Source organism: Ochrobactrum quorumnocens (assembly GCF_002278035.1).
Classification (GTDB): Bacteria; Pseudomonadota; Alphaproteobacteria; order Rhizobiales; family Rhizobiaceae; genus Brucella; species Brucella quorumnocens.
Genome location: NZ_CP022603.1, coordinates 746,470 through 861,812, shown reverse-complemented (window position 1 = coordinate 861,812; position 115,343 = coordinate 746,470). Strand labels below are relative to the sequence as shown.

Sequence of the window (115,343 nt, the reverse complement as noted above, 5' to 3'; positions counted from 1 at the left end):
CCTGTCATTGGCAGCGGGGTTTTGGTTTTCATGGCAAAGGCCTGAAGCGCGTCCAAATCTTTCAGCATATTGTCGATGCGGCCAGTGGGGCTGTAGTCGCGGGCCGCGAACTTTCCCATGAACTCCTGCATGATACGATTGTCGGCTCTGCCGCCTGCCAGTGCTTGTGGAATGATCGCCGGGTCAACGCCGCCTGCTTCCGCGAGTTTGACTGCTTCCGCCACGGCCTGAAACGCTACGGCACAGAAAAGCTGGTTGATGAGTTTGGTCGTCTGGCCAGCTCCACTGGGACCCATCAATGTGTAGTTGGCGCTAAGATGTTGCATCGCGGTATAAGCGTGATCGAAGTCTTCTTTTTCACCGCCCGCAACGATGGTCAACTCGCCAGTGAGAGCGCGGGGTGCCCCACCGGAAAGTGGACAGTCAACCCATTTCATTCCGGTTTCAGCGGCGAGTTGCTCGGCCATCTTCGCGGTTTCTGAAGGGTCGATGGACGACATGTCGATGAGGATTTTTCCCGCCGATGCTGCTTGTGCAACGCCACCCTCTCCAAACACAACGCTGCGCACGATATTGGCATGGTTGAGGCTCAGAATGACAAAGTTGCTCTGTGCGGTTGCTTCAGCCGGAGATGCTGCGGCTGTTGCACCTTTTTCGGCAAGCTTGGCTACCCTATCCGCATCAAGGTCAAAGACGCGCACCCGATTGCCTGTCTCCAGCAATCGGGTAGCGATCGCCGTGCCCATGATGCCGGCGCCAATGACTGCAATGTTTGAAGTCTTGCTCATCAATCTTCTCCCATGATTGACGTGATTCAGTAATCAAACGCTGGCGGTCATGCCGCCATCAACATGGAGCACCTGGCCATTGACGAAGGATGATGCATTGCCACTGAGATAGACCGCAGCCCCTACCAGTTCTTCGACATTGCCCCAACGGCCCGCCGGTGTGCGCTTTTCAAGCCAGCCGGTGAACTCGGGATTATCGACCAGTGCCTGATTGAGCGGTGTTTTGAAATAGCCCGGAGCGATAGCATTGATCTGGATTCCATACTTGGCCCAGTCCGTTGCCATGCCGCGTGTAAGGTTGCGCACTGCGCCCTTGGTTGCCGTATAAGGCGCGATAGATGGGCGCGCCAATTCACTTTGAACCGAGGCAATATTGATAATCTTGCCATGTTTACGGTCGATCATATGGCGCGCTACGGCCTGCCCGACATAGAAAACGCTGGAAACATTGGTTGCAAGCAACTGCTGCCATTTGTCGTCGGGGAAGTCTTCAAGTGGCGCACGAAACTGCATGCCAGCATTATTGATGAGAATCTCAATAGGTCCGATTTCGCGCTCAATCGCGGCTACGCCTGTCTTCACCGCTTCAATGTCAGTGACATCAAAATTGGAAGCATGTGCCTTATGGCCTGCAGCTCCCAGGTATTTAACCGCTGTGTCGACTTTGGTCTGATCACGGCCGTTGATGACAACCTCGGCACCATGCTCGGCAAGCCCTTGGGCGAGTGCCAGACCAATCCCCTGGCTGGAACCGGTTATCAGGGCCAGTTTGCCCGTCAGATCGAAGAGCGGAAATGTCATTGGTTCCTCCCGGATATTCAAATGCTTTAACAGCCATTGACAGTATTGTTCTTGCATAAATGTTATCGATAACATATGCAAGTTAGATCAGGGAGGACCGGATGAAAACTGTCGTCATTCACGCCGCTAAAGACCTCAGAATTGAGGAGCGCGAACCCGAAGCCGTAAGCGCAGGTCAGGTCGAAGTTGCCATTCAGGCAGGTGGGATTTGTGGTTCCGACCTTCATTATTATAATCACGGTGGTATCGGTGCCATTCGTCTGCGCGAGCCGATGATACTTGGTCATGAAGTGGCGGGAACCATCACGGCTGTGGGAACTGGCGTGAATGGACTGGCTCCTGGCGATCAGGTAGCCGTCTCGCCAAGCAGGCCTTGCGATGCCTGTCAATATTGCCTCAGGGGCATGCAAAATCACTGCCTCAATATGCGATTTTATGGCAGTGCGATGCCTATGCCGCACATTCAGGGTGCCTTCCGTCAAAGGCTGGTTGCACATAGCTGGCAATGCCACAAAGTCGCCGATGGCATCTCTGTTCATGAGGCGGCCTTCGCCGAACCTTTGGCTGTGACACTCCATGCTGTCGCGCGTGCTGGTTCCTTACTGAATAAGCGAGTGCTCGTAACCGGCTGCGGACCAATTGGGGCTTTGATTATCATTGCTGCACGTGCCCATGGTGCACGCGAGATCGTCGCGACCGACGTGATGGAGCCAGTGCTCAAAAAGGTTAGGGAAGTTGGCGCAGATCGGACCATTAATGTGGCCGAGAATCCCGAGCAGTTGGCGAGTTATGCGGCCAACAAAGGCTACTTCGACATCATGTTTGAAGCCTCTGGTAACGAGCGTGCGATGCGGGCGGGATTGGAAGTGCTGAAGCCGCTTGGCATTCTGGTGCAGGTCGGTCTCGGTGGCGATGTCTCCATCCCACAGAATATCGTGGTTTCGAAAGAGATCGATATGCGCGGTTCTTTCCGTTTTCACGAAGAGTTCGGCCTCGCGGTCGATATGATCAACCGCAAAGCCGTCGATGTGAAGCCACTTCTGAGTTCCGTCTATCCGCTTGAAGACGTTCTTTCAGCTTTTGAGATTGCTGGCGACCGCAACCAGTCTATGAAGGTTCAGCTGACATTCTAGAGTATGTCTCCCAAAAGCGTAAACCGGCTTTGGGATAAAGACATGCGTAAAATCAAACAGATAGAGCATTCATACCGTTTCATCTTAAACGGGAGATGCTCTGACCCATCACTGGGCGGGGCCTCTTACATAGCGGTTCATGCCAATGTCTTTTGACGTTGCGCGACGATGAATTTCGGCCATGGTCGAATGAAACGCTGCGTTGCGTTGCTCCAGTTTTGCGTGTTCGGCGAGGTGTGCCGGCACAAGTTCACGGATTTCAGCAAGGATAGCTGCTTCATCAATTGAGCGCATCCGACCCTGATGAACGACGATTTCACCGGCGACCATAACTGTCTCGATTGATGAACCATTCTCCGCATAGACCAGATGCCGCGCAACATCATTGAGCGGGGTAAAGCTGAGTGTGGTGAGATCGAGGATCAATAGGTCTGCGGCCTTGCCGACTTCTAGGGAGCCGGTGACGTTTTCAAGCATGGCAGTATGCGCGCCGCCGATCGTGGCCATTTTCAGGATATCGTCGGCAAAAATCCATTCCTTGTAATCAGGGCCGGATACACTGTGAATGAGCCCCGCCACACGCATGACGTCAAAGATACGCACGGTATCGTTTGAAGAAACACCGTCCGTTCCAAGCCCGACAGTTACGCCTGCATCCATCAGCTGGCGAATGGGCGCTATACCCGCACCGAGCTTTTGATTGGAAATCGCATTATGGGCGACGGAGCATCTGGCCGCTCCCATGAGTTCAATGTCCTGCTCGCTCACCCAGACAGAATGGGCAACAGTGGTGTTACGCGTAAGAACACCCAGATCGTGCATATAGGCGATCAGGCTTTTGCCATAGAGTTCGTGACCAGTGACGGCCTGGGTTTTTGTCTCCAGAATATGGGTATGCAAAGGAACACCCATTTTTACTGCAAGCTCGTGACATGCCTGAAGTAACTCCGCTGTACAGCGCTGCGGTGCCGATGGTGCCAGCATGAAATTGATACGGCCAGCCGTGCCATGCAGTGTCGAGAAAGCCGACCGGCAATAGTCCATATAGGCGTTGGCTGACATCGGCGGTCCGAAATCGAGCTGTTTCTGTAATGCAGGCGGCATGACTTCGCGGGCATAAGGCAGTGCATCCAGCGTATGGATATTCATCGCAGCACTTGACACATTGGCCCGGATGCCAGCGTCTTCATAGGCTTTGAAAACCACTGATAGCCGCTTGAGGTCATGAGCAGGTGGGTCGAAAAAATCGTCACAAATGGTTGTGACACCATTGCGCAATGACTCCATCGCAAGGAGGAGGCTGCGAAGATAGAGCAGCCTTTCATCGATCACCGGCCCCATCAGCAACGGGTAAGCATACAGCAACCATATTTCGAGTGGCATGCCTTCATAGCGCCCACGAAAGAAGGTCTCGCTGGAATGCGTGTGAGCGTTGATAAGGCCCGGCATGACGAGCCGGTTCCTGCCATCAATCACAGTTGCATCGGGAGAGGCTGCGAGATTTTGCCCGATAGCCGAAATCCGACCGTTCTCAATCAGGAGGTCGCCCTCAAACGGGCGACTTCCATGCTGTGCGCACATTGTCAGGACAGTCGCGTTTTTGATTATAGTTTGCTTCTGCTTCAAGGTCATCGATCCGTCCTGAAATGTTACATCGTACTGCTTTTACTGATCCCGCAATTCACTAAAACCGCTGGCAGCCTTTGTGCCTCCGCGTAACTGTGTGCTGACCCAGATGCCGACAACAGTGGCGATATAAGGAAGCGCAAGCAGGAGATCATGCGGAACACGATCGCCGAAAGCGAGCTGTGCCCTGATGCCGAGCGCGCCCACGACTGCGAAGAACGTGGCAGCCAGACTTGCGCCAATCGGATGGCCCGCGCCGAAGATTACGGCGGCAAAACCCATGAAGCCGCGACCGGCAGTCATGTTCTGTGTAAAAATCTGAAGGCTACCGGCTGCAAGCTCTGCGCCTGCGAGTGCGCATAATATGCCGCCAATCATCAGTGCGACGAGGCGCATCACAGCTGGATTGACACCTACGCTGCGTGCTGCAAAAGGATGCTCGCCAGCGGCTGCCAGACGCAGGCCGAAGCGCGTTCTCCGCAAGACGACCCACATGGCGAGGACGACAAATGGCATCATCAGGACGAGGATCGAAAGTGAGCCATATGCGCCAAAGGCCGGACCTAAGCGTGGCAGACCGAACGGGGCACTGACGGCTGCCTGTGTCCCGAAAATAGACTGGACAGCGAGAGCTGTTCCACCAAGCCCCAACCCTGTGAGCCCGAGACCCGCAATGATCTGGTTTGCCTTCAGTTTCTCGACGACAAACCAGAACAGGATCGATCCGATGACACAAACGACAATTGCAATCAAAAGCGCAAACCAGATCGATTGTGTGAGCACAATGCCGATGATTGTCGCGCAGGCACCGGCGATCATCAGGCCTTCAAGCCCCAGATGCCAGATGCCGGTTCGCTGAGCGATGACACCGGCAAGGGTGACATAAATCAGTGGTGTACCTGAACGCAGGATCGCGATTACGAAGTCTTCCATATCCGTCCTCCGAGTTTTGCTATCCTGTCGACGACACTGGATTTTGCGGTGATGAAAAGAGCAATGGCTGCATTGATGATGTCGATTGCCGAGGAAGGCAGGCCAGCCATGATCGGAAGGTAGAGAGCTGCTGAAGCGAGGCCACCGAAAAACAGGGCAACGAAAGCGGTTCCGACAACCGAAAAGTTGGCCACAAGTGCGATAAGGATCGCCGTAAACCCATGCCCCGGCAGGAAGCCGCCGGTCAGACGACCGTTGGGGCCCATGAATTCAATTGTACCTGCAAGACCTGCAAGGGCACCGCTCAAAAGGAAACTGGCAAGTCCGATACGCCATGTCCGCGCACCCTGCCATTGCACCATTGTCGGGTTGCGCCCCGCAAGTCCCGAAAGCACGCCGAAAGCCGTTCGATTGACTAAAAACCACATAGCCAGACCAACGATAACGGCGATGGCAATGATGGTGGGCGATAGTCCGAGAGAGTCGCTGATGCGGTAGACGCTCGCAAGTGGGCGGCTCGATGCCTGCTGTCCTGTCCCGGAGGGGTCTTTGAGAGGCCCCGCCGTGACATAAAGGAGAAACAGTCCCGCAATGAAATTTCCCATGAGGGTGGTGATGACTTCGTCAGCGCCGGATTTCAATCGCAGCAGTCCGGGCCAGAGTGCCCATAGCGCGCCACCAGTCATGCCAGCAAGGAAGCAACCGGTTATGAGGACTGGCGCAGGCGCACCATTCAGCCATTCGGCCATGAATGCGGCTGCAATGGCACCCATATAGAATTGCCCTTGCGCACCGATATTGAAGTAGCCAGCGCGAAAGGACACGGCGACACCAACCGCTGTGATGAACAGTGGCAGGCCCCATCGCAGAGCCTGTTGCAGCGCGCCGGGCCGCAGGAAGGCGCCTTCCGCAATAGACTGGAACATCAGCCCGGTTGAATAGCCCGCGGCCTGAAAGATGATGCCGCATAGTGCGAGGCCGATCAGGATGAAGATCAGCGCGCGAAAAACGGAAACGAGCCGGTCAATCATTGATGGACTCCTGTCATAGCGGCACCAACCGCTGCAAGGTCATAAGGTGGTCGGAATTCGGCGACGATGCGTCCTGAAAGCATGACGATCACGCGGTCAGAAATATCGAAGATTTCATCGAGATCAGATGAGATGAACATCAAACCGCAACCGCGCGCCCGTGCTTTGCGCATGGAATCCCAAACGAAGGAGGTCGCACCAATGTCCAGGCCACGCGTTGGCTGCGCTGCGAGAATGAGCCGCGCATCCTGATCCATTTCACGCGACAGGATAACCTTTTGGGCATTGCCGCCAGAGAGCGAACCTGCACGTTGGCCCACTTCAGAATAGCGCACATCCCATTCCTTGAGTGCTGCGTCGCATTGTTTACGGATGGCTGACGGGCTGATTGTTGACAGCAGCGACTTCTGAAGAAGGCTGCGAGCAGCCCAGTTTTCCCAAAGCGAGCTGGTCAGGCTCAGGCCTTCCACATTACGTTCGAAAGGAATGATGCGCAGGCCGACAGCCCTCCTGGTCGCAAGAGGTGCGCTGGTCAGATCTGTGTTGTCGATAGCAATGTTGCCGTCTGTCACAGCAGCCATCGCTGCAATTGCGCGGACAAGCGTTCGCTGTCCATTGCCTTCAACGCCAGCCACACCGATGATCTCACCGGGGTGAATGTTCAGGTTGATCTGATCAAGTGCCGGACCTTCCGGGTCGGGGCGCGTTGAAACTCTGGTCATACGCAGAATTGGGGTGAGCATTGCCGCGCTGCCCTGAGCGTCCATATCCTCATAAGGGTGCGTGACGATTGTTGTGCCGGTCAGTGCGGCTTTATCGTCTGCATTGAGGTTTTTTGCAGCAGCAGCTCCAATGATCAGCTCGGCCAATTTGTCTGCATTGATATCTTCACAGGGTAGCGGCCCGTCAACGAGTTTTCCACCACGCAGAACCGTAACGGTGTCGGCAATCGCCAGAACTTCTCTGATCTTGTGCAGTATAAGGATCACGGTCACGCCGCGTTCTTTAAGCCGACGCACACGCTCAAACAACTTGTCTGCCCCTTCAGGTGACAGAACAGCGGTTGGTTCATCAAGGATGAGGAGCTTAGCGTCCGAAACAAGGGCGCGGGCGATTTCAACGCCTTGCTGGGTTTCCACCGGCAGATCACGGATACGCTGTTTGGCTTTCACCTTCACATCAAGCGCGTCGAGATGCGGTTGCCAGCGCTTTTCCAGACCAGTTTTTGAAAAGAGACCTCCACCTTCCGCACCGAATTGCATCGCCTCTGCAACGGTGAAGGATGGTGGAAGCGCAAAACTCTGATGCACAAGCTCGACACCCGCACGGCGGGCGTCCTTCACATTGCCGCCCAAAAGTGGGCGGCCATCGATTTTCAGTTCGCCCGATGCTGGACGAACGAGGCCAGCCAGAACTCTGGCGAAGGTCGTTTTTCCGGCACCGTTCTGGCCAACGACGGCGTGGATCTTGCCACGTTCGAAGACGGCTCCGACATCGGAGAGCGCAACAACGGAACCATATCGTACGGTCACATCATGGCATTCAAATATGGGGGGGCTGGCCTTGTTCATAGCAGCATGATCCAGTCGGAAATCAGAGCGTTGTATTGAACGGAACTTTCAGTGATCCGTTTAGGATCGCTGTGCGCGCCGCTGCTATTTCCGGTTCAACTTCTTTTGCCTTGGCGACAAGATCTGCCGGTCCCTGTTCCGCGAAAAGCGGCGACGGGATGAAGTCGATCACACCCGTTCCAAGGCCGGTATGCTCATGTGTGCCGCCAGCAAAATCATTACCGACAGCCTTTGTGACTTCATTATAGAGCGAGTTGCCGAAATCGAGACCGACGATCGAAATCACGTTCTTCGGGCCTTGTGGGAACTGTGCAGGGTCGAGCACGCTGACGAGGCGTCCTTCGCCTTCTTTCGCTGCAGCAATAATGCCGAAATCGGTTGCCGCCGCGTCCGTCTGAATGAAGTCGATGCCGCTTGAATACATCTGCGTCGCAATTTCCTGACCCTTTGCCGGGTCTTGGAATGAGCCTGCAAAAGCAACCGCCACGGATGCATCCGGGCGCACAGACAAGGCACCAGCCTTGAATGCATTATAATCGGCATTGATTGGTGGAATGGATACGCCGCCGATGAAGCCAAGCTTGCCGGATTTGCTTAAGCGCGCTGCAAAAATTCCCGACAGATAGCAGCCGAGATAATAGTCATAGGAGACCGTTACAACATTCGGAATTGCGGGCTCAAAAGGATCGGCGAAGAGCTGGACCCATTTCGTATTTGGATAGGATGGGGCCAAAGCCTTGTAGGGTTCCGCAACTTCGTTGAACGTTGAAACGATCACGGACGCGCCTGCATCGCCCAGGGTGCGGAAGATAGTTTCGTAGGTTGCCGGGTCCTGCGCATAGACGGCGCGTGATTGAAAGCCATGTTCATCAGCAAGCTGCTTGAGCTTCGCGATCATGGAATCCACAGCACTCGCGTCACCTGCCGCCTGCGTATGCACAAGGGCGACGAGGCCACCCGCGGCATAAGATGCTGCTGTCAACAGGCCATTGGTCATGCTGAAAGCCGCGAGACCTGCCGTTGTTTTCAGAAAGCTTCTGCGGTCGATGGAATGGCGCAGCAGATTGATTTGATTTGAATCTTTGTTCGTCATGTTCCCATTTCCTTGCTCTGGAAGTTCGATACCCGAATTTTTATTGGGGCGGCTCATGCGCCGCCCTTGGTTTTACGGATGCACTGTTGCATCCGGCTGCTTTATGCGCCGGGCGAAAATGATGCCGGGTTCATAATCATCACGTCCTGCGTCTGGATTGCATCGAGTGCCCAGACGCCGGAGATAAAGGTCTGCCATTCCGGATCGGCATACATGGCAGTACGCCGTGCTTCACGATCTGCGAGACTGTCATAGCGCCACATCAGAACGGTCCGGTGCAGATGCCCGATTTCGCTGACATAGAGGCCGAGAAACGTGTTGAGGTGCCGCTTCTGGATCGGCAAGCCCTCGGTTTCATATTTTTTGAGCCAGCCGTCGACCGTGCCGGGCTTGAAAGTATAAGTGCGATGCTCGACGATCATTATGAGGCCTCCTTGAGAATGAATTCAGCAGCGCGCTCCCCGATCATGATCGCCGGAGCATTTGTGTTGCCACTGGAAATGATTGGCATGATTGAAGCGTCTGCAACGCGCAGGCCTTCAATGCCATGAACTTTAAGCTGCGCATCGACGACTGCCATCGGGTCGTTGCCCATCTTGCAGGTGCCAACCGGATGGAACGTTGTCATGGCATTGGCGCGCAGCCATTTGGTCAGTTCCGCATCGGTCTCGACCGCCGGGCCGGGAGCGAGCTCCTTGCCTCGATATTTGTCGAAAGCTTTCTGCTTGATGACATCCCGCGTCATACGGATTGCGTTGATCATCGTGCGAATGTCGAACTCAGTTTGCAGATAATTGGCATTGATGCGCGGGCGGTCCATCGGATCGGCTGAACGCAGACTGATCTGGCCACGACTTTCCGGATTGACCGGACCAACACGCAACGAGAAGCCATGATTGGCTTCTACGCGTTCTTTCTTGAACGGGTTCGGGAAATGCAGGTTTGCGGTCTTTTCAAGCGCAGGCATGAAATGCAGCTGGATATCGGGTGCTGCAAGATCAGCGCGTGACTTGACAAAAGCCCCTGCCTCATAAGGGAAGGTCGTGGTGATACCTTCCCCAAACAACATTCCCTGAATGACTGATAATGTCAGTTTGTCGGCGCGCAGATCGGAATAGAGAGTGACTGGCTCGCGGCATTCATAAGCCATGACACAATCGACATGGTCCTGAAGGTTCTTGCCAACTCCGGGCAGGTCCTGCACGACTTTGATGTTGTGTTCGGCCAGTTCGTTGGCTGCGCCAATGCCCGAAAGCATGAGGATTTGTGGAGAGTTGACCACGCCTGCTGACAGGATGACCTCACGATTTGCGTGGACTTTGGTGACATTGCCTTTTCGGCTGTACTCGACGCCGATGGCACGACCATTTTCGATCAGCACACGTCTTGTGTGGGCGCGGGTGATGATCGTCAGGTTAGGGCGTTTTTTTGCCGGGCGCAGGAACGCATAGGCTGCTGAACAGCGCTTGCCTTTAGTGATGGTAAAGTCGTACCGACCGAAGCCTTCCTGTTCTCCACCGTTGAAATCGTCGTTCAATGGATAACCGGCCTGTTCGCCTGCTTTGTTGAAAACGTCGAGCAAACCATTCCAGCCCCGGGCACGGCAGACAGTCAGCTCGCCTTCGGTGTTGTGGAAATCATCCTTGCGCTGCACATGGGTTTCAGAGCGCAAGAAGGCAGGAAGCACCTCATCATATGACCATCCGGTTGCACCCATTTGCGCCCAGCGATCATAGTCGTGACGGTTTCCGCGCACATAAATCATGCCGTTGATGGTGGAGGTGCCGCCAAGCACTTTTCCACGTGGCCAATAAAGTGAGCGATCATTGAGATGAGGTTCCGGCTCTGTGTGATAGTGCCAGTTGTAAATGCCCGAATGAAACAGCTTTCCCATCAGCATGGGGAGCCGGAATAACGGGTTGAGATCCTGTCCTCCGGCCTCCAGCAACAGCACTTTGTTGGCTGGATCGGCGGAAAGGCGGTTGGCGAGAACACAGCCAGCTGAACCTGCACCGATGATGATGTAATCGAATGTCTTCGTTGCGGCCATGTTACCAAGCGATGGGCTGAGCACCCATCTCCTCCAGAAAATCGTTACAAAGAATGAATGAATTGGGACGAGCGAGTACTTCGTCAGCGCGTGCAGGATGATCGCGCAGAACGCAGCGCAGATGTCCGCCAACGGCTTCGTCGATGCCTGCCAGTGCGAGTGTCTGTGCGGCCGCATCGCCAAATCCCAGAAACACCAGCGGCTTTCCGCGTGATGCAAGGGTTCGCAATGTTTCCACGATCAAAGGCCTCCAAAGAACGAGGTGGCCTTGCGATTGATGAGGGTCGATGTCGACTTTGAAGCGCGTGAGTGTGAGTGAAGCATTGAGGAGCAGGGCACCTTCGGACACCCAGCGATCGGCAATATCGGATGGATGTTCGAGCGCTACCGCACCATTTTCGATCGCAGCCAGTGTTTTGGGCCAGTCGCTGAAATCACGCGCATAAGACAGATCACCCGTGCGTGCGGCGACGATCTGCTGCGTGTAGGCGCGAATGCTTTTGGAAAACATCTTGTTGAGTTCGTTCCAACCCGCAAGGTTTCCTGCTTCAAAAGCGCGTCCGGTAGCAAAGCCCGGCTCAGGATAGGGGTCCTGACCAAGAACCACGCAAGTCACATCGTCCGGAGAAATCCCGTCGAAAGCGCGCAAGCAATGGGTTCCGACAGGCATGCCGGGGAAATGTTTTCCACGACGAACGGGAAAGATCGGTTCCCAGATTTCGAGTTCCAGTTCCGACGCGATTCCTTCGAAATCGAGCGCAACATGTCCGAGCAGATCGCGCCATGGCTCCTTCAGATCGGTTGACCAATCTGACAGAAACTCCTCCATTGCAGCCCGTAACAGCATAGTCATCGCACCCTCCCCAAGGTGGCGGTCATCAGGTGGTTTTCAGGAACCTGACCGTTTTGTCAGCTTTTTATGAAAAGAAGTTGACCATATTGTCAACTTCTTTTTTATTGGTGTTTCGATTCTCAAGGCCTCATACAGTTGTTTTGGCAGGCCTGTAGATGAATGCGCATTGATGTCCGGAACAAATGATCTGGGAAAAGATTTTTAAAAATAATGGGATAACCAATGGTAGAGCAAAGCAGATCGGTTGAAATGGAGCCTGCAAACCAGGCCGCCTCGGATGAGCCGATCAGAGCACGCAACATACTCAAGATCCTAACAGCTGCTGTTGAGATTTTTTCTCGCAAGGGTCTTGATGGAGCACGCATCGTTGAAATTGCGAAAGCTTCGGGTCTACCGAAAGGCAATGTCTATTATTATTTTTCGTCTAAGGAAGAGATTTACAACGCTGCAATCGACAGACTGATTCACAGTTGGGACGATGCGTTTCGGCATATCTCGGTTGATCGTGAGCCTGCTGATGCAATAGCGGCCTATGTTCGTGCAAAGCTTAGTCATGCATGGCAGAATGCGGCTGAGACGCGCCTCTTTGCCAACGAGATTTTACAGGGTGCCGAGCATCTCTCGGTTGAAGCCCGGGAACACATGCGACGAGTTACTTCCGAAAAGGCGGGCGTCATTGAAACATGGGCTGCTGCAGGCAAAATCGAGCCTGTGGATGCGCGCCATTTGTTCATTCTTCTTTGGTCTGCAACCCAGTTTTATGTCGAATTTGAGGCGCTGGCGTGTGACGCGCTGGATATCAGTCAGCTCAAAGAATCCGATTATGATATGGCTGCAAAGACGATTACTGATACGATCCTGCGTGGATTATTGGTGCGATGAAAGCACATGACACTGGCTTTGGCAGGATCAGGTGCTTTCATGCTGTTCAAGATTCAGTAGCTTTGTAGGCTGAGTGTATCGCGCAATTTCAGCATATCCGCGCAAACGTCCTCCAGATCAGCGATATCAAAGCCATTCGCATGGCGGAAGCCATGTCGTGCAAGGGCTGCTTTCAGAGCGCCGGTATATTCTGCACGACCACCCTTGATAATCAGCCCTTTTTCCTCTTCAAAAGACGAGTTCCAGTCAATTGCTTCCTGCTCACTGACACTTTCGGGCAGGTTGAGATGCAGTGCTCTGTTTTCCAGTTTAACAGGATATCCACCCGGTAAACCATTTGGCCCCGGGACATGGCCTGTCCATGATTTGTTGGCCGCATAAGCAGCAATCAGCGAGACGCCGCTTGCACCTGAAATTTCGATTGCCGGTTCGGTTGTCAGCTTCACATCTTCAAACTCCTTGAAGACCTCTGCGATTTCCTTGCCATCTATAAACACCCTGCAAGCGCGCATGCCGGCACGTTCTGACGCTGGTTTGCGCCACGCGGCCAGGTTTTGATAATGCGCAATGACCTGCACGCGTTTTTGATCTGTGATGCCTTTGGCGCCAGCAAATACATTGGAGAGAATGGCGACATTGCCGGTACCGCTCAGCACTTTATAGCCCATCGCCGTAATCATGCCGTTCACAACGTCTGGAAAGCCACAATTGATGAGCGCAGTTTCAGGCGCGAGCTTGCTGATCGATCGCGCCATACGGCTTGAAATGAGCGCTTGAAACACCGCCGTGGCTGAAAGGCCACCTTCGGCGACCAAGGCAGTCCATTGGTTGCCGGTATCCGAAATAACGCTGGAAGTTTGTATCGATGCGCCCTGCACAGCTATGGTTGGCTTTGTGTCTGCAATCAGCTGATCGGTTGCGCCTGCTTTCACCAGATCGATTTCATAGGTGTCAAAAGTGATTGGTTTGCTGAACATGGAAGCACGCGCATTACATGCAGTTTTTAGCCAGCTGAGACGATCGCGGTTGCGGCCAGCAATCACCACATGCAAAGCCTCATCAGAGGTGGCTGCAAGATCAAGCGCAATGCGACCGGAAAAGGCACCTGTACCGGAAATAAGAATGTCAGTCTTTGGGTTGTTTTCGACTGAAGTCATGGGCTTGTTCCTCCTTATTATTGATTAAGCCGGTCCCAGCAATCATCATGGGACTTGGGCAGCTTGTGCTTCATGATGCGCTGGCTTGGTGTGCGTTCAAACGTATCGACAAACGCGATGTAACGCGGCAGCTGATAGTGGGCGAGACGGCTTTTCAGCCAGTCGTTCAGGGCACCAGCTTTGGGTGCACTGCCGATTTTGGGTTGTACGAAAAGCTTGATGTCCTGCTCGCCAATCTCGGCTGCAACACCGATCATTGCGCAATCCTCCACATCGGGATGATCCGCAGCGACATGCTCAACTTCCCAGGCCGAAACATTTTCGCCCTTGCAGCGCACGCTGTCCGTCATGCGGCCATGGAAGAAGAGGTTCCCGTCTTCGCCCCATGACCCCAGATCGCCTGTGAAAAAGCCGTCTGCGCGTAAAGCTTTGGCAGTGGCTTCCGGATTGCGATAATAACCGGGAAAAATAGCGCCTTCGATTGAGGTGGTTACGACGATCTCACCTTTTCCCTCTGTAACGACAGCACCATGTTCATCGACGAGTTTGACGGTGAACCAAGGCACAGGGTGGCCCACAGAACCGACGATACCGCTATCATTGAAGGTGGTGAGGCTTGATGCCTCCGTCATGCCGTAACATTCGCGGATTTGAATGCCGAAACGTTCTTCAAAAGCCCGCCAGACTTCCGTCGCACAACCACCGCCCCATGCGATGCGCACGTTGTGATCATGATCTTTTTCCGACGGTGGTTGCTTTAGGAGAATCTGGATGATGCCGCCGAGATGGTGGATATGGGTTGAGCCTGCCTGTCGCAGTTCATCCCAGAACCGACTGGCGCTGAAACGATCAGAAATGGTGAGGGTGACGTTGCGTACAAGCGGCAGAAGCAACACCTGTGCGCCGCCAATATGGAAGAATGGCTCCCACATATAAAAGTCGTCATCGTCCTTGGCGTCGGAACAAACTGCAACGGCTTCTGCCGCGAGGCGCAACATCCGATGTGTTACCAGTACGCCTTTTGCCGGACCGGTTGTGCCGGATGTATACATGATTGCTGCAATATCGTCGGCAGTGGGGAGAACCGCTTCAAACTGCACGCTTGCTTCATATGCCGGCATTGCCGGGCTGTCGATTTCAATAATTGCGGGCAATTGTGCTGCGCCGCAATCGGTAATGACCGAGCAATATTCGCTGTCAGCAACAATCAGTGCCGGTTGGCTATGGCTTATTATATATTCAAGCCCCGCACCTTTGAGCGCAGTATTGACGGGTATCCATGTCGCGCCGCAACGCGTAACGGCGTAAATGACTGCCAGCGCTGCGGGGCTGTTGCGCATCATGACTGCAACGCGATCTTTTGGGCCGATTCCGTTTTTGCATAGCTTTTGCGCGAGTATCGCAGATGCGTTCTCCAATCTCGCAAAGCTGATGTCGCCTGTGGGGTGCCGGGCAAACAGCTTATCAGGTCTGTTTGCAGCCTTTTCCAGCAATAGATCGATGAAGGTGTGGGAGGTCGGCATGGTCTTTAAACCTGTAAATTTGGATGAGTCTGTCTCACATTGCTGGCCTGTCAGTCAGGCCAGCAATCGGGAGGAAATGGTGAGTGTCTGGTCAGAAGCTTGCCTGGATCAGCTCCGCTTGAACTTGTCTGCCAATAGCAGGACGACGGTCACGATGGTCAGCACCACAACGGAAACGGCTGCCAGTGTCGGGTTGAGTTGCAGGATCATATCGTCCCACATCTGTTTCGGCAGCGTTGATTTCAGCCCACCGCTCACGAAGATCGCAATGGTCAGTTCGTCAAATGATGTGACGAAGGCGAACAGAAATGCTGAGACGATGCCACCGCTGATCAGTGGGACGGTGATAAGCCGCAATGTCTGGAAGCGGCCAGCTCCCAGGGACAAGGCCGCCTGATCAAGCCGCCAATCATAGCTCTTCAATACGGCTGCAATCGCAACGAAAGTGAAGGGAATTGACAGAACCGTGTGACCAATCACCAGACCTGTGTTGGTTGCGACCAAACCAATCTGCGCGAAAAGATAGAACAGGCCCACGGCGATGACGATACGCGGAACGATCATCGGTGCCAGCATGAAAGCGAAGATCAGTCCACTCCAGCGCGAGCGGGAACGAGCAACTGCAAGCGCTGCAAATCCACCGATAAGCGTTGCGAGAATGGCTGTGACGAAGGCGACGCCGAAGGATCGCACAGTGGCTGACGTCCAGATTGGCGAGTTGAAATAGGTCTCAAACCAGCGAAGGCTGTAGCCCGGAGGTGGGAATTCAAGGAAGTTGGAGCTCGTGAATGCAATCGGGATCACAAGCAATGTCGGTGCAATCAGAAACACCACCACTGCCGTGACATAGGCCGGAAGTATACGCATGCGCGATGGCAGATGATCGCTGAAAATTGCCGTTACGCTTGCAAGCTTTTCGAGAAACACAAGACCCCAGCGGCGGAGAATGCTGTCTGACGAGGCGTCACGTGTGCCTGCACCCGACGAGAGCGAGGACAGGCCGAAGAGGTGATTATAAATCCAGCAGGCAAGCAGGGCTGTGACCAAAAGCATCGTAGCGAGAACGCCCGCAAAGGCCCAGTTCACCAGTTCCTGCACCTGAACGATGATCAGCTGAGCCAGCATTGTTTGCTGACGTCCGCCGAGAAATGCCGGTACGATAAAGAAGCCGAGCGAGGTGATGAAGGTGAGCAATCCACCAGCCGCCATGCCCGGAATTGACAGAGGGAAATAGACCATCCAGAATCGATGTGAGTTGCCGGCACCAAGAGTGCCTGCCGCCTGACCGAGCCTGCGGTCGATACCAGCCATCACTGGCATCATGGTGAGGACAGCCAGCGGCATCATGGCATGAACCATGCCGACGATCACGCCGAACTCGTTATACATCAATGGTAGTGGCGTATCGATGATGCCGGCACCGCTGAGGAGCCGATTCAGAATACCATCATTGCCCAGCAGCAGCATCCACGAGAATGTCTTGACGAGATAGCTTGTCCAGAAGGGAACGAGCACCAGCAGAAGCATCTGGTTGCGACGGCTTTCTTTCAGGCCCGACAGCCAATAAGCGAGCGGATATCCCAGTAATAGAGAAAACAGGGCCGTCAGCGCCGCAATACGAAATGTGATGCTCAGAATGCGCCAATACACTTCCGTGTCGATCAGACGCGCATAATGAGCCGTTGTCAGGGTTCCACTGGTGTCCTGAACACTCAGCGCCAGAAGCCGGAACACGGGCACGAGAAAGAAGATGCATAGAAAGGCGATAGCCGGAAGCGCCAGCCATAAAGGACCGAATTTGAATGGGCCTGATTTCATAAAGGCGGGCAGGCGGGACGGGTTTGTTGCTGTATTCATGCCACCAACACCGCTTGCTGATTGTGCCAGTGATAGGTGATCGCATCACCTGCAGAGGGCATGGTGCTTACGCCATCATGAAGGACGATTATTGTCTCGCCGTCCTTCAGCGTGACAAGAAGGCGCGTATCGGAACCGACATAGATGACTTCGGAAACAGTTCCGGTGATGGTGCTGACATTCACGCTTTCGTTGAGGCCCTGTTTCATCTGTTCAGGGCGCAGTACGATATGCGCATCGCTGCCTACCGGAAGCTTGTGCTTGTTGAGAACCGGAAATTGCCCTTGTTGAGTATCAACAAGGGCGTGATCGCCGGACAGTCCAGCAATTTTACCGCCAAGAATATTGGACATCCCGATAAACTTTGCCGCAAACACGGTTTCCGGCTCGCTGTAAATCTGTCTAGGTGTACCAAGCTGTTCGATCCTGGCATGGTTCATCAGGCAGATGCGATCAGACAGAACGAGCGCTTCTTCCTGGTCGTGGGTTACGTAGATGACAGTGGTGCCAAACTCGCGATGCAGACGCTTGATTTCAAACTGCATATGCTCGCGCAGGTTCTTGTCCAATGCACCAAGCGGTTCGTCCATCAAAATGATTTGCGGGCGATAAACAAAGCAACGGGCGAGAGCCACGCGCTGCTGTTGTCCACCTGAAAGCTCACGTGGAAAGCGTGACGCAAATTTTTCGAGTTGCACCTTGGCCAGTGTTTCCGAAACACGAGCGCTGACTTCCTTTGAGTTCGTACCGCGCATTTTCAGCGGAAAGGCAATGTTCTCACTGACCGTCATGTGCGGAAACAGCGCATAATGCTGAAACACCAAACCCATGTCGCGTTTGTTCACCGCCGTGTGGGTGTAGTTTTTCCCATCAACCCACAGCTGGCCGTGGGTAGGTTCCACCAGACCAGAGATCATCTGCAAAAGTGTCGTTTTCCCCGAACCGGAAGGCCCGAGAAGGGTGACGAACTCACCAGTGTGGACCGTCAGGTTGCTGGGTTCGAGAGCAGTGACACTGCCATACTCTTTGCCCAGTCCCTTAATCAGCATCTTCGGGTTTTCTTGTGGTGTTTCTGCATTCATGTGGGAACCCTGATACGCTGATAGCAGCGCAAATTAGTGTAATGGTCGTCGGGGAGGATGCAGACAAACATTTTGCGGGCTGCTTCCACGTTTGGCGTGAAAGCAGGGCAGTGTGTTTGTCCGGAAGCGTATGTAAGCCTGTCTTAAAACAGCAGCCAGCTATTGAACCGCTCGGTCATTTCGGCGCGGTTGGCGCTCCACCAGTCCTCATCCGCAAGGCGCATTTTGCTGATGTTCTGTGGTGCAGTTGGCAGAATTTTCGCGCGCTCAGCCGGGATGAAGTCATAAGCCTTCTTGTTGGTGGGGCCGTAAGCGAGCTCTTCGGTAAACAGAGCCTGCTGTTCTGCGCGGGAACAGAACCTGATGAACTCGCGGGCCTGATCCGCGCGCGGATTTCCTTTTGGAATGGCCCATCCTTCGATCGAGTAAAGCCCCTGATCCCAGTGAATTTCTGCTGGTACATTGCCGTCGATCGCCGATTGCAGACGAGCGTTCCAGCCGCTGATCATTGAAACTTCGCCACTCTGCAGCAGCTGTGTGGACTGTGCGCCGCCTGTCCACCAGACCGAGATGTGATCCTTGATCTTGTCAAGACTGGCAAAGGCGCGATCAACGTCCAGCGGATAAAGCTCTGCGAGCGGAACCCCATCGGCAAGCAATGCCTGCTCAAGTGTGTCGATTGGGTTTTTGCGCAAGGAACGGCGTCCGGGGAATTTTTCAACATTCCAGTAGTCGGTCCAGCTTTGCGGAATATTATCTTTCAACAGGTCCGTGCGGGTTGCAAAGATGTGGCAATAGATCGTGATGCCCAGAAAATCGTCGAAGACGGCTTCCGGCATGATGTCCGGCACCTGATCCTTGCTAATGCCAGTCGGTTCCAGCAGGCCGGATTCCGATAGGATTTTACGCGCTGAAAGCGTCAGTGTGCTCAAATCCCAGATGTAGCTCTGCGTTTCAACGATGGACTTGAACTGTGCCGTTGGCTCGGCTTCACGAGCAACATTGACGATCTTGATGCCAGTTTCTTTTTCAAACGGATCATAAAATGCTTTGCGGAAAGCGCTGTTAAACGGGCCGCCCGGATCAGCCAGCGTCAGCGTTGTCTGAGCGTAAGCAGGGCGGAGAATAGCGGGTGTTGCAAGTACTGCGGTGGCGCCTGCAAGCAAAGTGCGGCGGGTCAGCGTGAATGGTGATTTCGTAGTCATGATGCTCCCTTTATTATTCTTTCAAAACGTTCTGGTGTTCTGAAGGGGTTCCCCTGCCTAAGCAGTTTTAATTCTGATCGGTGTGCCGATCTTATAAGTGCGGGATATAGCCTTCGCCACATCCCGCAGCCTTTGATACAGTTAAAAATCAGGATGCCTTGCGGGCCTGACGGGCCGCAAAAAATGCTTCCATCATGCGGGCAGGTTCGCCTGTTGCGTAAGCTTCGCGCTGAATACGTACGCCTGCGGAAAGCGCATCCTGCAGGCTCGGTTCGGTCATTTCATAGAAACGCTGACGGTTAAGTCGCATTGCGACAGGTGGCTTGCCGGCTAGTTCTTCGCCCAGTGCCTGTGCAGCAGCATGAACCTGATCCTGTGGAACGATGGTGTTGATGAGGCCAATCTGATGCGCTTCGTTTGAATCGAGCAAACGACCCGTGAGAACCAGATCCACCGTACGAGCGAACCCGATCATTTCACGCATGATCCACGAACCAGTGGTTGTTGGAATACCGGAATTGATTTCCGGCTGGCCGATGCGAACATTCGCATGGGCAATACGGATATCGCAAAGAAGAGCGACCTGAAATGCAGAACCGGCGGCAACACCGTTGAGTGCTGCGATGATCGGCTTGGATAGAGTTCTGATCCGTGTGTAGAGCTTTTCCCACTCTCCGATCCACACTTCAGCGCGGTCGGCATCGAATGTCTTGGTTTCGTTCAGATCCTGGCCAGCACCGAAGGCGCGATCTCCAGCTCCGGTCAGAATTACAGCCTTCACAGCCGTATTTTCTTCTGCGGCCTGAAAGGCTTCGATCAGCTGATTGCGCATCGCAGCGTTCCACGCATTCATCACTTCTGGTCGGTTCAACGTAATCGTGAGTACCGAATTTTTAAGTGAGGTGAGGATGAACTCAGACATCTATGTGTTCCCATCGACTATTGTAATGCAATAATTGTTATTGTATTTTGAATTTTGTAATTGCAGTTTGTCAAGGCTGTTTTAGTAATTTATGGAAAAGGCATGACGAAGCGGGATCAATGCTCGACCGTTTCAAGGCCAGTTTGTTTGTGTATAAATAGGCGAAAAATCGCTCTCGGATCAGGGCGTGGCAATGAAAGAACCAGTGGATTTGACAAAAGAAAAGCAATCGAAATCGCCGGATGATTCAGCAGATGTGAGCGGCGAAAATTCTGGTCGTGGTGACGCGCTTATGGTGCGGTCTGTGGAAAAGGCTTTCCGCGTTCTGGGGGCTTTCAACTCGGATCAGTCGACGCTCAGCCTCTCCCAGATCGTTAGCCTGACCGACCTCGATATGAGTGCGGCGCAGCGCTTTACGCATACGCTGATGAAGCTCGGATTCCTCGCGAAAGACCCAGTTACGCGCCAGTTCGAGTTGACGGCAAAGACGCTGGATCTGGGCTTTCACTATGTTCGGGCGAACAAGTTGATTGATCGTGCGATGCCCTATTTGCAGCATCTGAGCAAAGAAACTGAAGAAACGATCAATCTTACAGTGCCGGACGGGACCGAGATTGTATTTGTGTCGCGGTTCCTGAGCCGTCATGTACTGAATACCGACGTTATCATCGGCACACGAATGCCTTGCTATTGCACAGCTCCAGGACTGGCGATTCTCTCGCGCTTACCCGAAGACGAAGCGCAGGCGATTCTCGATCAGACGCATTTCCGTAGCTTCAACGCCAATACGATAATCGATCCGAAAGTGATCATGGATGATATTCGTCGCTTTCGCGAAGACGGTTATGCCACGGCTTTCGAGCAGGTCTATCACGGCGACGGGTCGATTGCCTCCGCGATTACCGGACCAAACGGGCGGCCCATTGCTGCAATCAACATCGCAGCATCGCTGGCGCGGTATTCACGAGAGGACATTGTTTCGCGTTTCAGTCCTTACGTGATTGCGGCGTCACGAACCATTTCAAAGGCGTGAATCATCACCGCAGCTGCAGTCGTAACACCAGACGATAGCCCACTCTGTCGCAGTTTTTAAAAACACCGTTGACAGAATTGTTGTCATACGGAATGTTTGTATAAAAATAACAAATATTGCATTGCAATAATCAAGTGGGAAAATCTGATGAATGCCACGTCTGCAAAAGGGCAGCTCGTTGCCGCGGTCGCGCCGACGGGCAAACCCCTGACTTTTACTTTTGACGGCGTTGAATTTCAGGGATTTGAGGGGCAGTCGGTTCTTGCAGTTCTTCTGCACAGCGGCCATGTGTTGCGCTATTCCGAATTTGACGGAATGCCGCGTGCGGGATTTTGCCTTATGGCTGCCTGTCAGGATTGCTGGGTGTGGACCTCAGAGGGAAAACGTCTGCGTTCGTGCTCAACCGCCTTACATCAGGGCATGCACTTGCTGAGCCGTTTTGGAGCCTGGGGCCAGTCATGATCCATCCACTTATCATCGGATCAGGTCCTGCGGGCGTCAGCGCGGCCCAAACGATTGTCGATAATGCGAAGCTGATTGAACATCTGACAGGGCAGGTTGTGAAGCCTGTTATGCTCAGTGAGGCTGCGTTTCCTGGCGGGCAGGGCCTGCGTCGGCTCAACTCGCAGATGGGGTTTGAGCCTCGAAAATTATACAGGAATGAAGAGGCGAAGTATCGGAGTTTTCATTGGAATGCCGATGCGCTGATCGGCCAAATTGATTACCGCCCGCGGACAACCGTCTGGTCGCTTTATGAAGGTACGGCCTTCGTAGAAAGCGCTGGCGAAGTGGATGAGCTACCTTATTCGCACGTCATTATTGCGACTGGTGCAACTGACAAGATCATGCCGTTTAAGGGTTGGACCCTGCCGGGAGTTTATTCGCTCGGTGGGTCGCAGGTTGCCTTAAAAGATCAGGGCAGTTTCATTGGCCGAAAGGTGGTGTTTGCAGGCAGCTCGCCGCTGTTGCTGCTGGCCGCTTTACAGTATCATCGGCTGGGCGCAAAAAACATTGTGGTGCTGGATACGACACCGTTTCGCGCGAAACTCAGCGCCTTGCCCGGCCTGCGACACAGCTTCAGAACGGCGTGGCAAGGTGCGCGCTATATGGCCGAGTTGAAGAGTGCGGGAATTCCAATTCATAGTGGTGTGGTGCTCGAAGAGGTTCAAGGCGAAACTCACGTTGAAAGCCTTGTCTTCCGTGATCGGAAAGGTCGCATCCAGAAGCTCGATTGTGATGCAGTTGCTCTGGGATATGGGCTCCGTGCCGAAACCCAGCTTGCAGAACTCGCTGGTTGCCAATTTGAGTTTGATAGTGATTTCCGTCAGTGGTTGCCTGTGACTGATCGGGATGGTCGCGGCGCTGAAGGGGTTTACCTGGCGGGCGATGGCGCTTCAATCGGAGGGGTCGATTGTGCAATTCAAAGCGGAAAGCTGGCAGCGCTTGCGATGATTGAAGACATTGCTGTTGAGGCAAGCGTGATGATGCCACAAGTTGCGAGGGCTGAATTGCAACAAGCAAAACGCCGAACCAGTGATGTCGTGGGCCAGTATCGGGCTTTCCAGCGCAATCTTGCCAGGATATTCCGCTGGCCCGTCGATAATGTGTCTGCAATCAACGATGAGACCATCGTTTGCCGCTGCGAAGGCGTTTCAGCTGGCGAAATCAGGCAGAGCATAGCCAAAGAAGTTGGCCCTGTTGAAGTGAACCGGGTGAAAGCCATTACACGCTGCGGCATGGGGCGTTGTCAGGGACGCTTCTGCGCTCTCGCACTCGCAGAAATTACGTCGCACGCAAGTGGTCGTTCAATTGAGGATGTCGGACGGTTGCGTGCGCAAGCTCCGGTCAAACCGCTGAATGTTGGTGCTGTGCGGGTCGTTTCTTCATGACATCGTTAAGAGAAACACAAACGCTGATCATAGGCGGCGGATTGAATGGCGCGTTTACAGCCCTGTTTCTGGCGCGAGCCGGACATCGTGTCACGGTTCTCGAAAAGGGGTATGTGGGAGCGCAGTCGAGCGGCGCCAATTTCGGCAATTTGCGTTTGCAGGGGCGCGATGTGCGGCAATATCCACTGTCCATCCGTTCGCAGGAATTATGGGAACAACTCGATCAGCTCATCGGTGATCGGTGTGAGTTTGATCGCTCCGGTCACATTTATCTCGCTTATAATGATGAAGAGACTGTCAAACTTGAAGCGTACGCCAGCACTTCCCGTCAGTTTGGCCTGGAGATAGAGGACCTGGACGGCGCAGAAATACGCAGGCGTTACCCTTATCTGAGCGCTAAGATTGTCGCAGGCACTTATTCAGCCCGCGATGCAACGGCCAATCCTCGCCTTGCTACTCCAGCAGTTATGCGTGCGGCAAAAGCACATGGAGCCGAACTCATTGAGAATTGCGAAGTCTTGAGCGCAAAGACAACGCATAACGGGTTTGTTGCTGAAACTCGATCGCACGGCACGTTCAGATCAGCCCAGATTGTCAATGCAGCCGGTGCCTGGGGCGGTGCCTTTGCGCAGCAATTTGATGAGGAGACACCGCTTTTTTCCGCCGGACCTCCGCAGTTTGTGACCGAGCCTCTGCCTTATTTTATTCGACCATCGATACAGGCTGTGGCTGGAAATGTGATTTTCCGGCAGATTGCACGCGGCAATGTCATTGTTGCCGGTTATCCGCGCACGGCCAGTGATCTCAGGCATCAACGCACTGTGGTGCCGCCACTGAAAACTCTTGCTGGAATGCGGAGCCTCGCAGAAGTTGCACCAGTGCTGAGCGATGCGAAGGTCATCCGGGTATGGTCAGGCATGGAAGGCTATCTGCCGGACATGATCCCGATCATCGGTCCAAGCGCTACAACGCAAGGGCTGTTTCATGCCTTTGGCTGTTGTGGGCATGGGTTCCAGATTGCGCCGGGTGTGGGTGCAGTTCTGGCCGAGATGATTCTGCATGGAGGTTCAGAGACACCAGTCGGCGATTTCTCTATTGGCCGCTTTCGTGATGCCGTTGTGGCTCACGATAAAATCAAAAAAGAGTTCGATTGACTTGCAGTGTCGCGCCGATAGCGGAATTCTCACGTATCGGCGTATAGCCCTCAGCATCGCTTATGAGAGGGCCAAAAGCGCATCGGCAGCATCGCCATCTATAATGAGACCGTTGACGATGCCACTTTTTAACAGCGCTTTTGCTGCCGCTGCCTTTTCCTGACCGGCGATGAGCAGGACAACCTGAACTTTCTGCAATTCTTCAAAACCCAGTGCTATTGTGCGCTGGTTCATTTCATGATCGATCTGGCGTCCTTCCCGGTCAAAGAAGATACCGTTAGTGTCACCAATCGCGCCTGCCGCGCGCAGGCTTTCAAGTTCGGATTTGCTGAGCATGTTCTGACGGCGCAGCAGTGAATCTTCGGTCAACTCACCTGCACTGATGAAACACACAGACACGGTACGAGCGATTTCCATTGCCCGGGCAACGGAACGTTGAGAGATCAACACTTTTCGATCTTCCGCAGAATCGGCGATGAAGGGAACTGGCAGGAAAAAGCCTTGCCCACCTGTGCGGCGGGCTAGCATGTGCACAACCTCAAATGGATTGTAAGCCGAGTTTGCCGTCAGTGACCCCATGACCGAAATGAACCGCGCTTGTGGCGCGCGCACACCTGCTAGTTGCAGTGTCATCTGTTCAATGGTTCGTCCCCAACCGGTGCCGACGGTCGCCTCCTGATTGTCTGCCATAAAATTTTTAAGGTAAGTAGCAGCTGCAACACCAACAGCTCTGAACGAAACCTGTTTGCGGATTTCCGACGCTGTGTCGTCTGCCGCGTCGAAGCCAAATGGCGGCGTAGAAACACAAAAATTCAATCCATAGCGCTGCATCAGTTCGTTTTCGACTGGCAATGTACCCGCATTTTGGTGATCGATTGAAATACTGACAAGGCCGCTTTCGCGGGCTTCACCCAGTATCTTGTTCACGCGTGCCCGTGTTAGCCCCAGTCTGGATGCGGTCGCCTCCTGGTTGAATCCTCCAACGTAATAGAGCCACGCCACGCGCACCATCAGGCCGTCTTCAGATTCACTCATTGGTCCCTCACTCAAATAGCCGCTTCGAAATTACAAATGTATTTCTATTTGACATTTGTAATTTGTCGACGCTTAATATCAAATATTCCGAGGGACAAGAGCGCGAAAGAGCGACCGGGTCAATTGGAATGCGGGACTGAAGTGATCGCGGGATGAGGACGTCTTTCTCTGGAGGAGCAGAGTCTGACGACTGCGTTGCGACAGTTTTGGAGGAGCAGGAGGGCAACGCGGGGCGTGCGTGGCTTTCGCTGAAAGCGTCTGGGGCAGATGCGATATCAAACATGATGACATTGTTGCCCCTTGGTGCGGAAGTTTAACAATTTGAAGCTGGATAGTGGAGCCAACCACGCCGCTTCTGGGAGGAAAAAATGGGATCGGGATTTTTCAAGAAATCTGTCGCAGTTGCAGCTTTAGCCGTGCTGATGGGCACGGCAAGTGCATCAGCGACGAATGTTGCCTGGGTTCATTCCAATGCTGCTGCGCAGTCTGAACAGCGTGCGAAGGCGGGCTTTGATGCATGGCTCAAGGAAACAGCCAAGGATTGGAACATCAGTGTTCTTGACAGTGGCGGCTCTGGCGAGCGCACGGCCTCCAATATTCAGGACGCTGCATCGCGTGGTGTGGATGCCATCATCGTCAGCATGTCGGATCTGCGTGCATCGCGCGCAGCTATTGACGCTGCCGTTGCCGCTAAAATTCCTGTTTTTGCAATCGATAGCGGTCAGGTAGATGGCGTGCTTGTCGATGTGACAACCAACAACTGGGCCATGTCCGCCTCAGTTTCTCCCTATCTGCTCAACGAGATGGGCGGAAAAGGCAATCTTATTTTCCTGCGTATGGCAGAGCATCACGGCACCCGCAAACGGGGCGACGTTATGGCGACGGTGCTGAAGGAATATCCTGAAATTAAGGTCATCGCCGAACACAATATCGACTACACGGCCTTCTTCGAAGATACCACCAGCACCATGCAGGACTATGCTTCGCGCTTTGGTGAAGAGATCAACGCCGTATGGGCGCCGTGGGATGAACCGGCACAGGCCGCTATCAATTCGCTTACAGCGGCCGGTCTTAAGAATGTGAAAGTCATCGGTATTGACGGTCATCCGCAGGCAATCGAGGAAGTCTGCAAGCCAGACAGCCTGATGATTGCGACGGTTTCCCAGCCCTTTGAAAAGATGGGTGCTCAAACTGGCGAATGGATCGAAAGCATTGTGGTCAAGAAGGAAGATGCCGCAACGGTCATTCCTTCTAAAACCGTCTATCTCGATGCGCCGCTCGTAACAAAGCAGAATTGCAAGGACTTCCTCCCGAAGAAATAGGCACCCATGCCTGCAACTGGCCGGGACGTGTTCGTTCCGCGTTCCGGCCTCTTTTTCTTAAACTCGCAATTTAATCCACGGGAGTTCTTCGATGGCCGTGAGCCTTTCGCAGATCGTCATGTCCTATCCCGGTACGCTGGCACTCGATCAGGTCAGCGCAGAATTCCGGTTTGATGAGGTGCATGGCTTGATCGGAGAAAATGGCGCCGGGAAGACCACGTTGGTCAGCATCCTTGGCGGCAGCAAAAGCCCGACTTCTGGCAATATCACCATCGATGGGGCAGAGGTGAAGCTTAGCAGTGCCGGTGATGCGCTACGCAAAGGCATTGCGCATGTCTCTCAGGAAGGCAGCCTCGTTCCCGGCCTGACGGGCGCACAGAACATTCTGCTTGGCGATGAACCACGCATGGGACTTGGCGTCATCGACAAGAAAAAGCTTGTCGCCCGCGCAGAAGCACTTCTGAAGCGCTGGTTTCCTCAAGTTTCCATCGACCTTGATGAGCAGGTCGATATGCTGCCGATGGCAGATCAGAAAATTATCGAAATTATCCGCGCACTGCGCGGCAATGTGCGGCTGCTCATTCTCGACGAACCGACGGCAACATTGCCTGCTCGCGAAAAAGAGAGCCTTTGGCAGATCATCAGAACCTTGCCACAACAAGGCGTTGGTATTGTCCTGATCAGCCACTTCCTGTCTGAAATCAAAGCGCTGAGCGACCGTATTACCGTTCTGCGTGATGGCAGGCATATCGCAACGCTTCAGGCTGATGATTCAAGTGAAGCGCAATTGATCGACCTGATGCTTCAGCGTTCAGGCGGCAAGGATGCAGCTGAACAGGATAGTCAGAATACCCGCAACCTCGGACCGGTAGTTCTGGAGGTCAGCGACTGGCAGGCCGGTGGTGTCAGTGCCGATCATTTTATCATCCGTGCGGGGGAGATCGTCGGACTTATCGGTCTGACGGGGGCAGGGCATTTTGGTTTTGCCCGTTCACTTTATGCTGCGAGCGGTCTGACTTCCGGAACATGCCGCTTTCAAGGCGAAGTGCTCAGCAAAGTCGATGCGCGAACCATGCAGAAAAAAGGTGTGGCACTTGTGCCGGATCACCGCATGGAGAATTCTCTCATTGGCGATTGGGACGTTCGCGAAAACCTTGCAATGGTGCATCCATCGCACGCAGCGTTTGGTGGAACCGGCATATTGTCGATGCGTCGCGAGGCAAATGAAGCCGACCGAACAATGCAGCTTATGAACGTCAAAGCACATTCACGCAGCCAGTTCGTGAAGGACCTGAGCGGCGGCAACAAACAAAAAGTTTCAATCGGCAAGTGGCTTTATGGCGCTGATGATCACTACCGTCTGATGATCTTCATCGAGCCAACCGAAGGTGTCGATATCGGCGCCAAGCGCGAAATTCATGCACAGATGCGCAGGCTTGCCGACAAAGGTGTCGCTATCCTCGTTACATCGTCCGATCTTTTGGAAATCGCTGACGTGGCAGACCGCGTCATCCCCTTCGTGAATGGCAGTCCCGGGCCTCAGATTGGTCGCGGAGCATTTTCCGAAGCGAAGTTTATTGCCGCAATGGCAGGAGTTACCCCATGAATGCTCGATCTTCAGCGGTTTCGCCGCAATCATCCCGCCATGCCCAAAGCTTTGGTAAAAAGCTCAAAGGCGAATGGCTGCTTAAATATAGTACGCTTTTCGTACTTTTTCTTTTGTTTGCGGGCTTTTCGCTGACTGTTGACCGCTTTCTGACGACAAACAATCTGCTCAATATCATCCAGCAGATATCGATGCTGACGATTGTTGGAGCCGGACTGACTTTCGGTTTTGCAGCTCGTGAAATGGATCTATCGGTTGGCTACATGGTTGGCATGGCAGGCATTCTGGTGCCGCTCATGCTGGTCGCTGGATTTCCGTTGCCTGTGGCTTTGCTTGCTGGTCTTGGTGCTGGTCTGGTGGTGGGGTCCGTTAACGCAATTCTGGTCACGTTTGTCGGCGTGCCGTCGCTAATTGCAACACTTGCGATCGGCTCCATCCTCTATGGTATCAACTTTCTGATGACTGGCGGGCGGGCAATCTATGGTGGTCTTCCGGCAAATTATCTCTGGCTCGGTCAGGGACAATTATTCGGAATTCCGGTGCTCGCTTACGCCATGGTGATTGTGGTCCTCTTCGCCTGGTTCCTGATGGAACGCACAGTGTTCGGCCGATACATTTATGCAGTTGGCGGTAACCTCAAAGCCGCAGAGCTTTCGGGGGTTAATGGTCGCTTCTATCGTGCTGCCGCTCTTGTCGTCTGCTCGATTTTTGCAGCGGTTGCCGGTGCACTTCTTGCGGCGCGTCTTGGCTCAGGGCAGCCCAATGCGGGCGAGCGTTATCTGCTCGACGGCCTTGCAACGGTGTTCATCGGCATGACGATGTTTCGTCCGGGCACGGCAACAATCGCCGGCACATTCTTCGGCGCACTCTTTATCGGTGTCATCAATAACGGCCTCAACCTCATCGGCATGGACACATACATCCAAAGCATCGTGAAGGGCCTTATCATTCTCGTAGCGGTCGCGGTCGTTTCGCGCACCACCAAACTGAAGCTCCTTTGAGAGCACACGTGAGGCATTGAACTAAACATCATGAAACAAAAGCAACAGACAAGTCTGTCGGAGGCGCACGTGCAAAATCCGAGTAACTCTAATCTTCTCGAACTCTACCGGACGATGCGGCGCATCCGCACCTTTGAAGAACGCGTGGGCGAATTGTTTGTGCGCGGTCAGACGGCTGGTTCTATGCTTCACCTTTCCATTGGTGAAGAAGCAGCCGCAGCTGGTGTTTGCGCTGCGATGCAGCCGCAGGACACGTTCACGACGCATCATCGCGGTCATGGTATCTTTCTGGCACGCGGTGCCGATCCCCGGCAGATGATGGCGGAAATTGGCGGTAAGGAAACCGGCTATTGCCATGGCAAGGGCGGTTCCATGCATATTGCCGATATGGCGCTTGGGCATCTTGGTGCCAATGCGATTGTCGGCGGCGGTATTCCTTCGGTCGTTGGCGCTGGTCTTTCCAGCAAATATCTCAAGAAGAATTCCGTTTCGCTCGCATTCTTCGGCGATGGCGCAATGCAACAGGGCATTCTTTATGAGAGCATGAATATGGCGGCTCTCTGGGGCCTGCCAGTCGTGTTTGTCTGCATCAACAATCAGTATGGCATGGGAACACGTGTCGATCAGGCGACAGCCAATACGGCTTTTGATCAGCGCGCACATGCTTTCGGCCTTAATGGCGCGATCGTCGATGGTATCGATGTGGAAGAAGTTAAGGCCGCAGCGCAAGGCTTGATCGATGATGCGCGCCTCGGCAAGCCGGGCTTCCTGTCTGTTACTTGCTATCGTTTCTTTGGTCATGCCCGCATGGACAAGAGCCCGTATCGCGCGGAAGCTGAAGAGGCGGAAGGTCGCAAGAAAGATCCGGTTAAATTCACACGTGACCGGCTGGTCACGGAAGGCTTGGCTGAGGAAACAGCACTCGACGCAATGGATAGCGGCATCACTGCCGAAATGGACGCGACCATTGATTTCACGGTCGAGTCCAAGGCACCGCCACTCACCTCCATGTTCAAGGACGTTTATGCGGTGGGCGAGCCAGAGCCGGAACCCGTCCGCACCCGTATCGACCGCGTACTTTCCAGGGATGAAGCATAATGGTTGCCATGACTTACCGCGATGCGCTGCGTAAAGCGCTGGATGATGCCATGGCTGAAGACAACACCATTGTCGTCATTGGCGAAGAAGTAGGTCGCTATGGTGGCGCTTATGGCGTCACGAAAGATCTGATCGGAAAATATGGGGCTGAACGGCTTATCGATACCCCGATTTCCGAGCCTGCCATTATCGGCGCTGCTGTTGGGGCTGCTATGACCGGCCTGCGTCCGGTTGCGGAGCTGATGTATATCGACTTTCTCGGTATGACCATGGATCAGTTAGCCAATCAGGCAGCCAAAATCCGCTATATGTTTGGTGGCCAGATCGGCGTGCCGATGGTGCTGCGCACGCAAGGCGGCACAGGCCGTTCGGCGGGTGCACAGCATTCGCAGAGCCTTGAAGCATGGATCATGCATACGCCGGGCTTGCGGCTTGTCATGCCTGCCACCGTGCAGGATGCCTATCATTTGTTGCGCCAGAGCCTGACAAAACCTGATCCGGTCGTCTTTATCGAGCACAAGGCGCTCTATACCCGCAAGGAAGAGGTCGATCTTGATGCCGACCCGCTTGAATGGGGTAAGGCTGCGGTGCGCCGTACTGGCAAAGATCTGGTTATCGTAACCTATTCGCGCCAGCTTCATTATGCGCTGGATGCTGCCGAAAAGCTGTCTGCCAAGGGTATTGAAGCGACGGTTATTGATCTTCGCACGCTCAATCCGCTCGATTTCGATACGATACGGGAACATGTCGAGCGCGTCGGCAAGGCAATGGTTGTTTCCGAAGGCGTGATGACAGCCGGTGTTGCAGCCGAGCTTTCTGCCCGTATCACAGAAGAATGCTTCGACTATCTGGAACAGCCTGTCGTGCGCGTTGCCGGTGAGGATATTCCGATTTCGGTTTCGCAGGATCTGGAAGCTGGCAGCGTACCAACATCGGACCTTATCCGGTCGGTCGCGGAGAGAATGCTGTCATGACAGAACGTATTCTAAAAATGCCGCGCCTCGGCGAAACGATGGAAGAAGGCAAGATTGTCGGCTTCCTCGTCAATCCCGGCGACAATTTCAAGCGCGGTGATTCAATCATAGAGATTGAGACCGACAAGACGGTCGCCGAGTTCCCCGCGCTGGGTGACGGCACGCTCAATGAATGGATCGGATCAATTGGGGATCATGTCGTTGTCGGTGCGCCGCTTGCGCGCATTGATATTGGCACAGGTCCCGACTGGACCGACGAAGGCGGCGAAAGCACGCCTTCATCGGTGGAGCCGGCTGCGTCGCACCCCGCGCCCGCAGCCGGCTCGCACCAAGCAAATGTTGTCATCGATCTTGATATGCCTCGTCTTGGTGAGACGATGGAAGAGGGCCGTATTGTTCGCTGGTTGAAAGCTGCGGGCGACAGTTTTGAGCGTGGCGAAGCCGTTCTTGAAATTGAAACCGACAAGACGGTTGCAGAATTTCCGGCGCTGGTCAGTGGTAAGCTCGTTGAAATCCTGCGCCATGAAGGCGACATGGTAACTGTTGGCGATGCCATAGCTCGTATTGAAGTAGTGGCAGATCGAGCCACACAAAAGGCTGAAGCTGTCTCTCAGGCAGAAACGCCGGTTCAGACTGCTCAGCAGTCCGCAAGGGTGCGGCCAGCGAGGGTAACCAGCCATGATCAGCGCACTCGTGCGACCCCCCTTGCACGCAGACTTGCGCGCCAGAAGGGCATCGACATTAACACGCTTTCAGGCTCGGGCCGCAGAGGTCGGGTTGAGAAAGAAGACGTTCTGGAGGCTTCAGGAAATCCGCAGGCAGGCGCTGATGTGAACTTCGTCGAGCTTGCAGATGGTCGGGTTGCTTATACTGATATCGGCCCCAAAGATGCGCAGGTTTTCGTGCTGCTTCATGGATTTTCGGGTGACCGGACCACATGGAGTAACGTCGCATCCGGACTGCGTAGGGCAGGCTTCCGTGTGGTCGCACCCGATCTCCCTGCCCATGGATTGACAACGATCCATGCGGCGAATGCTGACCAGCTTAGTCAGTTCCTCCCCGCATTCCTTGATGCTCTGTCGATCAAAAAGGCGGATGTTGTCGCGCACTCTTTTGGTGCGGTCGCAGCAACTGCATTTGCCTCGGCTTATCCCGCCCGCGTTACTGGCCTGACACTCGTCGCACCTGCGGGCCTTGGCTCCGAGATTGATGCTGGATTTATTTCCGGCATGGCACTGGCAACATCAGCGGGCGAGATAACGCATCTTCTGCGGCGTATAGCGGCCAAACCTGTCGAACTTTCGCCAGTGCTGGTGTCCGAGTTTGCTGCAACTATGGCTAAAGGACGTCTGAAAAATCTGGCAGAAGCCGTGGTTGGACCATCAGGACAGCGAACCGACATTATCGCGTCACTCGAAAAGCTTTCGCGCTTAATGCCTGTCCGTGTGCTGGTGGGACTACAGGATCGTATTATCCCGTGGCAGCAAGTGACTGCATTGCCGCCGTCAATCGGCGTTCATTTCCTCGCTCAGTCGGGTCATATGCCGCAATGGGATCAGGCGAAGGACGTGACCGATCTGGTTTTGAATTTTGCAGGAGGTTCGAATGACTGATGTGAAGCTGCGTCTGAAAGAAGCCCAGTCACGACTGGGCGCATTTGCCAAAGCGACGCCGGAACTCATGTCCGGCTTCGCCAAGGTCAGCAAATCTGCAACGGCTGCGGGTGCGTTTTCATCTGCCCAGCGAGAGTTGATTGCGGTCAGCATTGCTGTTGCTAAAGGTTGCGAAGATTGCATCCTCTATCACGTGGATGCAGCTATCCGTCATGGTGCGACCGAGAAGGAGTTGATCGAGGCGCTTGAAGTTGCTGTCGAGATGGGCGGCGGTCCGGCTGTGATGTATGCGGGCAAGGCACTGGAAGCATTTCGCGGACTAAATTGAACGGTTGCACGGTGATGCATTCCGAGAGCTGGAGGCGCTTTCGGAATGGCATTTGGGAGGATGTGAATGGCTTATTTTCTGACCGCCGATGGAGGAACGGAAAGTATTCGCGCGCGGGTCTATGATCTTTCAGGCACGTGTCTGGCGAGTGCCGCTGTGCCTTATGAAACGAAATTTTCAAGCGGAGCGCGGGCGGAACAGAACCCTGAAGACTGGTGGTCTTCCTTCGTTCTGGCTGCGCGCAAAGCAATATCAGATTCCGCGATCAATCCGGCGTCAATCGAGGCAATCACACTGGCTACAACAAGTTGCACGGTGGTCGCGCTTGATGCAGATGGTAAGCCTCTGCGCCCATCAATCATCTGGATGGATGTGCGTGCGAGTGCTGAAGCTGAAGCCGTACTCGCAACCGGTGATGAAGCGCTTCTGGCGAATGGTAGCGGGCAGGGACCTGTTTCAGCGGAATGGATGATCCCGAAGGCGCTGTGGATCGCGCGCAACGAGCCGGAGATATTCGAGAAAGCAGAAACCATCTGCGAATATCAGGATTTCATGACGCTGCGATTGACAGGAGAGAGGGCTGCCAGCCTCAATAATGTTTCGTTGCGCTGGCATTATTCGACAGACCGCGGCGGATTTCCAAAGACGCTTCTGGAGAAACTTGACCTTCAAGAGCTGTTGCAGAAATGGCCGTCACGGGTGGTCGCGCCCGGTGAAGTGATCGCTAATCTGAGTGCAGGCGCTGCATCTGAACTCGGTCTCTCGCAGAAGGTGAAAGTCGTGCAGGGCGGTGCGGACGCGCTGATTGGTATGATCGGTCTTGGCGTTGCCAAGCCGGGACAGCTTGCCTTGATAACCGGCTCATCTCATTTGCAGTTCGGCGTTTCAGACAAGCCGCTTCATGCGCGCGGTATATGGGGCAGTTATCCTGATATGGTCTATCCTAAACGCTATATCATTGAAGGTGGCCAGACATCGACGGGTTCAGTTATTGCCTGGCTGGGTCGCATGATGAACGGCACCATGGATATGGAAGAACTGAACCGCAAGGCCGCCACTCTTGAGCCGGGTGCAGATGGGCTGCTCGTACAAGACCATTTTCAGGGCAATCGCACACCTTATACCGATGCCTTGTCACGTGGGGCAATTGTCGGACTGACACTTGCGCACGAGCCGCACCATGTTTTCCGGGCTATCATGGAAGGCATCAGTTTCGGTACACGTGCCATCCTCGATGCGATGGCAGATGCTGGTTATCGCGGGCAGGAGATCACTGTTGGCGGTGGGGCAAGTGCGTCACCCCTTTGGCTGCAAATCCATGCCGACACGGCTGGATTACCAGTTTGTGTACCACAGTCGCGCGATGCGCCTTCAGTTGGTGCCGCTGTTTTGGCGGCTCACGGTGCAGGCCATTTTGCCAGCATTGATGACGGCATCGCAGCCATGGTCAAGCCGGGCACCCGCATTGAACCACGTCCGCGTGAGACGGCGATCTATAACGAGATTTATCAACAGTATCGCGCGCTCTACCCGGCTTTAAAATCGGTTCGTGGCAGTTGAGTAAGATATTCGGGAGAAGAGAATGCTCAAGGATTTTCAGCTGACGGGTAAAAGTGCTGTCATTACCGGCGGTGCGAAAGGTATTGGACGCGCTATCGCCGAACTTTTCGTCGAGGCCGGTGCGAATGTTATCATTACCGACCGCGATGAGGCTGCAGGCACGGCGACTGTTGCCGAACTCAACGCACAACGAGCCGCGTCAGCGCGATTATATGTGCTCGATGTAACAGACAAGAATGCTGCTGAACGGGTGGCGGAGGCAATTGCCAACGAGATTGGCGTGCCTGATATTCTGGTCAACAATGCTGGTATTGTCAGAAATGCCGCAGCCAGCGATGTCACAGAAGATGACTGGCGGGCGGTGATCGACGTCAATCTCAATGGCGTTTTCTACTGTGCGCAAGCATTTGGCAAACGTATGGCTGTGGCTGGTCGGGGTGCTATCGTCAATATTTCATCCATGTGCGGTGAGATTGTCGTCTATCCTCAACCGCAGGTGGCCTACAATGCTGCAAAAGCGGGCGTCAATCTGATTACCAGGTCGCTGGCTGTTGAATGGGCAAAACAAGGCGTGCGCGTAAATGCGGTCGCTCCCGGCTACACCGCAACAGAATTGACGCTTGCAGGCCGCAGCAACGAGGAATGGTTTTCGACATGGCTCGCCATGACGCCGCAGGGACGGCTCGGTGAACCGCGTGAGATTGCCAATGCTGTTTTGTTTCTCGCGTCTGACGCGGCAAGCTTTGTGACCGGCACGGTACTGACCGTCGATGGCGGCTATACCGCCCTTTGATTTCTGGAGGATGAAATGACCGAACAAGCAAAAATAGCTCTCGTCACAGGTGCCAGCCGTGGAATAGGGCGTGCCATCGCTGTTGGTATGGCTAAGCGCGGTTTTGATGTAGCCATCAACGATATCGAACGCCAGAAAGACGCGTTGGAAGAGGTTGCGGCGGAAATCGAAGCGGCCGGTCGTCGTGTATTGAGCGTTTATGCAGATGTCAGCCGCAAGGCCGATGTTGAGGCCATGGTACTGAAGACCATCGACACGTTTGGCCGTATCGATGCTGTGGTCAACAATGCGGGTATCCTGATTGCCAGCGACGTTGAGCATCTCAAGGAAGAACATTGGGACAGCGTTCTTGATGTCAATGCCAAGGGCACATTTCTGGTGGTTCAGGCGATTTTGCCTCACATGAAGAAGCAGAAGTACGGTCGCATCGTGAATATTGCCTCCATCGGCGGCAAGCATGGCGCGCCGGAACAGGCGCATTATTCAGCCTCAAAAGCCGCGGTCATGGGGTTCACACGTGTCTTGGCGCAGGAAGTGGGAACCTTCGGCATTACCGCCAACTGTGTCTGTCCCGGTATCATTCTGACTGACATGGGTCGCGTCAATCTTGAGGACGTCGCAATACGTGAAGCATGGCAGGAGAAGACGGCCATGCGACGGATTGGTGACCCCGAAGATGTGGTTGGTCCGGTCGCATTCCTTGCGTCCGATGACGCAGCCTTCGTGACCGGCCAGAGCCTTAACGTCGATGGCGGTATCGTATTGAGCTGATCATAGTAGTTTTACAATCACGACAAAACGGCCCGCAGTGATACTGGCGGGCCGTTTTTATTTGTGATGTGTGTCACAAAACATCGAATAAACTCTGCTGTCTCGCATTAGCCACTTCAAATCTCGTTCACCGCGAGATAAATTGTCATGGGGTGCACTCCTGTTAAATTAGGACAATCGATGTCTTGTAATGATCTTGTAACCTTCGATGTGTGGCAACCTGCGCTGGAGATGCGCAAAGGAACCACAAAACATCGGCTTCTGACCGAAAAGATCGTTGAGGATATCGAGAAGGGTGTTCTTAAACCCGAGACGCGGATGCCAACGCATCGTGATCTCGCACACAAACTGGGGCTATCCGTGCAGACGGTGAGTATCAGTTATAAGGAAGCGGAGCGGCGTGGCTATTTGCGCGGGGAGGTCGGGCGCGGCACCTATGTGTGCAATCGCGTGACTGAACGCGCAGATCGTTTCATGCTCGATCGTGATCCCAGTGGTATCGCTGATCTTTCCATTATCCGTGCAGTCTACATGGGCGCGCATGAGAGTGCATCGCGGCGACTATTTGAGGAAATGAGCCAGTCGGACAATGCGAGCTTCATGCGTCCGTGTCGTCCGATTGCGGGGCTGGATCGTCACCGCAATATCGCGCGTGACTGGTTGCGCGGTTTGTCAGTGGATGTTGATCCGGGTCGGATCATCATTACAAATGGCGCAGCACACGGGCTGTTTCTCGCAGTTGCAGCGGTTGTGCAACCGGGCGAAGTGGTGCTGACGGAAAGCCTGACCGACCATGGTATCATCGGTCTTGCCAATGTGCTTGGTTTCACGCTGCGCGCGCTACCGACGGATAGAGAAGGCATATTGCCTGATGCATTTGAAACGGCGTGTAAGGCAGGAGATATAAGGGCGCTTGTCCTTATCCCGACGCTTGGCAATCCGACCAGTCATCTGATGGGTGCTGCAAGGCGTATTGCAGTCGCAGACATTGCACGGCGATATGGCGTTTGTGTCATTGAAGATGAAGTTTATAAGCCGATCCTCGAAGAGCCCCTGCCGTCAATGCCGGAATTGCTACCGGAGTTGGGCTTCTTTGTAACCAGTTTCACCAAGACAGTTATGACTGGTTTGCGTACAGGCTATCTCGTTGTGCCAGCGCATTATTCCATTCGAGTGACGTCGATCTTACGGGTGACGAGCTGGAGTGGCGTTAATCTTGTTGCGGAGATGGCCAGTCGCTGGATCGAAGATGGAACAGTTGCTGAACTTCTGGATATTCAGCGTGACGAATTGCGCTCAAGGCAGACATTGGTTGCTGACATTCTGGGGCCTCACATTGCAGGCAGCAATCCGCTGTCACTTTGTGCCTGGTTGAAAATACCGCGTAATTGGTCTGAGGATGGTCTGGTCCGTGCGCTGGCAAGCAAGGGTGTTGCTGTCACACCTTCTGATCCGTTTGTGGCGGGTGGTGAGCGGGGGGATGGCGGTATTCGCATCTGTCTAGGCGGAAGACTTTCGCAATCCGCCTTGCAGACAGCACTTGAGACTATTCGTGAAACCTTTGCACAGCTGCCGCCCGTCTATGACGTCAGTTCTATAGCCTGAGCGCTATAGAACTGATTGCAGAAACTCTTTCGTCCGATCTTCGGTCGGCGATTGGAATATTTGTTCCGGCGTGCCCTGTTCGCAGATGCGCCCCTTGTCGAAGAAACAGACACGATCAGAGACTTCACGTGCAAAGCGCATCTCATGGGTTACGAGCAGCATGGTCAGATCATGTTCCTGTGCGAGGCTACGAATGACCGCAAGAACTTCGCCGACAAGCTGCGGATCAAGTGCTGACGTCGGTTCATCAAAAAGTAAAACACGCGGACGCATAGCCAAAGAACGCGCTATCGCAACGCGCTGCTGCTGACCGCCCGAAAGCTGCGAAGGGAAGTGATCCTTCTTGTCTGTCAGGCCGACAAGAGAGAGAAGATCGAGTGCGCGTGCCTCGGCTTCGTCCCGCTTCAGCCCAAGAACATGAACAGGCGCTTCGATGATGTTGCGCAACACAGACATGTGCGGAAACAGATTGAAGCTCTGAAACACCATGCCGACATGCGATCTGATTTTACGTAAATGGGCTTCGCTTGCCTGAAACGGTCCCTTGCCATTCGGCTCGTGATAGGACGTTCCGGCAAGCTCCAGCGTGCCTTCCTGAAATGGCTCCAGCGTCATGAGAATGCGAAGCACTGTAGACTTGCCTGACCCTGATGGGCCGATCAGCGTCACTTTCTCACCCGTATTGACCGAGAAATTGAATTGATCCAGCACAGTCAGTGCGCCGAAGCGCTTGGTTACGTCCTGAAAGCGGATAATTTCCTGGGTCATTTGAGAGCGATCCCGTTCTTTGGAAGTGTGCGTTCGAGCAGTCGGATGCCTGCCGAGCAGATAAGTGTCAGGATGAGGAAGATCAGGCCGACCATCGAGAGTGGCACCAGATATTCGAAGGTACGATCACCGATCAGATTGGCAAGGTTGAGCATGTCGACGATACTGACGACAGACAGAACAGGCGTCTCCTTGAGCATAGACACAAGATAGTTGCCCATGGCCGGTGTGATGCGCGGTACAGCCTGAGGAATGACGATGTCACGATAGGTGCGCCAGGGCGTGAGGTTCAACGCACGTGCGGCTTCCCACTGTCCACGCGGTATGGCCTCGATGCCCCCACGATAGACTTCCGATGTATAGGCCGAATATTGCAGGCCGAGAGCCAACGCGCCGGTCAGGAATGCGGGCAATACGATGCCGTAGACGGGAAGCACGTAATAGAGGAAAAACAGCTGAACCAGCAGCGGCGTATCGCGCAAAAATTCCACAACGACAACTGTTGGCCACGAAATGATCTTGTAAGGGCTTCGACGCAAAAGGGCGAAGACAAGACCAAGTACCAGCGCAATCGCGAAACCGGTGGCTGCTGCCTTGAGGGTTACGGTGAGGCCGATCCCCAGAATTGGCAGAATGGAAATCGCAAAGGATAGCGTGGACGAGGTGTCCCAGGCATAACCATAAATCATGCGAAACCTCCTGCCATTGTCTGGCGCTTCAGTCGCCGCTCAAGCCAGCGGATGGCGTAGGCGAGCACCAGGGCCATTGCGAAATAGCCGAGTAGTGTAAGCGAATAGATCGTCACATTGTCGAGCGTCAGATTGCGTAAACGCTGGGCCTGAAAAGTCAAATCGCTGATCGCGATAAGCGAGGCGAGTGCTGTATCTTTCAGATTATGAATGGCCAGATTGCCGAAAGCCGGCATCATCTCGACAATCGCCTGCGGCAGAATGACATGAAACAATGTATGGCCTTTGCTGAAGTTGAGGGCTCTGGCGGCTTCGTGCTGTGCCTCTGGGACAGACTTCAGCGCGCCGCGCACCACCTCCGCACCATAGGCACCTATATTGAGGCCGAGCCCCATGATGCCGGTCGTGAGTGGGTCGAACGAAATGCCGATCAGTGGCAGAGCGTAATAAAGCCAGAACAATTGCACGAGCAGCGACGTGCCACGGAATATCTCGATATAAACCACCGCAATCGTTGATAATATCGGCCCACCTGCAAAACGGGCGATGCCAGCAGCGAATGCCAGCAGGGTGCCGATAGCCAACGAACTCAGTGCAAGAACGACGGTGATTTGTGCGCCTTTGAAAAGGGCAGGAAGATACTCCGTCCAGTGCATATGGTCTTCTCCCGATAGAGATGAGACAAGGCCCGCCGAGCCATTCATCATGGTTCGGCGGGCGACAATTGCGTTACTTTGCGTTGCAGAGGCTCGCCGTATCAACTGTACGTGCCGCTTTGACACTCTCTTCGCTCAACCCGTATGTCATCAGGATTTTGGCGTAGTCATCGGTTTTCTTGAATTCGATGAGTTCCTTGTTAAAGGCCTCAAAGAAGTCCTTATCTTCGGGACGGAAGCTGAAAGCGCCGAAACTACGTGCAGCTTTGCCATCCACAACCGGATCGACAAACGGATGCGCCTGCTCCAGTTCTGGGGAATTCGCAACAAGGTTAGCCACCGTCAATTCGGTTGCCGCATAAGCATCGGCACGACCGGCCTGTACTGTGGATGGCGCGTCAGCATTGCCCTGAATCATGATGATTTGTGACTCATCAATACCCATGCCATGCAGGAAGTCGATCTGATCTGCGCCCGAAACAATCGCAATTTTCAGAGACGGATCTTTCTTGATGTCTTCATAGGAATGGATTTTCTTTGGGTTGCCTTTGGGCACCAGAAGACCTTCACCATAGCTGGAATTGGCAACAGTGAACTGCACCTGCTTGCAACGATCCGGCAGAATGTTCTGCTCGGCGGCGACAAACTCAAAGCGCTTGGCCTTCAATCCGGGAATGAGCGAGCCGAATGGTGTGACGGTCCAGTCAACTTCCTCAATTCCGAGTTTTTTAAAGATTGCTGCGGCAACATCCGGGCCAATGCCTTTGGCGGCACCACTTGCGTCCATGTAACCGTAAGGCACTTCGTTGGCGGTTGCTCCACGTACAAAACCAGCGCTTTTCAGCTCGTCAATCGTGACTGCCTGTGATGGGATGGTAAGGGCTACGAATGCCACTGCGGAAAGCAGGGCAGAGATGGTATGAAGTTTCATGCGCATGGTGTTCACTCCTCTTTATGGATGCCGGTTGTTTGGATGTCCGGCTTTTCAGTTGGTCTATATGAACTGGTTTTAAGACGAGGTTGGTTCCTCACTGATTGTTGCGATCACTGAAAGGCAATCGCCCATCTTGATCAGACCCGGAAAATGACGAGCGGCAAGAATGCCGTCGAGAGCAGCGCGATATTCCTGCGGTGCGCCACCGGTACGGGTAACAGAATGAACGCGGGCGATAACATCGCCCTTGCGCACCTCTGCACCAAGATCGACAAGTGGTTCCAGAAGCCCTTCTGTATCTGCAAAGCCGAAACATTCCTGCGATGGCATATCGAGCCATATGGTGGGAGACAGTTCGACTTCACCTTTCAGAATGCCTGCATGACGCAAAAGGTTGCGAATCCCGCGCTTGGCGATTGTTGCTGTGCGCGCCGAGATCGTGCCGCCGCCAGAAAGCTCTGTCGTCACAAAGACTTTGCCTGCTTCTTCTGCGGTTGTATCGTACATGCCTACAGCATCGATTTCGATCATCCGCATCGAAAAGGGTGCGCAGAATGCTTTGACGGCAGCGAAGCAATGCGCCTCCTGAGCCGTATCGGGCAGGGCATGGGCAGCCGCATAGGGTAGGAAATCAAGTGTGCGACCGCCTGAGTGAAAGTCCATGACGATATCGGCTGTGGGCAGCAGATAGCGCGTAAAATAATCGGCGATCTTTTCCGTAACCGTTCCATCCGGGCGTCCGGGAAAGCTGCGGTTGAGATTACCTTTGTCTATCGGTGATGTGCGCGTTCCGGCCATGAAGGCTGGAAAGTTCATAGCAGGCACGATGATAACGCGCCCATTGATCTCAGCCGGTTTCAGATTGGCGGCGAGATCGTAGAGTGCAACCGGCCCTTCATATTCATCACCGTGATTACCGCCCGTTAGAAGGGCTGTGGGGCCGTCGCCATTGCGAATGACGCAAATGGGCAACATGAGCGAACCCCACGCGGAATCGTCTCGTGACCAGGGTAGCCGCAAGTGGCCGTGCTGCACGCCATCGCGATTAAGATCGACGGTCGCCGTGATCGGAGAAGGACGGAAAGGCGGCGAAGTATGCATCATCGCGACACCTTAATCCTTGACCAGAAGCTTACGTGGCACATTCGACAAGCACTCGACACCTGTTTCGGTAATGACGATACTCTCGGTGATTTCCAGCCCCATGGTTTCAAGCCAAAGGCCCGTCATGAAATGGAAGGTCATGCCCGGTTGCAGTTCTGTGCGATCACCCGGACGAAGGCTCATGGTGCGTTCGCCCCAATCCGGCGGATAGGACAGACCGATCGAATAACCGGTACGGTTATCTTTGATGATGCCGTATTTCTTCAAGACCGCAAAAAAGCCATTGGCGATATCTTCGCAGGTATTGCCGGGACGAGCCGCCGCCAGACCGGCCTCCATGCCCTCAAGCGTCGCCTTTTCAGCATCAAGGAAAGCCTGTGTTGGCTTGCCGAGAAAGACTGTGCGCGAAAGCGGGCAATGATAGCGCTTGTAGCAACCGGCAATCTCGAAGAACGTGCCTTCGCCGGTTTTCATGGGCAGATCGTTCCATGTAAGATGCGGTGCGGATGCATCCGGGCCAGATGGCAGCAAGGGTACGATTGCCGGATAATCGCCACCAAAACCATCGACGCCACGAGTGCCTGCGTCATAAATCTCCGCTACGAGATCGCATTTGCGCATACCCGGTTCGATCTTTTCAGCGATGCGTTGGTGCATGGCTTCGACGATGCGGCCAGCCTTGCGCATATAGTCGATTTCGGTCGCACTTTTGATTGCACGTTGCCAGTTGACGAGGCCCTGCGCATCTTTGAACCGGGCATTTGGGAGATGCTTCTGCAAGGCGTGATGTGCAGCAGCCGTATACCAGTAATTATCAAACTCGACGGCTATCGTCTTGTTGCCCCAACCCTTTTCCTCAAGGATCGAAGCCAGAAGATCCATCGGATGACGTTCCAGCGATTGGACGTAATGATCCGGATAGCCGATAATATTGTCGTGTGAGATCCAAGCCGTGCGCTTTGCACCATTGCCATCCTGACCGCGACCGTACCAGATCGGTTCGCCGTCCATCGCCAGCACCACGCATTGGTGGACATAGAAGGACCAGCCGTCATAACCGGTGAGCCAGTGCATGTTCGATGGGTCGGTGACGATGATAAGATCGACACCTGCCTTCTCCATTGCACGGCGGGTTTTTGCAACGCGCTGGTCGTATTCCGCGCGGGTGAAGTTGAGTTCCGCACTCATCGGCTGGCTCCTGCTTTTTTGTTTGAATCGATTTTGGCGCCCGCGTCGTGAGCGCTTGCACGCTGTGTTGCGAGACGGGCAATGGCTGTGTCCTGAATACCTGTTCCCGTCAGATCGCAGACCGTGATGGCGTCGGGCTCACGGTGAAACGTTTCGGCTTCAAGGATAATCTGGCCGAGTTCCGGGAAGGTCGCATCCGACGCGACAGTCCCTGCGGTGATTGCATGATGCAACTCGCCGAGCCTGCGTGTCTGTTTCAGACTATCCGCAACATAGATGATCGGGCGTTTGAAGATTGACGGATCAAGCTCGTTCTTGTGTTCTGCATCAGAGCCCATGGCGGTGATATGTTGGCCGGGTTCCAGCCATTCAGCCTTGAGGAGCGGCGTTTCTGAAGGAGTCGTCGTGACAATGATATCCGCATCGCGGCAGGCCTCGCGCGCATCGGCTATGGCTTTCACTGGAATGCCAAGCGCATCCGTGATGTCTTTGGTCGTCTGCTCTGCTTTCAGATGATCGCGAGCCCAAATGCGCGCTTCTTTAATCGGGCGAACAAGCGTGAGCGCTTGCAATTGCAGCTTGGCTTGCATGCCTGCACCAAAGATAGTGGCTATATTTGCGTCGGCACGCGACAGATATTTTGCGGCGACTGCGCCAGCCGCAGCTGTACGCACGTCAGTCAGATATCCATTGTCCAACAGCAGCGCTTCGATCAGTCCGGTCTTGGCTGAAAACTGGATCATCAGCCCATTGGTAGATGGCAGGCCGATGGAAGGATTATTGAAAAAGCCGGGGCTGATTTTGATAGCAAAGCTGTCCAGTCCGGGAATGTAGGCGGTTTTCACATCGACTTCGCCGCGTTCGGTCGGAATATCGAGGCGCAGGATGGGGGGCATACTAACACCTCCGCTTGCGAGCGCACGAAAAGCGTCCTCCACACAAGTCACACTTTCAAGATCCAGCGATATGATCTGACGCAAATCGGTTTCGGTGAGAATTCGCATTCCGACCATCAGCCAGCCCTCCGATAGCTATCTTCCACGATTGCGCGATGCTGTTCGGGATCAATATTTCCGCCCGAAATAATGATCGCGATTGGACCGGAAGCTTTGATTTTTCCGGCAAGCAAGGCGGCAATACCGACAGCCGCAGCTCCTTCAATGGTCTCGCCTTCCTGCAACGCTGCATGACGGATGCCTGCGGCAATCACTTCCTCGTCGAGCAGGATCACCTCATCAAGCAGGGCGCGACACATGGCGAAGGTCCAGCAGTTGTCGAGACCAATGCCACCGCCAAGAGAATCCGCCAGCGTATCCAGTTCCTCAACATTGACCGGCTTACCCGCTTCAAGGCTCGCCTGCATGGCAGCACCGCGTTGCATTGAAATTCCAATTACCCGCACTTGCGGGCGTTTTGCTTTCACGGCTGCTGCTATTCCGGCGGCAAGTCCTCCGCCCGAAAGTGGAATAAGCACTGTGTCCAGCTCGCGGAGGTCTTCGACAATTTCCAGCCCTATGGTTCCCTGACCAGCAATAATGCGGGGATCATCAAAGGGCGGGATGGCATTCATGTCTTCATCACGCGCAAGACGCACGACTTCTTCCATCGCATCGTCCTGAGATTTACCGATGACGCGCACATCAGCGCCCAGCTGGCGGATAGCTTCGACCTTGTTGCGCGGCACGAGCGATGAAAGACAGATTGTGGCCGTCAATCCCAGTGTAGATGCAGTATGCGCTAATGCGCGTCCGTGATTGCCGGTGGAGGCGGTGACAAGTCCGCACTTACGTTCGCTCTCAGACAGGCTGAGAACTGCATTTGTTGCACCGCGCAGTTTGAAGCTGCCTGTTGGCTGACGGTTTTCAAGTTTGAGAAAAACCGGTACGCCTGAGTGTTTGCTGAGGCTTTCGGAGCGGATCAGCGGTGTTCGTTTGACGTGGCCGTTCAGTCTGCCTTGTGCTTGCTCTATTTCGTTGAGATCGATCATTTGCGACACATTTCCCGACATTCACACCACCGTACCAGGCGGTATTGAAATGGGGAGAGCTGCACTGAGCAAAGCGCTTCTTCGCATCAGACAAGCAAATTGAGGGCGCAATAAAGCACCATATGCGAAACCGTCAGGTCGCATTCTCGTTCCCCATATATTTGATTTTTGTTCTTGCTTATATGTGTGAAAGACCAATTACATCGTGTCAATGATTATATTGGATCATTACAATATTGATCGAAGACGACTTTTTATTGGCGTGGTCTTGCCTGCGATATGTGACCATGCCAATGAGAATGGCCTTGAAATGCAAATGCTCACTTATATTGGACCGATATAATGAAATCCGCCATCAAGCTTGATGCTGTCGATCTTCGCATTCTGGAAGCGGTGCAACAGAACGCGCGGATCACCAAGCTTGCACTTGCCGAGCAGGTGGGATTGTCACCGACCCCGTGCTGGCTGCGGCTGCGCAAGCTGGAAGAGGCGGGCGTTGTTACGGGCTATCATGCGCGCATTACCTATCGCAAAATCGCTCCTATCGCACATGTGATGGTGCAGATAACGCTCGGCAATCACCGCCAGAGCGATTTCGACCGCTTCGAGCGCGCGATTGCAGTTATTCCTGAGATTGTCTCGTGCTGGTCGGTTGGCGGGGGCATAGATTATTTTCTGATGATAATGGCCCGCGATATTGACGGCTATCAGCGTCTTATTGACCGGTTGTTGGATCAGAACATCGGCATCGAGCGCTATTTCACTTACATCGTGACCAAGCTTGTCAAAGATGAGAAGACCGGTGTGCCGCTGTCACTGCTGTCCGACAGTGTTGAATAGTCCAAACGACCTGTTTGACTAGCAAGTTTAGTCCAATTCCTCTGTCCGCTGTCCCGCCTTTGGTCCGAATGCAATCTCATCCTGTGAGATGTTTCTTCCAGAATTGGGAGAAGCACAATGAATGCCGGTTTGGATCATCCGATACAACATGACGGGCTTAACAGGCTTCGGGACAAACATCTTTTTCGTGAGCTCGCTTATATCGACGGGCGCTGGGTTGCGGGAGAACAGGCTGAGACTTTTGCCGTTCTCGACCCGGCAACCGGGCAACGGCTGGCGCGCGTCGCAAGCCTGAGTGACGCACAAACAATACTTGCCATCAATGCCGCAGAAAAGGCCTTTCCTCAATGGCGCAACAAGCTGCCACAGGAACGGGCTGCGATTTTGCGTCGTTGGTATGAGCTCATTCTGGCAAACCGCGAAGATCTGGCATTGCTGATGACGCTTGAGCAGGGCAAGCCGCTGGATGAATCGCGTGGTGAAATCGATTATGGCGCGGCTTTCATCGAATGGTTTGCAGAAGAAGGTAAGCGCCTTAACGGTGAAACCATCGCAAGCCATCTGCCCAACGCGGAAATGCTGGTGCGGCGCGAAGCACTGGGCGTTGTGGGTCTTGTGACACCCTGGAATTTTCCAAACGCCATGATCACCCGAAAGGCGGCGGCGGCAATAGCCGCAGGCTGTCCGGTTGTCGTGCACCCATCGTCGGAAACACCACTTTCAGCGCTCGCATTGGCCGAGCTTGCAGAACGTGCCGGACTTCCGTCCGGTATTTTCAATGTCGTGACTGGCAAGGCCGCTCCAATCGTCGATGTGCTATGCCGCGATGACCGCGTGCGGGCATTGAGCTTCACGGGCTCCACTGAAATTGGAAAGCTGATTGCCACCAAATGTGCAGCAACTGTCAAACGGCTTGTGATGGAGCTTGGCGGGCACGCGCCTCTGATCATTTTCAATGATGCCGATGTCGGCCGTGCGGTTGATGTGGCCATGGCCGCGAAGTTTGCAACTTCGGGACAGGATTGTCTTGCTGCCAACCGTATCTTTGTTCAGCGCGATATTCTTCCGGCTTTCACGAAAGCTTTTGCAGCGCGTATACGCAGCTTGAAAACAGGTAATGGCCTTGATGCGGACGTCGAAATCGGACCGATGATGCATAGTCGTGCGGTTGATAAAATCGAGGAACAGGTTCGCGATGCGGAACAACGCGGCGCCAACATCGAAGTGGGCGGCAAGCGGATTGGTGACCATACGCTATTCTTCGAGCCTACATTGCTGACCAATGTGTCTGACGACGCGACGATCATGCACGAAGAGACATTTGGTCCAGTCGCTGCAATCTCGGTCTTTGATGACGAAGAAGAAGTCATCATCCGCGCCAATGCTACGCAATATGGCCTCGTCGCGTATGTGGTGACATCGAACGGTGCCCGGCAGCTGCGAATGGGGCGCGCGCTGGAATACGGAATGGTTGCCATCAATCGCGCAAAAATAACCGGTGCGCCGATCCCTTTTGGTGGCTGGAAACAATCCGGGCTTGGCCGAGAAGGCTCACATCAGGGCATAGAAGCCTTCACCGAACTCAAATATCTCTGCATTGATACCGCTGCGTGAAAGCGTAGCGATAAGAAAGGAACATAACCATGTTGAACACTAGCAACGAACTCACCGCCTGGGATCGCGATCATTTCTTTCATCCGTCCACGCATATGGGAATGCATGCACGTGGTGAAACGCCAACGCGCGTGATTGAAGGCGGCGAGGGTGTTTATATTGCCGATGTGAACGGTCGCAAGAGTCTGGATGCTTTCGCTGGCCTTTATTGCGTCAATGTTGGTTATGGCCGTACAGAAATAGCTGATGCGATTGCCGAACAGGCGCGCAAGCTTGCCTATTATCACGCCTATGTCGGCCACGGCACCGAAGTATCGATTACGCTCGCCAAGATGATCATTGATCGCGCACCTGAACATATGAGCCGCGTATATTTCGGCCTTTCGGGTTCTGATGCAAATGAAACCAACATCAAGCTGATCTGGTATTACAATAATATTCTTGGCCGCCCGGAAAAGAAGAAGATCATTTCGCGCTGGCGCGGCTATCATGGCTCCGGCGTCATGACGGGAAGCATGACCGGTCTTGCAACATTCCATAACGCGTTTGATCTGCCTCGTGCGCCGATACTGCACACGGAATCGCCTTATTATTTCCGTCGTGCGGATCGTTCGATGAGCGAAGAGCAGTTTGCGCAACATTGTGCGGACAAGCTCGAAGAAATGATCCTCGCTGAGGGGCCGGATACAATTGCTGCGTTTATTGGTGAGCCGGTTCTTGGCACGGGCGGTATTGTGCCACCGCCTGCGGGTTACTGGCAGAAAATTCAGGCGGTTCTTGACCGTTATGACATTCTGCTGGTCGCTGATGAAGTGGTCACCGGCTTTGGACGTCTTGGCACTATGTTCGGCTCAGATCATTATGGAATGAAGCCTGATCTGATCACCATCGCCAAGGGGCTGACATCGGCCTACGCACCGCTTTCCGGTTCGATCGTTTCTGACCGCATGTGGCAGGTGCTGGTACAGGGTTCCGATCAGATGGGGCCGATCGGTCACGGTTGGACTTATTCGGCGCATCCGATTTGTGCCGCGGCTGGCGTTGCCAATCTTAAGCTCATCGATGAAATGAACCTCGTGGAAAATGCGGGTTCGACCGGCGCTTATTTCCGCAAGGCGTTGCAAGATGCCGTTGGAGGTCATAAGCACGTTGGTGAAGTGCGCGGTGAAGGGTTGATGGCTGCTATCGAGTTTGTTGAAGACCGTGACGACCGGAAGTTTTTCGATCCATCGTTGAAGATTGGCCCGCAGGTTTCTACAGCACTTCTTGCTAACGGCGTTATCGCTCGCGCCATGCCTGAAGGCGATATTCTCGGATTTGCACCACCTCTGTGTCTGACACGCGAAGAGGCCGATAAAATTGTCGATGCCACCCGAAAGGCAATTGCGACTGTATTTGCTTAATCTGATCTTTTAGGCCCGCAATGCTTGCCTTCACCATCTTACCGGGTGGTGAAGGCTTTCTTTTAAGGTTCAGAATTGTCGATTCATTGAACCTGTATGTCGATTGGTCCTAAAGCTATTGCTGATTTAAGGAAACACACCAGAAACTACTCGCTGATTTGAATATATTTCGGGGCGGCGAGGAATGATTGATTTTGATTCAGGACAAGGCAAAGCTTATGTCCTTTCTCGATACCATCGCGGACAGACAGGTTCTGTCGAGCAGATAAGCCTCAATATTCAAATCCGAAGACAATTGCTCAGAGCATCGACAGCGATGTCTTGCGTTCTTGCTGCTGTCGCAACCATGGCTACTTTGTCAGGCCTTGTTGTATTGTCTACCGCTCCTGTTCTGGCGCAGCAGGTGTCAGGTCATGGCGGGTCTGGCGGGCAACATGCAATCAGTCGCCCTCGGGCGGGGGGCGCCGGTGCCGCTGCCATCTCCTATTCAGGCGGTGGTGGCGGAGGGGGTGGGGGTAAAAATTCGACCTCAGCCTCGGAGGGTACTGGGGGGCAAGGCGGCAGCGGTCCGCATGCTCGAGGTGGAGGATGGGGCGGCCGATCGAACCAGCCCGGTAATGACGGTACCAAAGGGGCCAATGGTGTCGCAAAGGGCTGGATTTGGGCACCCGGTAACTTTGGCCATGATGGGGGAAGTGGCGGTGGCGGTGGTGGCGGTGGTGTTATGTCCACACTTCTGTCAGGGCGCCTTTATGATATCTCTACCCCCATTACTGGAGGCATTGGCGGCATTGGCGGCAATGGCGCCATAGGCGGAATTGGTTACTCCGCAGCAATTTTACCATTTTCTGCATTTTGGGATGGAACTGGCGGTGGCGGCGGCGGCGGTGGCGGCGGTGGCGGTGGCGGTGCGGCATTAGCCTTCACCTCACCGAATTCCGGATTTATGCCAGCCGGGCAAGTGGCGGCCAATATTTCAGCCAATATTACTGGCGGAGCAGGTGGTGATGGTGGTTATGGCGGCGATGGCGGTGCTGGTGAAACCAAAGCCAGTCTGAACAATGCCGTTGGTGGGGATGGTGGTTCGGGCGGCAATGGCGGGAATGGTGGTGCCGGCATTCTTGCGGATGGCTTTGTCGCGTCAATCTATCTGACTTCGGGAACTGCGGTAGCCGGTGGTAAAGGGGGAGGAGGCGGCAACGGCGGTTGGGGTGGTAACAGCGATTACGCCAACGACTATAATCTGGGAAATGGTGGCAATGGCGGAAATGGCGGTGTCGGGGGCACAGGCGTCGTTCTCGGTGGGCCGAATGCCGATCAGAGCCACATTATTCTGGGCGCGGGTGCCAGTGTTAAGGGTGGACAAGGTGGAGACAGGGGGGCTCGTGGAGTTGGTGGCTCGGTCTACAAAGGTACAATGTCTACGAGCAATGGCAACCGTGGTCTTCAGGGAAATGGTGGCCAGGGCGTCTGGATAAACGCTGCTAGCGACCTTCGCGTGGAGGTCGGAACAGGCGCGAGCATTCAGGGCGGCGACGGAGCCGTGGGCGGTATTGGTATTGAAGGTTCTGCATCGCAATCATTCATAGGCGTAGCAGGTAAAGTATCCGGCGGAGTTGGTTCAGACGAAACACGCGCGGCAGCAATCTCGATCAACGGCTCGAACAACCTGCTGCAGCTTCTCAATGGATATCAGTTTGTCGGTGGAGTTAATCTGGGCACTGACGCCATGTTATCCTTTGCGGGCTTGGAAAACTCGACATTCGATCTTTCCTCGATAGGTGCGCAATTTCAGGGTTTCAGCCACATTCTTAAGGTTGACCAGAGCACATGGACGCTCAGTGGAAAGGCCAGTACGCGATTTAAAGATGTCAGTGCTGCGGACGGCATACTGGCACTCGGCCCTGATCAATCAGAACTGCAATCCGATACAGGCTTTATCGACGGCGGCAAGGTTATCGCAACTGGTAACGGCACCTCCGGTTCGGCCAAATGGACCGTTGATCAGTCTCTGGTCGTTGGCAACATCAATACGGGCAGCCTTGAGATAGCCAATGGCGGCGCTGTGAAGGTTGGGGGCGATCTGCTGATCGGCGGTCAAACGTCGGTGTCGGGCACTGTCAACATCAATGGTCCACAATCAAGCCTGACAGTGGATGGCATGTTGGCGGTCGGTGATTCCGGCCAGGGAACAATGACCGTTTCCAATGGTGCGCAAGTTCAGTCCGGTAAAGTTGCAATCGGCCAAAACTCCGGTTCCACTGGCTCCGTTCTTGTTACGGGTGCGGGTACGAAATGGACGGCGCGGGACATCTATGTCAGTGGTGGTAACGCCGATAATGATGGGGGCCGCGGCTCGTTGACCGTCGCCGATGGTGCGATTGTTGGCACCCCGCGCGGCATGATCGATATTGGCGATAATGGCGCTTATGGTGTTCTCAATATTGGTGCTGCTGAAGGTGAAGCCGCTGTTGCTCCGGGCATATTTGTTGGCCGTGATCTGATGCTTGCGCCATTTACCGATGCTGTTTTCAATCACAATGCGGTTGATTACAGCTTTGACGCTTCAATATCGGGTTTTGCGAACCTCAAATTTCTTTCGGGCAAGACCACACTGACAGGCGACAGCTCGCTTTTTAACGGTAACGCGACCGTATCCAACAGCACGCTGGATATTGCCGAAAGAGCAAAACTCAATGGCACTTTGACCGTTAATAATGCCGGACGACTGGAGGGATCAGGTCAGGCAGGTACGACGATCATCAATTCAGGTGGTGTTCTCGTGCCAACTGGTACGCGCTCAATGACACTCAATGGCGGACTCACCCTCAATGCAGGTGGCTCCATTCTCCCAAGTGATGCTGCGTCGCTCATTGTAAATGGTGAGGCGACATTCAACAGCGGTGGGCTCTATACATACAATCTTGCTATGGGCGGCTCTGGCACGACAGCAGCGACTGTTGTGAATGGTGACGTTGCGCTGAATGGCACGATGATGAATGTAACGGGCGCTCCTGCGATCGGTTATCATCGGGTGATCTCATATACGGGTAATCTGACCCAGACAAATGGCGGGTTGAACGTCGGCCAGACACCAGATACGACGCCGTTCGGTTTCAACTACACGGTGGATACCACGCGGGCACGGTCAGTTGATTTGCTCGTCAGTCCTCAAGGCTTGAATATTCTTCAGCAATGGGATGGCGGAGCTCTGGGTGGTACAGATCAGAATGGCATATGGAACAGTACGAACCAGAACTGGTTAAACCCGGTTGGCGGAACTGCTGATACAACCTGGGGCCATGGCTATGCCATCTTCCGTGGGCTGGGTGGTACGGTCACGATTGATGGTGCGCAGTCGGCTGTAGGGTTGCAGTTTGCTGGCGGCAATTTCAGAATTGAGGGCAATGCCGGCGCGACGCTCAACCTGAATGGTTATAGCGGTTATGGCATCGAGATTGTGGTGCCCGAAATACGTGTCCTTAATAATGAGGGAGGGCTGATAAGCGCCTCTATTACCGGCACTTCCGGTCTGGAAAAAACCGGAGACGGTCTGCTGGTTCTCTGGGGAGACAACACGTATTCCGGCAATACTTACATCAGCGGCGGCATTCTTCAGGTGGCTTCAATGCAAAATCTGGGTTCGGCAAACAATACGCTGAATATCAATAACGGCACATTGAGAACCGCCAATAGTTTCGATCTGACCCAGGCTGTAACTCTGGGCGGCGTGTCTGGGATCAATGTTCTTTCAGGCCAGGAAATGAAAGTGTCGGGCGGCGTTTCAGGTGATGGCATGCTGTTTAAGGATGGCGGCGGCACACTTCTGCTTAGCGGAGCGAATAGCTGGTCAGGCGGCACCTGGATCAACGAAGGTGCGTTACGCCTTGAAGCGAATAATTATTCGGCAATCGCCAGTAATACTGATTATGTCCTCACAGGCGGTCTTCTCGATCTCAATGGCAACGAGTTGCGTATGCGTTCATTGATCGGAACCGGTGGAGAAATCTCCATTGACGGCACGACGCTTACTATCGCTCAAGACGCCGATACGATTTATGCAGGCACAATAACCGGCAATGGTTTCAACAGTAATCTGGTCAAAACCGGCAGCGGAATGCTTGTGCTTTCCGGGAACAATAACTATTGGGGAAATACCACCATTAACGGTGGGTCTCTGGTAATTTTCGACGCGACAAATCTCGGGATCAATTCAGGCTTTGCGAAACTTGAAATCCGTAATTCGGCGCTCATAACACTCGGCGATATCGAGCTTAACCGTCAGGTGGATTTAAGTGGCGAGGCAACAATAAATACATTGTTTGGAACCACACTCGAACTCAGCGGAGCCATTTCTGGACCTGCGGGAGCATTGTATAAAGATGGCGCCGGACGGCTCATCATTTCCGGAAACGGAACCTATACTGGCGGTACGACGATTGCAGGTGGTATTCTGCAGATCGGTGATGGCGGCACGACTGGTTCTATTACCGGTAACATTGTCAATGACAGTTTACTGGTGTTCAATCGCTCAAGTAGCTTTACTTATAATGGTTCCATATCCGGTGCAGGTGCATTGCTTCAGGCCGGAAGCGGAACAACCGTTCTGACGGGAAATCACAGTTACACTGGCAATACATTCATCACAGCAGGTACGTTGCAGATCGGTAATGGGAACGCGACGGGTTCCATCGCTGGATATGTGTTCAACAACGGAACGCTCGCATTCAATCGCAGCGATGACTATACCTTCTCAGGCACTATTTTCGGTACTGGTGCTCTTGTTCAGGCCGGCTCGGGCACTCTTATTCTGGATGCCGACAACTATTATACGAACGGCACCCATATCGAGAACGGTACGCTACAGATTGGTAGCGGAGGTACATCCGGCTGGATTGCTGGCGATGTCATCAACAATGGAACGCTGGCATTTGACCGCTCAGACGCGTTCGAGTTTTCAGGTAAGATCAGCGGAATTGGTGGATTTCAGCAAAAAGGCGAGGGGGCTGTCGTCCTCACAGGAGAGAGCAGCTATACAGGTGCCACAGATGTTCTATCAGGACGACTTGCAGTCAACGGCTCAATCGGCAGCTCGATGCTCACGACAGTCCACGAAGGAGCAGAACTGGGCGGCACGGGTACGGTGGGGCAGACGTTCATCAATGGTGGCACCCTAGCACCGGGCAACTCCATTGGAACGCTCACTGTGGCGGGTGATCTGCGGTTAACGGCGTTTTCGCTTTATGACGTTGAAATTTCCACCTCAGATTCTGATCGGGTGAATGTGACGGGGCAGGCCGATTTGGGTGGCGCAACGGTTCATGCGTCATTTGATCCCGGCGGCTATGTGATGAAGCGTTACAACATCCTCAATGCAGAGGGTGGATTGGCTGGGAGCACGTTTGGTGAAGAGGTGACGACAAATCTGCCGGAGAATTTCGCCTCGCTGTTACGATACGATACTAACAATGCCTTCCTTGATCTCGAAATGAGTATTGGCGGCATGAATGTGAACCAACAGAATGTCTCCGCTGCGCTGGTCGATTATTTTGATGAGAACGGGCAAATACCTGTCGCTTTTGGTGGGTTGGATGCCGATGGTTTGACGGCGGCTTCCGGTGAGCTTGCGACGGCGGCACAACAAACGACCATTGTTGCCATGAGCCAGTTCATGAACACTCTGGCGGATCCCTTGGTGGCTGGCCGGGCACGGCGCATCACAAAAGCGCAAGCATCTGACGCGGATATGTTTGAGAACCGCTGGAGTGTGTGGGGCGCGGGCTATGGTAGCTCGCGCAAAACGGATGGTGATGCGATTATTGGATCACATGACGCGCGTGGTCGTATTTATGGCATCGCCGTCGGCGCAGATTATCTGGTATCGCCTGACACGATCCTCGGTTTTGCAGTTGCTGGCGGTGGTACCAAGTTCAGCCTCGCTGAAGGCATGGGCAGCGGCGACTCCGATCTGTTTCAGGCAGGCATTTATGGCAGGCACAATATCGGCAATGCCTATATTACCGGCACACTTGCCTATGGCTGGCAAAGCATCGACACCGAGAGGTCTGTTTCCTTCTACGAAACAGACCAGCTCAACGGCAGCTATCGTGCAAATTCGTGGTCTGGACGGCTTGAGGCTGGCTATCGCTTTGATACACCCTGGCTCGGCATAACCCCTTACGCGGCGGGGCAGTTTGTCAGCTTTGATCTGCCATCTTATTCGGAAAAAGCCTATGCGGTCAGCGACACTTATGCGCTTAACTATTCATCGCAGCGCGAAACTGTAGGACGTGGCGAACTTGGACTGAGCCTCGACAAATCTCTGGCACTTTCGGATGGCGTCTTCACAACGCGCGGACGTATTGCCTGGGCGCGCAACTTCAATAATGACCGTAACGTCTTCGCCGCCATCAATGCGCTGCCGGGAGCGGGTTTTGTGGTCAATGGCGCATCCCAGCCCAAAGATGTTGGACTTGCCAGCGTCTCAGCTGAGATGGTCTGGAACAATGGCCTATCGCTGGGTGCTGCCTTTGACGCGGAGTTTTCCGGTGCCAGCACAAATTATGCTGGCAAAGGTGTGCTCCGCTACAAATGGTAAAAGTGAGAGCTTGGGCTATCGAGGCCCAAGCTCTGCAGCGAGTTCATGCACACCTGAACGAATGCCATTGAACATTCCGAAATTGACGCGATTGGCGACAACGAAAATCCCGAGTTTACGGTTGGGTGAGAGGACCACGTAGGTCATGAAACCACCAAGCCCACCGCTTTTGCCCAAAAGCATGGGAACACCGTTACGTGGCATTGTTACAACCCAGCCCAGCCCCATTCCTTCGCCACCTGTTACTTCTGTGCCGACAACACGCTCCAGACCGTCATATGGCAGCCACATCGTATGGTCGAGGGTATGGGCTTCTTGTGTTGCGGACGTCGGGTTGAGATGCCATTGCATCCACTTCACCATGTCATCGGCGGTCGAATAGACGCCCGCGCTGGCGTGCATGATATCTGGAACGACATTATTTGGGTCATTTTTGTCGAACGGATCAAGTCCAACCATCAGCCGTTTTTTCTGTTCGTCGTTCAGCGTTGTTGTTGTATCGCTCATGCCTGCAGGCTCGAATACTCTGCTCTTTAAGAGGTCTGCAAAGCTGCTATTGCCCGCCTTGGCGAGGGCATCGCCCATCAATCCGTAACCGAAGTTTGAATAAAGGGTAGTCGTGCCTGGCGCATAGGCTGGCGCGTTCGATCCGATCCATTTCCAGTAATAGTCGCGATCAAAAGCATCGAACGGATTGTTCGAGGGGGTCGCATCGGGATCGGCAAGCTCACGCGGCAAGCCCGCCGAATGGGTTGCCAGATCGAGAAGTGTGATAAGCCGACCTGTTTGTTTAACGCTGACACCATCAGGCGCATAGCGTTGAAGCGGGTCTGTCAGTTTCAATTTACTATCTGCTGCCAACGACGTAAGGACGTCGGTCGCAAAGACCTTGGAGATTGAGCCGAGGCGGAAAACAGATTTGCTGTTCGGTTCGATATCATTGCCGGGCACTGTTTCCCCAAAACCCTGCACAATGCTTTCATCACCGTGGACGACCGCAATTGTCAGAGCCGGTGCGCCGGAACTCAGGAATAATGCCATGCCGGTCATTGAGACGGCGTCTTTCAAAGCAAGGTCTTCAGTACTTGCGTGCTGGACTGTCACAAACGTCAGCGCGCTGGTTATCAGAAGCGCGCGGATGAAGTGTGCAGGGCGGTTTTCAGACGACTGGCTCGAACGCATGTTGATCCCTCAGTGCTTGGTGAGTTGCATTGTTCCGTTGCCGAGAGCATTGAGAACAAGCGTCGCTCCGGGCAATGACAGAAGGATGAATCAACCCGCCGGTTGGACGAACGAACATGGGTTCGGATGGCCAGAAACCCGGACTATCTTAAACACCCAACCGTTCGCGCAAGGGTTTGCGATAGACGCGCGAGACTGGCCATGATTGCTGTATGGCGCGCATCTTGATAAGCCACTTGTCCGGTTTGCTTCTGTCGACGTCGGAAACATGCAAAGCATTGACGAATGCAGTTCGATGGACGCGAAAGAAATAGCTTTCCGGCAAAATGCTTATCCAGATGCCGAGTGATCGTGAATCGAGCAGCATCGAGCCATCATTCAACCAGATTTCGCTATAATTTCCCGCTGAGCGGACGCCGACGATTGTTTCGGGCGCCACACCGCGAACAACACCTCGTTTGCGCAGATATACGACCGGTTCGGTCTCTTCTTCTGGAGCAATAGCGATCTGTTTGTTGTTACTGCCATACTGAGCCTGTGCAATCAGATTGGCGCATTGAAACATCGCTTTGATTTCGGCACCAGACCATTGGTGATATTCACGTGTAGTATCGAAACCGATGATGCCGCGTAATCGCCCATCGTAAAATATCGGGATACTCAGGATGCTTTTATTGCCCTGTCGGGAGAACTCGACCTGTATCGCCCGCGCGGCACGTGGCAGGCTATGGACATTGTTGACTGCTACAGCTTTACCGGCAGCCAAATACCGATGCAGCCAGCCGATAAGCGTTGTCGGAGCTTCCTGCAATTCCTCAAGGAAGGACACCGTGCCGCCTCTGCACCATTCATAGATATTCCGAAAACGCAGCAGATCGTGGCGATACTCAATTATCCATGCACGGTCTGCGTTGGATGCATTGCCGACAAAATCCAGATAATCAGCGATAGCTGTATTGAGCGGATGCGTGAGCAGATCCATCGCGCAGATATAGGGCCAGTCCATTGACGGCTCATCTGCGCAATCCTTTTCAGAGCAAATCTGATAGGCTTCAATGATACGGTCCAAACCCCACTCCGAAGTTTGTCTGAATTGGCCTTAGATTGGATTTTACGATCAGGGTCTTGCCGCAGCATTCTGTTATATTGCCCAAAACGCCAGCGAAGGACCGGATTACATTATCCATTTCTGATCCCCAAGCACCAGAAATTAATGCAGGAAACAGCAGATTTTCGCTGAATCTTAAGGGGAAAGCACCCGTTTTGCATCGCATCGGATATTTTGGACTGGATTTCTCATAATATTGCTTGCGATGGCTTCTCTTAATGTAATAACATTACATGTATGGATCGTTTCACGATCCCATTTCGATCAGTAGAAGCGCTGGAATCCATGACTGATGCATGCCTGACTTTCCGTGACCTGACGCTTGGCTACAACAGCCACCCGGCGGTCCATCATCTCAGTGGTGTGGTCCGTAGGGGGTCGCTGACTGCGGTTGTCGGGGCAAACGGCTCGGGAAAATCCACCTTGATGAAGGGTATAGCGGGAATTCTACGGCCAATGTCGGGTCTGTGCATTGCAAGCAAGACGCAAAGTCTCGCCTACCTGCCGCAGCAATCGGAGCTGGATCGTTCTTTTCCAGCGCGTGTCATCGATCTCGTTGGAATGGGTCTGTGGCCAAGGCGTGGGCTGTTGGGCCGACATAATTCCCGCGACCGACAGACGTTGACCGATGCGCTCATAGCGGTTGGGTTGGAAGGCTTTGAGAGACGTCCACTCGATAGTCTTTCTGGCGGGCAGCTCCAGCGCACATTGTTCGCGCGGGTGCTTGTCCAGAATGCCGAGCTGATCCTGTTGGATGAGCCATTCAATGCAGTTGATGAGAAAACTGTTGCCGACCTGATTGGACTGATCAAGGGCTGGCATCATGAGAAGCGTACAGTCATGGTTGTCGCCCATGATCTTGATCTGGTCCGGGAGAATTTTCCTGAAGCATTGCTGTTGGCGCGTCGAGCAGTTGCCTGGGGCAATGCAGATGAAGTGCTGACATCCGAAAATCTTGCGCGCGCTCGTCATTTCCATGAAGCCTGGGACGATGCAGCGCCTTGGTGTGAGGCTGAGCACAGCCATCAGCCCGCCTCAGCCGGTGTGCAAGCGTTCAATAAGGACGCAGCATGACCACTCATTTTCATGAATTCTTTATCGCTCCGTTCGCGGAATTTGCCTTTATGCAAAGGGCATTGCTGGGGGCGATCTTCCTTTCTATCAGCGCATGTCCTGTGGGTGTATTTTTGATGCTGCGCCGTATGAGCCTGACTGGCGATGCAATGTCCCACGCCATTCTGCCGGGCGCTGCTGCCGGCTTCCTGTTTTACGGTTTGGAAATCGTTCCGATGACCATTGGCGGGATGATCGCCGGAATAGTGGTGGCGCTGGGGGCAGGTGCCGTCTCACGCCTGACAATCCAGAAGGAAGATGCCTCGATGGCCGCCTTCTATCTGATATCCTTGGCAATTGGCGTCCTGCTGGTTTCGATGCGTGGATCAAGTGTTGACCTGATGCATGTCTTGTTCGGGACTGTACTGGCGCTCAATAATGATGCGCTGTTCCTGATTGCGCTGACCACAATGCTGACGTTAGGAACGCTCGCCGTATTCTGGCGCGCGCTGATTGCTGAATGTCTTGACCCCTTGTTTCTACGCTCGGTTTCGCGGCTCGGCTCACCGGTGCATTTCATCTTCCTTGGCCTTGTGGTGCTCAACCTTGTGGCGGGCTTTCAGGCGTTGGGCACGTTGCTATCCGTGGGGCTGATGATCCTGCCTGCCGCATCGGCGCGCTTCTGGACAAACCGCGTTGAAACCATGTGCATTCTGGCGATGGTCTTTGGGCTTGGCGCTTCGCTATCCGGCTTGCTGCTGTCCTATCATCTGTCGCTGCCGTCTGGACCGGCCATCATTCTTTCTGCGGGAGCCGTTTATTTTATCTCGGTGCTCGCGGGAACCCGAGGCGTGCTTGTGACACGCAGGTCTCGAACATCGCATAAAATTGCCTAACAATCAGAAGGACTTATTGAAATGATGAGGCAATCGAAACTTGCCCTTGCATTGAGTGTCGCAACATTGGTGGCTTGCTCGCAAGCGGGCGCAGAAGAGCAAAAACTCAAGGTTATTGCCAGCTTCTCCATCTTGGGTGATATGGCGCAGAAAGTGGGCGGCGACAGAATCACACTGCGCACGCTGGTTGGCCCCAATGGTGACGCCCATGTCTATGAACCGAAACCGTCGGATGCCATCGCAATGGCCAAAGCTGATGTGGTTCTGGTGAATGGTCTGCAATTGGAAGGCTTTTTGTCCCGGCTTGTCGAAGCGAGCGGGACGGAGGCCGAGATTGTTGAGGCGACTGAAGGCGCCGAGATTTTGCGTGACCCGAATGGCGGTCATTACCACTATTACGGTACCAAGGCGGTATTCCATGAAGCGCCATTCGATCCCCATGCCTGGCAGTCTGTGGGCAATGCCAGGATCTATGTTCAGAATATCGTTTCAGCTTTTTGCAAAGTCGATGCCAAGGGATGTGATACTTACAAGCATAACGCTGCTGCATATCAGCAGGAATTGGATACGCTGGATGCCGAGATCAGGAGCAAAATTGCATCCATTCAGCAGGATCGGCGCGTTGTAGTCGTTGCCCATAATGCATTTCGGTATTTTGAGAATGCCTATGGCGTGAAGTTTTTGTCGCCACAAGGCGTCTCAACAGAATCTGAAGCATCTGCTGCCGATGTTGCAGGCGTCGTTCGCGATATCAAGGAGAACCGAGCTGCGGCTGTTTTCGCCGAAAATATCGCCGATGCGCGTCTCGTCGAACAGATTGCGTCTGAATCCGGGCTCAAACTCGGTGGGGTGCTTTATTCTGATGCACTGTCCGCACCCGATGGTCCCGCCGCGTCTTACATCGACATGATGCGTTACAATACCGAAACCATCCGGGCAGCAATCACCCCCCAATAAGTGCAGTCAATATCACTGCCACTGCGTCTCTATCACTACCACTGCGTCTTTCAATGTTATGTAATATCATTAATAAGGAGAGTTCCATGAAAAAGCTGATGCTGACTGCTTCGGCGCTTGCAATGGCCGTCTGCATGACGAGCGGAAATGCGCTGGCCGAAGAAGACAATGTGACCGCGTGGCGGCTATTTGTGTCTGACCATGCCGAGCCTGTCGTCAATGTCATTGATGCTCTCGATGGCGACAAATTAGAGAGTTTCAAGATCAAGGGTCCAGCATCGCTCTATCGTAGCGAAAGCGGAGAAACAGTATACGCTGTACAGGGATCTGCGGGCGAGGTATCCGCTATTTCGACCGGAATCTCATTCCATGACCATGGCGATCATGCTGATATTGATGTCGATGATTCAAAGCTTCTCAAGGTTGAGTTGTCGGGATTGAAGCCTGCGCACTTTGTCGAACGACAGGGCAACATTGCGCAGTGGTTTGATGGAGAAGATGCGGCGCGTTTCTTCACCGAAAAGTCGGCTCTCGGCGAAAAGCTCGAGGTGAAGACAGCCAATGTTGTCGCTCCGCATCACGGCGTGTCGGTTCCGTATGATAATTATGCTGTTGTAACGATTCCAAACCCGGAAGATGCATCCAAGCGACCAATCGGCGCGCGCATTGTTGACTTCAAGGGCAATAAAGTTGGCGACGATGTTGCATGCCCCGGCCTGCACGGTTCTGCTGGTTCGGGCAGCATTTATGCTCTTGCCTGTGATACGGGGTTGTTGCTCATCACACAGGATGGTGACAAACCTGTTATCAAGCATCTGCCTTACGGAAAATCGCTACCCGAAGGCAGTTCATCCACTTTGATCGGTGGCAAGGGGCTGCAATATTTCATCGGCAACTATGGACCTGACCGGATTGTTCTGGTCGATCCTTCAGAAGCTGATGGTGGCTTCCGATTGGTTCAGCTTCCAACAAGGCGCGTACATTTTGCAGTTGATCCGGTGCGCCCGAAGTTTGCCTATGTCTTCACTGAGGATGGCCAGCTTCACCAGCTTGATGTTCTCAAAGGTGAAATCGTCAAATCGATCAAGTTGACCGAGCCATACTCCATGGATGGTCATTGGAGTGATCCGCGCCCACGTATTGCAGTTGCAGGCGACAACGTCGTTGTGAGTGATCCGCTTAAAGGGCAATTGCATCTCGTTAATGCAGTCTCATTTGAAAAAGCAGGCGATATTGCAGTTGCCGGCAAGCCTTTTAACGTCGTTGCAGTTGGCGGCTCTGGTAAGGTCCATGCGGGCGAAGCCGGACATAACCACGAGGAGCACAAGCACGAGGAGCATAAGCACGACTGATAATACTTTCTATCTCCATCCGTCGTGAAACTTGGCCCGACCTTTTCAGGTCGGGTTCTTTTTTGTGCGCTTAATAATTGATCGTCACAACAACCGTGTCCGTATAAACTCCCGAAGTGGGGGTCGCCTGGGGCGCGACACGGCCATAAACCGGAACGCTTTCCGTTGCTCCGGTTCCAGTTCTTGATACAATCTGACCAGCCGTATTGCCCCATGGGACGGTGCGTGTGCTATTTGAGTAGAGTCCGTAAATGATCGCGGTTGAGCCAAGTGTCATTCGGCGCTGTGTCGGTTGAGCATTGCTCAAACCGCCATTCAGCGAAATGCTATATGGCAGACCCAGTGTGCAGTTAATTGTTAGCGCGCCATTGGCGTCAATATTCGACGTCATAGCACTGTGAGTTCCAAAATTGAGGGGGCTTGCAGACACTGTACAACTGCGATTGACAATTGCCTGAACATTGAAGCTTGGCTGAATCGGATTGTCGGCGACTGTCGAACAGTCGGGAGCCCCCAAGAGATAGCGAACGTAGTTTATGCGTGCCTGTCCACCGGAAAACATTGATAAATAGGTTCCTGCCAGTTTGGACGCCTGTGAACCGAGTATGCGTCCATAAATTGTACGGGTTGCCGTACCCGGCCCCAGAATAGGTGCTATGACATCGATCGCTGGCACGGAGCCCAATGTTGTGTTGGTAGATGATCCCCAAAGGACTGTCCGGTTGGCGTCCTGAAAAAATTGGTAGGATAATGTATTGGCGCCATTGGTCATCAAACGTGTGCTCCCGGAGCTTCCTCCACTTCCGGCGTTGAGATTTGGGCATACCCGCATAAGCAGCTGCAGATTAAGCGAACTTGAACAGGTAACGCTGAGCACTGCTGTTGTGTCGATAGCCCCGCCGGCCTGGAGGTTGACCGTGCCGAAATTCATGTCCGAGATGGTGGACGTGCAGGTTTGAGCAATCACCACGCTCGCACTTGTGACGCTCAGAAATAGTGCAGCAATGAAAATCAGGAGTTGTTTTGTCATGGGTCTTTCCGGCACACGGCATCAGGTATCGTTGTGCGTTCATTGGCTTTTGCAGGAGCGGTGAAAGTGACGGTGCAGTTTTCACCGTTTGACTGCCGAATAATCAGCGTATTTGTTTCGGCAATATTCTCAGCGTAGACCTGACCATCATAGCCGACGATCGTGGTTTCATCGTCATTGAGTTGGGCTGATGCGCCTGTTTGAATATAATCACCTGCCTCGTTGCGAATGGTTATCAATGCAGGTCTGGTGTCAGCAGATACGTTGAAATCGACAACAGCACCGCTGCGATCACTCGGGCGTACAACCTGACGCGTAGTGCTTACACTCGCATCGAGTGGTAGGTTCGATGGATCAATTGAAATGGCGTTGTCTTCATAGGAACGCAGATCCGACACGAGCAGCTTGCCGCGTTTGTTGGTCTTGCCAATTGGGCGGTTTTCATAAAAGACCTCTACATCAGGCGCCCCAACGTCAACCACGCTGAAGGCGTCGCTGACGCGATTGGCGAGAAACGCACCGCCACCTGCCACGATGATTGCGCCTTCAAACTGTGCTGTCCCGCGCACACTATCATTAAACTTTTCGACACCGGCCTCGGCGCGGCCAATCGAGCTGCGATAGCTGCCACTGGCGGCAATGATGTCATTTTGTCCATAAGAGCCGCGGACACGCCATCCTGTACTACCGACGACAGGCTGCTCGGATTTCATGAGGTCTGCAGTGACACTCGTGCCGGTATCATCTGAAGAAATGCCGGTCGATGCAGTAATATTGCCGTCCATCATCCATGACAGACCGGCGAAGACGCCAAAGGAGCCTTTGCGTTCGAGATCAGTGAAGGTGGAGAAAAACACATTGCCCTTCTGTCCGATGGGTTTGGTTGCGGTCATGCTGACAATGCGGGACTTGTCGAAATTCGCCGTTTCCAATTGCGCGTATGAAAAGTTGAGATTGAGGTTCTCGAATATGGGAGGCAAGGCAATAGAAGCCTGATCGAGCGATCGCGGTGGCTTTGCATTGTAAAGCGTCGAGGGTAGCCCAAACCTGGCGATATCGGCGGTGACGGAAGCCATGTCATTGAAGTCGCCGAAAGTCCGTTGTGTTCTTGCGAAAAACTTGATGTTCCAGAGTTCAGCTTCGAGGCTTGCGGCAACCTGATAGCCGGTTTCATCACCAAAGCGGCTGCTGGATGCCGCAACGGAGCCAACGCCGAAAGTGCCGACATTAAAGACGCTGCCAGCGCCTGCATTGTAAAAATTTTCGGCACCTTCGGCATGGGCTTCTATGGTGAAGTTGTTCGTCAGACCGTAGCGGAGTGTTGCAGAGCCTATCGGGCGCTCATCATAATTATTCGATTCAACACCATAATAGCGGCGGGCAAAACCAATCTCGGCGGAAAAATCTGCAAGTCCCTTAGCCAAAAGATCAGACGACGCATAGAATGGCGTCTCCGAGACTGTTTCACGGCCAAGCGCATCGCGCACCACAAGACGCGCTGTGCCAGCACCTGTAATGATCGGTAGATTGGTGATTGAAAACGGTCCCGATGGAACCGAACGTGAGGCGCGTTGAGCATTGTCGACATAGACATCGATCGTTGAAGGCACTGCGGCAGAACCGGAAAGCTCTGGCAACGGCATCGTTACCAGATCGGGGCGCAGCGTGAAATTGCGGCGTATTTGTATGCCGCCCAAGCGAGTTGGGCGTGTCCAGGATAGGCCACCAGAGATTATATCGCCGACGTTATACGTCATCAGGCGCGTCGGATCGGAATAGGACCATCGTGTATCAAGTCGCGTAGAACCAAAGTTTGCCGCGTCTGAAGAGCTTAAAATCTGCGATGACGTCAGCACACCATAAGGACCGAACAGACGTCCTTCAAGCAGGCTTGAAACACCTTGGAATGAAGTCAGGTCGTCCCATTTCGAACCACCAGTCGATCCATAGACGGTATAGTTGATCAACCCTCCCAGATTGCTTGTTACGACTGGCTCTTCCTCCTCGCTGGCTTGCAGTGTTTCATCTGCTTGCGCATCAATGATCCGCGCCGCACGGCTATCCTCCATGGCGTCAAAGCTTACAGTCTGGTTCTCTTCATCATAAGTTGCCACCACACCGGGTAGCCGGCCGATATCGACCCAGCCGTCCTCCCTTGTCGCTTCCTTCGCAGGCTTGATGCCGACATTTTTCAGTTGCTGGGACTCTATTAACAGGAGCCCGTCGGGTGTTTGACGAAAGGCAGCAATCAACTCCGAAGATGAACCATTCACGAAGACCTCGAGTTGCAGCTCTTGAAATTCATCGTCAGGACTAACGATTCCTGCCGAAGGGGGTGGCAAATCTTGAGCTGCAGCCTTCGGAAAGGCTGAGAAGATCGTCAGACAAGCAATCGTCAAAACAGCAAGGTCAACCGCCCCTGACGTTCGCTTGCGCATTAATCGGGCCAGCTTCGCTTTGTGCTGAGATCGTCAGCGAGCCACCACCTCGATTATTGCGTGTACCGGGGATGAACCAGGAAACACTCGATTTCCCGAGCACATAGCCCACAAGTCCCTTTTGTTGTGCGACGGGCGCACCGCCTTTGTTCTGTAACGCCAGATCGGAGACGCGCATGCGCTTGTCTCCCCGGTTGTTGACCGTGATTTGATATCCGCCAGCCTTTTGCTGCACATTCCAGGCCACATCAGCACCGCTGTTGTCCTGTGGTGAGAAGAAAACCGGAATAGAATGTCTGATGACGAGATTGACGGTTCCCGACTTCTGTTGTGAAGAACTTGGCAACTCGTCCACGATCAGGCGGTAGCTTTCTTCTGCTTTGACCGGCCGCTTTGATGTGCGAACCACGCGAACCATATTTTCGCCGCCCGCCTTCAGTTGCGAGATCGGCGGACTTACGGCGACATCTGTGGCGGGGGTATAGCTATCGACGCCATTGCTCTGGCTCCACCGGAATATTCTGACCTGTACGTTGATGGGGCGTTTTGCATCGTTCCAAATCCGAACGCTGGACGCGGCCGTTGGGGCGCTAAGGTCTATCAGAACCGGAGACACTCTTAACGATGCCGCGTTTGATTGCGCAGAAGAAATATGCAGGCCAGCAACAACCAGCGCTGCAAGTATGAGAATACGCATGCAAGTCTCCCTTTACGTTCAATACGTTATCGTCGCAGTAACCGTATCGGTATAGACGCCGGGGGCCGGTGTGTTCTGAGGGAGGACGCGGCCATAGACAGTGAACTGCTGAGCCGCACCTGTGCCCGTTCCTGAAACAGTGTCGGTGCCAACAGAGGCGCCCCAAACCGTGTCACGTGTGGCTGTTTGGTACAGCGAATAGGTAACTGTCGCGCCGCCGGCTCCTGTCATAAGACGGCTGGCGACGGAGGCGTTTGATCCTGCGCCTTCGCTCAAGCCAATATTGAAAGGAGTGGTATTGGTGCATTGAACCGTCACGACACTGGTCGCATCGGTGTTCGCCGCCAGGACCCCGTGCGTGCCAAAATCCAAATTCGTTGCCGAGTTGATCTGGCAGGCGCCTGCTATGGTTATCTGAACTGTGAACTGCGTAGAAGTCGTTTGCGCGTTTACAACGGTCGGTATCAACAAGCCTGCGGTAAAGATTCCTGCAAGCGTACTAAACTTAATACACATAGTCCCTCCTGAATGCTCCAAACGGACCGATAATCGGCCGTCCTCCAAGGTATTTTGCATTACAAGTATATGTATTTGTTTTTCTTATTAGTTTTTTAGTGTATGGGCATTTCAAGCCCATATCAACATTTCTAACGATTTTTATCTCCTGAAATTGCAATAAACTTAAATATAATGTCCTGTTAGTTCAGTTTCCGTTAAGTTTGAACGGGAAATAATTTCGTTAATAGAGCTATAGTGTCAATTTTATACAAAAAATATCAATTTTATACTATTTACTGCATTCGGTATCAACTCCAGTGCTTCTTATAGAGATGATTCTTTTGTTTGGCTTCTTCTTATTTTAGTAGGTGCTGAATCGCTGTGGTTCTGCGCCATGTGGTTTTTGTCATTCCTCTGTCACGAGGCCGGAATAAAAGCGCGCAAACCATTCAGATTGCGCGAATATGCTACATGAAACTCAATTACACGCAGAAGCTGCTGTTGAAGTCTCCGGGCTAAGCCTTGCCTATGGCAGCAGCGTGATCCTCAAAAACGTGGATCTGACCCTTCCAAAGGGACAAACGCTTGCCCTGCTGGGTCCGTCTGGATGTGGAAAGACGACGCTTCTGCGGCTTGTCGCCGGATTGCTGGCTCCGACCAAGGGGTCTGTCACCATCAATGGTATAAAAGTAGCTGATGCTACGAACGGCACCTTTGCACCACCGGAAAAACGTCATCTTGGCATGGTGTTTCAGGATTATGCACTCTGGCCGCATATGTCAGTATACGGGAATGTTTCGTTTCCGCTGGAGATGCGCGGTATAGGACGTGCGGAGCGCGAAAAGCGTGTGAAGTCGGCGCTGGATCGCGTTGGCCTTTCGGGTTTCGGGGATCGCTCAATCAGCGACATGTCTGGTGGTCAGCAGCAGCGTGTAGCCATTGCACGTGCGATCGTTGCCGAGCCTGGTCTGGTGCTTTTCGATGAGCCGTTATCGAACCTTGATCGCGAATTGCGCGAAAACATGGTCAGTGAGATCGGTCAGCTTGTCGCCAATCTCGGTCTGACTGCAATCTACGTTACACATGATCAAAGTGAGGCTTTCTCACTGGCGCATCAGGTGGCGATCATGCGGGCAGGGGTAATAGAACAACTTGCAGCACCTGAAATGCTGGTCGCCTATCCTACAACACCCGCTGTTGCGGATTTCCTGCGTCTTGGCTGTGTGGTGCCGGTGGAACGTGAAAATAGCTTCTATCGTATTTCTCAAACTGAAGTGCGGTTGAGCCATGTTGCCATGCCGCCACATGCGACGCATGTCCTTCTGCCATCGCGCTCGGTGCGCAGCGTTGCAATCGACGATGCGGCAATTCGGGCAACAGTCTTACGTACTCATTTCCGCGGAGATGGCCATCTGACAACGGTTCGTATTGGCGCACATCATGCCGGACATGAACTGACCTATCTCGATCACAGCCGGCTTTCGCCCGGTATGCCGGTCGGCATTGCCATCGATACAGAACAGCTGCGCTGGTTCTCGTAACAATCACTTCACGTCACTGCATCTCAGGAGAGATTTATGAAGAAGTCCCTTATTGGCACCACGTTTGCCTTTGCAGCAGCACTGCTTGCCAGCACGGCTGCATTTGCTGACGTCACCGTCTATTCGGCAGGTCCGGGCAAGCTGATCGAAGGTCTGGCCGCAGGCTTTACCGCCAAGACTGGCACGAAGGTCAATGTCTTTCAGGCAACGACCGGCAAGGTCATGGCACGTATTGAAGCCGAAGCTGCCAATCCGGTTGTAGATGTTCTGATTTCAGCGTCATGGGATACAGCAACCGATTTTGCAAAGCGCGACTGGCTTGTGGCCTATACGAGCCCCAATGCTGAAAAGGTTCCTGATTTTCTGAAGAATGAAACAGCTGTTGCCCAGGGCGTTTCGGCACTTGGCATCGCATGGAATCCAAACAGCAAGACCCCGAAGCCAACCGAGTGGGCAGATCTTGCCAAGCCGGAATATAAGGACCTGGTCAATTTGCCTGATCCAGCGCAGTCGGGTGCAACTTTCGAACTCGTTGCAGCTTTGCAGACAGAGCAGGGTTGGGACCTTTTCAAACATCTGCATGAAAATGGTGCAGCTGCTGCCGGTGCCAATGCCGAAGCGCTTAACCCGGTGCTTCAGGGTTCAAAGGCCGCTGTATTTGGAGCAGTCGATTACATCTCGCTCGCAGGTAAGGCCAAGGGCGAAGCAATTGATGTCATATTCCCTGAATCGGGCACGGTTATTGCCCCGCGTCCGGCCATGATCCTCAAATGGTCGAAAAACCAGGATGAAGCCAAACAGTTCATCGATTACATGCTGTCGGATGAAGGTCAGAAGATGGTGGCGGATACCTATTTGATGCCTGCGCGTTCTGACATTGCAGCAAACCGTCCATTGATCAGCGATCTGAAGATTCTGAAGATCGACGCAGCAGCCGTTTACGGCAAGCGCAACGAAACGTTGAAGGAATTCAACGCGATCTTCGGCGCGAAGAAATAAGATCTGGAGCACATTCCGAAAATTGTGAAACAGTTTTCGGATCAGATGCGCGTTCAAACGGCTCTTCCTGTTTTTCAGGGAGAGCCTCTTATTCTTTCAATTCACTAGATTATGAGCGAGTGGATATATTGTATATGCTGCTCGGCGACCGCAGAGGCTATCATGAGTGCTAAGACCGCTACTGCTTCAAATCCCCTTGGCTTTGTGGCTGTCATCGGACTCGCGATTGTGGTTGCGGTTCCATTCATTTTCATCGTTCTGCAAGCCATTTTCCCGCAGATCGGCCAAGGTCTGCTGACTGCACCCTTTGCCCATTTGCCAGCTCTTTTTGAAGATCCCAGGCTCTTGCGCATGACCGGTAACACTGTGTTGCTCGGGCTTTGCGTGGTGGCATTGTCGGCGCTGATTGCAGTGCCTCTGGCGGTATTCCGGGCACTGTATAAAGTGCCTTTCGCGTTGGTGTGGGACGTATTGATGCTGGTGCCCTTCATGATCCCGCCCTATATCGCAACGCTTGGCTGGATCATGACATTACAACCGCGCGGCTATCTCGATCAGCTTACGGGCTTCCATCTCGCGCCATTTCTGTTCTCGCTTGCGGGCATGACATTTGTCATGGCGCTCAATACATTTCCATTGGTCTATTTTGCGGTTTCGCGCACCATCGAAGCAGTCGGAGCACGTTATTCGGATGTGGGGCGTGTTTTTGGTGCTTCGCCCTGGCGTTCGTTCTTCCGGATCACGCTGCCATTGGCAACGCCCGGACTGGCCGCAAGCTTGTTGCTCGTTTTTGCCTCTGCCATTGAGGAATACGGAACACCTGCCGCACTTGGCAGGCGTTCTGGTTTTGAAGTTCTGGTAACGGAAATCGACCTCAGAATATCTGACTGGCCGATTGATCTTTCGGGAGCGGCGGTCTTCTCGTTAGCGTTGGTCTGTCTTTCGCTCGCAGCGTTCATGTTTCAGCGTTGGATTTTGACGCGTCGTTCCTATGTAACGACAGGCGGCAAGCCGCAGAACAAAGACAAGCGGGATCTTGGAACACTCAAAATCCCGGTCGTGATTTTGTTTGCTGTGATAGCTTTCGCCGCAACCGGCGTGCCGCTCCTTGCAATCCTTGCGACGGCAATGTCGAAGACAATTTCCGGTGGACTGACGCCTGCAAATCTTGGCTTCGATAATTTTGCAGATATTGCTGATAATAGCGCGGGTGCCATGCGCGCGCTGGTCAATAGTCTGTCGCTTGGCGTGGCAAGCGCTCTGTTGACTGGCTTTCTTGGTGCAGTTGCCGCTTATGCGGTGGTAAAAATGCGCTTCCGTGGGCGTTTCTGGCTGGATGTGTTGACTGTCTTGCCGAATTCCCTGCCGGGTGTCGTTGTTGCTGTCGGCCTTATCCTCGCATGGAACCAGCCATCGCTGCTCATTTCGCCTTATAATACACCGCTGATCCTGCTGCTTGCTTACTGCTGTATTTTGCTGCCGCAGCCAATTCGCTACGCGACAGCTGCGTTTCACCAGATCGGCGATAATCTCGAAGCAGCGGCACGGGTATGTGGTGCAAGCAGTTTTACTACATTCCGCCGCATCATGCTGCCGCTGATTGCGCCCAGCCTTATCACTGCGATGCTGCTGGTCTTTGCGGTGGCGACGCGTGAACTGGTGGCATCGATTCTTGTTGCTCCTGTTGGTATGCAGACCATATCGATTTTCATCTGGCGACAGTTTGAGCAGGGATCAGTTGGTCTTGGCATGGCGATGGCATTTATCGCGATTCTGCTGACAACACTGCTGCCCTTGCTGCTGATGGGGCTTTTGAAACGGACGGGTCTTGTGAAAATCTGACCCTGTCGACAAATTGCGTACAGAGATTTATCCTTTCAGCATGTCACGGTAGGAGTGGCATTTGCTGAAGGGAATAAGGAATGTCTGTCACAACCCATGCACCGCGTATTTCCAATGATGAGCGGCTGCAGCGATTGGAAATTTTGCGCCGTTCTCTGAGCGAAAAAGGCGTTGGTGCTCTGCTACTTGGGTCAACCGCAAGCCTGCGTTATTTCACAGGTCTTGTCTGGCATTCGAGTGAACGCCTGCTCGGTACCATTATCACACAGACAGACATTGTTTATATTGTTCCGGGTTTTGAGCAGAGCCGCGTGGAAAGCCTTCCGCATTTGCCGGGCGAAATCCGCGTCTGGCAGGAAGAAGAGAATAGTGCTGCACTGGTTTCCTCGCTGTTAAAAGCGGGTGACACACTAGCCGTTGACGATGCTGTGCCGCTGTTTGTCTATAATGCTTTGTGCAACGAAATCGGTGCTGATTGTCTTGTCGATGCAGGGCCAATTATCCGTGAGCAGCGTATTCGCAAGTCTGAAACAGAGATCGGCATTATCAAATATGCCATGGAGCTGACGCTTGAGGTTCATCGCCGTGCGCACCAGTTCATCCGTCCGGGCATGGCCGCGTCAGAGGTCGTGCGTTTTATCGATGAGCAGCATCGCGAAATGGGCGCCTCTGGTGGCTCAACTTTCTGCATTGTCTCTTTTGGTGAGGCAACATCGCTGCCGCATGGTGCCGATGGTGAGCAGTTTTACAAGAACGGTGATGTCATTCTCGTTGATACAGGTTGCCGGATCGATGGCTATCATTCTGATCTGACGCGCACCTATATGCTGGAAGAACCGACAGCCGAGTTTGAGCGCATCTGGACGATCGAGCGACAGGCGCAACAGGCTGTGTTTGATGCAGCAAAAGTTGGTGCGGCCTGTTCCAGACTTGATGATGCCGCCCGCGCTGTGATGGTCAAGCATGGTCTCGGACCAGACTACCAACTGCCCGGCCTGCCGCATCGCGCAGGCCATGGCCTGGGTCTCGAAATCCATGAAGCGCCGTATATTGTTCGTGGCAATGAGTTGCCGCTCGCGCCGGGCATGTGCTTCTCCAATGAACCGATGATTGTTGTGCCAGGGCAGTTTGGTGTGCGTCTTGAGGACCATATTTACATGACGGATCAAGGCCCTGAGTGGTTCACGCAACCTGCCAAGGGACCAACTGAACCTTTCGCGTAGAATGCGTTTCGATCTGATTGTATCAGATTGGCGCTCTAATCATTTGTCTTAAAGCGTTTCCCGAAAACCGCTTCGCACTTTTCGGGAAACGCTTAAATTTCCGACAGAAGGATAAGCCTATGACGGATAGTGAAGCCATCCTCACAAATGAGCGTAAGCGTGGATCGGGCGTTAAAATGGTCTATGACCTGCTACGCGATGAAATTCTCGATCTGGTTCTGCCGCCCGGTAACTCAATTGATGAGGTTCAACTTGCCGAGCGTTTCAAAATGTCCCGTACGCCAATCCGGGAGGCGTTGGTGCGGCTGGCAGGCGAGGGGTTGATTGATACGTTGCCAAACCGCTCGACCATGGTGTCAAATATCGATTTCCTCAATATGCATACCTATTTCGATGCTTTGACGCTGATGTATCGCGTGACTACGCAGCTTGCAGCCAAAAACCATCGTCCCGAAGATCTGGAGATCATCGCGGCGCATCAGAAAGAGTTCGCGGCAGCGGTTGAAGCACAGGACGCGCTTGGCATGATTGCCACCAATGCGGCTTTGCATCTGGCGATCGCGGAAGCGGGGCGCAATCCCTATTTCATTACATTGTTCAAGCGTCTTCTCGATGAGGGACGTCGTATTCTGCGACTTTACTATCAGTCTTATAATGATCGGCTGCCAAAACGTTTTGTGGAAGAGCACGACGAAATGATCGCAGCAATTGCCGCGCGTGACGTCAAACTTGCCGAGCAATTAGCGCATGAACACGCCGAGCAGATTGTGCGGCAAGTGCAGAAACTGGTGATGCGTGACGACCGTCTGGAAATAAGTTTGTAGACCTGTCTAATTTTTGTCGACAAATAAAATACATACTGATATATCAGTTATAGAGAGTTGATACGAGGCAATACGCCACGACAGTTTCAACTGCGCTGTTTTTTGTTTTGTTGCATTGTCCGTTGCAAAGCTGCTCTGCAGTTTTACTGGAAATGCCCTGAGAGGAGTTTTAGATGGCTGCCAATATTTTCTCCGGCGTGATTCCGGCTCTGATGACCCCATGCAAGGACGATCGTACGCCTGATTTCGATGCGCTGGTGCGCAAAGGCAAGGAACTGATCGCGGCTGGCATGTCGGCTGTCGTTTACTGCGGTTCGATGGGCGACTGGCCACTGCTGACCGATGAGCAGCGTATGGAAGGCGTTGCGCGTCTTACCGCAGCAGGCATTCCTGTGATCGTAGGCACGGGTGCGGTCAACACAGCCGTTGCTGCAGCTCACGCAGCACATGCGCAAAAGGTTGGTGCCAAGGGTCTGATGGTAATCCCACGTGTTCTGTCGCGTGGCTCTGTGATTTCAGCGCAGAAGGCTCATTTCAAAGCCATCTTGTCTGCCGCTCCTGATCTTCCTGCTGTCATCTACAACAGCCCATATTATGGCTTCGCAACCCGCGCCGATCTGTTTTTTGCTTTGCGTGCAGAGCATTCGAACCTTGTGGGATTCAAAGAATTCGGTGGTCCGGCTGATATGCGTTATGCGGCTGAAAACATCACCAGCCGCGATGACGATGTAACGCTGATGATCGGCGTTGATACGGCAGTAGTCCATGGCTTTGTAAACTGCGGTGCAACTGGTGCGATCACGGGCATCGGCAACGTTCTGCCGAAGGAAGTCATCCAGCTTTGCAAGCTTTCGCAGGCTGCAGCTGCGGGCGATGCTGATGCGCGCCAGCGCGCGCTTGAACTCGAGCAGGCGCTTGCCGTGCTTTCGTCCTTTGATGAAGGTCCGGATCTTGTGCTCTATTTCAAGCACATGATGGTTCTGAAGGGCGATAAGGAATATACGCTGCACTTCAATGAAACCGATGCTCTTTCCGATAGTCAGCGGGGATATGTCGAAGCGCAGTTCAAGCTGTTTAACAGCTGGTATGCCGAGTGGAGCAAGCTTCCCGGCGCAGTACAGAAGTACAAGGCCTAATTTAGTCGCAAGCTTAAAGAAAGGCCCTCCGTTTGGAGGGCCTTTTTTGTTCAGGAAATGGCATCCAGGCCTTTGGCCCAGAGCAGATCGAGTTGGTCGATTTCGGCCTTGGTGAGCTTGATACCTTCGCTTTCAGATTCAGCGCGCGCTTTGAAACGGCGTTGCGAGGGCAGACGTGCACCCTGGCCGACGATGGCTTCAAAGAAGCTTTCTGCGCGGGCAAATGGGTCGCCGGGACGGCCTTTAGCGAATGCTTCTGGCGAAAACGCGATGATAAGCTCGCCATGTACCGGTGAAAGTGTGGTTGTACCGAGAAAATCGAGTACTTCCGGGCTGGTCAGATCGCCAATCATGATTGCTGCAAGCAGTTCAACCATGGTGCTGATTGCTGAGCCTTTGTGCCCACCGAATGGCAACATAGCACCAGCCAAAGCTGTTTCCGGGTCAGTTGTCGGATTGCCGTCGACATCTAATGCCCAGCCTTCAGGCAATTGCTTGCCTGCTCGGCGATGCAGCTCGATCTCGCCGCGTGCGGCGACAGATGTTGCAAAGTCGAAGACGTATGGCGATGTTTCCTTGCGCGGCCAGCCAAATGCGAATGGGTTGGTGCCGAGCAACGGTTTGTTGCCGCCCGTTGGTGCTACCGTTGCATAGCTTGGGCACATGACGAGGGCAGCCAAGCCTTCGGCGGTCAGCGCTTCGACTTCCGGCCAGAGTGCTGAAAAATGCGTGCAGTCATTGATGACGAGGGCTGCAATACCATTTTTGCGCGCGCGCTCTGCCAATACCGGTACACCCGTCTCGAAGGCAGGGTTTGCGAAGCCATAATTGGCATTCACCCGCACAATGCTCGATGCTTCCTGAGTAACGATTTCAGGAATTGCATCCGGTTTTACCTTACCGGCCTTGACTGTGCGAAGCGCACCCTCGATACGGTATATGCCGTGGGATTTGCAGTGGTCGCGTTCACCCGCAACAATCACACGAGCGACGGCTCCAGCCTGTATTGCGTTGAGACCTGCTTTACGAAAAATCGCCTCTACGCGGTCGTGAAGCGTTGCAATGCTCAGGATAGTGGTCTCGCTCATCATGCGTCTTTCATGGCTAAGCCTGACGGGAGGCCCCACAGGCAATTGATATCTGCGCACATAATGTATACAAACATTAGGCAAGTGCAATTTAGATGCGGTGGATACTGGCTTAATTGCACGCCGATTTCTACAGGAGGATGAACGAATGGCATTCACGCCCAAAGGAAAACACCTTGTTGCTGGCGAATGGCTCGACGGAGCCGGCACATTTCAGTCTGCACCAGCAAGTGGGCCTGCCCATTCTTTCGCAGTTGGAACTGTTGATCTGGTGAACCGCGCCTGCGAAGCTGCGGAAGATGCTTTCTGGACTTATGGCTATTCGACCCGTGCCGACCGTGCAGCATTCCTGCGCGCAATTGCTGACGAAATTGAAGTACGCATTGCCGATATCGTCGTCATCGGTTCGCAAGAAACCGGTCTGGCTGAAGCACGCCTTCAGGGTGAAACTGGACGCACGACTGGCCAGCTTCGTCTGTTCGCTGATCATATCGAAAAAGGCGATTACCTTGATCGTCGTTTTGATGCAGCGCTTCCTGATCGTCAGCCTGCTCCACGCCCAGAGATTCGCCTCGTTCAACGTCCAATCGGACCTGTAGCCGTTTTCGGTGCCTCCAACTTCCCGATGGCATTTTCGACCGCTGGTGGCGACACCGCAGCGGCCCTTGCAGCCGGTTGCCCAGTTGTCGTGAAAGGCCACTCCGCTCATCCAGGCACGGGCGAAATCGTAGCTCAAGCCGTTGAAGCTGCAATCGCCAAGACCGGAGTTCATCCGGGTGTGTTCTCGCTCATTCAGGGCGGTCGTCGCGATGTCGGTCATGCGCTTGTGCAGCATCCAAACATCAAGGCTGTTGGCTTTACCGGTTCTCTCGGTGGTGGCCGTGCATTGTTTGATCTTTGCGCAGCGCGTCCGGAACCAATTCCGTTCTTCGGTGAGCTTGGTTCGGTCAATCCGATGTTCTTGTTGCCAGAGGCAATGAAGGCACGTGCCGAAACGCTCGGACAGGGCTGGGCAGGTTCGCTGACCATGGGGGCAGGCCAGTTCTGCACTAATCCGGGCATTGCTGTTGTTCTTGATGGTGCTGACGCTGATCGCTTTACGGAAGCGACTGTTGATGGCCTCAAGAAGGTTGGTCCGCAGACTATGCTGACCGATGGTATTGCACAGGCTTACCATGACGGTAAGGAGCGTTTTGATACGCGCAATGCCGTCAAGCCATTGTATGAAACCGAGTCATCGGGTCGTCAGGCTTCACCAAATCTGTTTGAAACGACCGGCGAGCGTTTCCTGTCTGACCATGCTTTGGGCGAAGAAGTCTTTGGCCCTCTTGGTCTGGTCATTCGCGTTGGTTCTGTCGACGAGATGGAAAAGCTCGCTCGTGGCTTTGAAGGTCAGCTGACCACCACTATCCATATGGATGCTGGCGATCTGGAAGACGCACGCCGTCTTCTGCCCGTGCTGGAGCGTAAAGCCGGGCGTGTGCTGGTCAATGGCTTCCCAACCGGTGTGGAGGTTGTCGACTCGATGGTTCATGGTGGCCCATATCCGGCATCAACGAACTTCGGTGCGACGAGCGTTGGCACCATGTCCATTCGTCGCTTCCTGCGCCCTGTTTCTTATCAGAACTTCCCGCAGGGACTGCTGCCGGAAGATTTTGAATAGTCTTTTCGTGCGCATTAAAAACAGAAAGCCCCTCCTATGGAGGGGTTTTTTGTATTATTCGTAAAGTGCTGCGGCTAATTTTCGGATTGCTTCCGCAGTCCTTGGGCCAAATCCCAGCATGTAAGGCCCTTCCAGAACGATCAGCGCATGATTTTTGGCAGCGGGTGTCCGCTGTAAGGCTTTCACAGAGAAAACGTCTTCGCGGGTCGGTCCCCCATTGCCGTCTGAGAGCATGAGGACGACGTCTGGCTCCGCCTTGACCAGCCATTCTTCTGAGACGGGTTTGTAGCCTGAATAGACCGACAGTGGATTGATCCCACCCGCATAGCGGATAAATGCGTCGGCCGCCGTGTCGCTACCCGCGCCACTTAACCGGGCGAGACCATGAAAGAAGACAACCTTCTTCTGTTTATCCGCTGAAATCTTGCCGGCATAGGCTGTTGCCGCATCGAAGTCTTCTACGACTTTCTGCGTTAGGGCACGGCCTTGCTTCTCGAGATCAAGCCTCTTTGCGATAAGCTCAATCTTTTTGATCAGACCCGCACGGCTGTTGTCGACCGGCACATAGAAAATTTCGACTGGCGACTGGTTGAGTACATCAGTCGTTTCCGGTGGGCCGATATCTTCAGACGCAATGATCAGGTCTGTGTTAAGCGTAAATATGCCTTCAGGAGATAGGCTTCGACGATAGCCGACATTGGCCTTGTTGGCGGTTTCGGCAGGATACTTGCTGCTCCGATCAACCGCGACAACCTTATCCCCTGCACCAAGCGCGAATATGATTTCAGTGACTTCAGGGCCAAGCGAGATAATGCGTTGCGCATTTCCGCTCTCCGCAAAGGCTGGCGATTGAGTTGTAAGCTGGAGGCCAACGAATAGCATCAATGCGAGCACGATTTTTTCGATGCTGCGCAGAGGGTAGGTTCGGATGGCGTTTGAAAAATGCACGTTTGCTTGATCCATTCGATGGCTTGAACTGATCAAGAAGGCCTAATTAATATGAGTATAATAATCAAGTTAATTCAGATGCCTTGTTGGAGCACCTGAATTTTTAGCTTATCGTCGCTTTTGACTTGCGAGGGGAATACTTCTTCACAAGCCGGAAACTTTGTTTTGTTGTTGGGCGGCCGTTGGAGTCCACCAATGCTGATAGAGCGCGTGCGTAATCAAGTACAAGTCCCGGCGTCCACGCCATAGATTCTGCGCGCTTGCGCATAAGGCCTGCAGCCCAAAGCTCAGGGAATACGATAGCCTGAAGTGCCTTGAAGACAGGCCACCTGTGTTCGCGATAAACGCCTTCCAGCGCTGCATCCAATGCATCGGCCACGGCACTTGAACAGTTCCTGTTGGTCAGGTTGTAAGTGTCGTTTGAACGATAATGCTTCCAGAATGTTTTAAGGCGAGTTGCGTCAATATTATTGATTTCGACTTGCACCGTGGATGGGCACCATTCGCCAGACTCAACCTCATAACTCGGCAAAAACCGACCAACAACATTGTTGTCGGCTGTGGCTCGCAAGGTGCGGCTGAATTCATCTGGGTTGCGGTCGATTTCAGCTGCGGGGTAATGACTGATATAAATATCGGGAGCCATTTCCAGCGCCGCGTGTCCTGTAGAAATAACACCATTGCTGTCAACAGCCGCAATATAGCGATTGATTGCTCTTTGCCGGAGCGATGTCATTGCTGTGCCGGTGGGTGTCCAGACGTGAACGATAAGCTTTTTTCGGTTTCTGGCACTTCGTTTTCGATAGAGCTTTGCCGCGCGTTGGTTGAAGGGATTTCTGCTGAGAATACTTGTCAGAGAGGCATCTGCTCCCAACCGCTTTATTCGGAACGCTATGCTAAGCAGGCCAACGCCAGTTAGAATGAGAACAGCGCCGACATTTGTACCGACTGTGCCTTCGTACCATGTCGGCCAAGGCTGCAGTGTTGCAATTGCAAGCAAGACTTCGACGATGCCGCCCACCATACCGACTTTCCAGCGGGGATATCGCACCACCCAGGCGCTGCCGATACGTACAATGCCGTCGATGAGGAAACATAGACCGAAAAGGACAGCGAGTGCGAAGTTGCTCGCAGGTGTCGAACTGATGATCAGAATACTTACGCCAAGAAGCGCCACGCCTTGTACGATGCGCATTCTACGCGCAGTGCCACGGCTCGCAATGGCTGCGAAGAGGCACAATGCGGCTTCGGGCAAAAGAAAATAGCCAAAAATACGGGCTGGTAAGACGGTTTTCCCGTCAAGTGCATCGATAACGATCAGTGCACCACCGATAATCCAGAGCGCAGAGATTACCAGCAAGGTTCTCCAGTGCCGCTGAATAATTTCGCGTCCCAGCAGTAGAAACAGTATTCGTATCACCCCACCACTCCGCAAACTTTCAACGCATCTGTTAATAGCCGCAAAGAGGGGCGCGTTTCAATGTAAAAGGAGTTTAAATTAGCGATATCGTCATGATGTGTCGGTCGATTGATTATTCGTCAAATTAGAAGAAGCCCCGCTTTGCGGGGCTTCTATTCATTACGAAGTTGGTGCTAACTTATCGCTCGCCCGACCCAGATCAAGATACATGCACCGATGAAGCCAGCCACCAGATAGCCGAGCCAGCCACCGAACGAGATGCCCAGAAAGCCAAAGATAAAGCTGGCAATTGCCGCGCCGATGATACCAAGAATAATGTTCATGAATATGCCTGTATTGCTATTCATGAAGTTGGATGCAATCCAGCCCGCAAGACCGCCTATAATGATTGCAGCAATCCAGCCTACACCTGCTTCACCCATTTTAGTCTCCCTATCTAATTTGATGTATAAGGATATGTATCAGGCCATGGTTTCGACAAGGGGCTAGATTGCCGTGCGTCTGACTTCTCAGCTAACCAGCCGATTTGTAAGCACTTGTTCCCCACTTGCGCGTTCAGAGGGCGTTAAATCCAGTCTTTCGAACCGATCGTCAAGCAGCACAGGCAACCTATCGTCAGCGCGCACCGCGACAAGGCCGAAGGTCTCATTGCTTTTCTCATCATAATGAAGATAAGGCACTTCATTTTTCGCAAAGCTGGACAGGATCGTTCGCTTTTTTGAATGTGTAACCAGAGGCGAGTAGCCAAGTTTTATCCGCCCCATGCTCTCTTTGCGTGAGGTAATTTTTGCCCAGCTTAGCCGCAACATCGAAGCTGTTTTTGTGGCGGAGATGGAGCTTGAAATCAGAACAAAACGCTTGATGAAGAGGATGCAAGTGGCAATCATGATGCCAACAAGCACGACGCCGACCGAAAGACGGTTCCAAAACTCATCCAGCGCAAGTGTGAGGGTTGCATTATTGGGGTCCGATTTTTGAACCACAACATCAGTTTCATAGTCGCCGCTGGAGAGGCTGAGGAAGGAAAAGTCTACGGACTTGAGTTTGTTTTCGCCTTCATATCGGTAAGAGAGGGTCGCTTTGCACTCGGTGATCATTTTCTTGGTGCGGCAGTTACCATCGAAAATAGTAGCATCCTCAATGATCAGTGGATCGTTCTTGATGAGGTAATCAGCGTACAAGCCTGGTCCCCACGCAACAGTGACAACGACAGATATGAGTGCGAAGATCATCGCGAGAAACATCAGTTTCCATTTATCCGCAAAACCATGCTTTTTCACTTGGATTGGGCGGACAGGAAGGACACCAGACAAATCTGGCAATGTGTAATTATCACTCATAGATTTAACATCTTTGGTTATTGATAGGGGAGGATGTGTCATCTAGCGGAGCATTAGGTGGTACTTAAATAGAATTATCGTCTTTCCAGTAACGTAAGATTACGGCCCGTATAATTTAGGGAGTGCCTTATCTTTCCAATAGGTGGTCAGTTGAGTCTTGTTGTCATGACAACACGCATATGTCGTCTTTAAGCAGTTTTATCGGAACCAATATTCGACCTTACGCATTTTGATGATGACAACTACGTCATGATGCCGTTCTGGAGAATTATTAATGCGTCGTTTTATTCTGACTGCCGCTGCAGGTCTCGCAATAATTTCCTTTGCCAATGCACAAACCGCGACGATGACAGAGGAAACGCAAACGGAAGTATTTGTTACAGCGAAGCCAACAGATGTGCTCAGCTACAATCTGATTGGTCTTAGTATCCTGAATGGCGACAATGCGAACATCGGCGAGATTAAAGATCTGATTATCTCGGATGGCCAGCTGGCAGGATATATCGTCTCCGTCGGAGGATTTTTGGGCGTGGGTGAGAAGTATGTTGTGGTGAGCCCTGAAGCGGTAGATATCACCTACTTTGATGATGAGAAAAAATGGTCTGCTGTTATGAACTCTACCAAGGAAGAAATTCAAAAAGCTCCAGAGTTCAAATATGAAGGCCGCTGGGCCAAGTAGCAATTCGCCCGGTCTGCGCAAGATATTATGCTTATTATGCTGAAAAACGAGTGGAACAGTTCTCTGTTTCGCCCGTTTTCTCCATGGAGTGACGGTTGTATCAACCGAACACCACAGTATAGAAAACACGGCTTTTTTCGGTTCTTCCCGTGGCCAACGAATTGGCAGCCGAGTTCTTGTCCCCTCCGAGTGTCGCTTTTGACATTCGCCTTAGCTTAAATCTCGCGCAACCTATTTCCGAAATTCACGAGTATGAATTGACCCACATAGGCTGCGACAGCTGCTTTGAGCAGATCACCAGGCACGAACACGAGGTCTCCGACGAGAGCTGCCAACGGAGATAAGCCAACATAAACGATGAGCCAAGCGATACCGAATAGATGGTCGATGAGGACGCCTATTGTTGCTGCAAAGAAAAAACCTGTAAATGTTTTCCAGCCACCATTGGTACCTTGAGCTACTTTTCCGGAAATCCAGCCTGTCACAAATGCAGCTGGTAGGAAACCAACGAGATATCCAGCCGTCGGGCTGAGGAAGATGCCGGGACCGCCTCTGCCTCCAGCCAAAACGGGTAGGCCGATTGCGACGAGCGCAATCAGCAACAAGACCGAAAGTGTGCCTCCGCGTCCACCAAGTACGACACCAGCGAGCAAAACCCCCAGGCTCTGCGCATGGATAGGGACAGGAACAAAGGTGAGCATAATTGGCGGTATCAAGCCCAGCACCACGATGATTGCTGTAAATAGCGCGATCATAACCAAAGATCTCGTTTGCACGTCTTGTACCTTCTTGCTGCTGCATCTTGTTGTCGAAGCGGTAATGCGCTTGCGTGTCTGTACTTAATTCTGTTTGCGCTGTAGATTGCGAATGCACCTAGCATCAATGGCATTCGCAATTTCGTCTGCACTTTGTAACGTGCCAATTACCATCGGTACAATCACCGTGGATAGCCGCATTTTCAGCCCCCGTGCGCGATGTGCCTGCGTTACTGATCTGTAGCGCGCGTGCACCTCCGGAACGAAGCGGATCACCAGTCCGATTGCCAGTCCGATATCGCGGGCATTACATATGCCCATCGTCTCAAACGGTCGAGCGACTTTGGTTAGCGTGTCAATAAACTGGCCAATCGACGTTGTGGCAGTAATCACGGTGGCAAAGAGGGTCAACGATCCTAACCGCATCAGAACAATGGAAGCTGTTTGAACTTCGTCTGCATACGCGGTCCAAGCAACAACCACACCAATCGTCAGGAGAAGTGGCCATGACCTTAGCCATTGGACAACAGCGGTTCGGCTCGAAATTAGCGAGCCAGCGACGACCAATGCAGTTACAACTCCGAGATTTGCGGGAGAATTGAGGATAAACAGAACGACGCTTAACCCGAAAAGGGTAATGAGCTTGATTGCCGGCGGTATTCGATGAACCAGCCCATCGCTGCGAACTTCATAAAAGTTCATGACGCGAGGGCCAGATAATGGGCAATCGTCTCGTCAGCTGGGCCGTCATCGATCAGCTTGCCTTGATGGAAGAGCAGTACGCGGTCGAAGCCTGAAAGCAAGGTTAGATCATGGCTGACCACGATAATATTCTCATCAAGATCACGAATGGTGCGTTCTACGATATTCCTGTTTCTCAAATCGAGTTGATTGGTTGGCTCGTCCATAATGACAATATCGGGAGATGTAACGAGAACCGAAGCGAGCGCTGCAAGCTGAAGCTCGCCACCGGATAACTCATGTGCCCTGCGTTCTGCCAGATGCGTAATTCCGACACGATCCAGTACGCTAGAGACCACGACGGCTATTTCCTGCTTGCTGAGCCCACGCGATTGAAGACCCAATGCAATATCGTCTTTTATCAGCGGTAGCACGATTTGATTCGCGGGGTTCTGGAAGATATAGCCAACAGCAGCGCGAACCTTCGCCCCATTACTCGCGGTATCGTGGCCATTTGTCACGACGCGGCCTGATGAGGGAAGAACAAGCCCATTTATCATACGCGAAAAGGTGCTCTTTCCAGAACCATTCAAGCCGATGATGCCGATACGTCGTTCCGAAAGCTCGACTGAAAGCGGTTCCAGCACCACCTTATCGGCAAATTTCGCTTCCGCTCTATCAAACAGAATGTTCAACTTTTGATCCCATATAATGCGACTTTGATTTGCCCTTCGCAGAAGCGGCGGTCAAGGCATTCAATGCAAAACACATGGCTAAAGCTGGCTACAGAGTGTTGCGATAAGGGCTTTTAGGCATTCAGCTCTCCATTTCTGAGTTGCGCACCTTTGCAAAAGTTTCAACAAAACGACGACCATGTCGTCGATTCGAATAAAATACTCCCACAAAATTTGTCACATCAAAGGCTTGCACGGTTGATCCATCAGTGGAACTCTGATCATCTTCTATGAAGGCGTGACTTAGGGAGGGGATCGCTGAATGTCTGTTGTAATGCCCGAATTGCGTGCTGATACCATTATTTATAACGGCACGATCTGGTGTGGATACGAAGAGGGCACGGTTGAAGCCCTGGCAATCTGGCAAGGCAAGGTACTTGCCGCTGGTAACAAAGATCAAATCTGGTCTCTCAAAGGCGACAAGACAAAAGTGATCGATCTGAAGGGGAGCTTCGCTACCCCCGGATTAAACGATTCTCATCTTCACCTGATATCAATTGGGCTGACACTCAAATGGCTTGATGCTACGCCGAAGGCTGCGCCCACTTTGGAAAGCCTGCTTGGTGCGATACGCGATATGGCGGCCTCTGTTCCCCCAGGGACATGGATCAGGGCGCGTGGTTATGATCAGACCAAGCTCGATATCGGTCGTCATCCGCATAAATCAGAACTTGATGCTGTCGCTCCAAACCATCCAGTCATGCTGGTGCGTGCCTGCGGACACGTTTCGATCTTCAATTCGAAAGCTTTTGAACTAGCAGGTATTGATGAAAGATCACCTGTGCCAGATGGTGGCTTGATTGAACAGCAAAATGGCGTGCTGACCGGAATGGTCGCCGAAAACGCACAGGGTGCGGTTCGCAAGGCAATCCCCAAGGCCACTACGGAAGAGATGATCGAGGCCATTGAAGCTGCAGGCAATCTGCTGCTTTCATATGGTATTACAAGCGTTATGGATGCAGCCGTCGGACAGGTTGCAGGCTTTGATGAAATTCGCGCTTACAACTTAGCGAAACTTCAGAGGCGATTGCCAGTACGCACCTGGCTGGTGTTGCTGGGCGATCCTGGGCCGTCGATCGTTGAGAAATGCTACGAGGCAGGGCTGGTGTCGGGTGTCGGCGACGATATGCTGACAGTTGGTGCTGTCAAAATATTCCTCGATGGTTCGGCAGGTGGGCGCACAGCATGGATGAGCAAGCCTTATCTGGGTGGCGATAACAATATCGGCGTACAGATATTGCCTGATGCGGAACTGGAAGCGCTTGTTCTGGATGCCCATAAAAAAGGTTATCAGCTTGCATGTCATGCGATTGGCGATGCGGCCATCGGTCAGCTCATCACAGCCTATGAAAAGGCGCTTGCAGCTCATCCTGATCCTGATCGCCGCCACCGTATCGAGCATTGCGGCTTCTCTACGCCTGAACAGCATGAACGGATGAAAAAGGCCGGCATCTATCCCTGCCCGCAGCAGGTTTTCATCTACGACTTTGGCGACGCCTATGTTTCAGTGCTGGGTGAAGAAAAGGCGTTATCGAGCTATCCGCTCAAGACGTGGAAGGACCTCGGGTTCAAACCGGCAACAGGCAGCGATGCGCCGGTTTGCCATCCCAACCCTTACCCTAATATCTATTCGATGTTGACGCGCGAAACGGGCAAGGGAACGGTCATGGATGCGCGTGAGCGCGTTTCCATTGAAGAGGCACTCCAAGTCTATACCGAATATGGCGCTTTCTCGCAAAAGCTCGAGAAAGTGAAGGGTAAACTTATACCAGGGCAGGTGGCTGATATTGCGGTCTTTTCGCGCAATATGCTCACGGCAAAACCAGCGGAAATTCTCAACGATACGCAATGCGTGCTCACCATTCGTGAAGGCGAAGTGGTGTTCGAACGTTCGTAAGGAGGACAGGCAGAGAAGCTTTGGCCAAGCTGCCTGAAACGTTCATTCGGCTAACAAAAACAAAGTAAAAAAGGGGACAACTATGAGAAAATTTGCATTGCTTACAGCGATGTCCGTTGCATTGATGGCGGGAACTGCAGCTTACGCTGCGGACAAGCCGCGTTCAGGAGGCGTCATCAATTTTGTTGCGCCCTATGGGGACAGTTTCTCGACGCTGGATGTTCAATCGTCGCCAGCGACACAGGACGAATTTTACGCGAAAGCCATTCATCGCACGCTTTATGATTGGGATGCGGATCAGAACAAGCCTGTTTTGGGTCTCGCAACAGATGTGAGCGTTTCGGACGACAAGCTCGTCTATACTTTCAAGCTGCGTCAGGATGCATTTTTCCATAACGGTAAACCGCTGACAGCAGATGATATTATCTGGAGCTATACCCGGATAATGGATCCAAAGAAGGCATTCCCACCCGCGCGATACATTGCGGAGATCAAGGGTGCGGAAGAATACACGCAGGGTAAGGCCAAGGAAATTTCCGGCCTGAAGAAGATCGATGATCATACGCTGGAAATCACGCTCAAGCAGCCAATTGATCCTGGCTATCAGTTCATGCGCAACAATACTGCAATCTATCCGGCGGGCCAGGGCGACAGCGACGAATTCCAACGGCATCCGATTGGTCTCGGACCATACAAGTTTGCCCAATATGTTCCGGGCTCCCGTCTGACGGTTGAAAAGTGGGACAAATATTACGAAAAAGGCAAACCTTATGCCAACAAAATCAACATCATGATCATGGGCGATGCCTCCGCACGTGACGTTGCGTTCCGAAATAAGGAAATTGACGTGGCGGTGCTTGGACCGGCGCAATACACCGCTTATCTCGCAGACCCAGAGCTTTCCAAGAACATGGTCGAGGTTGCCGAGGTTTACACTCGCGCCGTCGGCTTTAACCCGGATTTCAAACCGTTTCAGGATAAGCGCGTCCGTCAGGCGATCAATTACGCCATCGATAGCGATCTGATTATAAAACGTCTGGTCAAAGACAAGGCTTACCGTGCCGTTGGCTGGCTCCCGAACTCATCACCTGCCTTTGACAAGGATGCGAAGCCATATCCATATGATCCTGAAAAGGCCAAGGCCTTGCTTGCAGAAGCCGGTTATCCAGACGGGTTTGAATTTGAGCTGACCGCAACACAGAATGAAAGCTGGGGTCTGACCATCGTTCAAGCCATTATTCCGATGCTGGACAAGGTCGGGATCAAGGTGAAAGCCAAGCCTGTGGAAGCGTCCGTGCTTGCTGATGTGGTTCCTGCCGGTAATTTCCAGGCCTATATGTGGTCGCTTGAAAGCGGTCCAGATGCCTTGACGGCAATGCAGTGCTTCTATTCGACGACACCGCAATCAGCATGCAACTATCAGAAGTTCGCTAATGCTGAATTCGATAAGATTGTCGATGAAGCGAAACTGGCTAAAACCGAAGAAGAGAAGAACGAGCTTCTGAAGAAAGCCAACAATCTGTTGCAGGAAGAAGCGCCGGTCTGGTTCTTCAACTACAATAAGGCTGTTATGGCACATCAGCCCTGGCTTCATGGCCTGCAGCCGAATTCCGCAGAGCTCGCGGTTCAGTCCTATGAAAAGCTTTGGGTGGATGACACGGTTCCGTCCGGTCGTTAGAGCGCATTTCGATCTGATTGAATCAGATCGGCGCTCAAACTGTTTGTTTTAGCGCGCAGCTATTCCGAAAACCGTTTCGCACTTTTCGGGATGCGCTCTAATTCAAGCTGATCTGGATCGGCCCGCTTGTTTCCGAGCGGGCCATTGATCCCCTTTGCTCCAGCGTGTTTCACGCTGATCCGAAAGGAGGACCGTGTGCTCTATTTTATTGTCCGCCGCGTTTTGCAGATGATACCCACAATTATTGCGGTATCGCTGCTGATCTTTGTCATTTTCAGTGTTGTTCCTGGAAGCATCGCGACCAGCCTTGTTGCGAATGGCAAGGGTATGAATGACCCGAAAATGGTTGAAAAAATCACGCAGGAGTTTGGGCTCGACAAGCCTGTTCATGTGCGGTTTGGCAACTATCTGGTTCAGTTGGCACAATTTGATCTCGGTACCTCCTACCGGTCAAGGCAGCCGGTTGTTTCGCTCATTCAGGAGCGTATGTGGCCGACGCTTAAACTGGCTTTTGCTGCCATGGGCTTTGCTATTCTGATCGGTGTACCACTTGGGTTTCTGGCGGCGCTCAAGCCCGGAAGCATTCTTGACAGCGTAACGATGATAGGCGCGGTTTCCGGCCTCTCGCTGCCGCAGTTCTGGCTTGGTTTGCTTGCCATGTACCTCTTCGCTCTGACGCTCGGGTGGCTGCCAAGTTTTGGTTATGGAGATGGCGGCCTGCGCAACATCATCCTGCCGGCTCTCACGTTGGGCGTTGCACCACTTGCGTTGCTGGCACGGACGACGCGTGCGGCAGTGCTTGAAGTCATGGGTGCCGATTTCATCCGCACAGCGCGTTCGAAAGGCATGAACAGTTTTCGCCTTGTGAAGTGGCATGTCATGCGCAATGCGCTGGTGCTGATCATCACGACCATCGGCTTGCAGTTCGGGTCGATGATGGGGCAGGCCGTAGTGGTTGAGAAGCTGTTCTCCTGGCCGGGGCTCGGTTCCTTGCTTATCGACAGTGTTTCGATGCGTGACATTCCTGTTGTTCAGGGGGCAATTCTCGTGATTGTATTGTGGTTTCTCACCATCAATACGATCGTTGACATCCTCTACGCGGTCATCGATCCGCGCATAAGCCACGAGTAAGCCCATGAAACTGCGTTTCAATCTCGTATTCGGCGGCCTTGTATGCGCTATCATTGTGATGGCTGCAGTATTTGCGCCGCTACTGGCCCACTATAATCCGGTTCTCGATGCTGACCTGATGAATGCAGAACTGCCTCCAGACGCGCAGTTCTGGTTTGGCACTGATGCGCAAGGGCGCGATGTCTATTCTCGCATCCTTTATGGTGCGCAGGTCTCTTTGACTGTCGGTGTCGTATCGCAGTGCATCAACACGGTTATAGGGCTCTGTTTTGGTATTTCGGCCGGTTATTTTGGCGGCTGGTGGGATGATCTCGTGAATGGCCTCACCAATCTGATGCTGGCGATACCTTCGCTGATTTTTGCTCTGGCGATCATGGCAGTTCTCGGACCCGGTCTGCCGAGCCTCCTGCTTGCACTCGGTTTGACGAACTGGTCATGGACATGCCGCATTGCGCGTAGCTCAACGCTGTCGCTTAAAAAGCAGGGCTATATTCAAGCAGCGAAGATGCTTGGCTACAGTGATGTTCGCATCATGATCACACAGATTGTGCCGAATATGATCGGACCAATCCTCGTCATTGGTACGCTTGGTATGGGCGACGCCATTCTGGCGGAAGCTGCACTTTCTTATCTTGGCCTCGGTATCAGTCCACCAGAACCAAGCTGGGGTAATATGCTCACCGATGCGCGTGAGCTCATTGTGAGCGCACCATGGGCAGCAATTTTTCCCGGCCTTGCCATCTTCTTTACCGTGCTTGGGCTCAATCTTTTCGGTGATGGCCTGCGTGACTGGCTCGACCCGCATATGAGGACGCGTAAGGTATGAGTGAAAAAGCTCTTCTTGAGGTGGAAAACCTTCGCATCGATATCACTTCTGGTTCCGTCCGTCATAACGTGGTCGAAGACGTGTCCTTTACAATTAGCGCTGGTGAAACATTTGGTCTTGTTGGAGAGTCCGGGTGCGGAAAAAGTATAACAGCTCTGTCGATGATAGGACTGTTGCGCAAGCCACTTTCGGTCACAGGGGGCGCGATCCGGTTCAAAGGGCAGGATCTGCGAGCCATGTCATCGCGCGACATACGAAAGCTGCGTGGCAATCGGATCGCGATGATCTTTCAGGAGCCGATGACCGCTCTTAATCCTTTGTCTCCTGTTGGTCGGCAAATCGCAGAAATGTTCGTACTGCATCAGGGCGCGACATGGCATGAGGCCGAGCAAAAGGCGGTCGAAGCGCTGGGCAGCGTTCAGGTCCCTGCGCCTGAGCAGCGCGTGAAAAACTATCCGCACCAGATGTCGGGCGGCATGCGCCAGCGCGTGATGATCGCCATCGCGCTGGCCTGTAACCCTGATCTGTTGATCGCGGACGAGCCCACGACCGCGCTCGACGTGACTGTTCAGGCAGAAATTCTGCGTCTGATGCAGGAACTTTGCAGTGCACGGGGAACTTCGGTGCTTATGATCAGTCACGATCTTGGTGTCATTGCCAAGATGTGCCGTCGCGTGGGGGTCATGTATGCGGGACATCTCGTTGAAGAAAGAGTAACCGCGGGCCTCTTTCATCATCCGGCGCATCCTTATGCCCATGGTCTTCTTGCCTCGCTTCCAAAGCTTGGTTCCCGCCAGAAGGAAGGTCAGCGCCAATTGCAGGAAATCGAAGGCGTGGTGCCCTCAATTTCGGCATTCCCGCAAGGTTGCAGGTTTGAGCCACGCTGTACGCGCGCAACAGACATCTGCCGGGCAGAAAAACCCGGATGGACGCCGTTGCAAGATGCAGGCTCAGTGAGGTGCTTTCATCATGAATGATATGCAATCCACAAAATTAGCTGAGCCTTTGGTCAGTATTGATGATCTTAGTGTACACTTTCCTATAAGTGGCGGTATATTCAGTCGGTCGACGCAATTGCTGCGTGCTGTCAACAATCTCAGTCTTACCTTGAACAAAGGCGAGTGCCTGTCCATCGTCGGAGAATCCGGTTGCGGCAAATCCACGCTCGCACTCTCCATTGTTGGCTTGCAGAAGCCAACGAGCGGGAAAATTTATTTTGAAGGGAAGCCTATCACAGGCAGGGATGAACCTTCGCGGTTAGAACGCGCAAAAATGGCGCAAATGGTTTTTCAAGACCCTTTTGCTTCGCTTAATCCGCGTCAGACGGTTTACACGTCGCTGGCCGCGCCCCTGCGACTTCATGGGGTGAAATCACGCAGCGAAATGGAAGGGCGAGTTGAGGAAATCCTGCGTCTGGTTGGCTTGAAACCAGAACAGGCGAAGCGTTACCCGCATGAGTTTTCCGGTGGCCAGCGCCAGCGTATCGGGATAGCGCGGGCATTGTTGCTTAATCCGAAAGTTATCGTGCTTGATGAGCCCGTATCCGCGCTTGATGTTTCCATCCGCGCGCAGATCATAAACCTGCTGCTGGAACTCAAAGAGCGGTTAGGGTTGTCATATATCATGATCAGTCATGATTTGAGTGTTGTGGAGCACATGAGTGATCGGGTGGCCGTGATGTATTTCGGGCAGATTGTGGAAAGTGGTCCATGGGACCGGATATTTTCAAACCCGACCCATCCCTATACACGTCGACTGATCTCTGCCATTCCCGATCCGATGACAGAATTGTCCGGTGCGCCTCTGATTGATGAGAGAAGCCCGCCGCAAGCGCCAGAGGGCTTCGCGTTTTATCCGGAGAGCTTTGGCACATATGATGTACATCAGTTGCCCCCGCTCACGCGATTGGTCGACATAGGTGGGGGGCAGAGTGTTCGGGTTATTCAGAAAACATAAAAGCGCTGGTGGCCAGCGCTTTTTGTCAATTTTCGTGAGATGCGGGCTCTGATGCCTGCCATCTCTCATAGCTTCAATCTGCTGCGATTATTTGCGCAATTCAGCTTCGATGTCGTCGAATGCTTTATCTTTGCCAATTCCAGTCAGGAAGGGCAGGCCCTTGATGACCAGCTTGGTAACTGAAGCCGAAATAGGTGTCGTCGAGACGATGAAATCCACATTGTCGGCGAGAGAAGGAACTTCCGTTGCTTTTGCCTGTTGAGCATTGAAGGTGAGGCCGCGCTTTTTCATTTCTTCGGTAACGGCTGCATTCACTGCTGTAGATGTAGCCACCCCAGTGCCGCAAGCGAAGAGAATTGTTTTCATTTTAGCCATGGTTTCCTCCAATTGGTGTTCGTGCATTTAACGCACGAATATCGTATTTTTCTTGTCTCAAATTCAGATGTAAAGACTTGCTGCCCTCTGGGCGAACAGTCTTTATTGTAAAGCGGCTTCGACGTCTTCAAGCGTCCGCGCTGCTTTCAATCTGTCGAGGGCATCAGCATCCTGAATGGTTGCCATGATCTGCTGCAAGGTCTCAATCTGTTTGTCCTTGTCATTGATGGCAAGCAGAAAGACATATCCAACAGGGACAGCTTCTTCCGGGTCTTCCATATTGGCAAACTGGACAGGCGATGTCAGTGTCGCAAATGCAATGCCAGCTTTAATCACATGCTCAGGATCGGTGTGAGGCACCGCAACGTTATCTTCGCGCTCAAGCGGCAATCCGGTCGGCATTGTCAACTCACGGCTGACGACAGCATCCGCATAGCCTGGCTTGACATAGCCCAGCTTTTCCAGCTTTCCAGCCAGTATGCGGATAATTTCTTCGTTGGTCTTCGCGTCGCTCTGAAGCTCGATCGCTTGTGGGTCGAGATAATCAATCAGACCAGCAGCCATTCTATTCTCCGTTTAAAGAAAGGTCGCACGTCGGTCTCGACGTGCGACTTGTATTTTATGCAGCGATCGTTGCCACCCTTAGGTAGCAATCTCGTCAGCAGGTTCATCTTCAGCACCAGCCGCGCGTTCCCACGCTAATGTGTTGCGGCGATAGAGTATGAAAAGTGCCGCAATAACAACGGCTATCACTGCAATACCAATAGCACCAAGCCACTGGATGGCAGAGATGATGATGTAAGGCACCCACAGGAATCCATCGACCACTGATGTAATCTGCAAAGCGTTCTCAGGCAGTTTGAAGCCCGACGAAACCGCAGCGCTGGTAAACAGTGGAGCAAGTGCATTCGCAACATAGAAGCCAATCGCCAGTGTGATCGTTCCGACCACCACCATACGGAACACGTTTCCTTTCAGAAGCGGTGCAGTCATGGCAACGATGAACGGAATGACGGCGAGATCGGCGAACAGGATCACGCGATTGCCCGGCAGGATGACCGACAGAATAATCGCGATCGGTACCAGGATCAGCGACGACGAGATTGCCGCCGGATGCCCGATCAGGATCGCGGAATCGAGACCAACCAGAAGTTCGCGGTCGCCGGTACGTTTGCGCACAAATTCCTGTGCGGCATCAGATACTGGCAGCAGGCCTTCCATGAGGATTTTGACCATACGCGGCAGCAACAGCATGACTGCTGCCAGTGTCATACCAGTGCCCAGAACCTTGGCAAGAACGGTGCCAAAATCACCCGCATTGTAAAATGCAATAAGACCGAGCACGAGACCGATGATCAGGCCCATCACAACCGGCTCACCAAAAACACCAAAGCGACGTTCGATGGTTTCAGTGTTGATGTTGATCTTGTTGATGCCGGGGATGCGATCCATGATCCAGTTCAGCACAATCGCGATTGGCAGGATCTGTGCGGAAGCCAGATGCGGTACCGACACACCGGGAATGCCATAAAACTGCTGAACAGCGCGCGCTGACCAATCTGCAAATAGCAGGGACAGAGCTGCAACAAGTGCTGCAACAATAATACCGTAAGCGATGTTATCCGTTGCGGCGACAACCAGCGAGCCGACGAAAGCAAAGTGCCAGAAGTTCCACACATCGACATTCAGCGTACGCGTCCAGCGCATAAGCAGAAGGACGATGTTGACCAGAATGCCGACTGGAATAACCCACAGGCCCACCGATGAGCCAAAGGCAATGGCCGCAGCTGAAGGCCAGCCCACATCGACGATATCGCGCTTTATACCTGTGTTGGTAACGATTGCCTGAGCGACTTCACCGATAGAGGTGAACATAAGGCCCAGAACCAGATTAATACCGATGAAAGCGACACCGATAGTGATCGCGGCGCGGAAGGCTTTGCCCACTTTTGCGCCAAGTACCACTGCAATAATGAAGATGACGATAGGCAACAGGACCGTTGCCCCAAGCGTATCGACTGCCGTTTTTAGTCCGCTCAGAAATGCGTCCATTCTAATCTCCTCCCCCCGGGACACTTCAAAAGTGCACCGAGCTCACAGAACGCCATTATTAGCTCGCGCGTATCGACTGTTCAAAATGTGAATTGAGCGAAACGGCAGAACATTTGTATTCTATAGCAAACCAAAGTTGAATAACAAGATGGCATTTCGAGGGGTGCCAATGTGGCAACGAATGAACACTGGTATTGACTTAGAAACAAATGTTCATTAATCGATAAGGCACAGAGGAGACTGCAAGCGTTTTGCAGGGACGTTCAGGAGGAAACGATGGCAACCAACGTGGCGTTGACTGGTTTGGCGCGTGATATGCAGGCGCGAGCAGATAGTGGGCGACCAATTCGCATCGGGCTGATTGGCTCAGGCGAAATGGGTACAGATATCGTGACGCGTGTCGCGCACATGCCCGGTATTGAAGTTGGCGCTATCTCTGAATTGCGCGTTCCAAACGCTCTTAAAGCTGTCGATATCGCTTTTCAGGAAGAAGGTCATGGCCGCGAGGTTTCTACGGCTTCTGATCTCACTGCTGCGATGGAAGCGCATAAGGTTGCCGTAACCGATAATGCCAATCTGATTCTTGAGAACGATCTTATCGACGTTGTGATCGACGCGACGGGCGTTCCGGCTGTCGGTGCTGAAATTGGCCTTCGTGCCATGGAACACGGCAAACATCTCGTTATGATGAATGTCGAAGCTGACGTCACCATCGGTGCTTATCTGAAAGCTGAAGCGGAACGTCTTGGCGTGACCTATTCGCTGGGCGCAGGTGACGAGCCATCATCCTGTATGGAACTGATCGAGTTTGTGACCGCGATGGGGCATCCCATTGTCGCCGCCGGCAAGGGCAAGAACAATCCACTTAATATCGATGCCATTCCTGACGAATATATGGAAGAAGCCACGCGCCGTAACATGAATGTGCGCATGTTGGTTGAATTCGTCGATGGTTCAAAGACCATGGTCGAAATGGCTGCTATTGCCAATGCCACGGGTCTCGTGCCGGATAAAGCCGGTATGCATGGCCCTGCGGCAACCCTTGACCAGCTTAACAAAACTCTGATCCCTGAAAAGGACGGCGGCCTTTTATCGAGGGTCGGCGTTGTTGATTATTCGATTGGCAAGGGCGTTGCGCCCGGCGTTTTCGTTGTCGCCGACATGTCGCATCCGCGCATTTCCGAGCGCATGGAAGATCTGAAGATGGGCAAAGGCCCTTACTTCACATTCCATCGTCCATATCACCTGACTTCTCTGGAAGTGCCGCTCACCTGCGCGCGCGTCGTACTTTACGGAAAGCCGGACATGGTTCCACTTTCGACGCCTGTCGCTGAAGTGGCAGCTGTTGCCAAGAAGGATATGCAGCCCGGCGAAAAGCTCGATGCGATTGGCGAATATTGCTACCGCGCCTGGATCATGACTTCGGGGGAGGCGCGTAGTGCGCATGCCATTCCTTGCGGGCTTCTGCAGGGCGGCAGTGTAACCAAGCCTATTAAGAAGGGTGAACTCATCACTTACGACAATGCTGCAGTCGCACCCGGTTCCAAGATTGCTGAGCTGCGCGCGCGTCAAGACAAGCTCGTTTACGGAGCGTGAGGACAAAACATCATGGTTCAAGCCAAAAAAGTCGAACCGCAGGATACGGGCGACCGTCATAATCTGCCTTACGTTTTTCGCACTTATTCGCCGGATCAGCTGAAGGAAGCGCTGCATAAAATGTATCTCATCCGCCGCTTTGAAGAAGGTGCGGAAGAGAGCTACACACGCGGTCTTATTCACGGAACGATGCATCTGTCTATCGGGCAAGAGGCGAGTGCAATGGGCTCGTGCCTGCCGCTGAATGATGACGACATGATTACGTCGACACATCGTGGTCATGGTCATTGCATCGCCAAGGGCGCTGATGTGAAGCGCATGTTTGCTGAGTTTTTCGGTAAGGAAACCGGCTATTGCAAGGGGCGGGGCGGCTCAATGCACATAGCCGATGTTTCCAAGGGCAACCTTGGCGCAAACGGCATTGTAGGCGGCGGCATTCCGATTGCTGTCGGAGCAGCTCTTTCGGCCAAGAAGCAAAAGAATGGTAAAGTTGTCGTGTCGTTTTTCGGAGATGGTGCCAATAACGAAGGCGCTTTTCATGAAGCGTTGAATATGGCCGCTGTCTGGAAGCTTCCTGTTGTGTTCATTTGCGAAAACAACGGTTACGGCATGTCCACTTCGACGAAGCGTTCCACAGCAGTTGCAAATGTTGCTGACCGTGCCTCGGCCTACAACATGCCCGGCGTCATCGTGGACGGAAATAATCTGTCGGAAGTGGCAGAGGCCGTCAATGAAGCGACCGAACGCGCGCGGCGCGGCGATGGACCAACGCTGATTGAAAACAAGACCTACCGTATCCGGGGACACTCCAAGAGCGATCGCAACCGCTATCGCACCAAGGAAGAAATCGAGCATTGGCAAAATGATCGCGATCCGATTGCTCATTTCGAGGCTGATATGAAGGCTTATGGCTTCATCAATGGAGCCGAGATCGAGGCAATTCGTGCAGAGGTTGAGAAGGAAATCGCTGACGCGATTGAATTCGCCAAGAACAGCCCTGCGCCCGATCTTACCAACCTGACCCGCGACGTTTACACGGACGATATTTAAACATGGACACGACAATCCGTGAGTTGAGCTATTCGCAAGCTATCCAGGAAGCCATGGCAATCGCCATGGAGCGCGACGAGCGCGTGTTTCTTATGGGTGAAGACATTGGCGTCTATGGCGGCGCATTTCAGGTGACTGGTGATCTGGTTCATCGCTTTGGTGAAGACCGGGTTATGGACACCCCTATTTCCGAGCTCGGTGGCGCTGGCGTTGCAGTTGGTGCGGCGCTGACCGGCATGCGTCCGATCTTTGAGTTCCAGTTTTCCGACTTTGCTGCCCTCGCCATGGAGCAGATTGTTAATCAGGCTGCAAAAATCCGTTACATGCTTGGCGGTGCGGTTTCGGTGCCGCTGGTCATGCGCTTTCCAGCTGGCTCGGGCACGGGTGCTGCAGCACAGCACAGCCAGAGCCTTGAAGCATGGCTCGGCCATGTTCCCGGTCTCAAGGTTTTGCAGCCATCGACACCTTATGATGCCAAAGGCATGTTGCTTGCAGCTGTTGAAGATCCTGATCCAGTTATGATTTTCGAGCACAAACTTCTCTATAAGACCAAAGGGCCGGTTCCCGAAGGCTTCTACACTGTGCCAATCGGTAAGGCGGAAGTGGTTCGCGAAGGCCGAGACCTGACTATCGTCGCAACAGCAATCATGGTGCACAAGTCGCTTGATGCTGCCGCAGAACTCGCCAAGGAAGGTATTGATGTCGAAGTGATCGATCTGCGCACCGTGCGCCCGATTGATCGTGAAACCATCATTAGAAGCGTGAAGAAGACTTCCAGGCTTCTATGCGTTTATGAAGCGGTCAAAACGCTTGGTATTGGTGCCGAAATCTCCGCAATCGTGGCCGAAAGCGATGCGTTTGATTATCTTGATGCGCCGATTGTGCGTCTTGGCGGGGCAGAAACTCCAATTCCATATAATCCCGATCTTGAGCGTGCAACCGTTCCGCAGGTCCCTGACATTGTGAAAAGCGCGCGCGATCTGGCTAAGGGAGTTCGCTGACCATGGCTGTGGAAGTCATTCTCCCCAAAGTCGATATGGACATGGAGACGGGCCAGATTTCGCGCTGGTACGCCAAGGATGGCGATACCGTCACGAAGGGCCAGCTTCTCTTTGAAATTGAGACTGACAAGGCCGCGATGGAAATTGATGCTCCGGCATCAGGTATCATTGCGGACATCAGTGCTGCTGAAGGCGCTGTTGTGCCGGTTGGTCAGACAGTCGCCTGGATTTATGATGAAGGCGAAGAGCGGGTTGGAACTTCGGTACCTGTTGTCGAAGAGAAGCCAGTTTCAGCTTCCGTCGAACCGATTGCTCAGAAACATGTTGAACCTAAGTCCTCCCAAGACGATGCAGCAGGTTCGACTGACGATGTGCGGGCAACGCCACTTGCGCGCCGAATGGCGCGTGAAGCGGGGATCGATCTGGCAGGCATTCAGGGATCTGGACCCAAAGGTCGTGTTCAGAAAAAGGATGTTGAAAGCAATATCAGCGTCGCCAAAACCGTGGCTGCACCAGTCTGGTCGGTTAACCGCACACATAGAGAAGACGCGGCCATCGACCCGTTGAATGCAGTCTGGTTGCGAGAGGGTGAGACCAATCGCTTGCCGATTGTTCTGATCCACGGCTTTGCAGCTGACATCAACTCCTGGCGTGGATTGTTGGCCGGGGCATCGCTCGGCCATCCGATACTGGCGCTTGATCTTCCGGGACACGGCAATTCACCACGTGTCGTTCCTGAAAGTATCGATGACATTGCCGTTGCCGTCGAAACGACGCTTTCGGCCTTCGGTGTGACATCTTGCCTGTTGGTCGGTCACTCGCTTGGCGGGGCGGTTGCTACAGTCACCGCCGCGCGTAGTGTTGTCGATGTGCGCTCTCTGCTGCTGATTTCTTCGGGTGGTTTGGGACCGCAGGTCAATGGTGCGTTTATCAAGGGTCTTATCGGCGCGAAAAGCGAAGCCAGCATCGTTCCCTGGCTGAAGCTGCTCGTCGCCGATGAGAGCCATCTGACGAAGCCGTTCATCAATGCAACAGTTGCACAAGCAGCTGATGCAGAACTGCGCGACACGCAGGGTGCGATTGGCGATCGGTTCTTTGCAGATGGCACGCAGACTTTTGAGGTGCGCTCATGCATTGCCTCGCTTGCAATGCCGGTGCGGCTCATCTTCGGTGCTGAGGATCGGGTCATTCCTGTCGCCCATGCACACGGCTTGCCGGGCAAGGTGGGCATCCATGTCTTCGCTGGTTGTGGACATATGCCACAAATTGAAGAACGTGGCGCTGTGCTGCAAATCCTCAAAGAATGTGCAGCCGCCGCCAGTTAGTACTCGATCGCGGCGACCAAAAAGAAAGCACATCGTTTTACGACGATGTGCTTTTTGTCACTAGTTGGACTGCGCTTTGTCCTTGAGCATCTGTGCGGCACTCGCTTCGTCGGTGATGAGAACTGTTGGCTTCAACAGCTCAATCGCTCCCAGCAGAGCAGCGATTTTCTCGTTACCGCCCGATGTGAGAATGCGTTGTGGAGTCTTCTGAAGGCTTTCGATTTTGGCTGACATGACCCGGTCATGCACCGGATCATCGACGATCTTGCCGTTTTTATCATAAAAGTGGAAAAGCACGTCGCCGACGGCCCCATTTTCGATCAGCGACATCTTCTGCTGCTCGTCAATCAAGCCGACGCGGTAAGATGTGCTGCTCGCGGTTTGAATGTCACCAACGCTGAGCAGAACCATGTCCAGTTCTTCGGCCATGTCGAGAACGGTATTCAGCCCGCAACGTTCAATAAGAGCGATCCGCGTTTCTTTGCTGTCAACCAGAGCAGGGGCGGGAATAAGATATCCTTCGCCCTGAAAAATCTGCGCAAACTGCCATGCAAATTCCGGCGGGTTAGAACGGCGCGGCTGAACGATGCCACCGAGCAGGGAGATGACCTTCAAATCATTCAGCGGTCGCGCGCCGATATGTTGCAGAGTGCTGGACAAGGTCCGGCCCCATCCCACTCCGATTGTCATGCCATGCTGAACTTTTTCCGAAATATAAGCGCCTGTCGCAGCGCTGATTGGTGGAATAGGATCGATATCTGGTGATGAGAGCGGCGCTACAATAGCGCGCTCAAGACCGAAGGTCTTTTCCAGATCTACTTCCAGTGCAGTCAGACTTGCTAGCTTGCCTTCGATGGTAATTTTGACTTCATTGCGCGCACGGGCATCAGCAAGAAGGCGAACGATTGTTACCCGGCCAACACCAAGCGCTTCCGCGATGTCATTCTGGGTCATTTGTTCGACGTAATACATCCACGCAGCACGCGTTCTCAGCCTGCTCGTACGGTTTTCAGCGGCAACGCCTTCTGATCCAATGATGAGGTCAGCTGTCTCCGGATTCTTTTGCGTCTTCTTGCCGGCTTTTTTCAAAATAATCCCTCAAATTATTGGCGCAATACTGCATTATAGAAGTGATACTCTTAAAGCGAACCTATTGCTTTTCCACGTGAAGGCAAACAATAATTCATGCGCTCTGTCCATGCAGTTCTGATGGCGCTGCGGTTAAGGAAAATGAATATGTTACGCATTCTTTCGGAAGAAATTGCAGTCAATCTGAAGGACCGTCTGCGCGAGGTTCGATATATGATTCGTCGCAATCGCCATGAAAGTTTGCAGGGCGAACAGGCAGCGCCGCGACCAGGTGAAATTGTGTCGCCGGAACTGCTTCTGGGACATGCAGCCAGCATGATGGATAAGGCTCTGACGACGGCTGAAACAATATCCATTTCGCTAATTTCGTCTAATCCGACTGTCCATAACAGCGCGCCGCATATCAAAAGTCTGGCAATATATTTTGGTGGCGGAACGGAAGGCGTGCGCGCTTTCCGCAAAGATATGTATTATCTCACCAAGGAAGTACTTCGTCGCAATCAACTGCCGAATGTGTTGATCCAGGAAGCTGTGTTCGTCACGGTGCATGAAAAAGTGATGCGCAAGCATGGAGCGCTACTGAAGGGCGCGTTTGCCGCGGAAGCAGGTGAAAACAAAATCACAGAAACGGCTAAGGCCATTACGGTCATTTTCCTTGAGCTTCTTGCGGAAAAGCCTGTACGCTTTATCTCATTGGATGGCCATTGTGACCCGCAGGCGCTGCGCAGATTTGAAACAATGTGTTTCGCTGCGGTTGGTCTGGCATGTGGTCTTGCGACAGCCAAAGCCGCCGATCTTGAAGGAGTTGATCCACTGGAAAGTGCAATTCTGGCATTGGATGCACGACAGGAACGTCTCATGCAGGCAGCTGAAGATCGCGATCAGGCGCAGCTCGAAACCCTGTTCCAGACCTTGATTGCGCACCTGCCGTAATGCGAAGCCCGGATTCTAAAATCCGGGCTTGTTTTGACAGGTATATTGCCGCGCTGACCTAACTTCCCAGCATATCCGTAATCGTCTTTTTCGCGCGCGGAATTGAAGCCGGGCTCATGCTCAGTTCTGTTAGCCCCATGCGTAGAAACTCACCAATGAGTTCCGGCTTACCTGCTGCTTCTCCGCACATGCCCACCATGATGCCTGCTTCGGTGCCTGCTTTTGCTGTCATCTCAATTGCTGCCATGACAGCCGGGTGGCTGACATCGTTTAACTTGGCAACGGTAGGGTTCAGTCGATCTGCTGCCATTACATATTGCGTGAGATCATTGGTGCCGATGGAGAAGAAGGCCGCTTCTTTTGCGAGTTCTCTGGCAGCGAAAACGGCTGCCGGTGTTTCGATCATCACACCCAGATCGAACTCCGCATAGGCTTTGCCTTCGTTTTTAAGTTCGCTGATGCATTCTGAAATCAGTCGCCTGGTTGCACGGATCTCTTCAACATCCGAGATCATCGGCAGCATCACCTTGAGATTGCCGTTGACGGCTGAGCGCAACAAGGCGCGCAGCTGCGGTTTGAACACGTCCAAACGATCCAGGCACATGCGAATGCCACGCCAGCCAAGGAATGGGTTTTCCTCTTCTGGAAACTCAATGCCCGCAATCGGCTTGTCACCACCAATATCAAGCGTGCGGACAATAACCGAATGTGGTGCAAATGCTTTGAGAAGTGCTGAATAGGTTTCAGTCTGCATGTCTTCGGACGGCAGATGAATATGCTTCATGAAGAGAAGCTCTGTGCGGAAAAGCCCAACACCCATGGCTCCTGCTTCGAGCGCGACGTCGATTTCCTCCAGCGCGCCCATATTGGCTGCAACTTCAATGACGGTGCCGTCAGCGCGTCTCGGGACTATCGAGCGGTAGGCATCAAGCGCCTGTCTTTCCTGCAATGCAGCGGCAATACGCGCTTCGATATCGTTGCAGGTGGCAGCGTCCGGGTCAGAATGGACGATGCCGCTACTACCATCTACAGCAACGATTTTAGCATTTCTGAGCTGCTGAACAGCGGTTCCAAGGCCTAAAACGGCAGGTATGCCATGTGTGCGGGCGATGATCGCAACATGCGACGTGGCCCCGCCATGTCCGCAGACGACGCCTTTGATTTTCTTAAGCGGAGCCCGTGCCAAATCCCAGGCACCAATGTCGTCGGCGATCAGTACGGACCCTGCGGGCAAACCTTCCAGATTGATGTCTTCTTTGCCAAGAAGCGCAAGGCAGATTTGTCGGCTGACGGCATGAACATCATCAGCGCGTGCATTAAGATAAGGATCATCAAGTGCCGCAAACTGCCCGGCAACAGTGGATGCCGCTCCCAGCATTGCTGAAATTGCATCCATGCCCCGGCGAATGAGTGAGATAGCTTCTTCGGTCAGGCTGTCATCAGCCGCAATATCTTTCAAAGCTGCGATAATGCCGCGATCTGTATCCGCAAGGTTTCCGGTGGTGAGCGATTCATTCATGCGTTGTTGCACAGTTGCGATTGCCGATTTGAAATGGGCAACTTCGCTCTCAATTTCAGAAGCTGCAAGCTTTCGACCCAGCGGCTTGATTTCCTCGGGAAAGAACGCAAATGCAGTACCTAAAGAAACGCCCTCACTCGCTCCCACACCTTTTATCTGCCCATCGGGCAGCTTTGCGATTGTTGCTGGTTGAGCAACAGGCATGGGTTTAGGTGCAGTCTCTGGAACCGAAGTGGCCGTTGTGGCAGCACTGCTTTCTTCTAGACCAGCCTGCGGGTTTTCCAGATAGCCGATCAGCGCTTCGATTGCTTCAATGGCATCAGCTCCATCGGCGCGTACCGTGACTTCATCAAGCTCTTTGACGCCAAGCAACATCAGCTTGACGGAACTTTTGGCACTGACGCTTTTTCCAGCCTTGGCGATCTCGATATCGCTTTCAAAACCCTTGGCCAATTTAACGAAGCGGGTTGCAGGGCGTGCATGCAGCCCTTCGTGCACCCGGACGATAGTCGAGCGTTCCATTTATGTAAGCCTCAAAGCGACACCTGAAACAATTCGACATGCAATATGCCGGAAAACGTTTCAATTATCTGTTCTAACATGCGATTCTGGCGGCAAGACTGGCGAGAATTAGCTGCCAATAATGATAATCTGGCCTTCTTTCAGGACAGAAACAAGCTCTTCACCGGCTATTTCACTGGCGCATATTTCGCCGGGACGATCTGTGGATTGTGCGCCCGTAAACGAAATAACCACGTGCCCGATTTCGCGTACTTTTTGCCATGCGCTATCGCCAACTGCTGTAATCTCAGCATTGAGCGAGCCTATGGTGATACGGGTTCCGACTGCCGGTGCGAAAGCTTCAGGCCCTTCTTCCACAACATGCATCACAGACACTTCGGCCAGTTCGGGTGGAGAGCCGTCTGCAAACAGAATGAGCACGCCGCCTTCGGCGAGATCCGCAACTTCCGGGCCGATCGCGGTGATCCGCGTTTTCAGATGTATCGACATAGAGGCGGTCCTTTCTTGATATTGTCGTTCGATGCCCTAGAAAATCGACCGGGGGCATCGCTACTGCACTAATTAGGGAAAGCCTGCCGCTGTTTTGCAGCGACAGACTGAGAGTTTTAAAGCACTGCGAGACTGACTACCCAGGCGATCAGAACAGAAAGCGGGCCCATGATCTGACGGCTGATCAGAACTGCTGGGACACCAATTTCGATTGTCTTGGGTTTAGCTTCTCCAAGCGCCAGACCAACCGGCACAAAGTCGCAACCGACCTGTGTGTTGTAGGCAAATAGCGCGGGCAGAGCCATGGCCGGAGCAATGGTTCCGTTTGCGATCTGCGGTCCGATAATTGCCACACCAACAACCTGTGCGATGACCGCACCCGGTCCCAAAATGGGTGACAAGAAGGGCAAACCACAAATTGCAGAAAGCACCAGCAGGCCGACAATATTATTGGCAAGCGGTCCGAGCGGCTGGGCGAGAATGTCGCCGATGCCTGTATAAAGGATCAGACCGATCAGCATTGTTACGAATGCCATGAACGGCAAGACGTTACGAATGACCTGATCAATGGTGCGACGTCCGGCCTGGAAGAAAATACCGACCACACGGCCCATGACGCGGCCGATGTTGCTGATAAATCCTACAAGTCCACCTTCGCTTGGTAGTTCCACCGGCGCGGGCGCTTCTTCCTCAACGGATGCAGCAGCTGGGGCTGCTGCGGCTGAACCGTCAGCAAGAATAATGTTTTCGGGCTTCACGCCAGAAACGTAGATATCTTCAGTGATAAATTGCGCCAGCGGCCCGGATTGTCCAACCGGCGTGATATTCACGGTTGGAATGCGCTTACGCGGATAGACACCGCAACGCGCCGTTCCGCCGCAATCAACCACCACGACCGCCATTTCGCCTTCAATTGGCGGTGAGCGAAAGCCGTCAACGGCTTCTGCGCCAGTGAGTTCGGCGATCTGGCGCGCAAGCGGGTGGATGCCGCCGCCTGTAACGGACACAACTTTGCTGCGTTGCTCTGTCGGTTGAATGACAAGTGGGCCGCCCCAGCCATTTGAGCCGCGGGAAATCTTAACCGCTTTATAGGTCTTTACCATGTCGTCCTCCTCAATTCCCGCTTAAAGCTCGATGCCCTGACGCCGCGCCATAATGGCGGTGATGCGTTCAGTGAGCATGCCTTTGAGAAGGATCACGACGAGACCCACGATTGCGTACCAGATTGCCACGTTGATATGGTATCCGATTGGTACTGCGCCCTTCTTTTCCAGTTCGAGAAGTGCGACGAGGATGCCACCCCAGACGAAATATTCGCCCGGATTGATATGCGGAAACAGACCCAATGGCGGATGCACATAGGAAACCGCGGCATCATAGAAGGCAGGCTTGTATTTTTCATCCAGAAAAGACCCGAACGTATAAGCCATCGGGTTTGTCAGGAAGAAGACAGAGAGAACGGGTAGAACCGTATAGCGGGTGAGGGCGATACGCCCCGCGCTACGCGCAATACCATGGACGCGCTTTTCGCCGACCAGTTCTGTTACGGCATAAAAGGCAGTCATCAGCACGACAAGCGTCGGGATAATGCCGGTTACAAACCCTGCGAAGACTTCGCCGCCTTTTTGGAAGACGCCGATGAAATGCTTGCCCATTGAGGCAAGCCAGCCAAGCTGCTCTTCCTGCTGGACGTTCTGAAGGCGCTCTTTGAACTGATCTACAGTAATTCCGCTACTGCCTGCATCTGCGGGTGCAGTCGTTGTCGCTTGCGCCAGCTGCAGAAGATCATTTCCTGCGTGGTCGGCGACATGTTTGCCCTGCAGCGCAGCGTCAGAAATCATGCTGCCGGCCATATGTATAGATTGCATTGTTACGTCGGCATGTTGTGCCAACATCGTCACTATCGACATTGTTCCTCCTCGATTGCTTGTTTCAGGCAAGCAACTCCTATGCTCCCACTGCCTTCAGACCTTCGAGTTCGAGCCCCTCGGACTGACCTCTTATACGGCCGATCTGTTCCATCGCCTGTGTGGCAGCAGCCACCACTTCAGGCGTGCCTTCTACGATTGTGGGATTGTCCTGCAATTCGCTCAGGCGCATTCCCTCAAAGCCTTCGCGGCGGGTAAATTTGGCGAAAACTGTCCGCCCACTCATTTGCAGGAAGCGTCGCACCACCAAATCGCGGTCTACGACGAGCAACACAATGACACCTCTGCCGAAACGTCCCCGCACGTGGCCTGCGCCGACAAAGCCGTCAGAATATTTCGAGGTGATGCCTTTCATCACGTCGGAATAGTGGCGCATCTGGATCCAGACCCCCAGAGACTGAAAGCCCCAAAGCAAGGCGAGCGCCAGCAAAGCCCATTGCCAGATTGCCATTTTTATTCTCCTCCCACGAAGGACGGACCGGATATTTTCCAGGTTCGTCTTTCATCAATTAGAGAACATTTGTCTTCTGGAATGTCAATAAGTATAATTTTGTCGATAAATGAGAGTGAATGACACCTGACTTTTGAATCGGTTTCGCATAATGTCATTCGCAAACGGGAGGTTGCTCGCAACATGGACTTGTTACTCAGAGAACAAATGGCATCGATGCCTGATTTGCGTCATCGGTTGCGCCAGCTGCGTTGGTTCAGGGCAACATTCCGTAAACATGCGAGCTTGCTGCATGAGCTTTATGGCGTTGAATACGAGATCGACGAAAAGCAGCTCACCGAAGCCTTTCTTAACTGGGTGGAACTGGTCGATCAGAACAAGCGCTTCGCCAAAGTGGACCGCAAGGATTTCATCACTTTCGCTGCGGGTCTGGTGTTGCGAGAGCTGATCCGTTTATCGCCCGCTAAGGTCGTTTCACCGCCCAAACACGCGACGGGAGATTCTGCTCGTCTTTACGAGATTGTCCGTTTCTGGCCGGAGGGTTTTCTCTACACAAACTACTGTATCTGCGCGATTGCTGCTGTGCATGAGCAGGAGTTTGGGACCGTGCCCGATATTGACCAATGCGCTGATGAGTTGCGGACATGGTGGTCTTACAAGGAAAATGTCTCAGAAATGCCGGGCTATGCAATTGCATTTCTGGATAAGTTCCTTGGCAGTGAACCGAACTGGGTTATGCCGGATCTGGCTTCAGCGCGCGCTGCCGTAAAGCGTGCGCTCGGTGAGAATAATCCCGTTACAAAGATACAAAGCACGTAGCCGTCAGTAGATTCAATTTAAAGTTCTGGGCTGTTTTCGCATCACGGCATGATCGCCGGTGCCTGTGCGTGGCTACGTTTTGTCCAGCGTATTCGAGATGATTGCGTGATGGTTTTGCGTATCAAAAAAGCCACGATGAAAGTCAGAAAAGCTCTCGCAAACAGAAACAAAGTGCGAATGCGATTTTGAAGCAGCAAGACATGCACATCAATAATCTTACATTTTTCGATAGATAGTCGACAAATGTAAGATTATTGATTATCACTGAAGATGAGCTTTGGAGGAAGGCGTTGTCGGATCAGAGTGGATAATCCAGAAACGCTGTAAATCCGGGCTTTTAACAGGCATCAAACAAATGTGTTGACAAGCGACAACATAGGCTGACAAATGTCAGTATGAGGTGGCATAGTTCAAATGGGCCAAATGTCCGATGAATTGCCGGTTCAATTAAGAGGTGGGAGCCTCTGATATCGGGAGGAGATGACGTGTCATCGTATGGCGTGGATAGGCAGACCATTTTTCTGCTTTTGATCAATGGCGCAGTGCTGACTGCTGGTGCGGTTTTTGCCGGTGCCAATTTTATGGACAGCTATAATCTGCAGTCTATGGCCGCTCAGGTCCCGGAACTTGGTTTGCTGGCGCTCGGCGTTATGCTTGCCATGATTTCCGGAAATGGCGGTATTGATCTTTCCGGTATTGCACTTGCTAATCTCGCAGGAATTGTCGCGTTTCTTGTGGCTCGCAACCTCATTCCCGTTGCTGACGCGCCGCTTTTGTTCTCATGGACATTTGCTGGACTGGCGCTCGCTGTGGGCCTTGTGGGCGGGTTGATCAACGGCATCATGATCGCCTATGCGCGGTTGACGCCATTGATCGCGACACTTGGTACGCAGCTGGTTTTTACCGGCGTCGCAGTGTTCCTGACCAATGGCTCTGCGATTAGCCTTGGCTATATCGAACCGCTCGATAATTTCGGCAATATGCCAATTCTGAGCATTCCTATGTGTTTCGCACTGTTTCTTGCGATCGCTGCCTTGCTGGCCTTTGTGCTGAAATATACTCCCTTCGGTGTGAAGTTGATGCTGATGGGCAGCAACTCAAAAGCAGCGCGTTATGGTGGCATCAACGAAAAGCGTATGCTGCTTCTTACCTACACGATTTGTGGAGTACTGGCCTCGATCGCAGGTATCATCATCGCGGCGCGCAATTCTTCTGTGAAATGGGATTACGGCGGCTCTTATGTTCTGATCGCCATTCTGATCGCAGTGCTCGGCGGCGTTAAGCCGGAAGGTGGATACGGCAAAGTGTTGTGTGTGCTTCTGGCAGCGACAGCGCTTCAGATTCTCTCAAGCCTGTTCAACTTCATGAATATTTCCAACTTCTTCCGCGATCTGGCCTGGGGTGTGTTGCTTCTGGTGCTGCTGGCATCAGCACGGGTGCACTTAGGCTACTGGTTACGGCTGAGGCGATGACCAATTCCCTGAAGGCCCAGCGGGGAGGAAACTTGCAGGCCTTCAGGAATGAACCCAACAATAAGCATCATTATAATCGGAGGAGAAACATGCGTATTATTTCCAAACTGGCTGCCTGCACAGTGCTCGCAGGTGTTGCAATGGGTGGCGTTGCCGTTGCTCAGGACAAACCAACCATCACGACGGTTGTAAAAGTTACCGGTGAAAACTGGTTCACCCGCATGAATGAAGGCGTCGAGGCCTTTGGCAAAGACAATCCCGATGTAAACGCTAGCCAGGTCGGACCAGCTAAGGCAGATGCTGCGCAGCAGGCCCGCATTCTTGAAGACCTCGTTGCAAAGAACGTATCTGCCATTGCAGTTGTACCGATGGACCCATCAGCGCTTGAAGGCGTGCTTCGTCGCGCTGCTCAGCGCGGTATCAAGGTTATCGCGCACGAAGGCGACAGCCTGACCAACGTCGATGTTGATATTGAAGCCTTTGACAACAAGGCCTTCGGTACACGCATCAACGAAGCACTTGCAAACTGCATGGGCAAGTCCGGTAAGTGGACGTCCTTCGTGGGTTCGCTCGGCAGCCTGACGCATAATCAGTGGGTTGATGCGGGCGCAGCGAATGCAAAGCAGTATCCAGATATGGAACTAGTTGCAGAGAAGAATGAATCCTTTAACGACGCCAACAAGGCCTATGAAAAGGCTAAGGAAATCCTGCGTAAATATCCGGACATCAAGGGCTTTCAGGGCTCGTCCGCTATTGACGTGATTGGCATTGGGCGCGCAGTCGAAGAAGCAGGCCTTCAGGATAAGACCTGCGTTTATGGTCTCGGTCTGCCAAAGGATACCGGCCCATATCTCGAAACCGGCGCTGTTGATCAGATTTTCTTCTGGGATCCAAAAGACGCTGGCTATGTCATGAACAAGGTCGCTGATCTGGTTCTCAAGGGTGAGGAAATCAAGGACGGTATGGACCTTGGCGTTCCCGGCTATGAGAAAATGACCGTTATCAAGGGACCAGGCAAGGGCGTCATCATGCAGGGTCAGGCCTGGGTGGACGTAGACAAGTCGAACTACAAGAACTTCCCGTTCTAAGAAGCACTCCGCCTGTCTGATAATATTTCGGGGCTGCCTTGCACCACAGCAGCCCCGAAACTGCGGTATCGCACCCAACCAGTTTGCGCGCCTTGAACCAACGCACGGCGCACCAAGTGTCTGAGAGTTTCAGGAATTTTCCATGCACGCTACAGATTCAACACCTGCATCTCCGCCGCCCTTTCTTGAAATTCGAAACGTCAGGAAGTCGTTTGGTGGGGTCAAGGCGCTTAAAGAAGTCAGCCTTGTTATCGAAGCGGGCCAAATCTATCACCTGATGGGTGAGAACGGCTGTGGCAAGAGCACGTTGATCAAAATCCTTTCCGGCGCACAGCCTGCCGATGAGGGGCAGATTTTCATTGATGGTCAGCCAACAGGCGCCCTTGCTGGCGACATTGGTGCTATCGGTTCCTTGCGTGCAGGGATTGAGACTGTCTATCAGGATCTGTCATTGTTGCCGAACCTTTCTGTTGCCGAAAATGTCGCGTTCACCGAACAACTTGTTGAAGCATCGGGCAAGCTCGCGCGCAGGCTCAATGTTTCGGCTCTGCATGAAACGGCGAGGCGTGCTTTGGCCGAGGTTCATCTGCCAACTGATGCCGCCTTTCTGAAACGCAGAACCGATACTTTACCACTTGCAACGCGCCAGCTTATTGCGATTGCCCGTGCGGTTGCGTCCGAAGCACGGCTCGTCATCATGGATGAGCCAACCACCTCGCTGACACGACAGGAGGTTGTCAATCTTTTGCGGGTTGTTGAAGGGCTGCTGAACAAAGGTGTCGCCGTTCTTTTTGTGACGCACAAACTTGATGAATGCAAATCGCTTGGTGGCCGTGCGATTATCATGCGTGATGGTTTGAAAGTCGCAGAGCTTGATGTTGCTACCCACACCAAAGCTGAATTCAGCCACTGGATGACAGGTCGTGAAATCAGTGAAACCCGGTATCGTACAGATCCGAAACTCGGCGAGGTGATGCTTGATGTTGATCAGCTGAGTGACGGGCAGAACTTTGAATCGGTGTCGCTATCCCTGAAGAAGGGCGAGATATTGGGCATCACCGGGTTACTTGACTCAGGCCGCAATGAACTGGCGCTCGCGCTTGCCGGTGTTGTGCCTGCAAAGGCTGGCACAATCAGCTTGAACGGCAAGGCAATCGCACCGCAATCGGCCGCCGATGCAATCCGCTATGGCATTGGTTATGTTCCCGAAGACCGTCTTACAGAAGGGCTTTTTCTGGAAAAGCCTATTCAGGACAATATTACGTTGCCAATTCTTGATCGTTTGCGCAATGCGCTGGGCATGATCAGTGGCAGACGTGCCAGGAGAGTTGCGGAAGACAGCGTTGCCGATCTGCAGATTGTTGCACCTGATGTATCGATCCCCGTTCAATCATTATCAGGTGGCAATCAGCAGCGTGTTCTGATCGGTCGCTGGCTGACGATCAACCCGCAGCTGCTCATCCTGCATGGACCGACTGTCGGCGTCGATGTTGGCTCGAAAGATACAATTTTCCGCATCATCCAACGTCTGGCTGACAATGGAATGGGCGTTATCATTATCAGTGACGACCTGCCTGAACTCTTGCAGAACTGCGATCGCATTCTCGTTATGCGACAGGGCCGTATCGTTGCAGCACACAATGCCGATGGACTGACTGAAGACGCGATCTACGCATCCATGGCCAGCATTACGAAGGAGATCGCGCAATGACCGACATCGTATCGGCAGAAAAGTCCAGCGTGAAAGACCGTGGCATTCTGCTGCGTCTTTGGGACCTGATGGGCGCCAGACCTGAACTGTTCACGCTTTTTCTGACAGTCATTACCTGCTTTGTGGTGATCGCGGCTAATCCTGACTTCCTGCAGATGAGCAATCTGGTGGACATCCTTCGCGCATCTGTCGTACGTGGTCTGTTTGCCATGGGTGTGCTTGTCGTGCTGGCGTCGGGTGGTATCGATGTTTCGTTTACAGCGATTGCAGCTTTCGTCATGTATGCGCTGACGATGCTGGTGACGAACCTGTTCCCGGAAATGCCAATGGCACTCATTCTGGTGTTGGCAGCTTTGGGTGGCGCGTGCTTTGGCGCTCTGAATGGCTTTCTCGTGCAGAAATTGCAGGCACCATCGCTGATCGTCACGATTGGCACGCAATATGTGATCCGAAGCTTCCTGCTGACCTTCGTTGGTACAGCACTTTTCATGAATATTCCGGCTGCGATGGATGCCTTCGGTAAGGCGTCATTGTTCACGCACCGCGCATCGAACGGTGTCGTTTCGGTTCTGCCTGCCACTGTTCTGGTGCTCGTGGTTGCAGCCTTCGTGACATGGTTCATCCTTGAGCGCACGTTGATGGGACGCGCGATTTTCGCAGTCGGTGGTAACCCATCGATTGCCGAGCGTCTTGGCATCAATCTCTTCCGTGTCCGCATTTTCGTCTTTGCTTATGCAGGATTGCTGGCTGGCATTGCGGGCGTCGTTCACGTCTCCAGCAACCGCCTTGCCAATCCTTTTGATCTGGCTGGGATGGAGCTCGAAATTATCGCCGCGGTTGTGCTTGGCGGAGCCCGTATCACGGGTGGCTCGGGTTCGGTTATCGGAACATTGCTGGGTGTGCTGCTGATAACACTGGTGAGCAATGTACTGATCTTTGTGGGCATTCCGAGCACGCTGCAACTGGCGATCATTGGAGCTTTCATTCTGCTGGCCGGCACGATCTTCGCTTTGCGTGATAGAAGCTGAAGCAAGCTGATAAACCTAAACATTAAGCGTTTCTATTGAACAGAACTGGGACGGTCTGCGTGGATTTAGCAGGCCGCTCCCAGCTGAAATCTGGGAGGATCTCATGTCTCACGATGTGTCCGTTATCGGGCTCTATATTCTCGACGTTCTCGGACGCCCAGTGGATGCGATTCCGGCGGGCGGCAATGTCGAGTTTATCGACGAAATCCGGCTGACAGTGGCCGGGACAGCTGGCGGAACAGTAGTCGATCTTGCCAAGCTTGGCCTCAACTGTCTTGCGGTTGGTGCAGTGGGTGACGACGAGAAAGCTGATTTTGTACTGGCGACTTTGCAACGCTTTGGCGTTGATGTCACTGAGATGCAGCGCTTGAAGGGTATTCCAACATCCTCATCGATATTGAATATTCGCCGCAATGGAGATCGTCCGGCGCTGCATGCGCGCGGTGCATCTGATCACTTTGAGATTGCCGACAGTGCACTGGATGCAGTTCTGGCACCGCCAATTATCCATCTTGGTGGAACGGGTCTATTGGCAAAGCTGGATGGCGAGCCGAGCCGAAAGCTGCTTGCGGAAGCAAAAGCACGAGGTCGGACGACCACGTTCGATCTTCTGGGTGCCAATGATGGCACGCTTGATCTTATTGCTCCTCTCTTTCCGCATATCGACTACTTCATGCCGTCGATTGAGGAAGCGAAGCAAATTTCGGGCGGAGAAAACGTTGAAGATGCCGGCCAGTTCTTTATTGAACGGGGCGTCAAGCACTGCGTCTTCACTCTTGGTGGGGACGGAGTTTGCTTCATGGATGCATCTGGAGCGGTTCTGCGTCAGCCAGCATTCCAGATCGAAGTTGTCGATACGACGGGTTGTGGTGACGCGTTCGATGCGGGCTTTATCACGGCTTTGCATCGCGAGATGGATGTGAAGACAGCGCTCAATTTCGCGCAGGCCTCGGCAGCACTGGTTGCGACAGGGCTAGGTTCCGATGCTGGTATCCGTTCTTTCGAGGATACGCTGAATTTCATGAACACTGCGCCAATCAAGCAGTAATTGAAACGCGGCGGATCATCTAAAACGATCCGCCGCTTCCAGCTCTAATTCGCAAGCAGAAGCTGGGCTGCTTCGAAATCAGTTACGAGATGGGTGGCATAGCCACCGGTAAGCACTGCATGGATGGCTTCCACCTTACGCGCGCCACCGGCAACGCAGAGCCTGCGCGGAACACGGTGCAGTTCATCAAGTTCAATGCCAATCACGCGTTGATCAAGTTCGCGGACAACCTGCTTTCCTTGATTATCAAGGAAGCGGCAGATCAGCACTGCAACCGCACCATCCTTGGCATAGGCGTCAATTTCTTCGTCAGTGGTGACGTCAGCTATGCGCATTGTGCTTTCCGATGATAGTCCGCCGACGCCAAAGACGATCATATCAGACTGAGCAATGAGTTCGAATTGTCTTTTAAGTGCGGGCTCACCCATCAAGGCATCGCGTAACCCTGCGCTGCTCAAAATGGCCGGAGCCAGCATATTCACACTGGTTGCTCCAACATTGCGTGCCATGATCGATGTGCAAAGCTCTGCCGCAAACTCACGCTTGCCCATGGATGAGCCCGTGACTTGAACGACGGTAAGTCCGTCCACGGGGCGCGGAAGCGAAATAGCATCCGCAATTGCAAGAACGGTTCGCCCCCAGGATACGCAGATGGTATCGCCCGGTTTTATCATGCGTTCGATGAGGCGTGCGCCGCCGGTTCCCAGCGCTTGTAGCCGCGCTTCAGAGGAAGCTGCTTTTTCGCTGGGAATGACGAGAACTTCGTCCAATCCATATTTGGCGGCAAGTTTGTGCGAGATTTCGGTGCGTGTCAGAATTTCCGAGTTCATCAGAATCCGCACAACACCCCGCTGCCGCGCTTCCTGCAGGTAGTTGACGATTGTGGCACGAGAAACGCCCATCTTCTTCGCGATATCATTCTGGGTGAGCTGGTCTTCATAATAGAGCCACGCCGCCCATACGATCGCGTCATCAAACTCAGCCGGGATGGCATGCGTAGACGGTGTCAGATCGTCCGATGTCATACTGATTTCCTGATTTTATCCGTTAAGCTGACTCGCACAGAAACGAGTTTTAATCAACAAGCCAATCAAGGAAGTTGACTATTGTCAGTATATAGTGTCAATTGTTTCAAGAGTGAGGAGATGTCTTCATAAATTATTGTTTTGCCATGGAAAATCATATTTTCCGTGCGCGCTTGTCTATGTCTGCGGCTTGGAGGTTGCAGATCGCCAACTGAGGAGCAGGCAGATGAAGTCGAATTGGTCGGATGCGGATTTCAACGCAATTGTAGGTGCTTATGAGAAGGCGGGCATCAATCGCGATATTGCCATCCGTACATACACCACACGTTTGCTGGGATCTGAGCCAAAGCTCGTGCTGCACGGCGGGGGCAATACGTCAGTTAAGACGGTACTGAACGACCACGATGGTACGCCTGTTGAAGTGCTTTGCGTAAAGGGCAGTGGTTGGGATATGGGCAAGATTGAGCCCGCAGGATTGCCTGCGCTCCATCTTGAACGTCTCAAGGCGATGGTCAATTACGATAAGCTAAGTGACGACGATATGGTGATGTTACAACGCCGCCTGTTGCTCGACCCGTCATCCCCCAATCCTTCGGTAGAAGCAATCCTGCACGCCATTCTTCCTTTCAAGCATGTCGATCACACCCACGCCAATGCGATTGTTGCGCTGACCAATCAACCGAATGGTGAAGCGATCATTCGGGAATTGTTTCCGGAAATGATCATTGTTCCCTACGTCATGCCGGGATTTGATCTCTCCAAAGCTTGCCTGAAAGCCTTTTCCGAACGCCCGGGTGCACCGGGCATGATCTTGCTGAAACACGGCATTTTCACATGGTCTGAAGATCCGCGTGTTGCTTACGAGAATATGATCGAAGCAATTGATCGGGCCGAGAAGCGCATTGCTGTGGGCAATCCGCAGCCATTCGGTCGGGCGAGCAAAGATGGATACACCAAAGAGCTTGCTTCAGTCGCTGATATTGCGCCGATTTTGCGGGGAGTAATCGCGCTTCCGGGCAAGGAAGAAGGGCGTCCGCGCCGCTTCATCATGGAACATCGCTCGAATGATGATATCCTCGATTTCTGTGGTGCTCCTAACGTTGCCGATCTTGTACGCCGTGGGAATGCAACCCCTGAACATGTAATCCATATCAAGCGTTATGGCGTTTCCCTTCCTGCC

The 115,343-nt window shown here is 53.2% G+C and carries 100 protein-coding genes (2 of these 100 only partly in view); 51 read left to right on the top strand and 49 right to left on the bottom strand.

The window, feature by feature from the left end; translation table 11 throughout:
• Window positions 1-788, bottom strand: the 5' portion of a protein-coding gene (locus tag CES85_RS04105; RefSeq protein WP_095444757.1) for an NAD(P)-dependent oxidoreductase. 97 nt of this gene lie to the left of the window's left edge; the window shows 788 of its 885 coding nt (coding positions 1-788); its start codon is at window positions 786-788; the stop codon falls past the left edge of the window.
• Window positions 789-821: 33 nt separating this feature from the next.
• On the bottom strand, window positions 822-1,589 hold the full coding sequence (locus tag CES85_RS04100) for an SDR family oxidoreductase (protein WP_095444756.1): 768 nt from the start codon (window positions 1,587-1,589) through the stop codon (window positions 822-824).
• 101 nt (window positions 1,590-1,690) lie between these two features.
• Here CES85_RS04100 and CES85_RS04095 point away from each other — a divergent pair, with 101 nt between their 5' ends.
• Window positions 1,691-2,722 (top strand): L-idonate 5-dehydrogenase, encoded by a 1,032-nt coding sequence (locus CES85_RS04095; protein WP_095444755.1) that lies wholly within the window; start codon window positions 1,691-1,693, stop codon window positions 2,720-2,722.
• 108 nt (window positions 2,723-2,830) lie between these two features.
• Here CES85_RS04095 and CES85_RS04090 read toward each other — a convergent pair whose 3' ends face one another.
• From CES85_RS04090 to CES85_RS04055, 8 genes are all read right to left on the bottom strand, one after another.
• Window positions 2,831-4,354: an amidohydrolase family protein gene (locus CES85_RS04090; protein ID WP_095444754.1), complete on the bottom strand. Its 1,524-nt coding sequence runs from the start codon at window positions 4,352-4,354 to the stop codon at window positions 2,831-2,833.
• A 33-nt stretch (window positions 4,355-4,387) separates the two neighbouring features.
• Window positions 4,388-5,281 carry an ABC transporter permease gene (locus tag CES85_RS04085; protein WP_094575541.1) on the bottom strand — a complete coding sequence of 298 codons (894 nt, stop codon included), beginning with the start codon at window positions 5,279-5,281 and terminating at the stop codon, window positions 4,388-4,390.
• On the bottom strand, window positions 5,266-6,312 hold the full coding sequence (locus tag CES85_RS04080; protein ID WP_095444753.1) for an ABC transporter permease: 1,047 nt from the start codon (window positions 6,310-6,312) through the stop codon (window positions 5,266-5,268). Before CES85_RS04080 ends, CES85_RS04085 begins: the two co-directional genes overlap by 16 nt.
• The gene (locus CES85_RS04075; RefSeq protein ID WP_095444752.1) at window positions 6,309-7,883 is read right to left on the bottom strand and encodes an ABC transporter ATP-binding protein; all 1,575 of its coding nucleotides are present in this window, start codon (window positions 7,881-7,883) and stop codon (window positions 6,309-6,311) included. The genes CES85_RS04080 and CES85_RS04075 overlap by 4 nt, the downstream gene beginning before the upstream one ends.
• A gap of 22 nt (window positions 7,884-7,905) precedes the next feature.
• A complete protein-coding gene (locus CES85_RS04070) occupies window positions 7,906-8,976 on the bottom strand; it encodes a BMP family ABC transporter substrate-binding protein (RefSeq protein ID WP_244923220.1) in 1,071 nt (356 codons plus the stop codon).
• 101 nt (window positions 8,977-9,077) lie between these two features.
• Window positions 9,078-9,398, bottom strand: a complete 321-nt coding sequence (locus CES85_RS04065; RefSeq protein WP_024898003.1) for an NIPSNAP family protein — start codon at window positions 9,396-9,398, stop codon at window positions 9,078-9,080.
• The gene (locus CES85_RS04060) at window positions 9,398-11,026 is read right to left on the bottom strand and encodes a GMC family oxidoreductase (protein WP_095444751.1); all 1,629 of its coding nucleotides are present in this window, start codon (window positions 11,024-11,026) and stop codon (window positions 9,398-9,400) included. Before CES85_RS04060 ends, CES85_RS04065 begins: the two co-directional genes overlap by 1 nt.
• A gap of 1 nt (window position 11,027) precedes the next feature.
• Window positions 11,028-11,879 carry a uracil-DNA glycosylase family protein gene (locus CES85_RS04055; RefSeq protein WP_244923219.1) on the bottom strand — a complete coding sequence of 284 codons (852 nt, stop codon included), beginning with the start codon at window positions 11,877-11,879 and terminating at the stop codon, window positions 11,028-11,030.
• A gap of 222 nt (window positions 11,880-12,101) precedes the next feature.
• Here CES85_RS04055 and CES85_RS04050 point away from each other — a divergent pair, with 222 nt between their 5' ends.
• Window positions 12,102-12,761 carry a TetR/AcrR family transcriptional regulator gene (locus CES85_RS04050; protein ID WP_235901933.1) on the top strand — a complete coding sequence of 220 codons (660 nt, stop codon included), beginning with the start codon at window positions 12,102-12,104 and terminating at the stop codon, window positions 12,759-12,761.
• Window positions 12,762-12,814: 53 nt separating this feature from the next.
• Here the strand turns inward: CES85_RS04050 and CES85_RS04045 are convergent, their stop codons facing one another.
• From CES85_RS04045 to CES85_RS04020, 6 genes are all read right to left on the bottom strand, one after another.
• Entirely contained in the window at window positions 12,815-13,918 is a 1,104-nt protein-coding gene (locus tag CES85_RS04045) for a hypothetical protein (RefSeq protein ID WP_095444750.1), read from the bottom strand.
• 17 nt (window positions 13,919-13,935) lie between these two features.
• Entirely contained in the window at window positions 13,936-15,441 is a 1,506-nt protein-coding gene (locus CES85_RS04040) for a class I adenylate-forming enzyme family protein (RefSeq protein ID WP_095444749.1), read from the bottom strand.
• Window positions 15,442-15,549: 108 nt separating this feature from the next.
• Window positions 15,550-17,298 carry an ABC transporter permease subunit gene (locus tag CES85_RS04035; RefSeq protein WP_095444748.1) on the bottom strand — a complete coding sequence of 583 codons (1,749 nt, stop codon included), beginning with the start codon at window positions 17,296-17,298 and terminating at the stop codon, window positions 15,550-15,552.
• Window positions 17,295-18,380, bottom strand: a complete 1,086-nt coding sequence (locus CES85_RS04030; RefSeq protein WP_095444747.1) for an ABC transporter ATP-binding protein — start codon at window positions 18,378-18,380, stop codon at window positions 17,295-17,297. Before CES85_RS04030 ends, CES85_RS04035 begins: the two co-directional genes overlap by 4 nt.
• A gap of 143 nt (window positions 18,381-18,523) precedes the next feature.
• Window positions 18,524-19,585 (bottom strand): ABC transporter substrate-binding protein, encoded by a 1,062-nt coding sequence (locus CES85_RS04025; protein WP_095444746.1) that lies wholly within the window; start codon window positions 19,583-19,585, stop codon window positions 18,524-18,526.
• Between the two features lie 148 nt (window positions 19,586-19,733).
• Complete coding sequence (locus CES85_RS04020; protein ID WP_095444745.1) at window positions 19,734-20,507, bottom strand: enoyl-CoA hydratase/isomerase family protein; 774 nt, start codon at window positions 20,505-20,507, stop codon at window positions 19,734-19,736.
• A 193-nt stretch (window positions 20,508-20,700) separates the two neighbouring features.
• On the opposite strand from CES85_RS04020, the gene CES85_RS04015 reads away from it, so the two are divergent.
• The 4 genes from CES85_RS04015 (at window position 20,701) to CES85_RS04000 (ending at window position 24,583) form a co-directional block, all read left to right on the top strand.
• Window positions 20,701-21,540 (top strand): IclR family transcriptional regulator, encoded by an 840-nt coding sequence (locus CES85_RS04015; protein ID WP_244923218.1) that lies wholly within the window; start codon window positions 20,701-20,703, stop codon window positions 21,538-21,540.
• A gap of 147 nt (window positions 21,541-21,687) precedes the next feature.
• The gene (locus CES85_RS04010) at window positions 21,688-22,002 is read left to right on the top strand and encodes a (2Fe-2S)-binding protein (RefSeq protein WP_095444744.1); all 315 of its coding nucleotides are present in this window, start codon (window positions 21,688-21,690) and stop codon (window positions 22,000-22,002) included.
• Window positions 21,999-23,429: an FAD/NAD(P)-dependent oxidoreductase gene (locus CES85_RS04005; RefSeq protein ID WP_095444743.1), complete on the top strand. Its 1,431-nt coding sequence runs from the start codon at window positions 21,999-22,001 to the stop codon at window positions 23,427-23,429. Before CES85_RS04010 ends, CES85_RS04005 begins: the two co-directional genes overlap by 4 nt.
• Window positions 23,426-24,583 carry an NAD(P)/FAD-dependent oxidoreductase gene (locus CES85_RS04000; protein WP_095444742.1) on the top strand — a complete coding sequence of 386 codons (1,158 nt, stop codon included), beginning with the start codon at window positions 23,426-23,428 and terminating at the stop codon, window positions 24,581-24,583. The genes CES85_RS04005 and CES85_RS04000 overlap by 4 nt, the downstream gene beginning before the upstream one ends.
• Window positions 24,584-24,643: 60 nt before the next feature.
• Here CES85_RS04000 and CES85_RS03995 read toward each other — a convergent pair whose 3' ends face one another.
• A complete protein-coding gene (locus tag CES85_RS03995) occupies window positions 24,644-25,618 on the bottom strand; it encodes a sugar-binding transcriptional regulator (RefSeq protein WP_095444741.1) in 975 nt (324 codons plus the stop codon).
• 368 nt (window positions 25,619-25,986) lie between these two features.
• On the opposite strand from CES85_RS03995, the gene CES85_RS03990 reads away from it, so the two are divergent.
• From CES85_RS03990 to ehuR, 11 genes are all read left to right on the top strand, one after another.
• A complete protein-coding gene (locus CES85_RS03990; RefSeq protein ID WP_095444740.1) occupies window positions 25,987-26,940 on the top strand; it encodes a sugar ABC transporter substrate-binding protein in 954 nt (317 codons plus the stop codon).
• Window positions 26,941-27,031: 91 nt separating this feature from the next.
• Complete coding sequence (locus CES85_RS03985) at window positions 27,032-28,546, top strand: sugar ABC transporter ATP-binding protein (RefSeq protein ID WP_095444739.1); 1,515 nt, start codon at window positions 27,032-27,034, stop codon at window positions 28,544-28,546.
• On the top strand, window positions 28,543-29,547 hold the full coding sequence (locus CES85_RS03980) for an ABC transporter permease (RefSeq protein ID WP_094575507.1): 1,005 nt from the start codon (window positions 28,543-28,545) through the stop codon (window positions 29,545-29,547). The genes CES85_RS03985 and CES85_RS03980 overlap by 4 nt, the downstream gene beginning before the upstream one ends.
• 69 nt (window positions 29,548-29,616) lie before the next feature.
• A complete protein-coding gene (locus CES85_RS03975; protein WP_094575665.1) occupies window positions 29,617-30,645 on the top strand; it encodes a thiamine pyrophosphate-dependent dehydrogenase E1 component subunit alpha in 1,029 nt (342 codons plus the stop codon).
• Window positions 30,645-31,619, top strand: a complete 975-nt coding sequence (locus CES85_RS03970; RefSeq protein WP_167388243.1) for an alpha-ketoacid dehydrogenase subunit beta — start codon at window positions 30,645-30,647, stop codon at window positions 31,617-31,619. Before CES85_RS03975 ends, CES85_RS03970 begins: the two co-directional genes overlap by 1 nt.
• Window positions 31,616-33,232: an acetoin dehydrogenase dihydrolipoyllysine-residue acetyltransferase subunit gene (locus tag CES85_RS03965; protein WP_095444737.1), complete on the top strand. Its 1,617-nt coding sequence runs from the start codon at window positions 31,616-31,618 to the stop codon at window positions 33,230-33,232. Before CES85_RS03970 ends, CES85_RS03965 begins: the two co-directional genes overlap by 4 nt.
• Window positions 33,225-33,560 (top strand): carboxymuconolactone decarboxylase family protein, encoded by a 336-nt coding sequence (locus CES85_RS03960; protein ID WP_094575501.1) that lies wholly within the window; start codon window positions 33,225-33,227, stop codon window positions 33,558-33,560. Before CES85_RS03965 ends, CES85_RS03960 begins: the two co-directional genes overlap by 8 nt.
• A gap of 66 nt (window positions 33,561-33,626) precedes the next feature.
• Window positions 33,627-35,120 (top strand): FGGY-family carbohydrate kinase, encoded by a 1,494-nt coding sequence (locus CES85_RS03955; RefSeq protein ID WP_095444736.1) that lies wholly within the window; start codon window positions 33,627-33,629, stop codon window positions 35,118-35,120.
• Window positions 35,121-35,142: 22 nt separating this feature from the next.
• On the top strand, window positions 35,143-35,913 hold the full coding sequence (locus tag CES85_RS03950; protein WP_095444735.1) for an SDR family NAD(P)-dependent oxidoreductase: 771 nt from the start codon (window positions 35,143-35,145) through the stop codon (window positions 35,911-35,913).
• 15 nt (window positions 35,914-35,928) lie between these two features.
• Entirely contained in the window at window positions 35,929-36,684 is a 756-nt protein-coding gene (locus CES85_RS03945) for an SDR family NAD(P)-dependent oxidoreductase (RefSeq protein ID WP_095444734.1), read from the top strand.
• Window positions 36,685-36,864: 180 nt separating this feature from the next.
• Window positions 36,865-38,289 carry a MocR-like ectoine utilization transcription factor EhuR gene (ehuR, locus tag CES85_RS03940; RefSeq protein WP_167388242.1) on the top strand — a complete coding sequence of 475 codons (1,425 nt, stop codon included), beginning with the start codon at window positions 36,865-36,867 and terminating at the stop codon, window positions 38,287-38,289.
• A gap of 3 nt (window positions 38,290-38,292) precedes the next feature.
• On the opposite strand, the gene ehuA is transcribed toward ehuR, so the two are convergent.
• The 8 genes from ehuA to eutB form a co-directional block, all read right to left on the bottom strand.
• Complete coding sequence (ehuA, locus tag CES85_RS03935; protein ID WP_095444733.1) at window positions 38,293-39,057, bottom strand: ectoine/hydroxyectoine ABC transporter ATP-binding protein EhuA; 765 nt, start codon at window positions 39,055-39,057, stop codon at window positions 38,293-38,295.
• Window positions 39,054-39,746, bottom strand: coding sequence for an ectoine/hydroxyectoine ABC transporter permease subunit EhuD (ehuD, locus tag CES85_RS03930; RefSeq protein ID WP_094575491.1), 693 nt, complete (start codon window positions 39,744-39,746; stop codon window positions 39,054-39,056). The genes ehuA and ehuD overlap by 4 nt, the downstream gene beginning before the upstream one ends.
• Window positions 39,743-40,402 carry an ectoine/hydroxyectoine ABC transporter permease subunit EhuC gene (gene ehuC / locus CES85_RS03925; protein ID WP_095444732.1) on the bottom strand — a complete coding sequence of 220 codons (660 nt, stop codon included), beginning with the start codon at window positions 40,400-40,402 and terminating at the stop codon, window positions 39,743-39,745. The genes ehuD and ehuC overlap by 4 nt, the downstream gene beginning before the upstream one ends.
• A 73-nt stretch (window positions 40,403-40,475) precedes the next feature.
• Window positions 40,476-41,339 carry an ectoine/hydroxyectoine ABC transporter substrate-binding protein EhuB gene (ehuB, locus tag CES85_RS03920; RefSeq protein WP_095444731.1) on the bottom strand — a complete coding sequence of 288 codons (864 nt, stop codon included), beginning with the start codon at window positions 41,337-41,339 and terminating at the stop codon, window positions 40,476-40,478.
• A gap of 72 nt (window positions 41,340-41,411) precedes the next feature.
• Window positions 41,412-42,440 (bottom strand): N(2)-acetyl-L-2,4-diaminobutanoate deacetylase DoeB, encoded by a 1,029-nt coding sequence (gene doeB / locus CES85_RS03915; protein ID WP_095444730.1) that lies wholly within the window; start codon window positions 42,438-42,440, stop codon window positions 41,412-41,414.
• A gap of 9 nt (window positions 42,441-42,449) precedes the next feature.
• Window positions 42,450-43,628, bottom strand: a complete 1,179-nt coding sequence (gene doeA / locus CES85_RS03910) for an ectoine hydrolase DoeA (protein WP_094575483.1) — start codon at window positions 43,626-43,628, stop codon at window positions 42,450-42,452.
• Window positions 43,625-44,641 carry a cyclodeaminase gene (locus CES85_RS03905; RefSeq protein ID WP_095444729.1) on the bottom strand — a complete coding sequence of 339 codons (1,017 nt, stop codon included), beginning with the start codon at window positions 44,639-44,641 and terminating at the stop codon, window positions 43,625-43,627. The genes doeA and CES85_RS03905 overlap by 4 nt, the downstream gene beginning before the upstream one ends.
• Complete coding sequence (gene eutB, locus CES85_RS03900) at window positions 44,641-45,615, bottom strand: hydroxyectoine utilization dehydratase EutB (RefSeq protein ID WP_095444728.1); 975 nt, start codon at window positions 45,613-45,615, stop codon at window positions 44,641-44,643. Before eutB ends, CES85_RS03905 begins: the two co-directional genes overlap by 1 nt.
• 354 nt (window positions 45,616-45,969) lie before the next feature.
• Between eutB and CES85_RS03895 the strand changes: the two genes are divergently transcribed.
• The 4 genes from CES85_RS03895 (at window position 45,970) to CES85_RS28070 (ending at window position 56,070) form a co-directional block, all read left to right on the top strand.
• Window positions 45,970-46,455 carry an Lrp/AsnC family transcriptional regulator gene (locus CES85_RS03895; protein ID WP_191792795.1) on the top strand — a complete coding sequence of 162 codons (486 nt, stop codon included), beginning with the start codon at window positions 45,970-45,972 and terminating at the stop codon, window positions 46,453-46,455.
• Window positions 46,456-46,572: 117 nt separating this feature from the next.
• On the top strand, window positions 46,573-48,069 hold the full coding sequence (locus CES85_RS03890; RefSeq protein ID WP_095444726.1) for an NAD-dependent succinate-semialdehyde dehydrogenase: 1,497 nt from the start codon (window positions 46,573-46,575) through the stop codon (window positions 48,067-48,069).
• Between the two features lie 29 nt (window positions 48,070-48,098).
• Window positions 48,099-49,472, top strand: coding sequence for an aspartate aminotransferase family protein (locus tag CES85_RS03885; RefSeq protein ID WP_095444725.1), 1,374 nt, complete (start codon window positions 48,099-48,101; stop codon window positions 49,470-49,472).
• A 184-nt stretch (window positions 49,473-49,656) separates the two neighbouring features.
• Window positions 49,657-56,070: an autotransporter domain-containing protein gene (locus CES85_RS28070; RefSeq protein ID WP_157743399.1), complete on the top strand. Its 6,414-nt coding sequence runs from the start codon at window positions 49,657-49,659 to the stop codon at window positions 56,068-56,070.
• Between the two features lie 15 nt (window positions 56,071-56,085).
• Here the strand turns inward: CES85_RS28070 and ampH are convergent, their stop codons facing one another.
• Window positions 56,086-57,252, bottom strand: coding sequence for a D-alanyl-D-alanine-carboxypeptidase/endopeptidase AmpH (gene ampH, locus CES85_RS03865; RefSeq protein WP_095444722.1), 1,167 nt, complete (start codon window positions 57,250-57,252; stop codon window positions 56,086-56,088).
• Between the two features lie 148 nt (window positions 57,253-57,400).
• Window positions 57,401-58,321, bottom strand: coding sequence for a GAF domain-containing DNA-binding protein (locus CES85_RS03860; RefSeq protein WP_208636282.1), 921 nt, complete (start codon window positions 58,319-58,321; stop codon window positions 57,401-57,403).
• 324 nt (window positions 58,322-58,645) lie between these two features.
• On the opposite strand from CES85_RS03860, the gene aztA reads away from it, so the two are divergent.
• The 4 genes from aztA (at window position 58,646) to aztD (ending at window position 62,618) form a co-directional block, all read left to right on the top strand.
• Entirely contained in the window at window positions 58,646-59,434 is a 789-nt protein-coding gene (aztA, locus tag CES85_RS03855) for a zinc ABC transporter ATP-binding protein AztA (protein ID WP_095445683.1), read from the top strand.
• Window positions 59,431-60,309, top strand: coding sequence for a zinc ABC transporter permease AztB (gene aztB, locus CES85_RS03850; RefSeq protein WP_095444721.1), 879 nt, complete (start codon window positions 59,431-59,433; stop codon window positions 60,307-60,309). The genes aztA and aztB overlap by 4 nt, the downstream gene beginning before the upstream one ends.
• Window positions 60,310-60,330: 21 nt before the next feature.
• On the top strand, window positions 60,331-61,266 hold the full coding sequence (gene aztC, locus CES85_RS03845; RefSeq protein ID WP_095444720.1) for a zinc ABC transporter substrate-binding protein AztC: 936 nt from the start codon (window positions 60,331-60,333) through the stop codon (window positions 61,264-61,266).
• An 86-nt stretch (window positions 61,267-61,352) separates the two neighbouring features.
• Window positions 61,353-62,618 (top strand): zinc metallochaperone AztD, encoded by a 1,266-nt coding sequence (gene aztD / locus CES85_RS03840; RefSeq protein WP_095444719.1) that lies wholly within the window; start codon window positions 61,353-61,355, stop codon window positions 62,616-62,618.
• Window positions 62,619-62,688: 70 nt separating this feature from the next.
• Here aztD and CES85_RS03835 read toward each other — a convergent pair whose 3' ends face one another.
• The 4 genes from CES85_RS03835 to CES85_RS03820 are packed head-to-tail and all read right to left on the bottom strand — an operon-like array spanning window position 62,689 to window position 67,299.
• Window positions 62,689-63,648 (bottom strand): Csu type fimbrial protein, encoded by a 960-nt coding sequence (locus tag CES85_RS03835; RefSeq protein WP_095444718.1) that lies wholly within the window; start codon window positions 63,646-63,648, stop codon window positions 62,689-62,691.
• Entirely contained in the window at window positions 63,645-66,086 is a 2,442-nt protein-coding gene (locus CES85_RS03830) for a fimbria/pilus outer membrane usher protein (RefSeq protein WP_095444717.1), read from the bottom strand. Before CES85_RS03830 ends, CES85_RS03835 begins: the two co-directional genes overlap by 4 nt.
• A complete protein-coding gene (locus tag CES85_RS03825; RefSeq protein WP_095444716.1) occupies window positions 66,058-66,783 on the bottom strand; it encodes a fimbrial biogenesis chaperone in 726 nt (241 codons plus the stop codon). The genes CES85_RS03830 and CES85_RS03825 overlap by 29 nt, the downstream gene beginning before the upstream one ends.
• Window positions 66,784-66,801: 18 nt before the next feature.
• Entirely contained in the window at window positions 66,802-67,299 is a 498-nt protein-coding gene (locus tag CES85_RS03820; RefSeq protein ID WP_095444715.1) for a Csu type fimbrial protein, read from the bottom strand.
• Window positions 67,300-67,745: 446 nt separating this feature from the next.
• On the opposite strand from CES85_RS03820, the gene CES85_RS03815 reads away from it, so the two are divergent.
• From CES85_RS03815 to CES85_RS03790, 6 genes are all read left to right on the top strand, one after another.
• The gene (locus tag CES85_RS03815; protein ID WP_095444714.1) at window positions 67,746-68,822 is read left to right on the top strand and encodes an ABC transporter ATP-binding protein; all 1,077 of its coding nucleotides are present in this window, start codon (window positions 67,746-67,748) and stop codon (window positions 68,820-68,822) included.
• Window positions 68,823-68,858: 36 nt separating this feature from the next.
• Complete coding sequence (locus tag CES85_RS03810; RefSeq protein ID WP_095444713.1) at window positions 68,859-69,821, top strand: ABC transporter substrate-binding protein; 963 nt, start codon at window positions 68,859-68,861, stop codon at window positions 69,819-69,821.
• A gap of 162 nt (window positions 69,822-69,983) precedes the next feature.
• Window positions 69,984-71,663: an ABC transporter permease gene (locus CES85_RS03805; protein WP_095444712.1), complete on the top strand. Its 1,680-nt coding sequence runs from the start codon at window positions 69,984-69,986 to the stop codon at window positions 71,661-71,663.
• 80 nt (window positions 71,664-71,743) lie between these two features.
• A complete protein-coding gene (locus CES85_RS03800; protein ID WP_095444711.1) occupies window positions 71,744-72,886 on the top strand; it encodes a M24 family metallopeptidase in 1,143 nt (380 codons plus the stop codon).
• A 119-nt stretch (window positions 72,887-73,005) separates the two neighbouring features.
• Window positions 73,006-73,710: a GntR family transcriptional regulator gene (locus tag CES85_RS03795; protein WP_095444710.1), complete on the top strand. Its 705-nt coding sequence runs from the start codon at window positions 73,006-73,008 to the stop codon at window positions 73,708-73,710.
• A 173-nt stretch (window positions 73,711-73,883) separates the two neighbouring features.
• On the top strand, window positions 73,884-74,846 hold the full coding sequence (locus CES85_RS03790) for a dihydrodipicolinate synthase family protein (RefSeq protein ID WP_095444709.1): 963 nt from the start codon (window positions 73,884-73,886) through the stop codon (window positions 74,844-74,846).
• A gap of 50 nt (window positions 74,847-74,896) precedes the next feature.
• Here CES85_RS03790 and CES85_RS03785 read toward each other — a convergent pair whose 3' ends face one another.
• Window positions 74,897-75,934 (bottom strand): Ldh family oxidoreductase, encoded by a 1,038-nt coding sequence (locus tag CES85_RS03785; RefSeq protein ID WP_095445682.1) that lies wholly within the window; start codon window positions 75,932-75,934, stop codon window positions 74,897-74,899.
• Between the two features lie 148 nt (window positions 75,935-76,082).
• Between CES85_RS03785 and CES85_RS03780 the strand changes: the two genes are divergently transcribed.
• Window positions 76,083-77,597, top strand: coding sequence for an aldehyde dehydrogenase (NADP(+)) (locus tag CES85_RS03780; protein WP_095444708.1), 1,515 nt, complete (start codon window positions 76,083-76,085; stop codon window positions 77,595-77,597).
• A 54-nt stretch (window positions 77,598-77,651) separates the two neighbouring features.
• Here CES85_RS03780 and CES85_RS03775 read toward each other — a convergent pair whose 3' ends face one another.
• The 4 genes from CES85_RS03775 to CES85_RS03760 form a co-directional block, all read right to left on the bottom strand.
• Window positions 77,652-78,560 (bottom strand): heme/hemin ABC transporter substrate-binding protein, encoded by a 909-nt coding sequence (locus CES85_RS03775; RefSeq protein WP_244923217.1) that lies wholly within the window; start codon window positions 78,558-78,560, stop codon window positions 77,652-77,654.
• Window positions 78,561-78,648: 88 nt separating this feature from the next.
• Window positions 78,649-79,965, bottom strand: a complete 1,317-nt coding sequence (locus CES85_RS03770) for an HdeD family acid-resistance protein (RefSeq protein WP_244923216.1) — start codon at window positions 79,963-79,965, stop codon at window positions 78,649-78,651.
• Window positions 79,966-80,138: 173 nt separating this feature from the next.
• A complete protein-coding gene (locus CES85_RS03765; protein ID WP_095444706.1) occupies window positions 80,139-80,387 on the bottom strand; it encodes a GlsB/YeaQ/YmgE family stress response membrane protein in 249 nt (82 codons plus the stop codon).
• Window positions 80,388-80,474: 87 nt separating this feature from the next.
• Complete coding sequence (locus CES85_RS03760) at window positions 80,475-81,347, bottom strand: hypothetical protein (protein ID WP_157743398.1); 873 nt, start codon at window positions 81,345-81,347, stop codon at window positions 80,475-80,477.
• Window positions 81,348-81,579: 232 nt separating this feature from the next.
• Here CES85_RS03760 and CES85_RS03755 point away from each other — a divergent pair, with 232 nt between their 5' ends.
• Window positions 81,580-81,984, top strand: coding sequence for a PRC-barrel domain-containing protein (locus CES85_RS03755; RefSeq protein ID WP_095444704.1), 405 nt, complete (start codon window positions 81,580-81,582; stop codon window positions 81,982-81,984).
• A gap of 215 nt (window positions 81,985-82,199) precedes the next feature.
• Here CES85_RS03755 and CES85_RS03750 read toward each other — a convergent pair whose 3' ends face one another.
• From CES85_RS03750 to CES85_RS03740, 3 genes are all read right to left on the bottom strand, one after another.
• Window positions 82,200-82,760 carry a biotin transporter BioY gene (locus CES85_RS03750; RefSeq protein ID WP_167388241.1) on the bottom strand — a complete coding sequence of 187 codons (561 nt, stop codon included), beginning with the start codon at window positions 82,758-82,760 and terminating at the stop codon, window positions 82,200-82,202.
• A 63-nt stretch (window positions 82,761-82,823) separates the two neighbouring features.
• The gene (locus tag CES85_RS03745) at window positions 82,824-83,441 is read right to left on the bottom strand and encodes an energy-coupling factor transporter transmembrane component T family protein (RefSeq protein WP_095444702.1); all 618 of its coding nucleotides are present in this window, start codon (window positions 83,439-83,441) and stop codon (window positions 82,824-82,826) included.
• A complete protein-coding gene (locus tag CES85_RS03740) occupies window positions 83,438-84,115 on the bottom strand; it encodes an energy-coupling factor ABC transporter ATP-binding protein (protein WP_095444701.1) in 678 nt (225 codons plus the stop codon). The genes CES85_RS03745 and CES85_RS03740 overlap by 4 nt, the downstream gene beginning before the upstream one ends.
• Window positions 84,116-84,428: 313 nt before the next feature.
• Here CES85_RS03740 and CES85_RS03735 point away from each other — a divergent pair, with 313 nt between their 5' ends.
• From CES85_RS03735 to CES85_RS03710, 6 genes are all read left to right on the top strand, one after another.
• On the top strand, window positions 84,429-86,051 hold the full coding sequence (locus CES85_RS03735; protein WP_404903355.1) for an amidohydrolase: 1,623 nt from the start codon (window positions 84,429-84,431) through the stop codon (window positions 86,049-86,051).
• 82 nt (window positions 86,052-86,133) lie between these two features.
• Window positions 86,134-87,729, top strand: coding sequence for an ABC transporter substrate-binding protein (locus CES85_RS03730; protein ID WP_095444699.1), 1,596 nt, complete (start codon window positions 86,134-86,136; stop codon window positions 87,727-87,729).
• 195 nt (window positions 87,730-87,924) lie between these two features.
• Window positions 87,925-88,860 (top strand): ABC transporter permease, encoded by a 936-nt coding sequence (locus CES85_RS03725; RefSeq protein ID WP_095444698.1) that lies wholly within the window; start codon window positions 87,925-87,927, stop codon window positions 88,858-88,860.
• Between the two features lie 4 nt (window positions 88,861-88,864).
• The gene (locus CES85_RS03720) at window positions 88,865-89,686 is read left to right on the top strand and encodes an ABC transporter permease (protein ID WP_095444697.1); all 822 of its coding nucleotides are present in this window, start codon (window positions 88,865-88,867) and stop codon (window positions 89,684-89,686) included.
• Window positions 89,683-90,663 carry an ABC transporter ATP-binding protein gene (locus tag CES85_RS03715; RefSeq protein ID WP_095444696.1) on the top strand — a complete coding sequence of 327 codons (981 nt, stop codon included), beginning with the start codon at window positions 89,683-89,685 and terminating at the stop codon, window positions 90,661-90,663. The genes CES85_RS03720 and CES85_RS03715 overlap by 4 nt, the downstream gene beginning before the upstream one ends.
• Complete coding sequence (locus tag CES85_RS03710; RefSeq protein WP_095444695.1) at window positions 90,656-91,642, top strand: ABC transporter ATP-binding protein; 987 nt, start codon at window positions 90,656-90,658, stop codon at window positions 91,640-91,642. The genes CES85_RS03715 and CES85_RS03710 overlap by 8 nt, the downstream gene beginning before the upstream one ends.
• A gap of 87 nt (window positions 91,643-91,729) precedes the next feature.
• Here the strand turns inward: CES85_RS03710 and CES85_RS03705 are convergent, their stop codons facing one another.
• From CES85_RS03705 to CES85_RS03695, 3 genes are all read right to left on the bottom strand, one after another.
• On the bottom strand, window positions 91,730-92,017 hold the full coding sequence (locus tag CES85_RS03705; RefSeq protein ID WP_094573849.1) for a PTS sugar transporter subunit IIB: 288 nt from the start codon (window positions 92,015-92,017) through the stop codon (window positions 91,730-91,732).
• Window positions 92,018-92,119: 102 nt separating this feature from the next.
• Window positions 92,120-92,581: a PTS sugar transporter subunit IIA gene (locus tag CES85_RS03700; protein ID WP_094573850.1), complete on the bottom strand. Its 462-nt coding sequence runs from the start codon at window positions 92,579-92,581 to the stop codon at window positions 92,120-92,122.
• Between the two features lie 78 nt (window positions 92,582-92,659).
• Window positions 92,660-94,069: a PTS galactitol transporter subunit IIC gene (locus CES85_RS03695; protein ID WP_095444694.1), complete on the bottom strand. Its 1,410-nt coding sequence runs from the start codon at window positions 94,067-94,069 to the stop codon at window positions 92,660-92,662.
• A 276-nt stretch (window positions 94,070-94,345) separates the two neighbouring features.
• On the opposite strand from CES85_RS03695, the gene CES85_RS03690 reads away from it, so the two are divergent.
• From CES85_RS03690 to CES85_RS03675, 4 genes are read left to right on the top strand one after another with little or no spacing between them, the layout of a single operon-like run.
• Window positions 94,346-95,665 carry an NAD(P)H-dependent oxidoreductase gene (locus tag CES85_RS03690; RefSeq protein WP_094573852.1) on the top strand — a complete coding sequence of 440 codons (1,320 nt, stop codon included), beginning with the start codon at window positions 94,346-94,348 and terminating at the stop codon, window positions 95,663-95,665.
• 12 nt (window positions 95,666-95,677) lie between these two features.
• Entirely contained in the window at window positions 95,678-96,715 is a 1,038-nt protein-coding gene (locus tag CES85_RS03685) for a thiamine pyrophosphate-dependent dehydrogenase E1 component subunit alpha (RefSeq protein ID WP_095444693.1), read from the top strand.
• A gap of 2 nt (window positions 96,716-96,717) precedes the next feature.
• A complete protein-coding gene (locus CES85_RS03680; protein WP_095444692.1) occupies window positions 96,718-97,716 on the top strand; it encodes an alpha-ketoacid dehydrogenase subunit beta in 999 nt (332 codons plus the stop codon).
• Window positions 97,717-97,718: 2 nt separating this feature from the next.
• Complete coding sequence (locus CES85_RS03675; protein ID WP_095444691.1) at window positions 97,719-99,041, top strand: acetoin dehydrogenase dihydrolipoyllysine-residue acetyltransferase subunit; 1,323 nt, start codon at window positions 97,719-97,721, stop codon at window positions 99,039-99,041.
• A gap of 60 nt (window positions 99,042-99,101) precedes the next feature.
• On the opposite strand, the gene CES85_RS03670 is transcribed toward CES85_RS03675, so the two are convergent.
• A complete protein-coding gene (locus tag CES85_RS03670; RefSeq protein ID WP_095444690.1) occupies window positions 99,102-100,130 on the bottom strand; it encodes a sugar-binding transcriptional regulator in 1,029 nt (342 codons plus the stop codon).
• Window positions 100,131-100,277: 147 nt separating this feature from the next.
• On the opposite strand from CES85_RS03670, the gene CES85_RS03665 reads away from it, so the two are divergent.
• Entirely contained in the window at window positions 100,278-101,063 is a 786-nt protein-coding gene (locus CES85_RS03665) for a hypothetical protein (RefSeq protein WP_095444689.1), read from the top strand.
• A 58-nt stretch (window positions 101,064-101,121) separates the two neighbouring features.
• Here CES85_RS03665 and ptsP read toward each other — a convergent pair whose 3' ends face one another.
• The 5 genes from ptsP to CES85_RS03640 all read right to left on the bottom strand — a co-directional run bounded on the left by ptsP (window position 101,122) and on the right by CES85_RS03640 (window position 105,972).
• The gene (gene ptsP / locus CES85_RS03660; RefSeq protein ID WP_095444688.1) at window positions 101,122-103,104 is read right to left on the bottom strand and encodes a phosphoenolpyruvate--protein phosphotransferase; all 1,983 of its coding nucleotides are present in this window, start codon (window positions 103,102-103,104) and stop codon (window positions 101,122-101,124) included.
• Window positions 103,105-103,212: 108 nt separating this feature from the next.
• Entirely contained in the window at window positions 103,213-103,593 is a 381-nt protein-coding gene (locus CES85_RS03655; RefSeq protein ID WP_095444687.1) for a PTS glucitol/sorbitol transporter subunit IIA, read from the bottom strand.
• A 116-nt stretch (window positions 103,594-103,709) separates the two neighbouring features.
• The gene (gene srlE, locus CES85_RS03650) at window positions 103,710-104,696 is read right to left on the bottom strand and encodes a PTS glucitol/sorbitol transporter subunit IIB (RefSeq protein WP_094573860.1); all 987 of its coding nucleotides are present in this window, start codon (window positions 104,694-104,696) and stop codon (window positions 103,710-103,712) included.
• 21 nt (window positions 104,697-104,717) lie between these two features.
• Entirely contained in the window at window positions 104,718-105,503 is a 786-nt protein-coding gene (gene srlA / locus CES85_RS03645; protein ID WP_095444686.1) for a PTS glucitol/sorbitol transporter subunit IIC, read from the bottom strand.
• Window positions 105,504-105,540: 37 nt separating this feature from the next.
• Complete coding sequence (locus tag CES85_RS03640) at window positions 105,541-105,972, bottom strand: transcriptional regulator GutM (protein ID WP_095444685.1); 432 nt, start codon at window positions 105,970-105,972, stop codon at window positions 105,541-105,543.
• A 183-nt stretch (window positions 105,973-106,155) separates the two neighbouring features.
• Here CES85_RS03640 and CES85_RS03635 point away from each other — a divergent pair, with 183 nt between their 5' ends.
• From CES85_RS03635 to CES85_RS03610, 6 genes are all read left to right on the top strand, one after another.
• The gene (locus tag CES85_RS03635; protein ID WP_095444684.1) at window positions 106,156-106,791 is read left to right on the top strand and encodes a hypothetical protein; all 636 of its coding nucleotides are present in this window, start codon (window positions 106,156-106,158) and stop codon (window positions 106,789-106,791) included.
• Window positions 106,792-107,276: 485 nt separating this feature from the next.
• Window positions 107,277-108,263 carry an ABC transporter permease gene (locus CES85_RS03630; RefSeq protein WP_095444683.1) on the top strand — a complete coding sequence of 329 codons (987 nt, stop codon included), beginning with the start codon at window positions 107,277-107,279 and terminating at the stop codon, window positions 108,261-108,263.
• A gap of 89 nt (window positions 108,264-108,352) precedes the next feature.
• Window positions 108,353-109,351, top strand: a complete 999-nt coding sequence (locus CES85_RS03625) for an autoinducer 2 ABC transporter substrate-binding protein (protein WP_094573865.1) — start codon at window positions 108,353-108,355, stop codon at window positions 109,349-109,351.
• Window positions 109,352-109,493: 142 nt separating this feature from the next.
• Window positions 109,494-111,062 (top strand): sugar ABC transporter ATP-binding protein, encoded by a 1,569-nt coding sequence (locus CES85_RS03620; protein WP_095444682.1) that lies wholly within the window; start codon window positions 109,494-109,496, stop codon window positions 111,060-111,062.
• Window positions 111,059-112,090, top strand: coding sequence for an ABC transporter permease (locus CES85_RS03615; RefSeq protein WP_095444681.1), 1,032 nt, complete (start codon window positions 111,059-111,061; stop codon window positions 112,088-112,090). Before CES85_RS03620 ends, CES85_RS03615 begins: the two co-directional genes overlap by 4 nt.
• 103 nt (window positions 112,091-112,193) lie before the next feature.
• Entirely contained in the window at window positions 112,194-113,138 is a 945-nt protein-coding gene (locus tag CES85_RS03610) for a carbohydrate kinase family protein (RefSeq protein ID WP_095444680.1), read from the top strand.
• Window positions 113,139-113,182: 44 nt separating this feature from the next.
• Here CES85_RS03610 and CES85_RS03605 read toward each other — a convergent pair whose 3' ends face one another.
• On the bottom strand, window positions 113,183-114,163 hold the full coding sequence (locus CES85_RS03605) for a sugar-binding transcriptional regulator (RefSeq protein ID WP_095444679.1): 981 nt from the start codon (window positions 114,161-114,163) through the stop codon (window positions 113,183-113,185).
• 226 nt (window positions 114,164-114,389) lie between these two features.
• Between CES85_RS03605 and CES85_RS03600 the strand changes: the two genes are divergently transcribed.
• Window positions 114,390-115,343: the 5' end (the start) of a bifunctional aldolase/short-chain dehydrogenase gene (locus tag CES85_RS03600; RefSeq protein ID WP_095444678.1), read on the top strand. 1,104 nt of this gene lie beyond the right edge of the window; 954 of the gene's 2,058 nt are visible here — the first part of the coding sequence; its start codon is at window positions 114,390-114,392; the stop codon falls past the right edge of the window.

Coding starts and splice junctions, on each gene's coding strand:
- CES85_RS04095 (WP_095444755.1), top strand. CDS start 1,691: ATGAAAACTGTCGTCATTCACGCCGCTAAAGACCTCAGAATTGAGGAG.
- CES85_RS03780 (WP_095444708.1), top strand. CDS start 76,083: ATGGCATTCACGCCCAAAGGAAAACACCTTGTTGCTGGCGAATGGCTC.
- CES85_RS03710 (WP_095444695.1), top strand. CDS start 90,656: ATGAATGATATGCAATCCACAAAATTAGCTGAGCCTTTGGTCAGTATT.
- CES85_RS03605 (WP_095444679.1), bottom strand. CDS start 114,163: ATGACATCGGACGATCTGACACCGTCTACGCATGCCATCCCGGCTGAG.
- CES85_RS03820 (WP_095444715.1), bottom strand. CDS start 67,299: ATGTGTATTAAGTTTAGTACGCTTGCAGGAATCTTTACCGCAGGCTTG.
- CES85_RS04065 (WP_024898003.1), bottom strand. CDS start 9,398: ATGATCGTCGAGCATCGCACTTATACTTTCAAGCCCGGCACGGTCGAC.
- CES85_RS04055 (WP_244923219.1), bottom strand. CDS start 11,879: ATGACTATGCTGTTACGGGCTGCAATGGAGGAGTTTCTGTCAGATTGG.
- CES85_RS04030 (WP_095444747.1), bottom strand. CDS start 18,380: ATGAATGCAGAAACACCACAAGAAAACCCGAAGATGCTGATTAAGGGA.
- ehuD (WP_094575491.1), bottom strand. CDS start 39,746: ATGATTTATGGTTATGCCTGGGACACCTCGTCCACGCTATCCTTTGCG.
- aztA (WP_095445683.1), top strand. CDS start 58,646: ATGACTGATGCATGCCTGACTTTCCGTGACCTGACGCTTGGCTACAAC.
- CES85_RS03800 (WP_095444711.1), top strand. CDS start 71,744: ATGTCTGTCACAACCCATGCACCGCGTATTTCCAATGATGAGCGGCTG.
- CES85_RS03755 (WP_095444704.1), top strand. CDS start 81,580: ATGCGTCGTTTTATTCTGACTGCCGCTGCAGGTCTCGCAATAATTTCC.
- CES85_RS04005 (WP_095444743.1), top strand. CDS start 21,999: ATGATCCATCCACTTATCATCGGATCAGGTCCTGCGGGCGTCAGCGCG.
- CES85_RS04000 (WP_095444742.1), top strand. CDS start 23,426: ATGACATCGTTAAGAGAAACACAAACGCTGATCATAGGCGGCGGATTG.
- CES85_RS03765 (WP_095444706.1), bottom strand. CDS start 80,387: ATGGGTGAAGCAGGTGTAGGCTGGATTGCTGCAATCATTATAGGCGGT.
- CES85_RS04050 (WP_235901933.1), top strand. CDS start 12,102: ATGGTAGAGCAAAGCAGATCGGTTGAAATGGAGCCTGCAAACCAGGCC.
- CES85_RS03790 (WP_095444709.1), top strand. CDS start 73,884: ATGGCTGCCAATATTTTCTCCGGCGTGATTCCGGCTCTGATGACCCCA.
- CES85_RS03995 (WP_095444741.1), bottom strand. CDS start 25,618: ATGAGTGAATCTGAAGACGGCCTGATGGTGCGCGTGGCGTGGCTCTAT.
- ampH (WP_095444722.1), bottom strand. CDS start 57,252: ATGCGTTCGAGCCAGTCGTCTGAAAACCGCCCTGCACACTTCATCCGC.
- CES85_RS03775 (WP_244923217.1), bottom strand. CDS start 78,560: ATGGATCAAGCAAACGTGCATTTTTCAAACGCCATCCGAACCTACCCT.
- CES85_RS03620 (WP_095444682.1), top strand. CDS start 109,494: ATGCACGCTACAGATTCAACACCTGCATCTCCGCCGCCCTTTCTTGAA.
- CES85_RS04085 (WP_094575541.1), bottom strand. CDS start 5,281: ATGGAAGACTTCGTAATCGCGATCCTGCGTTCAGGTACACCACTGATT.
- CES85_RS04045 (WP_095444750.1), bottom strand. CDS start 13,918: ATGACTTCAGTCGAAAACAACCCAAAGACTGACATTCTTATTTCCGGT.
- CES85_RS03785 (WP_095445682.1), bottom strand. CDS start 75,934: ATGAGCGAGACCACTATCCTGAGCATTGCAACGCTTCACGACCGCGTA.
- CES85_RS03745 (WP_095444702.1), bottom strand. CDS start 83,441: ATGAACTTTTATGAAGTTCGCAGCGATGGGCTGGTTCATCGAATACCG.
- CES85_RS03950 (WP_095444735.1), top strand. CDS start 35,143: ATGCTCAAGGATTTTCAGCTGACGGGTAAAAGTGCTGTCATTACCGGC.
- CES85_RS03675 (WP_095444691.1), top strand. CDS start 97,719: ATGGCTGTGGAAGTCATTCTCCCCAAAGTCGATATGGACATGGAGACG.
- CES85_RS03960 (WP_094575501.1), top strand. CDS start 33,225: ATGACTGATGTGAAGCTGCGTCTGAAAGAAGCCCAGTCACGACTGGGC.
- CES85_RS04100 (WP_095444756.1), bottom strand. CDS start 1,589: ATGACATTTCCGCTCTTCGATCTGACGGGCAAACTGGCCCTGATAACC.
- CES85_RS03980 (WP_094575507.1), top strand. CDS start 28,543: ATGAATGCTCGATCTTCAGCGGTTTCGCCGCAATCATCCCGCCATGCC.
- CES85_RS03990 (WP_095444740.1), top strand. CDS start 25,987: ATGGGATCGGGATTTTTCAAGAAATCTGTCGCAGTTGCAGCTTTAGCC.
- CES85_RS03625 (WP_094573865.1), top strand. CDS start 108,353: ATGCGTATTATTTCCAAACTGGCTGCCTGCACAGTGCTCGCAGGTGTT.
- CES85_RS03970 (WP_167388243.1), top strand. CDS start 30,645: ATGGTTGCCATGACTTACCGCGATGCGCTGCGTAAAGCGCTGGATGAT.
- CES85_RS03715 (WP_095444696.1), top strand. CDS start 89,683: ATGAGTGAAAAAGCTCTTCTTGAGGTGGAAAACCTTCGCATCGATATC.
- doeA (WP_094575483.1), bottom strand. CDS start 43,628: ATGAGTGCGGAACTCAACTTCACCCGCGCGGAATACGACCAGCGCGTT.
- CES85_RS03635 (WP_095444684.1), top strand. CDS start 106,156: ATGGACTTGTTACTCAGAGAACAAATGGCATCGATGCCTGATTTGCGT.
- CES85_RS04080 (WP_095444753.1), bottom strand. CDS start 6,312: ATGATTGACCGGCTCGTTTCCGTTTTTCGCGCGCTGATCTTCATCCTG.
- CES85_RS03655 (WP_095444687.1), bottom strand. CDS start 103,593: ATGTCGATACATCTGAAAACGCGGATCACCGCGATCGGCCCGGAAGTT.
- CES85_RS04075 (WP_095444752.1), bottom strand. CDS start 7,883: ATGAACAAGGCCAGCCCCCCCATATTTGAATGCCATGATGTGACCGTA.
- CES85_RS03905 (WP_095444729.1), bottom strand. CDS start 44,641: ATGGTCGGAATGCGAATTCTCACCGAAACCGATTTGCGTCAGATCATA.
- CES85_RS03720 (WP_095444697.1), top strand. CDS start 88,865: ATGAAACTGCGTTTCAATCTCGTATTCGGCGGCCTTGTATGCGCTATC.
- CES85_RS03730 (WP_095444699.1), top strand. CDS start 86,134: ATGAGAAAATTTGCATTGCTTACAGCGATGTCCGTTGCATTGATGGCG.
- ehuA (WP_095444733.1), bottom strand. CDS start 39,057: ATGACCCAGGAAATTATCCGCTTTCAGGACGTAACCAAGCGCTTCGGC.
- aztD (WP_095444719.1), top strand. CDS start 61,353: ATGAAAAAGCTGATGCTGACTGCTTCGGCGCTTGCAATGGCCGTCTGC.
- CES85_RS04035 (WP_095444748.1), bottom strand. CDS start 17,298: ATGAATACAGCAACAAACCCGTCCCGCCTGCCCGCCTTTATGAAATCA.
- CES85_RS03830 (WP_095444717.1), bottom strand. CDS start 66,086: ATGCGCAAGCGAACGTCAGGGGCGGTTGACCTTGCTGTTTTGACGATT.
- CES85_RS04010 (WP_095444744.1), top strand. CDS start 21,688: ATGAATGCCACGTCTGCAAAAGGGCAGCTCGTTGCCGCGGTCGCGCCG.
- CES85_RS03690 (WP_094573852.1), top strand. CDS start 94,346: ATGGCAACCAACGTGGCGTTGACTGGTTTGGCGCGTGATATGCAGGCG.
- doeB (WP_095444730.1), bottom strand. CDS start 42,440: ATGATGCATACTTCGCCGCCTTTCCGTCCTTCTCCGATCACGGCGACC.
- CES85_RS03695 (WP_095444694.1), bottom strand. CDS start 94,069: ATGGACGCATTTCTGAGCGGACTAAAAACGGCAGTCGATACGCTTGGG.
- CES85_RS03665 (WP_095444689.1), top strand. CDS start 100,278: ATGTTACGCATTCTTTCGGAAGAAATTGCAGTCAATCTGAAGGACCGT.
- CES85_RS03640 (WP_095444685.1), bottom strand. CDS start 105,972: ATGGCAATCTGGCAATGGGCTTTGCTGGCGCTCGCCTTGCTTTGGGGC.
- CES85_RS04060 (WP_095444751.1), bottom strand. CDS start 11,026: ATGGCCGCAACGAAGACATTCGATTACATCATCATCGGTGCAGGTTCA.
- CES85_RS03945 (WP_095444734.1), top strand. CDS start 35,929: ATGACCGAACAAGCAAAAATAGCTCTCGTCACAGGTGCCAGCCGTGGA.
- CES85_RS04015 (WP_244923218.1), top strand. CDS start 20,701: ATGAAAGAACCAGTGGATTTGACAAAAGAAAAGCAATCGAAATCGCCG.
- CES85_RS03700 (WP_094573850.1), bottom strand. CDS start 92,581: ATGGCTGCTGGTCTGATTGATTATCTCGACCCACAAGCGATCGAGCTT.
- CES85_RS04070 (WP_244923220.1), bottom strand. CDS start 8,976: ATGACGAACAAAGATTCAAATCAAATCAATCTGCTGCGCCATTCCATC.
- CES85_RS03965 (WP_095444737.1), top strand. CDS start 31,616: ATGACAGAACGTATTCTAAAAATGCCGCGCCTCGGCGAAACGATGGAA.
- ehuR (WP_167388242.1), top strand. CDS start 36,865: ATGTCTTGTAATGATCTTGTAACCTTCGATGTGTGGCAACCTGCGCTG.
- CES85_RS28070 (WP_157743399.1), top strand. CDS start 49,657: ATGATTGATTTTGATTCAGGACAAGGCAAAGCTTATGTCCTTTCTCGA.
- CES85_RS03805 (WP_095444712.1), top strand. CDS start 69,984: ATGAGTGCTAAGACCGCTACTGCTTCAAATCCCCTTGGCTTTGTGGCT.
- CES85_RS03885 (WP_095444725.1), top strand. CDS start 48,099: ATGTTGAACACTAGCAACGAACTCACCGCCTGGGATCGCGATCATTTC.
- eutB (WP_095444728.1), bottom strand. CDS start 45,615: ATGATCGATCTCAACGAAATAGAGCAAGCACAAGGCAGACTGAACGGC.
- CES85_RS03615 (WP_095444681.1), top strand. CDS start 111,059: ATGACCGACATCGTATCGGCAGAAAAGTCCAGCGTGAAAGACCGTGGC.
- CES85_RS03685 (WP_095444693.1), top strand. CDS start 95,678: ATGGTTCAAGCCAAAAAAGTCGAACCGCAGGATACGGGCGACCGTCAT.
- CES85_RS04020 (WP_095444745.1), bottom strand. CDS start 20,507: ATGTCTGAGTTCATCCTCACCTCACTTAAAAATTCGGTACTCACGATT.
- CES85_RS03760 (WP_157743398.1), bottom strand. CDS start 81,347: ATGACACATCCTCCCCTATCAATAACCAAAGATGTTAAATCTATGAGT.
- CES85_RS03890 (WP_095444726.1), top strand. CDS start 46,573: ATGAATGCCGGTTTGGATCATCCGATACAACATGACGGGCTTAACAGG.
- CES85_RS03795 (WP_095444710.1), top strand. CDS start 73,006: ATGACGGATAGTGAAGCCATCCTCACAAATGAGCGTAAGCGTGGATCG.
- CES85_RS03835 (WP_095444718.1), bottom strand. CDS start 63,648: ATGACAAAACAACTCCTGATTTTCATTGCTGCACTATTTCTGAGCGTC.
- CES85_RS04040 (WP_095444749.1), bottom strand. CDS start 15,441: ATGCCGACCTCCCACACCTTCATCGATCTATTGCTGGAAAAGGCTGCA.
- srlE (WP_094573860.1), bottom strand. CDS start 104,696: ATGGTAAAGACCTATAAAGCGGTTAAGATTTCCCGCGGCTCAAATGGC.
- ehuC (WP_095444732.1), bottom strand. CDS start 40,402: ATGCACTGGACGGAGTATCTTCCTGCCCTTTTCAAAGGCGCACAAATC.
- aztB (WP_095444721.1), top strand. CDS start 59,431: ATGACCACTCATTTTCATGAATTCTTTATCGCTCCGTTCGCGGAATTT.
- CES85_RS03705 (WP_094573849.1), bottom strand. CDS start 92,017: ATGGCTAAAATGAAAACAATTCTCTTCGCTTGCGGCACTGGGGTGGCT.
- CES85_RS03955 (WP_095444736.1), top strand. CDS start 33,627: ATGGCTTATTTTCTGACCGCCGATGGAGGAACGGAAAGTATTCGCGCG.
- CES85_RS04025 (WP_095444746.1), bottom strand. CDS start 19,585: ATGACTACGAAATCACCATTCACGCTGACCCGCCGCACTTTGCTTGCA.
- CES85_RS03815 (WP_095444714.1), top strand. CDS start 67,746: ATGCTACATGAAACTCAATTACACGCAGAAGCTGCTGTTGAAGTCTCC.
- ehuB (WP_095444731.1), bottom strand. CDS start 41,339: ATGCGCATGAAACTTCATACCATCTCTGCCCTGCTTTCCGCAGTGGCA.
- CES85_RS03985 (WP_095444739.1), top strand. CDS start 27,032: ATGGCCGTGAGCCTTTCGCAGATCGTCATGTCCTATCCCGGTACGCTG.
- CES85_RS03810 (WP_095444713.1), top strand. CDS start 68,859: ATGAAGAAGTCCCTTATTGGCACCACGTTTGCCTTTGCAGCAGCACTG.
- aztC (WP_095444720.1), top strand. CDS start 60,331: ATGATGAGGCAATCGAAACTTGCCCTTGCATTGAGTGTCGCAACATTG.
- ptsP (WP_095444688.1), bottom strand. CDS start 103,104: ATGGAACGCTCGACTATCGTCCGGGTGCACGAAGGGCTGCATGCACGC.
- srlA (WP_095444686.1), bottom strand. CDS start 105,503: ATGTCGATAGTGACGATGTTGGCACAACATGCCGACGTAACAATGCAA.
- CES85_RS04090 (WP_095444754.1), bottom strand. CDS start 4,354: ATGACCTTGAAGCAGAAGCAAACTATAATCAAAAACGCGACTGTCCTG.
- CES85_RS03735 (WP_404903355.1), top strand. CDS start 84,429: ATGCCCGAATTGCGTGCTGATACCATTATTTATAACGGCACGATCTGG.
- CES85_RS03825 (WP_095444716.1), bottom strand. CDS start 66,783: ATGCGTATTCTCATACTTGCAGCGCTGGTTGTTGCTGGCCTGCATATT.
- CES85_RS03680 (WP_095444692.1), top strand. CDS start 96,718: ATGGACACGACAATCCGTGAGTTGAGCTATTCGCAAGCTATCCAGGAA.
- CES85_RS03610 (WP_095444680.1), top strand. CDS start 112,194: ATGTCTCACGATGTGTCCGTTATCGGGCTCTATATTCTCGACGTTCTC.